The organism is Pseudomonas sp. TE3-3-F2023 (genome assembly GCF_036784815.1).
In the GTDB taxonomy this organism is placed as follows: Bacteria; Pseudomonadota; Gammaproteobacteria; order Pseudomonadales; family Pseudomonadaceae; genus Aquipseudomonas; species Aquipseudomonas pudica.
Window position 1 is genome coordinate 5,061,823 of the sequence record NZ_CP145113.1, and the last position, 115,343, is coordinate 5,177,165.

At 64.0% G+C, this 115,343-nt stretch carries 92 protein-coding genes, 2 tRNA genes and 1 pseudogene (2 of these 95 only partly in view); 36 read left to right on the forward strand and 59 right to left on the reverse strand.

The genetic code is table 11. The features are described from left to right. Window positions 1-87, reverse strand: partial view of a bifunctional isocitrate dehydrogenase kinase/phosphatase gene (gene aceK, locus V3314_RS23300; RefSeq protein WP_153671752.1) — the 5' portion only. Its footprint begins 1,629 nt before the window's first position; the window shows 87 of its 1,716 coding nt (coding positions 1-87); the start codon lies at window positions 85-87; its stop codon lies off the left edge, out of view. 246 nt (window positions 88-333) lie between these two features. Here aceK and V3314_RS23305 point away from each other — a divergent pair, with 246 nt between their 5' ends. Both V3314_RS23305 and V3314_RS23310 read left to right on the forward strand, forming a co-directional pair. Further along, complete coding sequence (locus V3314_RS23305; RefSeq protein WP_046614694.1) at window positions 334-1,209, forward strand: DMT family transporter; 876 nt, start codon at window positions 334-336, stop codon at window positions 1,207-1,209. A gap of 13 nt (window positions 1,210-1,222) precedes the next feature. Beyond that, entirely contained in the window at window positions 1,223-1,681 is a 459-nt protein-coding gene (locus tag V3314_RS23310) for a DUF4265 domain-containing protein (protein ID WP_085602086.1), read from the forward strand. Between the two features lie 3 nt (window positions 1,682-1,684). On the opposite strand, the gene V3314_RS23315 is transcribed toward V3314_RS23310, so the two are convergent. Further along, window positions 1,685-2,566 carry a DMT family transporter gene (locus tag V3314_RS23315; protein WP_041505660.1) on the reverse strand — a complete coding sequence of 294 codons (882 nt, stop codon included), beginning with the start codon at window positions 2,564-2,566 and terminating at the stop codon, window positions 1,685-1,687. Between the two features lie 116 nt (window positions 2,567-2,682). After that, window positions 2,683-2,847 (reverse strand): hypothetical protein, encoded by a 165-nt coding sequence (locus V3314_RS23320; RefSeq protein WP_170304001.1) that lies wholly within the window; start codon window positions 2,845-2,847, stop codon window positions 2,683-2,685. A 309-nt stretch (window positions 2,848-3,156) separates the two neighbouring features. On the opposite strand from V3314_RS23320, the gene V3314_RS23325 reads away from it, so the two are divergent. Continuing rightward, entirely contained in the window at window positions 3,157-4,017 is an 861-nt protein-coding gene (locus tag V3314_RS23325) for a formylglycine-generating enzyme family protein (protein ID WP_196183766.1), read from the forward strand. A 126-nt stretch (window positions 4,018-4,143) separates the two neighbouring features. Beyond that, window positions 4,144-6,603 (forward strand): TonB-dependent receptor, encoded by a 2,460-nt coding sequence (locus V3314_RS23330; RefSeq protein WP_085602084.1) that lies wholly within the window; start codon window positions 4,144-4,146, stop codon window positions 6,601-6,603. 209 nt (window positions 6,604-6,812) lie between these two features. Here V3314_RS23330 and V3314_RS23335 read toward each other — a convergent pair whose 3' ends face one another. The 5 genes from V3314_RS23335 to V3314_RS23355 form a co-directional block, all read right to left on the reverse strand. Next, complete coding sequence (locus V3314_RS23335; RefSeq protein ID WP_338459686.1) at window positions 6,813-15,392, reverse strand: amino acid adenylation domain-containing protein; 8,580 nt, start codon at window positions 15,390-15,392, stop codon at window positions 6,813-6,815. Window position 15,393: 1 nt separating this feature from the next. Next, window positions 15,394-27,720, reverse strand: coding sequence for a non-ribosomal peptide synthase/polyketide synthase (locus tag V3314_RS23340; RefSeq protein ID WP_338459688.1), 12,327 nt, complete (start codon window positions 27,718-27,720; stop codon window positions 15,394-15,396). A 1-nt stretch (window position 27,721) separates the two neighbouring features. Continuing rightward, window positions 27,722-34,189: an amino acid adenylation domain-containing protein gene (locus tag V3314_RS23345; RefSeq protein ID WP_338459689.1), complete on the reverse strand. Its 6,468-nt coding sequence runs from the start codon at window positions 34,187-34,189 to the stop codon at window positions 27,722-27,724. 349 nt (window positions 34,190-34,538) lie between these two features. Continuing rightward, window positions 34,539-34,799, reverse strand: a complete 261-nt coding sequence (locus tag V3314_RS23350; RefSeq protein WP_015271332.1) for a DUF3077 domain-containing protein — start codon at window positions 34,797-34,799, stop codon at window positions 34,539-34,541. 619 nt (window positions 34,800-35,418) lie between these two features. Continuing rightward, complete coding sequence (locus V3314_RS23355; protein ID WP_338459690.1) at window positions 35,419-36,402, reverse strand: TauD/TfdA family dioxygenase; 984 nt, start codon at window positions 36,400-36,402, stop codon at window positions 35,419-35,421. A gap of 181 nt (window positions 36,403-36,583) precedes the next feature. Here V3314_RS23355 and azu point away from each other — a divergent pair, with 181 nt between their 5' ends. Both azu and V3314_RS23365 read left to right on the forward strand, forming a co-directional pair. Further along, window positions 36,584-37,033: an azurin gene (gene azu, locus V3314_RS23360; RefSeq protein WP_046616452.1), complete on the forward strand. Its 450-nt coding sequence runs from the start codon at window positions 36,584-36,586 to the stop codon at window positions 37,031-37,033. Window positions 37,034-37,066: 33 nt separating this feature from the next. After that, on the forward strand, window positions 37,067-38,719 hold the full coding sequence (locus V3314_RS23365; RefSeq protein WP_046616453.1) for a cyclic peptide export ABC transporter: 1,653 nt from the start codon (window positions 37,067-37,069) through the stop codon (window positions 38,717-38,719). A 39-nt stretch (window positions 38,720-38,758) separates the two neighbouring features. Here V3314_RS23365 and V3314_RS23370 read toward each other — a convergent pair whose 3' ends face one another. Further along, window positions 38,759-39,694 carry an aspartyl/asparaginyl beta-hydroxylase domain-containing protein gene (locus V3314_RS23370; protein ID WP_196183462.1) on the reverse strand — a complete coding sequence of 312 codons (936 nt, stop codon included), beginning with the start codon at window positions 39,692-39,694 and terminating at the stop codon, window positions 38,759-38,761. Between the two features lie 172 nt (window positions 39,695-39,866). Beyond that, entirely contained in the window at window positions 39,867-40,841 is a 975-nt protein-coding gene (cysK, locus tag V3314_RS23375; RefSeq protein WP_274079912.1) for a cysteine synthase A, read from the reverse strand. 134 nt (window positions 40,842-40,975) lie between these two features. On the opposite strand from cysK, the gene V3314_RS23380 reads away from it, so the two are divergent. The 3 genes from V3314_RS23380 to V3314_RS23390 all read left to right on the forward strand — a co-directional run bounded on the left by V3314_RS23380 (window position 40,976) and on the right by V3314_RS23390 (window position 44,308). Further along, a complete protein-coding gene (locus tag V3314_RS23380; protein WP_046616456.1) occupies window positions 40,976-42,043 on the forward strand; it encodes a DUF748 domain-containing protein in 1,068 nt (355 codons plus the stop codon). 227 nt (window positions 42,044-42,270) lie between these two features. Beyond that, on the forward strand, window positions 42,271-43,116 hold the full coding sequence (locus V3314_RS23385) for a MoxR family ATPase (RefSeq protein WP_013973748.1): 846 nt from the start codon (window positions 42,271-42,273) through the stop codon (window positions 43,114-43,116). 13 nt (window positions 43,117-43,129) lie between these two features. Further along, entirely contained in the window at window positions 43,130-44,308 is a 1,179-nt protein-coding gene (locus V3314_RS23390) for a VWA domain-containing protein (RefSeq protein ID WP_013973749.1), read from the forward strand. Between the two features lie 52 nt (window positions 44,309-44,360). On the opposite strand, the gene V3314_RS23395 is transcribed toward V3314_RS23390, so the two are convergent. The 4 genes from V3314_RS23395 to V3314_RS23410 are packed head-to-tail and all read right to left on the reverse strand — an operon-like array spanning window position 44,361 to window position 48,033. Further along, complete coding sequence (locus V3314_RS23395) at window positions 44,361-45,278, reverse strand: biotin-dependent carboxyltransferase family protein (RefSeq protein ID WP_338459692.1); 918 nt, start codon at window positions 45,276-45,278, stop codon at window positions 44,361-44,363. After that, on the reverse strand, window positions 45,275-45,961 hold the full coding sequence (gene pxpB, locus V3314_RS23400) for a 5-oxoprolinase subunit PxpB (RefSeq protein WP_153671629.1): 687 nt from the start codon (window positions 45,959-45,961) through the stop codon (window positions 45,275-45,277). The genes V3314_RS23395 and pxpB overlap by 4 nt, the downstream gene beginning before the upstream one ends. Continuing rightward, window positions 45,958-46,737 carry a 5-oxoprolinase subunit PxpA gene (locus V3314_RS23405; RefSeq protein ID WP_338459693.1) on the reverse strand — a complete coding sequence of 260 codons (780 nt, stop codon included), beginning with the start codon at window positions 46,735-46,737 and terminating at the stop codon, window positions 45,958-45,960. Before V3314_RS23405 ends, pxpB begins: the two co-directional genes overlap by 4 nt. A gap of 9 nt (window positions 46,738-46,746) precedes the next feature. After that, on the reverse strand, window positions 46,747-48,033 hold the full coding sequence (locus V3314_RS23410) for an MFS transporter (RefSeq protein WP_338459694.1): 1,287 nt from the start codon (window positions 48,031-48,033) through the stop codon (window positions 46,747-46,749). Between the two features lie 128 nt (window positions 48,034-48,161). On the opposite strand from V3314_RS23410, the gene V3314_RS23415 reads away from it, so the two are divergent. Then, complete coding sequence (locus V3314_RS23415; RefSeq protein WP_015271343.1) at window positions 48,162-49,073, forward strand: LysR family transcriptional regulator; 912 nt, start codon at window positions 48,162-48,164, stop codon at window positions 49,071-49,073. 134 nt (window positions 49,074-49,207) lie between these two features. Here the strand turns inward: V3314_RS23415 and V3314_RS23420 are convergent, their stop codons facing one another. The 3 genes from V3314_RS23420 to V3314_RS23430 are packed head-to-tail and all read right to left on the reverse strand — an operon-like array spanning window position 49,208 to window position 51,031. After that, window positions 49,208-49,729: a DUF2937 family protein gene (locus V3314_RS23420; RefSeq protein ID WP_085601777.1), complete on the reverse strand. Its 522-nt coding sequence runs from the start codon at window positions 49,727-49,729 to the stop codon at window positions 49,208-49,210. Between the two features lie 9 nt (window positions 49,730-49,738). Then, complete coding sequence (locus tag V3314_RS23425; protein ID WP_013973756.1) at window positions 49,739-50,512, reverse strand: class II glutamine amidotransferase; 774 nt, start codon at window positions 50,510-50,512, stop codon at window positions 49,739-49,741. Window positions 50,513-50,524: 12 nt separating this feature from the next. Beyond that, window positions 50,525-51,031, reverse strand: coding sequence for an MFS transporter (locus V3314_RS23430; protein ID WP_338459695.1), 507 nt, complete (start codon window positions 51,029-51,031; stop codon window positions 50,525-50,527). Window positions 51,032-51,168: 137 nt separating this feature from the next. On the opposite strand from V3314_RS23430, the gene V3314_RS23435 reads away from it, so the two are divergent. After that, window positions 51,169-53,211: a S9 family peptidase gene (locus V3314_RS23435; protein ID WP_338459696.1), complete on the forward strand. Its 2,043-nt coding sequence runs from the start codon at window positions 51,169-51,171 to the stop codon at window positions 53,209-53,211. 141 nt (window positions 53,212-53,352) lie between these two features. On the opposite strand, the gene V3314_RS23440 is transcribed toward V3314_RS23435, so the two are convergent. After that, the gene (locus tag V3314_RS23440; protein WP_046616463.1) at window positions 53,353-53,631 is read right to left on the reverse strand and encodes a hypothetical protein; all 279 of its coding nucleotides are present in this window, start codon (window positions 53,629-53,631) and stop codon (window positions 53,353-53,355) included. A gap of 132 nt (window positions 53,632-53,763) precedes the next feature. Here V3314_RS23440 and V3314_RS23445 point away from each other — a divergent pair, with 132 nt between their 5' ends. The 3 genes from V3314_RS23445 to V3314_RS23455 all read left to right on the forward strand — a co-directional run bounded on the left by V3314_RS23445 (window position 53,764) and on the right by V3314_RS23455 (window position 55,078). Next, window positions 53,764-54,135, forward strand: a complete 372-nt coding sequence (locus V3314_RS23445) for a YajD family HNH nuclease (protein WP_003259546.1) — start codon at window positions 53,764-53,766, stop codon at window positions 54,133-54,135. A gap of 71 nt (window positions 54,136-54,206) precedes the next feature. Then, a complete protein-coding gene (locus V3314_RS23450; RefSeq protein WP_046616464.1) occupies window positions 54,207-54,677 on the forward strand; it encodes an RNA methyltransferase in 471 nt (156 codons plus the stop codon). Between the two features lie 62 nt (window positions 54,678-54,739). Beyond that, the gene (locus tag V3314_RS23455) at window positions 54,740-55,078 is read left to right on the forward strand and encodes a DUF2892 domain-containing protein (protein ID WP_046616465.1); all 339 of its coding nucleotides are present in this window, start codon (window positions 54,740-54,742) and stop codon (window positions 55,076-55,078) included. A gap of 240 nt (window positions 55,079-55,318) precedes the next feature. Here V3314_RS23455 and V3314_RS23460 read toward each other — a convergent pair whose 3' ends face one another. Both V3314_RS23460 and V3314_RS23465 read right to left on the reverse strand, forming a co-directional pair. Beyond that, entirely contained in the window at window positions 55,319-56,527 is a 1,209-nt protein-coding gene (locus tag V3314_RS23460) for a hypothetical protein (RefSeq protein ID WP_338459697.1), read from the reverse strand. Window positions 56,528-56,568: 41 nt separating this feature from the next. Then, on the reverse strand, window positions 56,569-57,018 hold the full coding sequence (locus V3314_RS23465) for a YcgN family cysteine cluster protein (protein ID WP_338459698.1): 450 nt from the start codon (window positions 57,016-57,018) through the stop codon (window positions 56,569-56,571). Between the two features lie 144 nt (window positions 57,019-57,162). Here V3314_RS23465 and V3314_RS23470 point away from each other — a divergent pair, with 144 nt between their 5' ends. Continuing rightward, window positions 57,163-57,756, forward strand: coding sequence for a nitroreductase family protein (locus V3314_RS23470; protein WP_046616468.1), 594 nt, complete (start codon window positions 57,163-57,165; stop codon window positions 57,754-57,756). A 188-nt stretch (window positions 57,757-57,944) separates the two neighbouring features. On the opposite strand, the gene V3314_RS23475 is transcribed toward V3314_RS23470, so the two are convergent. The 5 genes from V3314_RS23475 to V3314_RS23495 all read right to left on the reverse strand — a co-directional run bounded on the left by V3314_RS23475 (window position 57,945) and on the right by V3314_RS23495 (window position 62,747). Further along, window positions 57,945-58,877 carry a D-2-hydroxyacid dehydrogenase gene (locus V3314_RS23475; RefSeq protein ID WP_046616469.1) on the reverse strand — a complete coding sequence of 311 codons (933 nt, stop codon included), beginning with the start codon at window positions 58,875-58,877 and terminating at the stop codon, window positions 57,945-57,947. 2 nt (window positions 58,878-58,879) lie between these two features. Next, a complete protein-coding gene (locus V3314_RS23480) occupies window positions 58,880-59,173 on the reverse strand; it encodes a YcgL domain-containing protein (RefSeq protein WP_046616470.1) in 294 nt (97 codons plus the stop codon). Then, a complete protein-coding gene (rnd, locus tag V3314_RS23485; protein ID WP_338459699.1) occupies window positions 59,170-60,303 on the reverse strand; it encodes a ribonuclease D in 1,134 nt (377 codons plus the stop codon). Before rnd ends, V3314_RS23480 begins: the two co-directional genes overlap by 4 nt. Before the next feature lie 275 nt (window positions 60,304-60,578). Next, window positions 60,579-62,216 carry a phosphoethanolamine--lipid A transferase gene (locus tag V3314_RS23490; RefSeq protein WP_338459700.1) on the reverse strand — a complete coding sequence of 546 codons (1,638 nt, stop codon included), beginning with the start codon at window positions 62,214-62,216 and terminating at the stop codon, window positions 60,579-60,581. Window positions 62,217-62,381: 165 nt separating this feature from the next. Then, entirely contained in the window at window positions 62,382-62,747 is a 366-nt protein-coding gene (locus V3314_RS23495; RefSeq protein WP_046616473.1) for a 5-carboxymethyl-2-hydroxymuconate Delta-isomerase, read from the reverse strand. Between the two features lie 116 nt (window positions 62,748-62,863). On the opposite strand from V3314_RS23495, the gene V3314_RS23500 reads away from it, so the two are divergent. Next, window positions 62,864-63,100 (forward strand): YdcH family protein, encoded by a 237-nt coding sequence (locus tag V3314_RS23500; protein WP_046616474.1) that lies wholly within the window; start codon window positions 62,864-62,866, stop codon window positions 63,098-63,100. Window positions 63,101-63,223: 123 nt separating this feature from the next. On the opposite strand, the gene V3314_RS23505 is transcribed toward V3314_RS23500, so the two are convergent. Beyond that, the gene (locus V3314_RS23505; protein ID WP_338460332.1) at window positions 63,224-64,405 is read right to left on the reverse strand and encodes an aminotransferase class I/II-fold pyridoxal phosphate-dependent enzyme; all 1,182 of its coding nucleotides are present in this window, start codon (window positions 64,403-64,405) and stop codon (window positions 63,224-63,226) included. A gap of 92 nt (window positions 64,406-64,497) precedes the next feature. On the opposite strand from V3314_RS23505, the gene V3314_RS23510 reads away from it, so the two are divergent. Beyond that, window positions 64,498-64,959 carry an Lrp/AsnC family transcriptional regulator gene (locus V3314_RS23510; RefSeq protein ID WP_046616476.1) on the forward strand — a complete coding sequence of 154 codons (462 nt, stop codon included), beginning with the start codon at window positions 64,498-64,500 and terminating at the stop codon, window positions 64,957-64,959. Between the two features lie 127 nt (window positions 64,960-65,086). Here the strand turns inward: V3314_RS23510 and V3314_RS23515 are convergent, their stop codons facing one another. Further along, window positions 65,087-67,417, reverse strand: a complete 2,331-nt coding sequence (locus V3314_RS23515) for an FdhF/YdeP family oxidoreductase (RefSeq protein WP_046616477.1) — start codon at window positions 67,415-67,417, stop codon at window positions 65,087-65,089. Between the two features lie 347 nt (window positions 67,418-67,764). On the opposite strand from V3314_RS23515, the gene moaA reads away from it, so the two are divergent. Both moaA and V3314_RS23525 read left to right on the forward strand, forming a co-directional pair. Continuing rightward, window positions 67,765-68,769 carry a GTP 3',8-cyclase MoaA gene (gene moaA / locus V3314_RS23520; protein WP_080958520.1) on the forward strand — a complete coding sequence of 335 codons (1,005 nt, stop codon included), beginning with the start codon at window positions 67,765-67,767 and terminating at the stop codon, window positions 68,767-68,769. Between the two features lie 20 nt (window positions 68,770-68,789). Continuing rightward, window positions 68,790-69,689, forward strand: coding sequence for a bestrophin family protein (locus V3314_RS23525; protein WP_338459701.1), 900 nt, complete (start codon window positions 68,790-68,792; stop codon window positions 69,687-69,689). Between the two features lie 112 nt (window positions 69,690-69,801). Here V3314_RS23525 and moaB read toward each other — a convergent pair whose 3' ends face one another. Further along, window positions 69,802-70,341 (reverse strand): molybdenum cofactor biosynthesis protein B, encoded by a 540-nt coding sequence (gene moaB, locus V3314_RS23530; protein ID WP_046616479.1) that lies wholly within the window; start codon window positions 70,339-70,341, stop codon window positions 69,802-69,804. 140 nt (window positions 70,342-70,481) lie between these two features. Between moaB and V3314_RS23535 the strand changes: the two genes are divergently transcribed. Together V3314_RS23535 and V3314_RS23540 are read left to right on the forward strand one after the other, a co-directional pair. Then, on the forward strand, window positions 70,482-71,369 hold the full coding sequence (locus tag V3314_RS23535; protein ID WP_046616480.1) for a LysR family transcriptional regulator: 888 nt from the start codon (window positions 70,482-70,484) through the stop codon (window positions 71,367-71,369). A 140-nt stretch (window positions 71,370-71,509) separates the two neighbouring features. Continuing rightward, the gene (locus V3314_RS23540; RefSeq protein ID WP_338459702.1) at window positions 71,510-72,412 is read left to right on the forward strand and encodes a DUF6216 family protein; all 903 of its coding nucleotides are present in this window, start codon (window positions 71,510-71,512) and stop codon (window positions 72,410-72,412) included. Here the strand turns inward: V3314_RS23540 and V3314_RS23545 are convergent. Continuing rightward, a complete protein-coding gene (locus V3314_RS23545) occupies window positions 72,378-73,148 on the reverse strand; it encodes an AraC family transcriptional regulator (RefSeq protein WP_046616482.1) in 771 nt (256 codons plus the stop codon). The genes V3314_RS23540 and V3314_RS23545 overlap by 35 nt on opposite strands. Before the next feature lie 378 nt (window positions 73,149-73,526). Between V3314_RS23545 and V3314_RS23550 the strand changes: the two genes are divergently transcribed. The 5 genes from V3314_RS23550 to V3314_RS23570 all read left to right on the forward strand — a co-directional run bounded on the left by V3314_RS23550 (window position 73,527) and on the right by V3314_RS23570 (window position 80,072). Beyond that, the gene (locus V3314_RS23550) at window positions 73,527-75,143 is read left to right on the forward strand and encodes an APC family permease (RefSeq protein ID WP_046616483.1); all 1,617 of its coding nucleotides are present in this window, start codon (window positions 73,527-73,529) and stop codon (window positions 75,141-75,143) included. 23 nt (window positions 75,144-75,166) lie between these two features. After that, window positions 75,167-76,093, forward strand: coding sequence for a 4-hydroxyproline epimerase (locus V3314_RS23555; protein ID WP_338459704.1), 927 nt, complete (start codon window positions 75,167-75,169; stop codon window positions 76,091-76,093). Window positions 76,094-76,138: 45 nt separating this feature from the next. Then, window positions 76,139-77,086 carry a dihydrodipicolinate synthase family protein gene (locus V3314_RS23560; protein ID WP_338459706.1) on the forward strand — a complete coding sequence of 316 codons (948 nt, stop codon included), beginning with the start codon at window positions 76,139-76,141 and terminating at the stop codon, window positions 77,084-77,086. A gap of 158 nt (window positions 77,087-77,244) precedes the next feature. Then, the gene (locus V3314_RS23565; RefSeq protein WP_338459708.1) at window positions 77,245-78,822 is read left to right on the forward strand and encodes an aldehyde dehydrogenase (NADP(+)); all 1,578 of its coding nucleotides are present in this window, start codon (window positions 77,245-77,247) and stop codon (window positions 78,820-78,822) included. A 2-nt stretch (window positions 78,823-78,824) separates the two neighbouring features. Beyond that, window positions 78,825-80,072 carry an FAD-dependent oxidoreductase gene (locus V3314_RS23570; protein ID WP_085601003.1) on the forward strand — a complete coding sequence of 416 codons (1,248 nt, stop codon included), beginning with the start codon at window positions 78,825-78,827 and terminating at the stop codon, window positions 80,070-80,072. Between the two features lie 126 nt (window positions 80,073-80,198). On the opposite strand, the gene xenA is transcribed toward V3314_RS23570, so the two are convergent. Next, window positions 80,199-81,290 carry a xenobiotic reductase XenA gene (gene xenA, locus V3314_RS23575; RefSeq protein ID WP_085601002.1) on the reverse strand — a complete coding sequence of 364 codons (1,092 nt, stop codon included), beginning with the start codon at window positions 81,288-81,290 and terminating at the stop codon, window positions 80,199-80,201. 50 nt (window positions 81,291-81,340) lie between these two features. Between xenA and V3314_RS23580 the strand changes: the two genes are divergently transcribed. Beyond that, on the forward strand, window positions 81,341-81,676 hold the full coding sequence (locus V3314_RS23580; protein WP_046616489.1) for a helix-turn-helix domain-containing protein: 336 nt from the start codon (window positions 81,341-81,343) through the stop codon (window positions 81,674-81,676). Window positions 81,677-81,843: 167 nt separating this feature from the next. On the opposite strand, the gene mqo is transcribed toward V3314_RS23580, so the two are convergent. Beyond that, complete coding sequence (gene mqo, locus V3314_RS23585) at window positions 81,844-83,481, reverse strand: malate dehydrogenase (quinone) (RefSeq protein ID WP_046616490.1); 1,638 nt, start codon at window positions 83,479-83,481, stop codon at window positions 81,844-81,846. Between the two features lie 328 nt (window positions 83,482-83,809). Further along, window positions 83,810-84,001, reverse strand: a complete 192-nt coding sequence (locus V3314_RS23590) for a YhfL family protein (protein WP_046616491.1) — start codon at window positions 83,999-84,001, stop codon at window positions 83,810-83,812. A 257-nt stretch (window positions 84,002-84,258) separates the two neighbouring features. Here V3314_RS23590 and V3314_RS23595 point away from each other — a divergent pair, with 257 nt between their 5' ends. Both V3314_RS23595 and V3314_RS23600 read left to right on the forward strand, forming a co-directional pair. After that, the gene (locus tag V3314_RS23595) at window positions 84,259-84,876 is read left to right on the forward strand and encodes a LysE family transporter (RefSeq protein WP_046616492.1); all 618 of its coding nucleotides are present in this window, start codon (window positions 84,259-84,261) and stop codon (window positions 84,874-84,876) included. Window positions 84,877-84,946: 70 nt separating this feature from the next. Beyond that, window positions 84,947-85,051, forward strand: a pseudogene (locus V3314_RS23600) (putative addiction module antidote protein); the annotation flags it as partial. Window positions 85,052-85,148: 97 nt separating this feature from the next. On the opposite strand, the gene V3314_RS23605 reads toward V3314_RS23600, so the two are convergent. The 5 genes from V3314_RS23605 to dapA form a co-directional block, all read right to left on the reverse strand. Then, window positions 85,149-85,238: transfer RNA gene (locus V3314_RS23605), tRNA-Ser, on the reverse strand. A gap of 91 nt (window positions 85,239-85,329) precedes the next feature. Continuing rightward, entirely contained in the window at window positions 85,330-86,040 is a 711-nt protein-coding gene (gene purC / locus V3314_RS23610) for a phosphoribosylaminoimidazolesuccinocarboxamide synthase (RefSeq protein ID WP_004375217.1), read from the reverse strand. 30 nt (window positions 86,041-86,070) lie between these two features. Next, window positions 86,071-86,829 carry an MBL fold metallo-hydrolase gene (locus V3314_RS23615; RefSeq protein WP_046616493.1) on the reverse strand — a complete coding sequence of 253 codons (759 nt, stop codon included), beginning with the start codon at window positions 86,827-86,829 and terminating at the stop codon, window positions 86,071-86,073. Next, window positions 86,830-87,951, reverse strand: coding sequence for an outer membrane protein assembly factor BamC (gene bamC, locus V3314_RS23620; RefSeq protein ID WP_004375223.1), 1,122 nt, complete (start codon window positions 87,949-87,951; stop codon window positions 86,830-86,832). Between the two features lie 15 nt (window positions 87,952-87,966). Next, window positions 87,967-88,854 (reverse strand): 4-hydroxy-tetrahydrodipicolinate synthase, encoded by an 888-nt coding sequence (gene dapA, locus V3314_RS23625; protein WP_046616494.1) that lies wholly within the window; start codon window positions 88,852-88,854, stop codon window positions 87,967-87,969. A gap of 259 nt (window positions 88,855-89,113) precedes the next feature. Between dapA and V3314_RS23630 the strand changes: the two genes are divergently transcribed. Then, a complete protein-coding gene (locus V3314_RS23630) occupies window positions 89,114-89,674 on the forward strand; it encodes a glycine cleavage system protein R (RefSeq protein WP_013973793.1) in 561 nt (186 codons plus the stop codon). Window positions 89,675-89,685: 11 nt separating this feature from the next. After that, a complete protein-coding gene (locus V3314_RS23635) occupies window positions 89,686-90,159 on the forward strand; it encodes a peroxiredoxin (protein ID WP_013973794.1) in 474 nt (157 codons plus the stop codon). Window positions 90,160-90,274: 115 nt separating this feature from the next. Here the strand turns inward: V3314_RS23635 and V3314_RS23640 are convergent, their stop codons facing one another. Further along, on the reverse strand, window positions 90,275-91,345 hold the full coding sequence (locus tag V3314_RS23640) for an AI-2E family transporter (RefSeq protein WP_015271461.1): 1,071 nt from the start codon (window positions 91,343-91,345) through the stop codon (window positions 90,275-90,277). A gap of 19 nt (window positions 91,346-91,364) precedes the next feature. Next, a complete protein-coding gene (locus V3314_RS23645; protein ID WP_004375233.1) occupies window positions 91,365-91,604 on the reverse strand; it encodes a sulfurtransferase TusA family protein in 240 nt (79 codons plus the stop codon). Window positions 91,605-91,726: 122 nt separating this feature from the next. Between V3314_RS23645 and V3314_RS23650 the strand changes: the two genes are divergently transcribed. After that, a complete protein-coding gene (locus V3314_RS23650) occupies window positions 91,727-93,163 on the forward strand; it encodes a M48 family metalloprotease (protein WP_338459709.1) in 1,437 nt (478 codons plus the stop codon). Window positions 93,164-93,272: 109 nt separating this feature from the next. Here V3314_RS23650 and nadA read toward each other — a convergent pair whose 3' ends face one another. Further along, the gene (gene nadA / locus V3314_RS23655; protein WP_338459711.1) at window positions 93,273-94,331 is read right to left on the reverse strand and encodes a quinolinate synthase NadA; all 1,059 of its coding nucleotides are present in this window, start codon (window positions 94,329-94,331) and stop codon (window positions 93,273-93,275) included. Between the two features lie 297 nt (window positions 94,332-94,628). Continuing rightward, entirely contained in the window at window positions 94,629-96,137 is a 1,509-nt protein-coding gene (locus V3314_RS23660; RefSeq protein WP_338459713.1) for a YdgA family protein, read from the reverse strand. Between the two features lie 445 nt (window positions 96,138-96,582). On the opposite strand from V3314_RS23660, the gene V3314_RS23665 reads away from it, so the two are divergent. From V3314_RS23665 to V3314_RS23675, 3 genes are all read left to right on the forward strand, one after another. Then, window positions 96,583-97,935, forward strand: coding sequence for an APC family permease (locus V3314_RS23665; RefSeq protein ID WP_046617152.1), 1,353 nt, complete (start codon window positions 96,583-96,585; stop codon window positions 97,933-97,935). A 66-nt stretch (window positions 97,936-98,001) separates the two neighbouring features. After that, window positions 98,002-100,065 (forward strand): methyl-accepting chemotaxis protein McpU, encoded by a 2,064-nt coding sequence (gene mcpU, locus V3314_RS23670; RefSeq protein ID WP_085600995.1) that lies wholly within the window; start codon window positions 98,002-98,004, stop codon window positions 100,063-100,065. Between the two features lie 155 nt (window positions 100,066-100,220). Continuing rightward, the gene (locus V3314_RS23675; RefSeq protein ID WP_085600994.1) at window positions 100,221-101,180 is read left to right on the forward strand and encodes a cation transporter; all 960 of its coding nucleotides are present in this window, start codon (window positions 100,221-100,223) and stop codon (window positions 101,178-101,180) included. Window positions 101,181-101,357: 177 nt separating this feature from the next. On the opposite strand, the gene V3314_RS23680 is transcribed toward V3314_RS23675, so the two are convergent. The 18 genes from V3314_RS23680 to V3314_RS23765 all read right to left on the reverse strand — a co-directional run bounded on the left by V3314_RS23680 (window position 101,358) and on the right by V3314_RS23765 (window position 114,989). Next, window positions 101,358-101,433: transfer RNA gene (locus V3314_RS23680), tRNA-Lys, on the reverse strand. Window positions 101,434-101,493: 60 nt separating this feature from the next. Beyond that, entirely contained in the window at window positions 101,494-102,168 is a 675-nt protein-coding gene (gene queC, locus V3314_RS23685; RefSeq protein WP_046617155.1) for a 7-cyano-7-deazaguanine synthase QueC, read from the reverse strand. Between the two features lie 17 nt (window positions 102,169-102,185). After that, window positions 102,186-102,833: a 7-carboxy-7-deazaguanine synthase QueE gene (queE, locus tag V3314_RS23690; RefSeq protein ID WP_015271468.1), complete on the reverse strand. Its 648-nt coding sequence runs from the start codon at window positions 102,831-102,833 to the stop codon at window positions 102,186-102,188. Window positions 102,834-102,993: 160 nt separating this feature from the next. Next, window positions 102,994-103,800, reverse strand: a complete 807-nt coding sequence (gene ybgF / locus V3314_RS23695) for a tol-pal system protein YbgF (protein ID WP_046617156.1) — start codon at window positions 103,798-103,800, stop codon at window positions 102,994-102,996. Between the two features lie 6 nt (window positions 103,801-103,806). Further along, the gene (gene pal, locus V3314_RS23700) at window positions 103,807-104,307 is read right to left on the reverse strand and encodes a peptidoglycan-associated lipoprotein Pal (RefSeq protein ID WP_003254755.1); all 501 of its coding nucleotides are present in this window, start codon (window positions 104,305-104,307) and stop codon (window positions 103,807-103,809) included. Window positions 104,308-104,360: 53 nt separating this feature from the next. Further along, complete coding sequence (tolB, locus tag V3314_RS23705) at window positions 104,361-105,632, reverse strand: Tol-Pal system beta propeller repeat protein TolB (protein WP_046617157.1); 1,272 nt, start codon at window positions 105,630-105,632, stop codon at window positions 104,361-104,363. A 26-nt stretch (window positions 105,633-105,658) separates the two neighbouring features. Continuing rightward, a complete protein-coding gene (tolA, locus tag V3314_RS23710; protein ID WP_046617158.1) occupies window positions 105,659-106,756 on the reverse strand; it encodes a cell envelope integrity protein TolA in 1,098 nt (365 codons plus the stop codon). Continuing rightward, on the reverse strand, window positions 106,756-107,208 hold the full coding sequence (gene tolR, locus V3314_RS23715) for a protein TolR (protein WP_003254760.1): 453 nt from the start codon (window positions 107,206-107,208) through the stop codon (window positions 106,756-106,758). Before tolR ends, tolA begins: the two co-directional genes overlap by 1 nt. Before the next feature lie 14 nt (window positions 107,209-107,222). After that, window positions 107,223-107,918 carry a protein TolQ gene (gene tolQ / locus V3314_RS23720; RefSeq protein WP_015271471.1) on the reverse strand — a complete coding sequence of 232 codons (696 nt, stop codon included), beginning with the start codon at window positions 107,916-107,918 and terminating at the stop codon, window positions 107,223-107,225. Between the two features lie 2 nt (window positions 107,919-107,920). After that, window positions 107,921-108,373, reverse strand: a complete 453-nt coding sequence (gene ybgC / locus V3314_RS23725) for a tol-pal system-associated acyl-CoA thioesterase (protein WP_015271472.1) — start codon at window positions 108,371-108,373, stop codon at window positions 107,921-107,923. A gap of 125 nt (window positions 108,374-108,498) precedes the next feature. After that, window positions 108,499-109,545 (reverse strand): Holliday junction branch migration DNA helicase RuvB, encoded by a 1,047-nt coding sequence (gene ruvB / locus V3314_RS23730; protein WP_108480111.1) that lies wholly within the window; start codon window positions 109,543-109,545, stop codon window positions 108,499-108,501. Next, window positions 109,542-110,159 carry a Holliday junction branch migration protein RuvA gene (gene ruvA / locus V3314_RS23735; RefSeq protein ID WP_015271473.1) on the reverse strand — a complete coding sequence of 206 codons (618 nt, stop codon included), beginning with the start codon at window positions 110,157-110,159 and terminating at the stop codon, window positions 109,542-109,544. Before ruvA ends, ruvB begins: the two co-directional genes overlap by 4 nt. A 109-nt stretch (window positions 110,160-110,268) precedes the next feature. Continuing rightward, the gene (gene ruvC / locus V3314_RS23740) at window positions 110,269-110,793 is read right to left on the reverse strand and encodes a crossover junction endodeoxyribonuclease RuvC (protein WP_004375291.1); all 525 of its coding nucleotides are present in this window, start codon (window positions 110,791-110,793) and stop codon (window positions 110,269-110,271) included. Window positions 110,794-110,978: 185 nt separating this feature from the next. Then, window positions 110,979-111,725 (reverse strand): YebC/PmpR family DNA-binding transcriptional regulator, encoded by a 747-nt coding sequence (locus tag V3314_RS23745; protein ID WP_108480109.1) that lies wholly within the window; start codon window positions 111,723-111,725, stop codon window positions 110,979-110,981. Between the two features lie 114 nt (window positions 111,726-111,839). After that, window positions 111,840-113,615, reverse strand: a complete 1,776-nt coding sequence (gene aspS, locus V3314_RS23750; protein ID WP_025340263.1) for an aspartate--tRNA ligase — start codon at window positions 113,613-113,615, stop codon at window positions 111,840-111,842. A 95-nt stretch (window positions 113,616-113,710) separates the two neighbouring features. Beyond that, entirely contained in the window at window positions 113,711-113,932 is a 222-nt protein-coding gene (locus tag V3314_RS23755; RefSeq protein WP_003254776.1) for a zinc ribbon domain-containing protein, read from the reverse strand. Between the two features lie 92 nt (window positions 113,933-114,024). Next, window positions 114,025-114,354 (reverse strand): ribbon-helix-helix domain-containing protein, encoded by a 330-nt coding sequence (locus V3314_RS23760; protein WP_024087590.1) that lies wholly within the window; start codon window positions 114,352-114,354, stop codon window positions 114,025-114,027. A 161-nt stretch (window positions 114,355-114,515) separates the two neighbouring features. Next, a complete protein-coding gene (locus V3314_RS23765; protein WP_025340264.1) occupies window positions 114,516-114,989 on the reverse strand; it encodes a Dps family protein in 474 nt (157 codons plus the stop codon). A 278-nt stretch (window positions 114,990-115,267) separates the two neighbouring features. On the opposite strand from V3314_RS23765, the gene V3314_RS23770 reads away from it, so the two are divergent. After that, window positions 115,268-115,343 carry the 5' end (the start) of a cold-shock protein gene (locus tag V3314_RS23770; RefSeq protein ID WP_085600991.1) on the forward strand. It continues 518 nt past the right edge of the window, so the window shows 76 of its 594 coding nt (coding positions 1-76); the start codon lies at window positions 115,268-115,270; its stop codon lies beyond the right edge, outside the window.

The window sequence follows — 115,343 nt, forward strand, 5'->3', positions numbered from 1 at the left end:
GGTGATGCGCTGGAAGTGGTCGCGGTAGTTGTCGAAGCCGGCGAGGATCATCCGGGCGATTTCGACAGCGGGCCAGGGCTGGGACATGCGAAGACCTCGGTGCGGTGTTGAGTTACAGAGCTTAGTCGCCTCTTGGTTTTTGCGGAGCCTGTGCCGGCCTCTTCGCGGGCTCGCCCGCTCCCAGGATTACCACAGGGCCGAGCATTGCAGAGAACCTGTGGGAGCGAGCGTGCCCGCGAAGAGGCCGGCACAGGTTTACACCGCAAGAAAGCACAAGAATCCCCTGCCCCCCTGGCGTACACTCGCGCCCCTGCCCTGCCTCCGGAGACCGTTGTGAGCCCCATCGCCCTAGCCCGTCTGCTGACCCTTGCCGCCGTCTGGGGGGCGAGCTTCCTGTTCATGCGCATCATCGCCCCCGAACTGGGCACGGTGCCGACGGCGTTCTTCCGCGTGTCCATCGCCTGCCTGGGCCTGGTCGCCCTGCTTGCCGCCGCCCGCGTGCGCTGGGACTTCCAGGGCAAGCTCGGCGCCTGCCTGGTACTGGGCATGATCAACTCCGGTATCCCCGCCACCTTCTACTCCGTGGCCGCCCAGGTGCTGCCAGCCGGTTACTCGGCAATCTTCAACGCCACCACGCCGCTGATGGGCGTGCTGGTCGGCGTGCTGTTCTTCCGTGAACCGATGACCCTGGCCAAGCTCTGCGGCATCTTCCTGGGCCTGTTCGGCGTCGGCATCCTCAGCGGCGCCGGCCCGGTGGCCCTGGACCTGGCCCTGCTGCAAGGCGCCCTTGCCTGCCTGGCGGCCACCACCTGCTACGGCTTTGCCGGCTTCCTCGCCCGCCGCTGGGTCAGCGGCCTGGACAGCCGCCTGTCGGCACTGGGCAGCATGCTCGGCGCCACCTTGATGCTGAGCCCATTGTTCGCCTGGAGCGCGCTGAGCCAGCCACCTGCCAGCTGGGGCGGCTGGCAGGTGTGGCTGTCGCTGCTGGGCCTGGGCCTGCTGTGCACAGCGTTCGCCTACATCCTGTACTTCCGCCTGCTGGAGGAAATCGGCCCGGTCAAGGCCAGCACCGTGACCTTCCTGATCCCGGTATTCGGTGTATTGTGGGGTGCGTGGCTGCTGGACGAACCGCTGTCGATGGCGCACCTGTACGGCGGCCTGCTGATTGGCCTGGCATTGTGGCTGGTGCTGCGCCCGGCGCGCAGCTGAAGCGGGGTACAGGATGAACGACGCGTACAAGAAGGTCCTGTTCCGCCTGGAGCAGGACGAAAATGGCTACCCGCCCGCCTCGGTCGAGGGCCTGTGGGCCAAGGCCGTGGAAGGCGGCCATGCCGTCGACAACATTCCCTTCCATGTCTACGGCATCGCCCCGGGCGACGTGATCGGCACCCGTGAGGAAGCCGGCGAAACCTGGTTCGCCGAACTGCGCCACAGCAGCGGCAGTTCGGTGTTCCGGGTTATCGTCAGGCCCCCGGAAACCCTGGACCAGGTACGCGCGGCCTTGCACGACTTCGGCTGCAACTGCGAGACCGAGCAGGCGGTGAAGATGCTGGCGGTCGAGGTCCCGCCGCAGCGCTCGCTCGACACCTTGCTCTACTACCTGCTCACCCAGCGCGAAGCCGGCCTGCTGGACTTCGAGGAGGGCGTATTGCGCCACGCCATCCCCGAAGAATTCCGCTAGGGCCTACGCCTCGGCCAAGCGCGCGGCGGGCTTGCGGAACACGAACAGCAGGCCCACCACGATCAACCCCATGCCCAGCAGGCTGAGCGGTGCCAGGCGGTTGCCGAAGATCAGCAGGTCCATCACCGCGGTCACTGCCGGCACCAGGTAGAACAGGCTGGTGACATTGACCAGGTTACCCTTGGCGATCAGTCGGTACAGCAGCAGGGTCGCCAGCAGCGAGACCACCAGCCCCATCCACAGCAGCGCGCCGACGAAACCGCCAGTCCACTCCACATGCAACGGCTGCAGCGGCGCGAACAACGCGCACATGGCAAAGCCGGCCAGGTACTGCAGCGGCAGCGTGCCCATGGGGTTGTCGGTGATGCGCTTCTGCAGGATCGAGCCGAAGGTCATGCTGGCCAGCGCCAGCAGGGCGAACAGCATTCCCGCCAGCGACACCCCGCCCAGGTTGATGCCCTGGTAGACCACCATGATCAACCCGCCAAGCCCCAACCCGAGGCCGAACAAGCGGCTCCAGGAGCGCTGGCGCTCCATCAGCACCACGGTCAGGATCGGTTGTACGCCCATCACCGTGGCCATGATGCCGGGGGTGACATGGGTATCGAGCGCCAGCAGGTAAAAGATCTGGTAGGCGCCCAGCAGCACACAGCCAGTGCCCAGGGCCCGAAGGATGGCCCCGCGACTGCGCGGCCAGCGCAACCCCAGCAACGGGCCGATCAGCAGCAGGCCGGCCAGGGCCAGCGCCGAGCGCAACAGCAGGAAGGCGAACGGGCTGGCATGCGCCAGGCCGAGCTTGGAGACGATCGCCCCGCTGCTCCACAGCAGGACGAACAGGCTGGTAGTGGCCGCCGAGGCCACGGATGCTTTGCTAAAGACAGACATGTATTGCCACCTGATTCAAGGCGAATAAGCCAGACGGACGGCGTGCGCTTCAGCGAGGGAAGCCGCCGACCGTGTTCAGTAGGTTGCGTGTGCGAAGGGTTGCGGCCAGAAGCCGATCAGCCCAGCACGACCACGCAAGGAGGCGGAGCTACGCCGCCTACGACGCCACTGACAGGTGGTGGTGGATAGTGACTGATCATCGCCGGCTGCTGGCAGCCACGCACGACCATGCCCGCGACTGGCGCGATGGCAAAGCTTGTGGTGGAAGGGCTGGCTGGCATGAACAGGTCTTCGGGAAGAGAACAATGGGCTGGACTATAGCCCGGTGCCCCATGCCTTGCAACCACTGCCTACGGTACTCGCGGGAACAGCTTTTGTGGGAGCGGCCTTGTGTCGCGAAAGGGCCGCAGAGCGGCCCCAGCAATATCTGCGGCGAAGCTGAGAGTGTGGGGCCGCTGCGCGCCCCTTTCGCGACACAAGGCCGCTCCCACAGTAAGACCGCGCTACCTTGGATGTTGGTTAATTTCTCACCGCCCCGGCTCGTCTGAATGCGAAACGCAGCCCGCATTCACCCGTTTCGAGGACCACCGATGAACGTATCCGCCTGGCTCTACCGGCCAGCCCAGATCACCTGCCTGCTGCTGGTCAGCGCCTACGCCCACGCCGCCAAGCCCGGCGACGTGTTCAAGGACTGCAAGGACTGCCCCGAGATGGTCGTGCTGCCCGCCGGCAGCTACGTGATGGGTGCCCCCGATGACGAAGTCGGCCGCCAACCCGACGAGGGCCCGCTGCACACCGTGACCTTCGCCAAGCCCTTCGCCATGAGCCGCTACCAGGTCACCGCCGGCGAACTGGATGCCTACATCAAGGCCACCGGCACCGTCATCAGGAGCGGCGACGAGCGCCCCGGCCGCTGGTGCGAAGCCAGCAAGCCCAGCTACAAGCAAGGCCCCCGCCAGCCGGCGGTGTGCGTCGACTACGACGAGGTGCAGGCCTACACCCGATGGCTGGCGAAAACCACCGGCAAACCGTACCGCATGGTCAGCGAAGCCGAACGCGAATATGCCGCCCGTGCCGGTTCCAGCGGCCCGTTCCCCTTCCCCTTCGACGAACCGGGCAAGTACGAGATCAGCAAGCACGCCAACACCTATGGCCCCAAGGACGGTCATGCCTTCACCGCCCCGGTGGGCAGCTACCCGCCCAATGCCTTCGGCATGTACGACATGCACGGCAACGTCTACGAATGGGTCGCCGACTGCTACCACGACAGCTACGAAGGCGCCCCCACCGACGGCAGCGCCTGGATCCAGGACCCCAAGTGCATTCGCGCGCACATGCGCGGCAACGACTGGGGCGAGCCGCCGATCTTCTCCCGCTCGGCCAACCGCAACGACCGCCTCAAGACCACCCGGGGGGACTTCCTCGGCTTTCGCGTAGCACGCGAACTGTGAAGTTGTGACGCGGTTAACGCAGCACCGGCCAAAAAAATCGCCAATAAGAATCGTTCCGGTTTTTAACAGGTGCTGCGTCCTATAGCTGACATAGAAAAAAACCCTCTGCCAACGAGACCGCAATAGATGTCCAAGTCCCTCCCCGGCCCGCTCAACCCGCTTGCCAAAGCATTACTGATCCGTCATTCCCTTCGTCCCCAGCGCGCGTTCACACGCATCGGCCTGGGCCTGGCGATATCCGCTGCGATGGTTGCCCAGGTGCAGGCACAGGAGTGGACCCTGGATATTCCTGCGCAGTCGATGAATTCGGCGTTGCAGGCACTGGCCAGGCAGACCGATACCCAGTTGCTGTACAGCCCGGAAGATATCGGTGGCCTGCGCTCCTCTGCACTCAAAGGGCGCCACGACCTAGCTTCGTCCCTGCGCATCCTGCTGGGCGGCAGCGGGCTGCGTTATCAGATCGACGGCAACACCGTGACGGTAACAGCGAGTTCAGCCGCAAAGGACGGTCAGGTCGAGCTTTCGGCGACCAACGTCAATAGCGTGGGCCTGGGGGCCACTACCGAAGGCACGGGTTCCTACACTACCGGCGTGACCAGCACGGCCACCCGCATGAACCTGTCGATACGCGAAACACCACAAAGCATCAGCGTCATCACCCGTCAGCAAATGGACGACCAGCACCTGGCGACCATTACCGACGTGCTGAAGCAGAACCCGGGCATCACCATGTCCCAGGACGGTGGCGAGCGCTTTCACATCTATTCGCGCGGCTCGGAAATCAGTACCTACCAGCTCGATGGCGTGAACACCACGCAAGACTACCTGACGCGCAACATGCCCAACACCCTGATGGACATGGCCATGTTCGACCGCATCGAGATCGTCCGCGGTGCCACTGGCCTGATGACCGGTGCGGGCGAGCCCAACGGTGTGGTCAACATGGTACGCAAGCGCCCCACGCGAGAATTCCAGTCGTATGTGCAGGCCGGTGTGGGCTCGTGGGACTACTATCGCACCGAGGCCGACGTTTCCGGCCCGCTGATCGAAAGCGGCAAGCTGCGTGGCCGCCTGGTGGCCGCCAAGCAGAGCAACCAGAGCTACATGGACTGGTACAGCCAGGACCGTGACTTGGTCTACGGCGTGCTCGAAGCAGACCTGACCGATACCACCACCGTGCGCTTCGGCATGGACTACCAGACCTACGACGCCAATGGCGCGCCAGGTGTGCCGCTGTTTTTCAGCAATGGCCAGCCCACCAACTTCTCCCGCTCGACCAGTTCCGGGCCGCGCTGGATGTATGAAGACTACACCACCAAGAACTACTCCTTCGGCCTGGATCAGGAGCTTGGCAATGGTTGGCAGTTGAAAATGGCCGGCAACTACATGGATGTCGATCGCGACTCGCTGTCGGCGTTCTATCGCACCGGTGCCGGGGTCTCTACCCTCGATCAAGCCACCGGCAACGCCAAGTCCGACCTGCTGCAAGTCGATGCCCATCAGGTTCAGCGGGGCATGAACATCACGCTGCAGGGGCCTTTCGAGCTGTTTGGCCAGACCCACGAACTGGTTACCGGCTTCGACTACATGGATTACGAGAACAACCACTTCACCGGAACAGCTGGGGAAGCCACATTCAACTTCTACACCTGGGGCAATCGCATACCGCAACCTGGCAACTATTCGCCACTGCTGGATTATGATCTGACTATCCGCCAGACCGGCTACTTCATTGCCACCCGGCTCAACCTCACCGACGACCTGCACATGATTCTCGGTGCCCGTACCACCAATTACCGTTCGGACTCGAACCAGGTGGTATTGACCACTGGCAACGGCAACCCCACGCAACTGAATGAGCGCGGAGAGGTAACACCGTACGCCGGCCTGATCTACGACCTGACCGATGAGCAATCGGTGTACGCCAGCTACACCGATATCTTCAAGCCACAGACCAGCCGCGACCGTACCGGCAAGGTGCTGGACCCTGTAATCGGGCAGAACTATGAAATGGGCTGGAAGGGTGAATTCTACGACGGCCGCCTGAACGCCAACGCGGCGATCTACCTCATCAAGCGCGACAACCTTGCAGAGGAAGACACCGGCTTCAGCGTACCGGGCGTGCCTAACTCCACCGCTTACCGCGCGGTCAGCGGCGCCGAAACCAAAGGTATTGATCTTGAACTGTCCGGCGAAGTGGCTCGCGGGCTGGAAGTTCATACCGGTTACAGCCACTCCCGCACGGAAGATGCCAATGGCACTCGCCTGACATCTCAACTGCCGCTGGATACATTCCGCCTGTGGACTACCTACCGCCTGCCCGGCGAATGGGAGCGCCTGACTGTTGGTGGTGGGGTCAACTGGAACTCCCAGCAATCCCTGGCCACCCGCTACAACACGCGCATCACCCAGGAAGACTACGCCGTGGCCAGCCTGATGGCCCGCTACAAGATCAGCGAGCACCTGGCCGCCACGCTGAACGTGGACAACCTGTTCGACAAAAAGTACTACGCAGGCCTGGCCGGCAACTATGGCCACTATGGCGCGCCGAGAAACGCGACGCTGAACCTGCGCTACGATTTCTGATCAGCAGAACGAAAAAAGGCGACCCTGGAGGTCGCCTTTTTCATGCCTGCATGGTCTTCGCATCGGTACGCGGTCCGTTGCAGGAGCGGCCTTGTGTCGCGAAAGGGCCGCAACGCGGCCCCGGCGGCTCAGCAGTTATGCAGGAATTGCCGGGGCTGCCTTGCAGCCCTTTCGCGACACAAGGCCGCTCCTACAAAGAGTGAGCAGGTTTACGGGCTGATCGTATCTGCCAGCAACAGCCTGGCGATCATCCCCTCAAGGACATCCACCTGTTCGAGGATGTCATAGTGCCCGGCATCAACAGCAATGTCCTGGCAGCTACCCGAAATGCCACCCGCGTGCGCGCCCTCCCCCGCCCACCAGCAACTTGCCGCTGCCTCGGTAGACGGTAGCTGGCGCAATTGACGCGAAAGCGCCTTGAGTTTCATTGCCACAACAAAGGTCTGCGCCAGATCAGCGTTGCCGATTTCGGCATAGGCCGACTGTGCAGCCTGCGCGGCCCTTGCCGTTCCGATCACGCGCTCCAGGGCATCCTGAGTACTGCCGGCGGGCACGATCGGCAGCACCAGTGCATCGGCCGAAACCCCGAGAATCACCGCCAGGAAGCCACGCAGGTCGGCGCTCCAGTCACTTTCCTGCACGGCTTGCCTGGCCGAGGGCACGAAGCTGTCCACCAAGGCCAGCACCGCAACCCGCTGCCCCTGGCTTTCCAACTCCTTGGCCACCAACACCGCCAGGGTGCCGCCCAGCGACCAACCTGCCAGCTGATAAGGCCCTTCGGGTTGCTTCTGCCGAATGTACTGTGCGTAATCGATAGCCATCGTTTCCAGCGAATCATCCACCCAGGCGTGATCCAGCAGCATCCGGCATTGCAGGCCATAAACCGTGCAACGGCCTTCCAGCCGGCGCGCCAATGGCTCGTAATCGAACACCGTGCCAAACCCGGCATGCAGGCAGAACAGCGGCGTACTCACGCTCACTCGGCTGTTCAGCAACAACAGCGGGTCCAGGCTGGCATCGTCGGGGGCATAACCCGACAACTCGGCGATGGTCGGCCGGGCAATCACATCACGCAGTTTCAGTTCGATAGGCAAATCCTCGCAGGCGCGGACCTTGGACAGCATCTTAAGCACGCGCAGCGAGTCACCACCCAGTTCGAAGAAGTTGTCATCGACACCGACCTGCTCGACTTGCAGTACTTCCTGCCAGATCGCTGCCAGCGCCTGCTCGATCGCATTACGCGGGGCAACCCATGCCCGGCTTGCGGCAAACTCGGGTGCCGGCAGGCCATTGCGGTCGATCTTGCCGTTGGGGGTGAGCGGCAGCGCCGGCATCAGTACAAGCTGTGCCGGCACCATGTGATCCGGCAGGTCGGCGCGCAGGGCATCACGTAATTGCTCGGCGCGGATATCGGCATTGTCCGTTACCACGTAGCCGATCAGTTGCTTGCCCGTGCTGATGTCACGCGCCACCACCACGGCATCGCGCACGCCAGCCAGGTTGCGCAAGCGTGCCTCGATTTCTCCCGGCTCGATGCGGAACCCTCGAATCTTCAGCTGGTTGTCCAGCCGCCCGAGGAAGTCGATGACGCCATCGGCGCGGCGACGCACCCGGTCACCGGTACGGTACAGTCGGCCACCCGTGGCAAACGGGTCGGCCACGAAGCGCTCGGCCGTGAGTGCGGCCCGCTGGTGATAGCCACGCGCCACGCCCTCTCCGCCGATATAAAGCTCACCGGCCACACCATCGGGCAGCGGGTTGAGGTGCTGGTCCAGCACGTGCAGCGCGCGCTCGCCAACGCGATCGCCGATCGGCGCGTACACAGCCTCACAGGTTCGTCGCACCGGCACCTTCCACAGCAAAGGCGTAACCACGGTTTCCGTCGGCCCATAGCCGTTGGTCAACCAGCGCGGGCGCAGCGTGCGCTTGACGTGCTCGAACAGGGCGTCCGGTACCGCATCGCCGCCAAAGCAGTACACCCGCACTGCTGGCGCGGGCTGCTGCTGGCTATCGGCGAATTCGGCCAACTGTTGCAGGTAGGCCGGCGGGAAGCAGGCGATGTCAATACGCTGGTCATGCAAGGTCTGCCAGGTTTCTTCTGCCGTCCACAGCCGGTTGTCACGCACCACCAGGCAACCACCCGAGGACAACGTCGACAGCCAGCGTTCCTGCGCCCCGTCGAAGGCGAACGACATGAACAGCAGCTCGCGGGTGTGCAGGTCCATCTCGTACAGCCCGGCGATGGCCTGGCAGTGCATGCGAATCTGGCCATGGCTCACCGCCACACCTTTGGGCTTGCCGGTAGAACCAGACGTGTAGATCAGATAAGCCAGGTTATCCGCGCACGCGCGCTGTACAGGTGCAGTAGCAGGCAGATGGTCCAGCGCTTGCTGGTCGAGCTCGACGCACCGCGCTACCTGGGTAAAGCGCTGGCGCAGGCCACTGCTGCTGACCAGCAGGTGCATTGCCGAGTCCTCGACAATCCACTGCAGGCGCTCTTGTGGGTAGTCGATATCCAGTGGCACATAAGCTGCGCCAGTCTTCATCACTGCCAGGAAGGCCACGATCACCTCCACCGACCGCTCCAGGGCAATGCCCACGCAGCTTTCCGGGCGCACGCCCTGCGCGATCAGGTGGTGGGCAAGGCGGTTCGCGCGAGCGTTCAGCTGGGCATAGGTCAACTGTTGGCCACCGCAGACTACCGCCATGGCCTCACCACGCTCACGGGCATGCCCGGCGATACGCTCGGCGAGCAGCGGCTGCTCGCGCCCAGGTGCCACAAGCTGGTTGCGCAGATCGGCGTGCCTTGCCTGCGCCGGCGTCAGCATGCCCAGGCTGCCCAGCGTGGCCTGGGGATTGTCCAGCATGGCGCTCAGCAGGCTTTCGAAACTGCCGCGCAGGCACTCGACAGCGGCTTCGGTAAAGCGGTTGCGCAGGTACAGGAACTCTACCGAAAAGGTTTCGCCCAATTGCACGGCCAGGTCCATGGCATAGTTGGTGACGTCGCGGTTACGTACTTCACCAAAGCGCAACGTTCCGCCGCCGCCCTCGCGCAGGCGATCGTCAACCGGGTAGTTCTCGAACACCACGATGCTGTCGAACAGCGCTTGCCCTGGCCGCCCGGCCCAGCGTTGTACATCGGCCAGCGCTGCATGCTCGTGGTCGCGCAGCTCCAGGTTGTAGTGCTGCAGCTGGTGCAGCCAGTCGCTGACAATGTGCTGGGGTTGCGGCGCCTGCACCACCGGTAGCGTGTTGATGAACAGCCCCAGCATCTCGCCTGCACCAGCCAGGCTGCTGGGGCGCCCGGCCACTGTGGCGCCGAAGCACACGCTGGCCTGGCCGGTGTAGCGTTGCAGCAGCAACAGCCAGGTGGCCTGGACCAGGGTATTGGGCGTGACCCTCAGGCGCCGGGCCTGGTCACGCAGGTGTTGCGTGCGCTGCGCATCCCAATGCAGGTACAGCGCATGGTGCCCGACAAGCTTGCCGTCCGCCTGCGGCGCAACACTTTCGGCCAACAGCGTCGGCCCCTCCAGGGCACGCAGCTTCTCGCTCCAGAACTGCTCCAGCTTGCCCATCGGCTGCTCGGCGAGCCAACGGATGTAGTCACCGAAGCGCCCCCCCGCATGGCTGGCAGGCCGGCCGTGATAAACCTGCAACACCTCGCCCAGCAACCGTGAATTGCTCCAGCCATCCATGAGGATGTGGTGACGCGACCAGATCAGGTGCAGGCGTTGCTCGTCCACTCGAACCAGCGTCAGGCGCATCAGGGGGGCACACGCCAGGTCGAAGCCTTCGGCAGCCTCTTCGGCTGCCAGCGCCTGCAAGGCGGCGCTGGTCACCTCACGCCCACGCCAGTCGAGCACGCGCAGCGGCAGACTGGCCTGACGCTGCACCACCTGCAAGGGCTCCGCCCACCGGGCCGATGACAGGAAGACCGTGCGCAGGATGTCGTGGCTGGCGATCACCTGGTTCCAGGCCGCGACGAAGCGGTCGATGTCCAGGCCGTGCACATCGACCGCAGTCTGGTTGATGTACAGCGCGGCGTCGCTCTCCTGCAGGGTATGGAACAGCATGCCCTGTTGCATCGGCGACAGCGGGTAGATATCGGCGATCTGAGCAGCAGGTACCGGCAGGTCGTCCAGTTGCGCCTGGCTCAGACGGGCCAATGGGAAGTCCGATGGCGTGAGGCCTTGGGTGTCATCCTGGCAGCAATGGTCGATCAAGGCCTTGAGTTCTTCTGCATAGGCATCGGCCAGTTGCTGGATGGTCGAGGTATCGAAGACTTCACGGCTGAACGTCCAGCCCAGTGTCAGCTCGCCGCCGTACACCTGCCCATTGAGCGCCAGCAGGCTGCTCAATGGCGCGGCCTCATCCTGGTTCAGCCCGGCATTCTCGCTGGCCGGTTTGAACAGGCTCGCCTGCTGGTCGAAGCTGCCATCGAACTGCCCAAGGTAGTTGAAGATGATCGCCCCCTGGGCCAGCGCCGCCAACGTCTGCCGAGCTTCACCAGCCCCCAGGTAACGCAGCACACCATAGCCCAGGCCCTTGTGGGGCACCGCGCGCAGTTGCTCCTTGATGGTCTTGATCGAGCTGGCCAGCTCGGGCTGAGGGCTGAGGTTGACCGGGTACATGCTGGTGAACCAACCCACCGTGCGGCTCAGGTCGATACCGTCGAACAGGTCTTCGCGGCCATGGCCTTCCAGGCGTACCAGTACCTGCGGCTGCGCAGTCCAACGGCTGACCACACGGGCCAATGCCGTCAACAACAGGTCGTTGATCTGCGTGCGATAGGCTGCCGGTGCCTGCTGCAGCAGCTTGCGGGTCCAGAGCGGGTCCAGGCGAGTGCTGACCGACGTTGCATGCTTCTGCCGGTTTTCGCCCTGGGGATGATCGCAAGGCAAAGCATCGCTGGCGCCTTGCAGTTGATCACGCCAGTAGTGCAGTTCATGTTGCAGTGCCTGGCTGCTGGCATAGGCCTGCAGCTGTTCGGCCCAGACCTTGAACGCGCTGGTCTTGGCCGGCAACTTCAGCGGCTGGCCGAGGGCAAGCGCCTGGTAGGCCTGTTGCAGGTCTTCCAGCAGGATCCGCCATGACACGCCATCGACCACCAGATGATGAATGACCAGCAGCAGCCGCTGGCTGCCGTCTGCCAGCGTTGCCAGCACGGCGCGCAACAGTGGCCCCTGAGCCAGGTTCAGGCTGCGCTGGGCCTGATCGGCCAAGCGTTCCAGCGCCTCGCTATCAACACACTCGCGAACCCATAGCAGCTCGGTCGATACCGGCGCGCCGATCGTGGCCTGCCAGCGCCCGGCACTCTGCCAGGCATTGAGCCGTAGCAGGTCGTGATGGGCATGCAGGTTGCCCAGCGCCATGTTCAAAAGGTGCGCATCCAGTGCCTCAACAGGTTCGAGCAGCACCGACTGGTTCCAGTGGTCACGTACTACAAGCGCTTGCTCGAAGAACCAGTGCTGCACCGGAACAAGTGGCAGAGGCCCGGTGACCGCGCCCTGCTCCAGCACTTGTGCTTCGCTGCACCGGGCAACCGAGGCCAGCCCCTGCACTGTCTGATGCTGCAGCAACTCCTTGGGGGTGAACTGGATATCCACCTGGCGCGCACGGCTGACCACTTGCAACGAAATGATCGAATCGCCGCCCAGCTCGAAGAAGTTGTCGGTCAGGCCGACCTTCTCCAGCTTCAGCACATCCGCCCAGATCGCCGCGATCTGCTGTTCCAGATCGCTCTGCGGCGCGACGTACTCGCCCTGCAACTGGCTGGCATCCGGCTGCGGCAGGGCCTTGCGGTCCAGCTTGCCGTTCGGCGTCACCGGCAGCTTGCCGAGCAGCAGCAGGTGCGCCGGCACCATGTAGTCCGGCAAACCGGCCTTCAGCGCCTCGCGCAGGCTGTCGCGCAATGCACCTTCGTCTTGCGAGCTGTCGGCAGGCACCACATAACCCACCAGCTGCTTGCCGCTTGGCCCGTCCAAGGCCAACACCACGGCTTCCTGCACGCTCGGCAGCTCCAGCAGGCGCGCCTCGATCTCGCCCAGCTCGATACGCAAGCCGCGGATCTTCACCTGGTGGTCGATGCGCCCGGCGTAGTCGATCACGCCATCGGCGCGGTAGCGCGCCAGGTCGCCGGTGCGGTACAGGCGCCCGCCGTTGTCGCTGAACGGGTCCGGCACGAAGCGTTCGGCGGTCAGCGCCGGGCGTTGGTGGTAACCACGGGCCAGGCCCACGCCGCCGAGGTACAGCTCGCCGGCACTGCCGCGCACCGCCGGTTGCAGGCTGCCTTCGAGGATATGGGTCTTGAGGTTGTCGATCGGCTGGCCGATCGGCACGCTGATGCTTTCGTCCGGCTGGCAGGTCCAGTGGGTGACGTCGATCGCCGCTTCGGTCGGGCCGTACAGGTTGTACAGGCCCGCCGCCGGCAGGCGCTGCAGGGTCTGGCGGGCCAGCTCGGCCGGCAGTGCTTCACCGCTGCACACCACGCGCTTGAGGCTGACGCAGCTTTCGACCGCTTCGTGGGTCATGAACGCCTGCAGCATCGACGGCACGAAGTGCAGCGTGCTGATGCCGTAATGGTTGATGCATTCCACCAGCAGCTGCGGGTCGCGGTGTGCGCCCGGCTGGGCCACCACCAGGCGCGCGCCGGTCATCAGCGGCCAGAAGAACTCCCACACCGACACGTCGAAGCTGAACGGGGTTTTCTGCAGCACGCTGTCGCTGGCATCCAGGCCGTAGGCTTTCTGCATCCAGCACAGCCGGTTGACCAGCGCCTGATGGCTGTTGCCAGCGCCCTTCGGGCGACCGGTGGAGCCGGAGGTGTAGATCACGTAGGCGAGGTTCAGCGGGGCCACGTCGATGTTCGGGTTGGCGTCGCTGTAGCCGTCCAAGTTCTCGGTGTCCAGGTCCAGGCTGCGCAGGCCGGCCGGGATCGGCAGGGCTTCGTGCAGGTGCGACTGGGTCAGCAGCAGGGCGATGCCGCTGTCCTCGAACATGTAGCTCAGGCGGTCCTGGGGATATTCCGGGTCCAGTGGCACATAGGCGCCACCGGCCTTCACGATACCCAGCAGGCCGATGACCATCTCCAGGCTGCGCTCCATGGCGATGCCCACCAGCACGTCCGGGCCCACGCCCTGCTCGCGCAGCTTGTGCGCCAGCTGGTTGCCACGGCGGTTGAGCTCGGCATAGCTCAGGGTCTGCTCGCCAAACACCAGCGCCGGGGCGTCCGGGGTGGCGAACACCTGGGCCTCGATCAGCTGGTGGATGCTGGTTTCGCCTGGGTAATCGGCTTGCGTGGCATTCCAGCCATGCACCATCTGCTGTCGCTCCCCGTCATCCAGCAATGGCAGCTCAGCCACTCGCTGGCCTGGGTTGGCGACGATGCCATGTAGCAGGTTCAGCCAGTGCCGCGCCATCTGCTGTATGGTCGAGGCATCGAACAGGTCGGTTGCAAAGGTCAGCGTGGCGCTGATGCCCTGCTCATGTTCGAAGCTGTCCAGCGTGAGGTCGAACTGCGCCGCGTGCACGTTCCATTGCAGGCCCTCCACCTCCAGGCCGGGCAAGCTGCGGCGCTCGCCCTTGCCCCGGGTCTGGTGGTTGTACATCACCTGGAACAACGGGCTGTGGCTCAGGCTGCGTTCAGGCTGCAAGGCATCGACCAGCTGTTCGAATGGCAGGTCCTGATGCACCTGCGCGCCCAAGGCTCGTTGCCGCACTTGCGCCAACAGCTCGGTGAAGGTCAGTTGCGTGTCGAACTCGGCTCGCATCACCTGGGTATTGACGAAAAAGCCGATCAGCCGCTCGGTCTCTACGCGGTTACGGTTGGCGATGGGCACGCCCACGCGCACATCGGCCTGCCCGGAGTAGCGGTGCAACAGTACCTGGAAACTCGCCAGCAGCAGCATGAAGGGTGTCGCCCCCTGGTGCTGCGCCAACTGTTTGAGTGACAGGCTCAACGCCTCGCCCAGGTCAACGTCGACCCGCTCACCGCGATAGCTTTGCAGCGCCGGGCGTGGCCTGTCGGTGGTCAGTTCCAGCACCGGATGGTCGTCGCCCAGCTGCGCCATCCAGTACGCCAGCTGACGCTCACGCTCGCCGGCGTCCATCCAGGCACGCTGCCAGATTGCATAATCGGCGTACTGGATCGGCAGTTCGGCCAGCACCACCTCGCGACCTTGGCTATAGCCTTCATAAAGCTGCACCAACTCATCGATGAGCAAGGGCATCGACCAGCCATCGGCGACGATATGGTGCAAGGTGAGCACCAGCACGTGCTCGTCCTGCGCCAGTTCCAGCAGTTTCACCCGCAGCAGCGGCCCATGGACCAGATCGAACGGCTGCTGGACCTCAAGCGCGACCTGCGCCTGCAAAACCTGCTCCTCCACGGCCCCCAAGGCCTGGCGGGCCAGCTGGAAAGGCTGGTTCGGGTGGATGACCTGCATCAGCTGGCCATCTGCCTCGGCAATGGTCGTGCGCAAGGCTTCATGACGCTGGATCAGCGTCGCAAAGCTGCGCTGCAGGGCTGCCAGGTCAAGCTGCCCCCTGAACCTGAGCGCGGTCGGGATGTTGTAGGCCGAGCCGGTGGGCTCCAGCTGCCAGAGAAACCACTGGCGTTGCTGGGCATAGGACAGCACGGGGCGTTCGACATCGTGCCTGGCTACCGGAATGGGCAGTTGCGCAAGCGTGACGCCCTTGGACGCCAGTTTTTCGAGAAACAGCTTCTGCTGCGCCAGGGGCAGACGGATGAAGCGATAAACCAGGTCTGCGTTTCTGTTGTCCGTGTGCATCTCAAACCGCCTCGAGCTCTGCCATGAAGTCCTGGAGCTCATCCAGGTCTCCGTCGTTTCGGGTACCGAGACTGCCGACCTCTTGTGCAAAGGCCTGCAGGTTCTCTGTCTGGAACAACAACGCGAGTGGCAGGTTCGTACCCAGTTCGATCTGCAGTCGTGCTACCGCCTGGGTTGCCAGCAAGGAGTGGCCCCCCAGCTCGAAGAAGTTGTCGGTAAGAGATACGTTTTCCAGGCCAAGAACTTCAGCCCATACCGCTGCGATCCGACGCTCCAGCTCCGTTTCCGGCGCCACATGGGCCGCCCGGCGCAGGTTGCCGTCAGGCTGTGGCAGGGCCTTGCGGTCCAGCTTGCCGTTCGGTGTCAGTGGCAGGCGTTCCAACAGCAACAGGTGCGCGGGCACCATGTAGTCCGGCAGGCTGGCTTTCAGCCTGGCGCGCAGGGTGTCAAGCAGCGCCGCCCGGGCTTCCTCGCTGGCAACCGACGCTGCATCGGCTGGCACCACATAGCCCAGCAGTTGCTTGCCGCCCGGCGCATCCAGCGCCAGTACCACGGCTTCGCGGACTGCGTCCTGTTGTTGCAGGCGCGCCTCGATCTCGCCAAGTTCGATACGGAAGCCGCGAATCTTCACCTGATGGTCGATACGCCCGGCATATTCGATGACTCCGTCGGCGTCATAGCGCGCCAGGTCGCCGGTGCGATACAGGCGGCCACCCTGCCCGCCGAACGGGTCGGGGATGAAGCGTTCGGCGGTAAGCCCGGGGCGCGCCAGGTAACCACGCGCCAGCCCCGCACCCGCCATGTACAGCTCCCCCACCACCCCTACCGGCAGCGGCGTTCCGGCCTCGCTCAACAGGTAAGCGGCACTGTTGGAAAGCGGCCGGCCGATATTGGCCTGGCCACCTTGGGTGCGCAGGGTGAAGGTCGAGTAGGTTGTGTCCTCCGAAGGCCCGTACAGGTCGTACACCTTGAGCACGTGGCCAGTGCCGTACAACGCGTCGACCAGCCCCTGCTTGAGAGCCTCCCCCGCCAGGTTGATGATGCGTACACCGGACGGCAACTGGCCGGTTTCATGCAGCACCTTGATGGCCGACGGCACCGTGTTGACCAGGCGTACCTGGTCTTTGGCCGGCAGGTGCGGCAGCTCCAGGGCATTGGCCGCCAGTACCGCATAGCCACCCGAGCCCAGGGTCACGAACAGCTCCCAGACCGACAGGTCGAAACAGATCGATGTGGACGCCAACACGCCGCACAGGTCCTGCTGGCTGTACACCGACTGCGCCCAGCCGATCATTGCCACGGCATTGCGATGCTCGATCTGGACGCCCTTGGGATTGCCGGTGGAACCTGAGGTGTAGATGCAGTACGCCAGGTTGTCCGGCGTGCTCACGCACACCGGGTCGGCCGCTTCGTAGCCGTCGAGCAGCAACTGGTCCACCAGCAGCGTTCGCGCCTGGAAGCTGGCCGGCAAACGCTCCTGCAGGTGCGACTGCGACAGCAGCAGGATCGACTGGCTGTCTTCGAGCATGTACACCAGGCGGTCCTGCGGGTAGCCAGGGTCGAGCGGCACGTAGGCGCCGCCCGCCTTGAGAATGGCCATCAGCGCGACCACCATGTCCAGGCCACGCTCCATGGCGACACCTACCAGCACCTCCGGGCCCACGCCAGCCTCGCGCAGTTTGTGGGCCAGCTGGTTGGCCCGTACATTGAGCGCAGCATACGTGAGCGTCTGCTCGCCGTGGATAAGTGCAACTGCGCCTGGCGCAGCAACCACCTGCGCCTCGAACAGCTGATGGATACAGCGGTCGGCCGGGTAACTGGCCGCCGTGCGGTTCCAGTCCTGCACGATACGCTGATGCTGTGCGGCATCGAGCAGCGGCAGGTCGCCGAGTGCAGCAAACGGGTCACTCACCAGCGCGTCAAGCAGCGTACCGAAGTGATGGGCCAGCTGCTCGATTGCCTCGCTGCTCCAGTGCGCACGGTCATGCCGGTACTGGATAGCCAGGCTGTCGCCAAGGCTCACCAGCAGGGTCAGCGGATAGTTGGTCTGCTCGCGCACCTGCACTGGGCCAAACTGCAAGCCACTCGGTGCGCCCTGCCGAAGGGCCTCGGACACCGGGTAACTTTCGAACACCACCAGGCTGTCGAACAGGGCTTCACCGCCAAGGCCGGCCCAGCGCTGCACGTCGTACAGCGGCGTATGTTCGTATTCACGCATGGCCAGGTTGCTGGCCTGCACCTGCCCGATCCATTGCGCAACGCTTTGCTCGCCTTGCGGTGTACCAACCACCGGCAGGGTGTTGATGAACAAGCCGATCTGCGCCTCCACGCCCGCCAGCTCCGCTGGCCGGCCGGCGACCGTTGCACCGAAGCAGACCGACGACTGCCCGGTATAGCGCTGCAGCAGCAACAGCCAGGTAGCCTGTACCAAGGTGTTGACGGTGACACGCTGGGCACGCGCAAAGGCTTCAACCCGCTCGGTACGCCCTGCACCGAATGCCTGGTGATGAACCTGATGGCCCTGGCCATCAGGTTCACCTTTGCGTACGGCCTGGGCCAGGCGCGTCGGCTCGTTGAAGCTGGCCATCTGGCCCTGCCAGAACCGCTCTGCCGCCGCCCTGTCCTGGCGCTGCAACCAGGCGATGTAGTCACGGTAGCTGCCCGCCGCTGCCACCACAGGTTTACCGGCATGACGCTGCAACACCTCACCCAGCAACTGCGAGGTGCTCCAGCCATCCAGAAGGATGTGATGGCAGGTGAAGATCAGGTGATGACGTGCCTGCGCCGTACGCACCAGCACCAGGCGCAACAAGGGTGCCTCGACCAGATCGAAGCCACGCTGCCGGTCGGCTTCCGCCAGGCTGTCCAGCTCCCGCGCCAGCTCATCCTCGTCACGCCAGTCATATTCGCTGAACGGCAGTGTCACCTGCTTGTGCACGACCTGCACCGCCTGGCCCAGGTCCCCCTGCCAGATGAAGCTGCTGCGCAAGATGTCGTGGGCCTGCAAGGCAGCATCCCAGGCCTGTCGGAAGGCTTGTACATCCAGGCCATCCACATCCACGCGCATCTGGTTGATGTAGTTGCCGCTGCCTTGCTCGTAGATGCTGTGGAACAGCATGCCCTGCTGCATCGGCGACAACGGGTAGACGTCGGCGATCTGCGCCACGGCAACCGGCAGCTGGTCGAGCTGCGCCTGGGTCAGGTCGGTCAACGGGAAGTCGGACGGGGTCAGGCCGCGATGTCCACCCTCACAGCAATGCTCGATGATTTCAGCCAAGGCCTGCTGGTAAGCCTGGGCCAGCTGTTCGATGGTTTCGCGGCGATGAATGTCCTGGCTGAAGGTCCACTCCAGGCGTAGCTCGCCGCCATATACCTGACCGTTGACGGTCAACAGGCTGGCCAACGGTGCTTCGGCATCCTGCCTGGCGCCATCGTTCTCCTTGGCGGGGGTGAACAGAGCTGCTTCGCCATCGAAGCTGCCGTCGAACTGCCCGAGGTAGTTGAAGACGATCTGGCCTTCAGGCAATGCTGCAAGGGCCTCGCGGCTCGCGGCATCACCGAGGTAGCGCAGCACGCCATAGCCCAGGCCTTTGTCAGGTACGGCGCGCAGCTGTTCCTTGATGGTCTTGATCGAACTTGCCAGGTCTGCCTGCGGGCTCAACTTTACCGGGTACAGGCTGGTGAACCAGCCTACCGTACGCGTCAGGTCGATACCCGCGAACAGGTCTTCACGGCCATGCCCTTCCAGGCGCACCAGCACTTCGGGCTGGCCGCTCCAGCGGCCAACTGCTTGCGCCAGGGCCGTCAGCAACAGGTCGTTGATCTGCGTGCGATAAGCCACCGAGCAATCCAGCAACAGCCGTTGGGTGCTTGCCACGTCGAGGCGCGTGCTGACCGAGGCCGCATGCTTCAGTTGCCGGCTGCCTTGCGGGTTGTCGCAGGGCAGCATTTCGCTGGCCCCTTGCAACTGCCCCTGCCAGTAGCCCAGTTCCTGTTGCAATGCGGGCGCAGCGGCATAGGTTTGCAAACGCTCGGCCCAGGCTTTGTACGAAGTGGTCTTGGCCGGAAGCTGCAGTGGCTGCCCGGCAGCCAGGTTCTGGTAGGCCTGCTGCAGGTCTTCCAGCAGCACACGCCACGACACGCCGTCTACCGCCAGGTGATGGATGACCAAAAGCAGCCGCTGGCTACCGTCAGGCAGCACAGCGAGCATGGCACGCATCAACGGCCCGTGCTCGAGGTCAAGGCTGCGCTGGGCTTCACTGGCAGCTTGCTGCAAGTGCTCGACGCTGGCGAAATCTCGATGCCAAAGCAACTGGGAGTAGCCCACATCGGCAAATTCAGCCTGCCAGCCCACCCCATGGTCGAACACGCGCAAACGCAGGGCATCGTGATGTTCGAGCAATGCCTGCAATGCCGCATCGAGCGTCGCCGGGGCCAGCGTTTCACCTGGCGTGAGCAGCACCGACTGGTTCCAGTGATGGCGCACGACAACGGGCTGCTCGAAGAACCAGTGCTGAATGGGCGTGAGCGGCGTCACGCCCGTTACCGCACCCTGATCGATCGATACACTGTCGCCGCGATTGGCGAGCCGGGCCAGTGCCTGCACCGTCTGGGCCTCGAACAGGTCCTTGGGCGTGAACTGGATATCCACCTGGCGCGCACGGCTGACCACCTGCAACGAAATGATCGAATCGCCGCCCAGCTCGAAGAAGTTGTCGGTCAGGCCGACCTTCTCCAGCTTCAGCACATCCGCCCAGATCGCCGCGATCTGCTGTTCCAGATCGCTCTGCGGCGCGACGTACTCGTCCTGCAACTGGCGGGCATCCGGCTGCGGCAGGGCCTTGCGGTCCAGCTTGCCGTTCGGCGTCACCGGCAGCTTGCCGAGCAGCAGCAGGTGCGCCGGCACCATGTAGTCCGGCAAACCGGCCTTCAGCGCCTCGCGCAGGCTGTCGCGCAATGCACCTTCGTCTTGCGAGCTGTCGGCAGGCACTACATAGCCCACCAGCTGCTTGCCGCTTGGCCCGTCCTGGGCCAGCACCACGGCTTCCTGCACACTCGGCAGCTCCAGCAGGCGCGCCTCGATCTCGCCCAGCTCGATACGCAAGCCGCGGATCTTCACCTGGTGGTCGATGCGCCCGGCGTAGTCGATCACGCCATCGGCGCGGTAGCGCGCCAGGTCGCCGGTGCGGTACAGGCGCCCGCCGTTGTCGCTGAACGGGTCCGGCACGAAGCGTTCGGCGGTCAGCGCCGGGCGTTGGTGGTAACCACGGGCCAGGCCCACGCCGCCGAGGTACAGCTCGCCGGCACTGCCGCGCACCGCCGGTTGCAGGCTGCCTTCGAGGATATGGGTCTTGAGGTTGTCGATCGGCTGGCCGATCGGCACGCTGATGCTTTCGTCCGGCTGGCAGGTCCAGTGGGTGACGTCGATCGCCGCTTCGGTCGGGCCGTACAGGTTGTACAGGCCCGCCGCCGGCAGGCGCTGCAGGGTCTGGCGGGCCAGCTCGGCCGGCAGTGCTTCACCGCTGCACACCACGCGCTTGAGGCTGACGCAGCTTTCGACCGCTTCGTGGGTCATGAACGCCTGCAGCATCGACGGCACGAAGTGCAGCGTGCTGATGCCGTAATGGTTGATGCATTCCACCAGCAGCTGCGGGTCGCGGTGTGCGCCCGGCTGGGCCACCACCAGGCGCGCGCCGGTCATCAGCGGCCAGAAGAACTCCCACACCGACACGTCGAAGCTGAACGGGGTTTTCTGCAGCACGCTGTCGCTGGCATCCAGGCCGTAGGCTTTCTGCATCCAGCACAGCCGGTTGACCAGCGCCTGATGGCTGTTGCCAGCGCCCTTCGGGCGACCGGTGGAGCCGGAGGTGTAGATCACGTAGGCGAGGTTCAGCGGGGCCACGTCGATGTTCGGGTTGGCATCGCTGTAGCCGTCCAAGTTCTCGGTATCCAGGTCCAGGCTGCGCAGGCCGGCCGGGATCGGCAGGGCTTCGTGCAGGTGCGACTGGGTCAGCAGCAGGGCGATGCCGCTGTCCTCGAACATGTAGCTCAGGCGGTCCTGGGGATATTCCGGGTCCAGTGGCACATAGGCGCCGCCGGCCTTCACGATACCCAGCAGGCCGACGACCATCTCCAGGCTGCGCTCCATGGCGATGCCCACCAGCACGTCCGGGCCCACGCCCTGCTCGCGCAGCTTGTGCGCCAGCTGGTTGCCACGGCGGTTGAGCTCGGCATAGCTCAGGGTCTGCTCGCCAAACACCAGCGCCGGGGCGTCCGGGGTGGCGAGTACCTGGGCTTCGATCAGCTGGTGAATGCTGCGCTCCTTCGGGTATGTCGCCTGGGTTGCGTTCCAGCCTTCGACCATCTGTTGCTGTTCTGGCAGTCCCAGCATTGGCAGCTCGCCAACCACCGCGTCAGCATTCTCCACCAGCGCCTGCAGCAGGTTGGCAAAGTAACCAGCCAGGCGGCCAATGCTCTCGTCGCTCCACAGCGCACGGTCGTGGCTGTACTGCATCGACAGCGTCGTGCCCAGCTCCACCACCAGGGTCAGTGGGTAGTTGGTCTGCTCCTGCACGGCCACGTCGCCGAAGCGCAGGCCACCGGGCGCGCCCTGTTGCAGCGCATCGGCCACCGGGTAGTTCTCGAACACCAGGATGCTGTCGAACAAGGCGTCACCGCCCTGCCCCGCCCAGCGCTGCACGTCGTACAGCGGGGTGTGCTCGAACTCGCGCACGGCAAGGTTGCCGGCCTGCACCTGGCCGACCCACTCGGCCACGGTCTGCTCGGCGCGCGGGGCGCCAATCACCGGCAAGGTGTTGATGAACAGGCCGATCTGCTCCTCTATGCCCGGCAGGTCTGCCGGGCGGCCGGCGACCGTGGCGCCGAAGCAGACGCTGGCCTGACCGGTGCAGCGCTGCAACAGCAGCAGCCAGGCCGATTGCACCAGGGTGTTGACCGTGACCCGGTTGGCCCGGGCGAAGGCTTCGATGCGTGCGGTCTGCTCGCGGTCGAAGGCCAGTCGGTGGTCGCCATGGCCGCTGCCGTTTGCGCCTGCGCTGCCGGCGATGGCCTGGGCCAGACGGGTCGGCTCGTCCAGGGCCGCAAGCTGGCCTTTCCAGAAGGCTTCGGCAACGGCCGCGTCCTGGCCCTGCAGCCAGGCGATGTAGTCGCGGTAGTGCGTGGCCTGGGCCTGCGGCGCCAGGCCGGCATAGCGCTGCAGCACTTCACCCAACAGGCGCGAGGTGCTCCAGCCGTCCATGAGGATGTGATGGTTGGTATAGATCAGGTGGTGGCGGGTATCGCCCGTGCGCACCAGTACCAGGCGCAGCAGCGGCGCGGCAGACAGGTCGAAGCCGCGCTGGCGCTCACCCTCGGCCAGGGCTTGCAATGCCTGCACCAGCGCCGGCTGGCCACGCCAGTCGTGCTCGCTGCACGGCAGTTCGACGGCCTTGCGTACCACCTGCACGGCCTGCTCCAGTTCGCCCTGCAGGATGAAACCGCTGCGCAGGATGTCGTGGGCATCGAGCGTGGCCTGCCAAGCCTGCTGGAAACGCTGCACATCCAGCCCATCCACATCCACGCGCAGCTGGTTGATGTAGTTGCCGGCCTGCTGGTCGTAAAGGGTGTGGAACAACATGCCCTGCTGCATGGGTGACAGCGGGTACACATCGGCGATCTGCCTGGGCTCCAGCGGCAAGCTGTCCAGTTGCGCCTGGGTCAGCGCGGCCAGTGGGAAGTCCGACGGCGTCACGCCCTGGTGCCGGGCATCGCAGCAGTGCTCGACCAGCTCTGCCAACGCCTGCCCGTAGGCCTGGGCCAGCTTCTCGATGGTGGCCGGGTGATGAACGTCGGCGCTGTAGGTCCACTCCAGGAACAGCTCGCCGCCGTACACCTGGCCGGTGATGCTCAGCCAGTTGCCCAGTTGTGCGCCGGCACATTGGGTACGGCCTGCGCTTTCCCCGCTCGGGGTGAACAGGGCGCCGGCCTCGGCATCGAAGCTGGCATCGAACTGGCCCAGGTAGTTGAAGGTGACACGGGCCTGGGTGGCACGCTCGAGCCGGTCACGCACTTCAGCATTGCCGAAGTAACGCAACAGGCCGTAGCCGAGGCCTTTGTCCGGCACGCCGCGCAGTTGCTCCTTGATCGCCTTGATCGACTGGCCAAGGTCCTGGGCGGGTGTGAGGCGCACCGGGAACAGGCTGGTGAACCAGCCCACGGTGCGGCTGAGGTCGAGGTCGTCGAACAGGTCTTCGCGGCCATGGCCCTCCAGCAGTACCTGCACGTTATCCCCTGCGCTCCACCGGCACAGGGTACGCGCCAGCGCGGTCAGCAGCAGGTCGTTGATCTGCGTGCGGTAGGCCGCCGGGGCCTGTTTCAGCAGCTTGGCGGTGCGCTCGGCGTCCAGCCGCGTGGCGGCGGTGCGGGCATGGGTATTGGCCAGGCTGCCCTGCGGGTTGTCACGCGGCAGTTCGCCGTTATCGCCGGCCAGGGCCTGCAGCCAGTAGTCCCGCTGTGCTTGCAGCGCCGGGCTGCCGGCATGGCTGACCAGGCGCTCGGCCCAGGTTTTTACCGAGGTGGTCTTGGCGGGCAGGCTCACGGCCTGGCCGTTCAGCAGTTGCCGGTAGGCCGCTTGCAGGTCTTCGAGCAATACCCGCCACGACACGCCGTCGACCACCAGGTGATGGACCACCAGCAACAGACGCTGCTGGCCATCGGCGAAATCGAACAGTTCGGCACGCAGCAGCGGCCCGTGCTCCAGGTTCAGGCTGGCCTGTACCTGGTTGCCGGCGGCGTCCAGTTCATTCAGTGCGCCCAGGTTGCGCTGGCGCAGCAGTGGTGCATTGGCCAACGGCTGGAAGCGCGCCTGCCACTGGCTTTCGCCACGATTGAAGCGCAGGCGCAGGGCATCGTGCTGTTCGACCACGGCGCGCAGGGCTGCCTCCAGGTGTTGCACCTGCACCGGGCTGGCCGGCTCGAGCAATACCGACTGGTTCCAATGCGCCGGCTGGGCGATATCCATATCGAAGAAACGCGCCTGGGCCGGCAGCAACGCCACATCGCCGCTGGTGGCGGTGTCCGCTGCCGCGGCCGCAACCGCTTGCTTGGCCTCGATGCGCTTGGCTACCTGGGCCAGCTGGGCGATGGTCTGTTGTTCGAACAACTGCTTGGGGGTAATCCTGATGCCCTGGCGTTTGGCCCGGGCGATGATCTGCAGGCTGAGGATCGAGTCGCCGCCCAGTTCGAAGAAGTTGTCGGTGCTGCCGACCTGCTCCAGCTTGAGCACATCGGCCCACACGGCGGCCAGCTTTTCCTCGATATCACCTTGCGGCGCCACGTAGCCACGGCTGACCGCGCCCGGTGCCGGCAAGGCGCGCTTGTCGAGCTTGCCGTTGGCAGTCAGTGGCAGGCGCTCCAGCAAAAGTATCTGCGCCGGCACCATGTAGTCCGGCAGGCGCGCCTGCAATTGCGCCTGCAGTTGCTGCACGGTCACGCCTGCGTCGGCCACCCCGTAGCCCACCAGCTGCAAGCGCTCGGCGTCACCCTCCAATGGCAAGGCCAGTACCACGGCCTCGCTGACACCGGGCAGACCGGCCAGTACCCGGCCGACTTCACCCGGCTCCACGCGATAGCCACGGATCTTCACCTGATCGTCGGCACGGCCGATGAACTCGACCAGGCCGTCGGCAGTCAGCCTCGCGCGGTCGCCGGTGCGGTACAGGCGTGTACCACCCTCGCTCGGCACGAAGCGTTCGGCGGTCAACGCTGGCTGGCCCAGGTAGCCCTGGGCGACGCCTTGCCCGCCCAGGTAAAGCTCACCGGGCACCTGCGCCGCCATCGGGTTGAGGTAGCCATCCAGCACCTGGGCGCAGGCGTTGCCCAGCGGGCGCCCGACCGGCACCGTGCGGCAACCTGGCAGCGGCTGCCCCGGCTCGAAGGTGAGCACGCCGACTGTGGTTTCCGTCGGGCCGTAGTGGTTGATGACCCGGCAGGTCGGGCGCAGCTCGCGGATTTTTTCCAACAGGCCCCAGCTGCATGCCTCACCCCCCAGGATCAGCGCCTCGGCGGGCAGCACATCGGTGGCGCGGGCCGCTTGCAGCAAGCCTTGCAGGTGGCTCGGCACCAGCTTCAGCACGCCGACCTGGTGCTGCGCCATGTAGCTGGCGAAGCCATCCGGGTCGAATGCCAGTTCCTGTGGCAGCAGGTGCAGCAGGCGGCCCGAGGCCAAGGCACCGAACAGCACGGTGTGGCCCAGGTCGGCTGCGGTGGTGGAGACCATCGCCATGCTGGCCTCGGCCGGCAGTTGCAAGCGTTCCAGCACCGCCTGGGTGTAGCTGGCAAGTGCGCCGTGGCTGACCAGCACGCCTTTCGGCTGGCCGGTCGAGCCCGAGGTGTAGATCAGATAGGCTGGTTGTTCGGCGGCGATGGCTACCTCGACCGGGCTGTCGCTGCAGGTTGCCCAGGCGGTGTGATCGCAGGCAATCAGCTGCACGCCGTCCAGGCCGGCGAAGCGCTGGTCGCCCGGCTCATGCAGAAGTACGGCGGCGCCACTGTCGGCAACCAGTTGTAGCAGGCGCTCCTGCGGCTGCTGGGTGTCAAGCGGCAGGTAGGCGGCGCCGGTCTTGAGCACCGCCAGCAAGGCGCCGACCCACTCGATGGAGCGCGGCAGGCTCAGGGCGACGATGCTGCCGACACCGACGCCGCGCTGGCGCAGGTAGTCGGCCAGGCGGTTGGACGCCGCCTCCAGCCCGGCCTGGGTCATGAACCGGTCACCGGCACGCACACCGCCGTGGGCCTGGCCTTGCGCCATTGCCTGGCGCCACAAAGCGAGGAAGTCGCCGTGCGGGTAGGCCTGCGTGGCTGCTGGCAGCAGCGTCGCCATTTGCGGGCTGTCGACGATCGCCTGCTGCGGGTCGCGGGCCAGCGCATCCAGCACCTGGCGCAGCGAAGCGGCCATGCGTTCGATGGTGGCCTGCTCGAACAGGTCGGTGGCGTAGGTGAAGTAGCCTTCGATGCCGTCGGCCTTGTCGGAGAAGTCGAACGCCAGGTCGAAGCGGGCGTCGCCGCCGTCACGGGCAAAACCTTCCACCTCCAGCGCGCCCAGGCGCCTGCGCCCTGCATCGCTGGCGGCCACGTGCTGGTTGATCTTGAACTGGAACAGCGGGTTGTGGGCCAGGTTGCGCTCGGGCAGCAAGGCATCGACCAGGTGCTCGAACGGCAGTTCCTGGTGCGACTGGGCGCCGCCTATCACGTCTTTGACCTGCTCCAGCAACGTGGCGAAGGTGGCGCGCTCGTCCACCTGCACACGCAAAACCTGGGTATTGATGAAGAAGCCGATCAGGCCTTCCAGCTCCTTGCGGTTGCGCCCGGCATTCGGGGCACCGATGCGGATATCGGCCTGGCCGCTGTAACGCGACAACACAACCGCCATTGCGGCCAGTACCAGCACGAACAACGTGTGGCCACCCTTGCGCGCCTGGCTGCGCAGGGCCTCGGCCTGCTCGGCGCCTATATCCACGCGCACCACCGCGCCACGCTGGCTGGGCGTGGCCGGGCGCTCGAAGTCCAGCGGCAGGCTCAGCACCGGCTGCTCGTCGCCCAGCTGGGCCTGCCAGTAGGCCAGCTGGCGCTGCGCTTCACCGGCCTCGAGCCAGGCGCGCTGCCAGATGGCGTAGTCGGCGTACTGGATCGGCAGCGCCGGCAACTCGGCCTGCCGGCCTTCGGCCAGGGCGCTGTACAGCCGGATGAATTCCTGCACCAGTACATCGCTGGACCAGCCATCGGAGATGATGTGGTGCATGCTCAGCGCCAGCACGTGGTGATCGGCGGCCACGCGCAGCAGGGTCACCCGCAGCAGCGGACCGGTCAGCAGGTCGAAGGGCTGCTTGAGAGCCGCATCCACGGCCACGCTCAGCGCTGCCTCATCGACGGCACCGTCGAACATCACCCGTTCCAGCGCCAACGGGCAGTGCTCGAGGATTTCCTGGTAGAACTCGCCCTCCTCCGAGGCAAAGCGCGTGCGCAGCGATTCGTGGCGTTGCACCAGCGCATCCAGCGCCTGTTGCAGCACCGCCTGGTCCAGGGCGCCCTTCAGGCGTACCGCCATCGGCACGTTGTAGGCCGGGCTGTCGGGCTCCAGCTGCCAGAGAAACAGCAGACGCTGCTGGGCGTAAGACAGCGGAATACGCGCCAGGCCCTGGCGCGCAGGCACGATGGGCAGCAGGCGGAAGCTCTGCCCGCTGGCCTGCATCTTTTCCAGGATCTGCTGGCGTTGCTCCACGGGGAGGCCAACGAAACGTTGGGCGATGCGTTGTGCGGCAGTAAGTTCCATGTCAGGCCTCTGTGAATGCATTCATCATTTGTTCGATATCGCTCAGGCCATCGTCGGAGAGCGACAGGCCCTGCTCGTCCAGTGCCTGGGCGAACGCGCGTAGTTCCGGGTGGCTGAAGATCAGCCGCAGGGGGATGTCCAGCCCCAGCTCGACGTTGATCCGCGACACGGCCTGGGCCGCCAGCAAGGAGTGGCCGCCCAGCTCGAAGAAGTTGTCGTTCAGGCCGACCCGGGCAACGTTGAGCAACTGCGCCCAGATGCTCGCCAGCTGCTGCTGCCGCTCGCTCTGCGGCGCCTGGTAGTCATGCTGCGGCTGGTTCGGGTCGGGCAGCGGCAGGGCCTTGCGGTCGAGTTTGCCGCTGGGGGTCAGCGGCATGCTCGGCAGGGTCACCAGGTAGGCCGGGATCATGTAGTCCGGCAGGCTGGCCTTGAGGTACTGCTTCAGGGCCTGGCGCAGATCGCCACGGTAGCCTTCGGCCGGCACCGCATAGGCGCACAGCTGCTTGCCACTGGGCAGGTCGATGGCCAGCACTGTGGCTTCGCGAACGTCCGGGTGCGCCCGCAGGTACTGCTCGATCTCGCCCAGCTCGATACGGAAGCCGCGCACCTTCACCTGGTGGTCGACCCGGCCGCGATAGGCCAGCTGGCCGTTTTCGTCGTAGCAGCCGAGGTCGCCAGTGCGGTACAGGCGGCCACCGCCAACCGGGTCGAACGGGTCGGGGATGAAACGCTCGGCGGTGAGTGACGGCCGCTGGTGATAGCCGCGCGCCAGGCACCCTGCCCCGCCGATGAACAGCTCGCCGGGCACGCCCACCGGTGTCGGCGCCAGGCCATCGTCCAGGGCATGCAGGGTACGCCCCGGCAAGGCACGGCCGATCGGTACGCCGCCCTGGCTGACCTGCTCCACGGTCATCTGCGAGCAGTCGTAGGTGGTGGCGACCACGGTGGCTTCGGTCGGGCCGTAGGTATTCAGCAGGCGCACCGCTGGCGGGCCGTCGGCCAGCCAGGCGCGCAGGGCATCTTCCGGTACCGCCTCCCCCCCCACGTGAATCTGCTTCAGCCGGCCATAGGCCTCGGGGGCTCGGCGCTCCAGCGCCAGCAGCCGCCAGTAGGCCGCCGGCAGGTCGGCCACGGTCACGCCGTGGCGGTTGATTTCCTCCAGCAGGGTGGCGGTGTCCCACAGCCGCAGGTCGCGCAGCACCACACAGGCGCCCTTGGCCAGCGGCGGGAAGAACTGCTCGATGAAGCCATCGAAACTGATGGTGGCGAACTGCAGCACGCGATCGCCCGGGCTGAGGCGCGAATAGTCACCGGCCACCTGGCAGAACAGCGACAGGGCCTGGTGGTCGATGGCCACGCCCTTGGGCATGCCGGTGGAGCCGGAGGTGTAGATGACGTAGGCGAGGTTGTGCGGTGCCGCCAGGTTGGCCAGCGGTTCGGCGGGCCAGGCGTGCAGCCACTCGGTGCCCGGCTCCAGTACCACGCAGGGCAGTTGCTTGCCCAGTTGCAGGCGCTCACGCGAAGGAGCATCGGCCAGCAGCAGGCCGATATTGCTGTCCTCGACCATGTAGGCCAGGCGTTCCTGCGGGTAGTCCGGGTCCAGCGGCACATAGGCGCCACCCGCCTTGTGAATGGCGATCAGCGCCAGGGCCATGCCCAGGCCGCGCTCGACAGCCACGCCGACCAGGCAGTCCGGCCCCACGCCCAGCGCCCGCAGGCGGTGGGCCAACCGGTTGCTGCTGCGGTCCAGTTCGGCGTAGGTCATCTGCTGGTCATCGAAGACCAGCGCCAGTGCATCCGGCCGCTCACGCGCCTGGCGCTCCAGCAACTGGTGTGCGCACAAGCCGCTGCCAGCCTGGGATGCCGGGTTCCAGCCGTAGGTCAGCTGCTGGCGTTCGGCACTGCCAAGGAAGTCCAGCTCGGCAATGCAGCGCTGCGGTTCGGCGCAGATGGCGTGCAGCAGTGCCTGCCAATGCCCGGCCATGCGCTCGATACGTGCGGCATCGAACAGGTCGGTGGAATAGTTGAACGAGGCGGTTACGCCATCGGTGCGTTCCAGGGTGTTGAGCGAGATGTCGTACTGCGCGCCCGGCTCCAGCAGGTCCACTTCCTTGACCTGCAGGCCGTGCAGGGCATCGCCGGACACCTGCTCGCCAAGGTCGCGCAGGTGATTGTACAGCACCTGGAAGAACGGGTTCACACCTTGGGCACGATCGGGGTACAGGGCCTCGGCTACTTCGAGGAACGGCACATCCTTGTTGGCCTGGGCCTGCAAGGTAGTTTCCTTGATCGCCGCCAGCAACTGCGGGAAAGGCTGGCTGCCATCGACACTGATACGGGCCACCACCACGTTGATGAAGAAGCCGATCAGCCCTTCCAGTTCCAGGCGGTTGCGGTTGGTGACCGGCACGCCGATGTTGAGCGTGTCCTTGCGGCTGTAGCGCGACAGCACGATCGCATAGGCCGCCAGGAACACATGGAACAGCGTGGCGTTGGATGCCACCGCCAGGGCTCGCAGGCGCTCGGTGAGGGCCTGTGGCAGGCGCACGTCGAAGCGGCTGCCCTGGTAGCTTTTGACCTGCGGGCGAACGCGGTCGGCAGGCAGTTCCAGCACTTCGAAGTCGTCTTCCAGGCGGGCCTTCCAGTAGTCGATCTGCGCCTGCATCTGCCCCTCGGCCAACCACTTGCGCTGCCAGGCGGCGAAGTCGGCGTACTGCACCGGCAATGGTTCGATGGTTTGCGTCTGGCCCGTGGCGGCGGCGTTGTAGGCGGCGGCGAACTCGCGCACCAGCAGGCTCATCGACCAGCCATCGGAGACGATATGGTGCAACGTCAGCGACAACAGGTGCTCCTGCTCATGCACCTTGAACAGCCGCGCGCGCAGCAGGGGGCCGTGCTCCAGGTCGAACGGCACGAAGGCTTCTGCTTCCAGCTTGCGCATCTGCGCGGCGTGGTCCTGGCCGCTGAGGTCTTCGAAACCGATCGCTACCGTGGTGGCCGGCAGGATGCGCTGCCAGGGTACGCCGTCGGCCTCGACGAACACCGTGCGCAACGACTCGTGGCGAGTTACCAAGACATCCAGTGCAGCCTGCACTGCACAGTGGTCGAGGTGGCCCTGCATGCGCACGGCCATCGGTGTGTTGTAGGCCAGGCTTTCGGGGTTGAGCTTCCAGAACAGCCACTGGCGGTTTTGCGAGCGGGACACCGGCAGCGGTTGCTGGCGGTCGAGGATCTCGATGTCCAGGCCGGCGCCCTGCTCGCCTTCAGCCACTGCCTGGGCAAAGGCCTGCAGGTCGACGGTGTCGAACAGGCTGCGCAGCGGGATATCCAGGTCCAGTTGCTTGCGTATCCGCGATACCGCCTGGGTGGCCAGCAGCGAATGGCCGCCAAGGGCAAAGAAGTTGTCGCTCAGGCCTACCTGCGGTACTTGCAGGACTTGCGCCCAGATCTGCGCCAATTGCGTTTGCAGTGGGGTCTGCGGCGCCTGATAGGCCACCTGGGTGGCGACGGGCTCCGGCAGCGCCTTGACATCGACCTTGCCGTTGACCGTGACCGGCAGGTGCTCCAGCACCATCAGGTGGGTCGGCACCATGTGCTCGGGCAGCAGGCTCTTGAGGCTGGCGCGGATCGATTCCTGCCAGGCCAGCCTGTCGACCGGCATCTGGCTCGGCACCAGCCAGGCAGCCAGTTGCAGTTGCGGCGCCTGGCCATGCACGCGGACCAGGGCGTTGGTGACACCGCCCAGGGCACGCAGCTGGTTTTCGATTTCGGCCAGTTCCACGCGATAGCCACGGATCTTCACCTGGCCATCCATGCGCCCGGCGAACTGCAGGTCGCTGCCTTGGCGTACCCAGTCACCGCTGCGGTACAGGCGCTGGCCGTGGCTGCCATTCGGGTCGGGGACGAAGCGCTCGGCGGTAAGTGCCGGGCGGTTCAGGTAGCCACGGGCCAGGCCGGCGCCACCGATGTACAGCTCGCCTTTCGCTTTGGCCGGCAGGGGTTGCAGGCAGCGGTCGAGCACCGCGACGCGGGTGTTGGCCAGTGGCTGGCCGAGGCTGGCCTGCTCGTTCAGTTCGGCGACCAGCACACCGACGGTGGTCTCGGTCGGGCCGTAGTGGTTGAACACCTTCAGCGCCGGGGCCAGGTTGCGGACCTTGCCCAGCAGGCTCGGGCTGATGGCCTCGCCACCGAGCACCAGGCACTGCGCCGGCAACGCCGAGCGGCCAGCCACCAACATGGCTTCCAGGTGCGACGGTACGATCTTCAGCGCGTCTACCTGGTGCTCGGCCAGGTAGGCGGCGAAGCCTTCGGCATCCAGCACCTGCTCGCGTAGCAGCAAATGCAGCGTGTGGCCGCCGCACAGGGCGCCGAACAGCATGGTGTGGCCAAGGTCGGCAGCCGGGGTCGAGACTTGAGCCATGCTGCGGATACGCTCGACCGGCAGGCGCGCGGCTATGGCTTCGACGTAGTTGGCGAGGGCGCCGTGGCTGATCGCCACGCCCTTGGGCTGGCCGGTGGTGCCGGAGGTGTAGATCACGTAGGCCAGGTTGGCCGGCGCCGGGGCGATGCGGGCGGCGCTACCGTTGCCGGTTTGCGCCCAGTCCAGGCACTGCACGCCCTCGGGCAGTTCGGCCTGCCAGTTAGCGGGCGCCAGTACCAGGCGCGTGCCGCTGTCGGCAAGCATGTAGGCCAGGCGTTCGGCCGGCTGCTCGGGCTCCAGCGGCAGGTAGGCGCCACCGGCCTTGAGTACGCCGAGGATGCTGGCGAGCATGCCCACACTGCGGTCGGCCAGCACGCCGACCAGTGTGTCCGGCCCTGCACCGGCCCCCGCCAACCAACCTGCAATGGCCTCGGCGCGGGCATCGAGCTCGGCGAAGCTGGCCTGCTCGCCCGCAGCCATCACCGCCGTGCGTTCGGGGTGGCGGCTGGCGGCCGAGGCAAAACGCTGGTGAACCAGCAGCGTTGCGTCAGCCTGCGCAGGCGCGCCAATGGCTGGGGCCAGGCCTGGCAATGGCAACTCGCCGACTGCGCCACCCGCTTCGTCGGCCAATGCCTGTACCAGGGCAAGCCACTGTTCGCCAAGGGCTTCGACGGTGGCCGTATCGAATACGTCGGTCGCATAAGTGAACGCTGCGTGCAGCTGCCCCGCTCGCTCATGAGTATCCAGCGCCAGGTCGAAGCGGGCGCTGTGCTTTGCCAGCACGACCGGCGCCAGGCTCAGGCCGGAGCGGGTCTCGATGGCTTGCACGTCCGCCACCTGCGCCTGGTGGTTGAACAGCACACGGAACAGCGGGCTCTCGCTGCTGCGCGGCAGGTCCAGGGCTTCGACCAGTTGCTCGAACGGCAGGTCCTGGTGGCTTTGCGCGCCTACGGCGGTTTCGCGCACGCGCTGGAGCAGGCCGGTGATGTCCAGCAGCGGGTCGATTTCGGTGTGCAGTACCTGGGTATTGATGAAGCAGCCGATCAGCCCTTGGCTTTCGGCGCGGTTGCGGTTGGCGATGGGCACGCCGACACGGATCGCCAACTGGCCGCTGTAGCGCTGCAGCAGCAGCTTGAAGGCTGCCAGCAGGACCATGAACAGGGTGACGTTATGTTTGCGTGCCAGGCCGCGCAGGCGTTCGGCAACATCTGCAGCGATGGGGAACTCGTGACGTGCGCCGCGATAGCTGGGGCGGCCCTGGCGGCTGCGGTCCAGTGGCAGTTCCAGCGGCGAATGGTCGTCGCCCAGGCGCGCCTGCCAGTAGGCCAGCTGGCGCTCCTGCTCACCGGCCTGGAGCCAGCTGCGCTGCCACAGGGCGTAGTCGCGGTACTGGATCGGCAGCGGTTCCAGGCGGGCTTCGCTGCCGGCCACGGCGGCGTCGTACAGGTGCAGGAATTCGTCGATCAGCACGTTCATCGACCAGCCGTCGGCGACTATGTGGTGCAGGGTGAGCAGCAGGATGTGCTCCTGTGCCGCCAGTTGCAGCAGGCGCACACGCAGCAGCGGGCCGCTGGCCAGGTCGAAGGGGGCCAGGGCTTCGGCTTCGGCGATGGTTTCGATGGCGGCCTGACGGGCGCCTTCGCCCAGGCCGGCCAGGGCATCCTGGTGCAGCTGCAACGGGGCAGCGCTGGCATCGACCTGCTGGCGCACGTCATCGCCGTCGGCGACGAAGCGGGTGCGCAGGGTTTCGTGGCGGGCCACCAGGGCATCGAAGGCGTGCTGCAGGGCGGCCAGGTCCAGCGGGCCCGTCAGGCGCACGGCCATGGGCAGGTTGTACGCTGCACCTTGCGGGTCGAGTTGCCAGAGGAACCACATGCGCCGCTGGGCGTACGACAGCTGATCACGCTCGGCCACCTCCACCCCGGGCGCAATCGGCAGCACGGAAAAATCCATGCCCTCGCCCTGCAGCGCCTTTAGGAACAGGCGGCGCTTGTCGGGGCTGAGTTCGATGAAGCGGCGGGCGAGCTTGAGCGTTTGGTCGGCATTCATGTCGAGCGGTGTCCTGGCAGTCGAGCGGTAACTGTCAGACGAAGGTGTGGGGGGCTGATTTAGTGGAGGATTCCTGGGCTTGGGAAGTCGCCTTGTCGGGCCTCTTCGCGGGTAAACCCGCTCCCACAGGGTCATCACCGACCTCAGTGTCAGTACAGTACCTGTGGGAGCGGGTTTACCCGCGAAGCAGGCAGCGCGATGGATGGCACGGGCTTCGCCCGTGTTCGCGGGCACGCCCGCTCCCACAGGAGTTGTGCATACCCTGAGGCATTCTGCTTAACCTGAGGCATGCACAATCCCTGTAGGAGCGGCTTTAGCCGCGAAAGGGCCAGCCCAACCAATACAAGGATCAGCGCAGCAAACCCAACTCGGCATCATCCAGCAGCGCCTTGGCCATGGCTGCGAAGTAATGCGAAGCCCAGAGCATCTGCTGATCGCCGTCCATCAAACCGGTCAGTGACAAGTCGCGTGCATAGCCCATCAGTTCCGAGGCTTGCTCCCGGGCGCTGCGGCAGGGGATGCCCTCAGCGATACGGAACAGCGGATGGGTTTGGCCTTCGCCTTGGTAGAAGTAGGTGACACCGGGGGTGGTTTTGGTTTCGTCGGTCATGGAATGGTCATCATATGAGTTATGTGCCACCCGTCCGTTTCCACACATTGGGGTGACAGCTGCACACGGGGTGGAAAACCAGGCATATGATGAACCCGGTAGGCCCGAAAGCCTCCCGCGTACAGCTGTCGTGTCAACAATCATCATATGTCTTGCCAGGTTTCCACACCCGATCGCTGAACCGTCAGCGACAGGCAAAGCCTAGAGTGCGGGATTTGCAGGAACAATCAGACGCGTGTCGACAGAGGTTGTAGGGTATTTCGCAGGGGGTGGAGTTGCCAGTCCCGAGGCGTAGGAAGAGTCTGGGATTGTTGTAGGTTGCTGGGGGCATGTCTGGAGAATGCATCTGGGCTGACAGGTGTTCGCCATGACAGGTTCAGCGCCTATGAGATCGAGCGCCGCCCGCGCGGCGCATCGCGACGCAAGGCCGCTCCCACATCTATTTCGGGCCAGTCACTCCTGCTTGCTCCGCACTCGCACCCGGGGTGCATGCCTGGGGATTGCAGAAAAGCAGTGGCGACACTTTCAATATCGAATGGGACAGACAAGGCGGACAGAGGTGACTTAACAGGCTGGACTGGCCCGAAACAGATGTGGGAGCGCAGTACCTTGAGATCTGTCAGCGCAACAACTCGGAATGCCCCTGCGCCATCGCCACCACCACCTTGCGCTTGCCGGTAAACGGCGACCGCGCATGCGCCGCAAGCATGTTATCCAGCATCAGCACATCGTTCTCCAGCCAAGGGAAGCTGATGGTGCATTCATCCAACACCCCGCGCACTTCATCGAGCAGCGAATCCTCGATGGTCGTACCGTCGCCGTAGTACACGTTACGCGGCAGGTCCTCCTCCTCAACGATGTCCATCAACGACTCGCGCACTTCTGGCTGCAGGTTCGACACATGGAACAGGTGCGCCTGGTTGAACCATACATCCTCCCCGGTGGCCGGGTGGCGCGCCACCACCTGGCAGCGCTGGCGGGTGCGCAATTCGCCGTCATCCTTCCAGATGCACTCGATGGCATGCGCCCGGCAATAGGCCTCGACCTGGCGCGGGTCTTCAGTGTTGAACACCTGCGACCATTCCACATCAAGGCCATTGCCGTAGTTGCGCACATACATCAGCCCCTTCTCCACCAGCCGCTCACGAATGCGCGCCGGCATGCGCCGGTAAACCTCGCGGCTGTCGGCAATCGGCGTCTCGCCACCGGTCTCGGCGGGGATCACGCTGTAGAACCAGATCTTCATCGGCCATTCCAGGGTATAGGCCTGCTCGTTGTGCAGAGGGATGCTCTGGTGCGCTGGGTATTCGGTGGATGTGTACACGCCCTTGGTCACGTTGCTGCGCGGGGTGGAGCCAAACTCGTAGTTGAGCAGCGGGTGGCCGAAGGAAGCGGCGAACTGGCGGAAAGCCTCTGCGCCACCCACCTCGAACCCGCGAAACAGAATGCCGCCGGCCTGCAGCAAGTGCTGGTCCACCAGCGGCTGCAAATCGGCAAAGGCTTCCAGCAGGTCGATACCCGGCTCCGGCGCGCGCACCAGCAGCGGCAGGTTGCCGCGCGCGGCGTCCAGCGGTTCGATCGCAAAGCTCAGCAGTTCACTCATGTCCGGTCACCTCAGGCCAGGGCCGCATAGGCGGCAAAATCGGGATGTGCGCCATGTCGGCGCCTGACTGAATGAACGAGCGGGCGCTGGGGAAATTCACTTGGGCCGCACACACAGGTAAAGCCTGTGCGCGCCGGTTCGTCTGAACGATGTGCACCCTTCTATCGCCCAGGAACCGTACATGACTCGCCAGCTCCTGCTCCTAGCCCTGCTCGCCGTGGCCCCTGCCGCGTGGTCGGCAGAGCCATGCGCCGTGGAAATCCATGGCACCGACCAGATGACCTTCGACAAGGCCACCATCACCGTGCCCAAGGCCTGCGCCGTGTTCACCGTCACGCTCACCCACCCTGGCGCCATGCCGAAGAACGTGATGGGCCACAACTGGGTGCTGAGTACCCAGGCCGACATGCAAGGCGTGCTGGACGACGGCCAGAAAGCCGGCGAAGCGCTGGACTACGTTAAGCCCGGCGACACCAGGGTGATCGCTCACACCCGCCTGATCGGCGGCGGTGAAACAGACAGCGTCAGCCTCGACACCCGATCGCTGAAGGCAGGTACCGCGTACAGCTTCTACTGCTCGTTCCCTTTCCACAGCACCTTGATGAAAGGCTCCCTGACCCTCGGCAGCTGACCCGCCCCAACCTCACCAGCGAGATCACGCTTCATGAAAACCTCCTCCCCCGGGGCCATCCGCGAATTGCTGGGCCTGCTGAAACCTTACCGCCCGGCGGTAATCGTCTCGGTGCTGCTGGGCATGCTCGGCGGCCTGGCCGTGACCGCCCTGCTGGCCACCGTCAACCAGGGCCTGCATGCCGCCGGCGGCATGAGCCAGGGCGTGATCCTGGCCTTCGCCGGCCTGTGCGTGCTGGCCCTGGTCAGCAGCGTGGCAGCCGACAGCGGCACCAACTACGTTGGGCAGAAAGTCATCGCCAGGCTGCGCAAGGACCTCGGCGCCAAGGTGCTGTCGGCGCCGATCGAGCAGATCGAGCGCTACCGCACCCACCGCCTGATCCCGGTGCTGACCCGCGACGTCGACACCATCAGCGACTTTGCCTTCGCCTTCGCCCCGCTGGCCATCTCGCTCACCACCGTGACTGGCTGCATGGCCTACCTGGCCTGGCTGTCGTGGCCGATCTTCCTCATCACCCTGGCGGCCATCGGCATCGGCAGTGGCATTCAGTACGTGGCCAGGCAGAAAGGCGTGGCCGGCTTCAACGCTGCCCGCGATGCCGAAGACAACCTGCAGAAGCACTACTCGGCCATCGCCGAGGGCGCCAAGGAGCTACGCATCGACCGTCGCCGCCGCCATGCCATGCTGACCCGCAACATCCAGGGCACCGCCGACTTCATCGCCAACACCCATATCCGCGCCATCAACATCTTCGTCGCGGCCAAGAGCCTGGGGTCGATGCTGTTCTTCGTGGTCATCGGCCTGACCCTGGCCCTGCAATCGCTATGGCCGAGCAACGACCCGGCGGTGATGAGCGGCTTCGTGCTGGTGCTGCTGTACATGAAAGGCCCGCTGGAAACCTTGATCGGCAACCTGCCGATCCTCGGCCGCGCCCAGGTGGCGTTCCGCCGCATTGCCGACCTGTCCGAGCGCTTCTCCTCGCCCGAGCCGCACCTGCTGCTGGAGCCGCCGGTCAAGCGCGCCGCCCCGGCCAGCGCGCACCTGGAGCTGCACAACGTCGAGTACGCCTACCCGCCGGTGGACGGCAACGAACCGTTCCGTGTCGGGCCGGTGAACCTGAGCATCGAGCCGGGCGAGATCCTGTTCATCGTTGGCGAGAACGGCTGCGGCAAGACTTCGCTGATCAAGCTGCTGCTGGGCCTGTACACCCCGCAACGCGGCGAAGTGCGCCTGAACGGCAAGGCCGTCGGCCCGGAGGGGCTGGATGACTATCGCCAGCTGTTCACCACGGTGTTCGCCGACTACTACCTGTTCGACGACTTGCCCGAGCACGAACACAGCCTGCCCAGCGATGCCACGCGCTACCTGGAGAGACTGGAAATCGCCCACAAGGTGAGCGTGCGCGATGGAGCCTTTACCACTACCGACCTGTCGACCGGCCAGCGCAAGCGCCTGGCACTGGTCAATGCCTGGCTGGACGAGCGGCCGGTGCTGGTGTTCGACGAATGGGCGGCGGACCAGGACCCGACCTTCCGCCGGGTGTTCTACACCGAGCTGCTGCCGGACCTGAAGCGTTTGGGCAAGACCATCATCGTGATTTCGCATGATGACCGGTATTTCGATACGGCGGACAAGGTGGTGCACCTTAGCCGGGGGAAAGTGGTGGAGGCGTTGGAGCCGGCTTGAGATAGCAAAGGGGCTGCTTGGCAGCCCCAACAGGCAGAATCAGAACAACCAGCGATACAGCAGATACGCCACCACCACCGCCAGCACCGGCCGCAGCACGCGGTAGGCCCTTGGGTTGGCGCGCTTGAACTGCTTCACCTGGCCACTGATCCGGTTACTGAAGCGCTTGCTCCAGGCATACGCCTGGTTGATCCCGCCAACACGCTCGTCATCGGTATTCTGCGGCGCGGTGGCACGCCCGAGGAAGGCGCTGACCTGGCGGTTGATGCGAGTCATCAGCGGGCTGCTCAGCGGGCGTTCGATGTCGCAGAACAGGATCACCCGGGTAACGTCGGTCTCGTTCTTGACCCAGTGCACGTAGGTTTCATCGAACATCACGTCCTCACCGTCACGCCAGGCATATTCCTCGCCATCAACGTAGATGCGGCAAGCATCGGAGTTGGGGGTGGACAGGCCCAGGTGGTAGCGCAGGGAACCGGCGAACGGGTCGCGGTGCGGGTTCAGGTGGCTGCCGCCAGGCAGCAGGGCGAACATCGCACCCTTGACATTGGGGATGCTGCTGACCAGCTCGACGGTACGCGGGCACAGGGCCTCGGCAGAAGGCAACGGTTTGTCGTACCACTTCAGGTAAAAGCGCTTCCAGCCTTTCTTGAAGAACGAACCGAAGCCGGCGTCGTTATCCTTCTCGGCGGCGCGGATGTAGCCCTCGTCGAACAGGCGCATGGCCTCCTCGCGGATTTCCTGCCAGTTGTCCTTCAGCACGTCCAGCTCGGGAAAGCGCTGGCGGTCCAGGTAGGGCTTGGACGGTACGCCGGAGAACAGGTACATCAGGCTGTTATAAGGGGCGAACAGCGCCGAATGGTTGACGAACTGGCGCAACACCGGCAAGCGAGCCTTGCCGCGCAGGTGCACGAACAGCACGCTGCCAAAAAACACCAGCAAGACACCCGCCTTGGCTGCAAAGGAAAAGGTCATGCTTTCACTCCTTGAGGAAGAAACAGGGCTGCGCGCCCTGCTCTCCGATAAATCATCCTGCCATCATAAACTGATGCTGCCAGGGTAAAAACAGCCCGGGCAGCAACTCAATCATGAAGATTTTGCAATAAACCAAGCCGCCGAACGTTGCGCGGGATCAGCGGCAAGGCCATTATTGCTGGTTTTCCTGCTCGCTGAACATGTCGCTGAACAGCATGCTCGACAGGTAGCGCTCGCCGGAATCCGGCAGAATCACGACGATGGTCTTGCCCTGCATTTCCGGCTTTTCGGCCAGGCGCACGGCCGCCGCCATCGCCGCACCACAGGAAATGCCACAGAGAATGCCCTCTTCCTGCATCAGGCGGATGGCCATGGCCTTGGACTCTTCGTCGGTCACCGTTTCCACCTGGTCGACAATCGACAGGTCGAGGTTCTTCGGCACGAAGCCGGCGCCGATGCCCTGGATCTTGTGCGGGCTAGGCTTGAGCTCTTCGCCGGCCAGGGTCTGGCTGATCAGCGGCGATGCCACGGGTTCCACCGCTACCGACAGGATCGCCTTGCCCTGCGTATGCTTGATGTAGCGCGAAACACCAGTGATGGTGCCGCCGGTGCCGACGCCAGCCACCAGCACGTCGACCGCGCCGTCTGTGTCGTTCCAGATTTCCGGGCCGGTGGTTTTTTCGTGGATCGCCGGGTTGGCCGGGTTTTCGAACTGGCCCGGCAGGAAGTACCGGGCCGGGTCGGAGGCGACGATTTCGTTGGCCTTCTCGATGGCGCCCTTCATGCCCTTGGCCGGGTCGGTCAGCACCAACTCGGCACCCAACGCCTTCAGCACCTTCCGGCGCTCCAGGCTCATGGAGGCGGGCATGGTCAGCATCAGCTTGTAGCCACGGGCGGCGGCGACGAACGCCAGGCCGATGCCGGTGTTGCCCGAGGTCGGTTCGACGATGGTCATGCCCGGCTTGAGCTTGCCGCTGCTTTCGGCGTCCCAGACCATGTTCGCGCCGATGCGGCATTTGACCGAATAGCCCGGGTTGCGCCCTTCGATCTTGGCCAGGATGGTCACGCCGCGCGGGGCGATGCGGTTGATCTGCACCAGCGGCGTGTTACCGATGGAGTGGGCGTTGTCTGCAAAGATGCGGCTCATGGCAGGAGTCCTTGGCATGAAAAAAAGCAGGGAAAGACCTCAAGGGTAAGCCCGGGCCGAGGGCCCGTAAAGCCTGTTCGAACTCAGCCAGACACCTTGCGGTCAACCGCATATCCCGCCTTGGAGACACGTCGATGAGACCCCGTTATCGCTGGCCGCTGATCGGCCTGGCCAGCCTGATCGTGCTGTTGGTGGCGCTGCACCTGGCCCTGCCCTATCTGGTGCGCGACTACCTCAACGACAAACTGGCCGACATGGGCGACTACCGTGGCCAGGTGGCCGATGTGGACCTGGCCTGGTGGCGCGGCGCTTACCAGATCAATGGGCTGAAGATCGTCAAGACCACCGGCAAGGTGCCGGTGCCGTTTCTCGACGCGCCGCTGATCGACCTGTCGGTGAGCTGGCACGCCTTGTGGTACGACCGCGCAGTGGTTGCCGAAGTGGTGTTCGACCGGCCGGAGCTCAACTTCGTCGATGGCGGCAACAAACAGAACTCGCAGACCGGCCAGGGCACCGACTGGCGCCAGCAACTGGAAAAACTGCTGCCGATCACCCTCAACGAGGTTCGCATCGACAAAGGCGTGCTGACTTTCCGCAACTTCAACTCCAAGCCACCCGTCAACCTAAAGGCCACTCAGCTCGATGCCAGTATTCGCAACCTCACCAACATCCGTGACGAAAAGGGCCGACGTGATGCCAGCTTTGATGGCACGGCGCTGATCGTAGGCGATGCCAAGGTGGAAAGTCGCGCCACCTTCGACCCGTTCAGCGATTTCGACGACTTCGAGTTCCGCCTGCGCGCCACGGGTATCGAGTTGCGCAAGCTCAACGACTTCGCCAGCGCATACGGCAAGTTCGACTTCAATGCCGGGCACGGGGATGTGGTGATAGAGGCCGAGGCGACCAACGGCCGATTGAATGGGTACATCAAGCCACTGTTGCGGGATGTGGATGTGTTCGACTGGCAGCAGGATGTGCAGGAAAAGGACAAAGGCTTCTTCCGCTCAGTCTGGGAAGCGCTGGTGGGCGCGACCGAGACGGTATTGAAGAACCAGCCAAAGAACCAGTTCGCAACCCGGGTAGAGCTCAGCGGTAGCGTGCACAAGCAGGATATCAGCGCCTTCGAGGCGTTTCTGCAGATCCTGCGCAACGGGTTCATTCAGGCGTTCAATGCGCGGTATGAGCGTGACGCGCCGGATTGAGACCAAAATGCCGTGACGGGGCATTCAGGGACTGAATACCTGGTCTGCGTTTCCAGTCGACGAACCCCGCGTTATAGTCGGTGACAAATCGTAAACAGGTGTTGGACCTCTTCGCGGGCACGCCCGCTCCCACAGGTACTCCACAGATCCATAGTTTGTGCAATTCCCTGTGGGAGCGGGCGTGCCCGCGAAGAGGCCCTGACAGGCATACGGCAGAGGACAGACCCATGAAGTTCGAAGGCACCCGCGACTACGTCGCCACAGACGACCTGAAACTGGCGGTAAACGCGGCCATCACCCTCGAACGCCCCTTGCTGGTCAAGGGCGAACCCGGCACCGGCAAGACCATGCTCGCCGAGCAGCTGGCAGCTTCGTTCGGTGCACGCCTGATCACCTGGCACATCAAGTCCACCACCAAGGCCCACCAGGGCCTCTACGAGTACGACGCGGTCAGCCGCCTGCGTGACTCGCAGCTGGGCGTGGACAAGGTCCATGATGTGCGCAACTACCTGAAGAAGGGCAAGCTGTGGGAGGCCTTCGAGGCCGAGGAACGGGTCATCCTGCTGATCGACGAAATCGACAAGGCCGACATCGAGTTCCCCAACGACCTGCTGCAGGAACTCGACAAGATGGAGTTCTACGTCTACGAAATCGACGAGACCATCAAGGCCAGACAGCGCCCGATCATCATCATCACCTCCAACAACGAAAAGGAGCTGCCGGACGCCTTCCTGCGCCGCTGCTTCTTCCACTACATCGCCTTCCCCGACCGCACTACCCTGCAGCAGATCGTCGACGTGCACTACCCGAACATCAGCCAGTCGCTGGTCAGCGAGGCGTTGGACGTGTTCTTCGACGTGCGCAAGGTACCAGGCCTGAAGAAAAAGCCGTCCACCTCCGAACTGGTCGATTGGCTCAAGCTGCTGATGGCCGACAACATCGGTGAAGCGGTGCTGCGCGAACGCGACCCGACCAAGGCCATTCCACCGCTGGCCGGCGCGCTGGTGAAGAACGAGCAGGACGTACAACTGCTCGAGCGCCTGGCCTTCATGAGCCGGCGCGGCAACCGCTGACAGGAGCCGGGCCATGCTGCTCAACCTGTTCAATGAAATGCGCGCGGCCAAGGTGCCGGTGTCGGTACGCGAACTGCTGGACCTGCACCAGGCCCTGCAAAAGCGCGTGGTGTTCGCCGACATGGACGAGTTCTACTACCTCGCCCGCGCCATCCTGGTGAAGGACGAGCGCCACTTCGACAAGTTCGACCGCGCCTTCGCCGCTTACTTCAAGGGCCTGGAAAACCTCGACCGGCATATCGAGGCATTGATCCCCGAAGACTGGCTGCGCAAGGAGTTCGAGCGTTCGCTGACCGATGAGGAGCGCGCGCAGATCCAGTCGCTGGGTGGCCTGGACAAGCTGATCGAGGAGTTCAAGAAGCGCCTCGAAGAGCAGAAGGAGCGTCACGCCGGCGGCAACAAGTGGATCGGCACTGGCGGCACCAGCCCGTTCGGCTCGGGCGGCTTCAACCCCGAGGGCATCCGCGTGGGCGAGGCCGGCAAACGCCAGGGCAAGGCGGTAAAGGTATGGGACCAGCGCGAATACAAGAACCTGGACGACCAGGTGGAGCTGGGCACCCGCAACATCAAGCTGGCTTTGCGCCGGCTGCGCAAGTTCGCCCGTGAAGGCGCCGCAGAAGAGCTGGACATCGACGGCACCATCGACCACACCGCGCGGGATGCCGGGCTGCTGAACATCCAGATGCGCCCCGAGCGGCGCAATACGGTGAAGCTGCTGTTGCTGTTCGACATCGGTGGGTCGATGGACGCCCACGTCAAGGTCTGCGAAGAACTGTTTTCGGCGTGCAAGACCGAGTTCAAACACCTGGAGTACTACTACTTCCACAACTTCGTGTACGAGTCGGTCTGGAAGAACAACCTGCGCCGCACCTCGGAGCGCTATTCCACCTTCGACCTGCTGCACAAGTACGGCGATGACTACAAGGTTGTGTTCGTCGGCGATGCGGCCATGGCGCCCTACGAGATTACCCAGCCGGGGGGCAGCGTCGAGCACTGGAACGAAGAGGCCGGCTATGTGTGGATGCAGCGTTTCATGGAGAAATTCAGGAAGATCATCTGGATCAACCCGTACCCGAAGCAGGCCTGGGACTACACCGCATCGACCCACCTGGTGCGGGACTTGATCGAGGACAAGATGTACCCGCTGACCTTGCAGGGGTTGGAGGAAGGGATGCGTTACCTGTCCAAGTGATGTTGCCAGTGCCGGCCCTTTCGCGGGTGAACCCGCGAAGAGGCCGCCAGCCTCAACGCCAACGGTCCAGGTATACCTGCTGCTCCCGCCACGCCTCATCCTGCACCACCGCCCGGAACCGCACCACAGCCCCCGGCATGCACTGCGCCAGTTGCGCCAGCGCCAACGGCGTCAATGCCCCCAGCCGCGGATAACCGCCAATGGTCTGCCGGTCATTGAGCAACACGATCGGCTGCCCATCCGGCGGCACCTGCACCGCCCCCAGCGGAATCCCCTCGGAAATCATCGGCGCGCCCTGGTAGACCAGCTGCGGCCCCAGCAGGCGGATGCCCATGCGGTCGGCACGGCTGTCCAGCGTCCACTCGCGGTTGAACGCCTCGAACAGGCTGGTACCGCTGAAGTCACCGATCTGTGCGCCTATCACCAGGTCAAGCACTGGCTTTTGTGCGTACCGTGGCCGCAGCGCTGCCGGTACCTCACGCAGGGTCGCTGAAGCGCTGGCAAATGCCAGCACCTGGCCTTTGCCGAGCGCAGAACCCTGGCCATCGATACCGCCCAGTTCTTCCCGCACGACCGTGGCACGGCTGCCCAGCACAGCCTCGCCCAGGAACCCGCCAGGTGCTGCCAGGTATGCCCGCACGCCTTGCTTGGGCTGTTTCAGGGTCAACCGCTGCCCCTTGGCCAATGCAAAGCTGCACCAGGGCGCCAGCGACTGATCATCGACCCGCGCATCCAGGTCGGCACCGGCCAGGGCCAGCATACAATCCTGCTCTGCGACCACACAGAAACCACCTAGCGCCACCTCGACCACCGGCGCCGTCAACGGGTTGCCCAGCAGCCAGTTGGCCCAGTGCATCGCCACCCAGTCCAGCGCCCCGCCCTGGGTCACGCCCAAGTGGCGTACGCCAAAGCGCCCGGCATCTTGCAACTGGCACAGCGGTGTACTGGCCTCGATCTTCAACTGCTTCATGCCTGCGCCTCCACATCACCGCCCAACGCCACGAACTCGCTGCGCGAAACCGGCACGAAGCGCACCCGGTCACCGGGTTGCAACAGGCTATAGCCCTCGCGTTCACGGTCGAACAGGCGCACCGGAGTACGCCCGATCAGGTTCCAGCCACCCGGCGATACCGCCGGATAGGCCGCCGTCTGGCGCTCGGCAATACCGACACTGCCGGCCGCCACGCGCTTGCGCGGGGTGCTCAGGCGCGGGCTGGCCAGGCGTTCGTCCACCAGGCCCATGAAGCCGAAACCGGGGGCGAAACCCAGCGCGAACACCGGGTACTCGCGCTCGCTGTGCAAGCGGATCACCTCTGCTTCACTCAAGCCACCGCGGGCCGCCAACACCGGCAGCTCCGGGCCGACGCTGGCGTCGTACCACACCGGGATCTCATGGCGGCGGCCACCGCTGCCCGTGTCTGGCTGCAAGCCCTCCAGCGCACGGATGATCAATGCCCTCGCCTCACCTGGTGGCAGGTCGAACTGCACCATCAGCGTGGTATAGGACGGCACCAGGTCCAGCAAGTGCTCGCCGAACGCCGCGTGCAGACGCTGGCTGGCGGCAAGCATCCACGGCATGTTGCCCTCGTCGATGGAATCGAACAGGCGCACCATCAGGCTGTCGATGGCCACAACTTCAATACGCGGCTTCATCGCGACTCCAGGGCATCGAGGGCCTGGCGAATCTGCCGCACCGCCGCTACCGAACTGTCATTGTCGCCGTGCACGCACAGGGTGCTGGCTGCAAGCGTCAGTGCACTGCCATCGTCCGCCACCAGCGTGTCGCCACGGGCCAGGCGCACGGCCTGCTCCACAACCAGCGCCGGGTCGTGGTGCACCGCACCGGGCAGGCGCCGCGACACCAGGTGCCCGCTGGCGGTGTAGGCGCGGTCGGCGAATGCTTCGAACCACAGCGGCACGCCGATTTCATCGCCCAGGGCCTGGGCGGCGCGGTTGTCGGCGGTGGCCATCAGCATCAGCGGCAGGCCGCCGCCATAGGCCGCCACAGCCTCCAGTACGGTACGCAGCTTGAGCGGGTCGGCCATCATGTCGTTGTACAGCGCGCCATGGGGTTTCACGTAGGCCACACGGCCGCCCAACACTTTGCAGATGCCTTCCAGCGCACCGATCTGATAGTGCAACAGGTCGCGTATTTCCTCCGGGCTGCAGGCCATGGAACGGCGGCCGAAGCCGACCAGGTCCGGGTAGGCCGGGTGCGCGCCGATGGTCACGCCGTGCTCCAGCGCCAGGGCCACGGTACGGCGCATGATGCCGGGGTCGCCGGCGTGGTAGCCGCAGGCGATGTTGGCGCAATCGATGTAGGGCATGACTTCGGCATCCAGGCCCATGCGCCAGCTGCCGAAACTCTCGCCCATGTCGCAATTGAGTAGCAGGCGTTCCACCGCATGGCCTCCGTTGTCGTTGTTCATATGCCTACCTTAACGCGCCTGCAGCTGTTTGCCGCGGGTTTCCGGCAGGCTCAGCGCCGCCAAGATCACCACCCCGTAGGACACGGCAGAGAACACGCCGATACCCAGGCCCAGCGGTACCTTCTGGCCGAGCACGCCGATCAGCAGCGGGAACAGTGCCGCGATGACCTTGCCGATGTTGTAGCAGAAGCCCTGCCCCGAACCGCGGATACGCGTGGGGAACAGTTCGGTGAGGAACGCGCCCATGCCGCTGAAGATGCCCGAGGCGAAGAAGCCCAGCGGGAAGCCCAGCCACAGCATCACGCCGTCACTGACCTGCATTTGCGTGTACAGCAGCACGATGACGAACGAGCCCACGGCGAACAGGATGAAGTTCTTCTTGCGCCCCAGCAGGTCAGACAGGTACGCACTGACCACATAGCCGACGTAGGAGCCGACGATCACCATGGCCAGGTAGCCACCGGTACCCAGCACGCTCAGGCCGCGCTCGTTCTTGAGGAAGGTCGGCAGCCACGAAGTAATGGCGTAGTAGCCGCCCAGTGCGCCAGTGGTCAGCAGGGACGCACGCACGGTGGTCCAGAGCATGCCTGGGGCAAAGATTTCATAGAACTGCGCAGGCGCCTCGGCGTTTTCCACCGCCTTGGCCTCGCGGTATACCTCGGGGTCCTTGACCAGGCGGCGGACGAAGATCACGAAGATCGCCGGTACCAGGCCCAGCAGGAACAGCGCGCGCCAGGCCTGCTCTGCCGGCAGCCAGGAGAACAACAGCGCATAAAGGATGGCGGTAAGGCCCCAGCCAAGGGCCCAGCCGGACTGCACCATGCCCACCGCCTTGCCACGGTCCTGGGCGCGGATCACCTCGCCGATCAGGACCGCGCCGGCGGTCCACTCACCGCCAAAGCCGAAGCCCATCAGGGTACGGGCGATCAGCAGCTGTTCGTAGTTCTGTGCAAAGCCGCAGAGGAAGGTGAAGAAGGCAAACCACAACACCGTCAGTTGCAGGGTGCGCACGCGGCCAATGCGGTCGGAGAGAATGCCGGCCACCCAGCCACCCACGGCCGAGGCGATCAAGGTGCTGGTGTGGATCAACCCGGCTTCGGTGGTGGTGATGCCCCACAGCATGATCAGCGTCGGAATGACGAAGCTGAGCATCTGCGTGTCCATGCCGTCCAGGCCGTAGCCGATCTTGCAGCTCCAGAACGTCCGGCGCTGCTGTGAGTCGATGTCGCGATACCAGGCGAAGGGCCCGGACGAAGATGGGGAGCTGACCTGCTGCTGCACGCCGGTGGGGTTCATGCTTGCCTCGGCTTGTTGGTATTGTTTTATGGGCGACAATGAGTCGCGGCCTGGCTGCCATTGTTCAGAGGCCGCGCCGTTTGCGTCCAACGAGAAAAACCGCCGGTCTGGAACAAGAAAAACTGATCATGAACCTTCGCTTCCTCGAAACCTTCGTCTGGGTCGCCCGGCTAAAGAGTTTCCGCCTGACCGCGGAAAAGCTGTTCACCACCCAGGCCTCGGTGTCCAGCCGTATTGCCGCGCTGGAGGCCGACCTGGGCGTGAAGCTGCTGCTGCGCGATTCACGCGGCGTCAGCCTGACCCCGGAAGGCGGCAAGGTACTGGAATATGCCGAGCGCATGCTGGAAACCGCCAAGGCCATGAAACAGTCGCTGGACAGCGACCGGGCCAAGGTCGGACGCATCCGTATCGGGGTGATGGACACGGTGATCCACACCTGGATGAGCGCACTGGTGGCGGAGCTGACCGAGCGGTACCCGCAGGTGGAGATCGAACTGGTGGCCGACACTGCACTGAACCTTCGGGAGCAATTGCAGAAGGGCTTTCTCGACGTGATCTTGCAGACCGACCTGCTGCGCGAGCAGTCGATCCGCAGCCTGGACCTGGCGCGCTACCCGATGGGTTGGGTGGTGGCCGCCGGCTCGCACCAGCACCGCGACTACGCTTCGCTGGCCGAGCTTGGGCGGGAACGCATCATCACCTTCTCGAAGAACTCGCGGCCGCACCAGGAAGTGCTGAGCCTGCTGTTGAGTGCCGGGGCCGAAACGCCGCGGCTGAACTGCGTGAACTCGGTGGCGGCGATTACCCGGCTGTTGCGCGACGGGTTTGGCATTGGGGCGTTGCCGCCGGCGCTGGTGGATGCCGAGTTGAGCCGGGGTGAGCTGGTGTTGCTGCAGGGGCTGCAACCGCCGCCGAGCCTGGAGTTGGTGGTGGCCTGGCAGACCGGGGTGGCGTTGGTGGATGAAGTGGTCGGGGTATGCCGGCAGGTGCTGGAGAGGTATGCGCGGGATGTGGGTGGGCAACGGATTGTGTTGGTCTGACAGATTTTCTTTGCCTTTGCCGGCCTCTTCGCGGGTGAACCCGCTCCCACAGAGTCACCACAGGTCTTGAGGGCTGCGCAGTACCTGTGGGAGCGGGTTCACCCGCGAAAAGGCCGCCACAGGCACAGCAAAGATCAGCGCCAGCTCTCTTTCACCGCCCCGCGCCGCCCGCCCAGGATCACCCAGCCAATCCCCAGCAACAGGCTTTCGACCACGAAGGCCAGCACAAAACCTGCACCAAGCCCCCAGGCAACCGCCTCGGGCGCCAGCAGGATCTGGTAGCTGTAGCCATTGAGGGTTTCTTCGCGCAACTGCGGGTCGGCCTGCACCAGCACGTGCCAGGTACGCTGCGCCCATGGCGCTTGCAGCGCCTGCCATTCGTTTTCCAGCAGTTCGTTGCGGATCATCAGGCTTTCGATGCTGTTGGCATCACTGTTGAACACCGGGTCGTCGCTGCTGCGGTAATGCCGCAGCAGCGCCTGCAGGTCGCCATTGAAGAAGCGTTCGGCGGTCTGCCGGAAGCCGTCGAGCGCTTCGCGTGACTCGAACAGGTGCGCCTCGACCCGCTGGCTGTAGTCCTTCACCAGCCCCGGGACCTGGATACCGGCCAGCAGGCCGAAGGTGAACAGCAGCAACCGCAGGTAACTTCTGAACATGCCGCGTCCTTAGCTCTGGCCGTGCGCCACGCACTCGCCGTGCCGCCACAGGGCCCACTGACCCGGCTCGTAGCGCTGCCAGGTCTCGTTCTCGGTCAAGGCCTCGGTGGCGATCACCGTGACCACGTCGTTAGGGGTGGTTTCGGTGTGAAAATCGACGATCAGGTCGACATCCTTCAAGCGCGCCGCACCAAAGGGTGCCCGGCGGGTAATGTGCACCAGCTTGGTCGAACAGAAGCAGAACAGCCAGTCGCCGTCGCTGAGCATGCAGTTGAACACGCCCTGGCCACGGTAGCCGGCACAGGCTTCGACCAGCACCGGCAGCAGCTGTTCCACGGGCACAGGCTCTGGGAAGGCGCTGCGGATGCGGTTGAGCAGGTCACAGAAGGCCGCCTCGCTGTCGGTGTCGCCCACAGGCCGGTAGAAACTGGCCTGGCCCTTGAAGTCGCCCAGCTGGCCGTTGTGCGCGAAGCACCAGTTGCGGCCCCACATTTCCCGCACGAAGGGGTGGGTGTTGGACAGGCATACCTTGCCGACGTTGGCCTGGCGGATATGGCCGATGACCACTTCACTCTTGATCGGGTAGCGCTGCACCAGGTTGGCCACTTCCGACTCGCTGCTCGCGGCCGGGTCCTGGAACAGGCGCAGGCCACGGCCTTCGTAGAAGCCGATGCCCCAGCCGTCACGGTGCGGGCCGGTGCGGCCACCGCGCTGCATCAGGCCGGTGAAGCTGAAGACGATGTCGGTAGGGACGTTGGCACTCATGCCCAGCAGTTCGCACATAGATGTCTCCGCTTACAGACGGGGCTCGACCCGGCCGCCGCCACGGAGGGTGGCAGAGGCGGCTGGAGGTGGCGCGTCACGGTAACGGTCGCGGCGCTCGGCGGCCAAGGGTGCCTGGGCGCCGAGCTGGTCATCTTCGGCAGCCTGGCGCTGGGTAGCGGCCTCCGCCCGCGCGCGGCGCTCGCGGGCGCGCTTTTCCAGCGGCAAGCGCACCAGTACGAAAAGGAAATACAGGGAAAAGGCCCCCATGCCGTACATGGCGAAGTCGGACACTGCGCGCCAGGCGTTGTTGCCAACCTTGAAGGCGACATCAAGGGCGGTGATGGCAATGGCCGGGGCGAAACTGTCCTTGACCGGGTCGACGATGGTCGGGGTCAGCAGCAGCACTGCCAGCACCACTCGCAGCGGTTCGCGCAGCCAGCGCCACATCCAGTTGGTGAGCTTGAAGCCCACCATCAGGCAGCCCAGGGCGGCAACGGCATATAGGCCCCAGGCGAGGGTGTAGTCGTTCTCGGTCATGGTGTTCGTGCAAGCCAGGCAAAGAGATGCCTATGATAAACACTTTTCCGGGCGCAGACAGTGTTTGCCTGTCCCGGCCTCTTAGCGGGTTTACCCGCGAAGAGGCCGGCACGGCAACCCCAATCAAGAGATCCTCAATGCCAACCAAGCCCCAACCCCCGATTGCCCACCAGGCCCAGGCCAGCGACCCGTACGCCTGGATGCAACAGCGTGACACCCCCGAGGTGCTTGCCTACCTGCAAGCCGAGAACGCCTACCAGGAAGCCTGCCTGGCCAACCAGGCGCCACTGCGCGAACAACTGTTCGAAGAGATCAAGGGCCGCATCCTGGAAACCGACCTGTCGCTGCCGACGCCCTGGGGCCCCTACCTGTACTACACCCGTACCACCGCGGGCGACGAGTACCCGCGCCACTACCGCTGCCCGCGCCCGGCCGACGACTCCAACACGGTCGATGAAAGCCAGGAGCAACTGCTGCTCGACCCCAACGCCCTGGCCAATGGCGGTTTCCTGTCCCTCGGCGCGTTCAACGTCAGCCCCGACCACCGCCTGCTGGCCTATAGCCTGGACACCAGCGGCGACGAAATCTTCACCCTGTATGTGAAGGACCTGGCCAGCGGCAGCGTCACTACCCTGCCCTTCGACGATTGTGATGGCAGCCTGACCTGGGCCAACGACAGCCAGACCCTGTTCTTCGCCGAACTGGACGACACCCATCGCCCATGGCGCCTGCGTCGCCACACCCTGGGCAACGAAGGCGCGCAGACCGTGTTCGAGGAGCCCGACGGGCGCTTCTTCCTGCACTGCTACCGCACCAGTTCCGAACGCCAGCTGGTGCTGCTGCTCAACAGCAAGACCACCAGCGAAGCCTGGGTGCTGGACGCGGAGACCCCGCAGGCTCCGTTCACCTGCCTGGCGCCACGCGTCGAAGGTCACGAATATTTCCCCGACCACGGCCAGCTCGACGGCCAGTGGCGCTGGTTCATTCGCACCAACCAGGACGGCATCAACTTCGCCCTGTACCACGCCCCGGTCGCACCAGTGCCCAGCCGGGAGCAATGGCAGGTGCTGGTAGCGCACCGCGACGCGATCATGCTCGAAGGCCTGAGCCTGAATGCCGGCGCGCTGACCCTGAGCCTGCGCGAAGGCGGCCTGCCGATCATCGAGGTGCGCCCACAGGGCCTGGCGGCCTACCGCGTCGAACTGCCCGACGCGGCCTACAGCCTTTACGTGCAGGACAGCCTGGAGTTCGCCAGCCCATGCCTGCGCCTGCGCTACGAAGCACTCAACCGCCCGGCCCAGGTACGCCAGCTGGAGCTGGCCAGTGGTGCCCAGGCGGTGCTCAAGCAAACCCCGGTGCTGGGGCCGTTCGATGCAGATGACTATGTCAGCGAGCGCCTTTGGGCCACGGCAGCGGACGGCACCCGGGTGCCGATCAGCCTGGTGCGCCGCCGCCAGGACCTGGGCCAGACCGTGCCGCTTTACCTGTATGGCTACGGCGCCTATGGCGAAAGCCTCGACCCGTGGTTTTCGCACGCGCGCCTGAGCCTGCTGGAGCGCGGCGTGGCCTTTGCCATCGCTCATGTGCGTGGCGGCGGCGAACTGGGCGAAGCCTGGTACCGCGCCGGCAAGCAGGAGCACAAGCACAACACTTTCAGCGATTTCATCGCCTGTGCCGAGCACCTGATCGCCGAGGGTGTAACGGCTGCCGACCGCCTGGCCATCAGTGGCGGCAGCGCCGGTGGCCTGCTGATCGGCACGGTGCTCAACCTTCGCCCCGAGCTGTTCCGCTGTGCGATTGCCGAAGTGCCGTTCGTAGATGTGCTCAACACCATGCTCGACCCCGAGCTGCCGCTGACCGTGACCGAGTACGACGAATGGGGCAACCCTGAGGAGCCTGAGGTGTATGAGCGGATCAAGGCCTACGCACCGTACGAGAACGTGAAGGCACAGGCCTACCCGGCGATGCTTGTGGTGGCGGGCTACAACGACAGCCGCGTGCAGTACTGGGAAGCGGCCAAATGGGTGGCGCGGCTGCGCACGCGCAAGACCGACGACAACCTGCTGCTGCTCAAGACCGAGATGGGGGCTGGGCATGGCGGGATGAGCGGGCGGTATCAGGGGCTCAAGGATGTGGCCCTTGAGTACGCGTTCGTGTTCGGCGAGCTAGGTCTGGCTTGAGAGAGCCGGGGGCGCTTTGCGCCCCTTTCGCGACACAAGGCCGCTCCTACAGGGGTAACGCAATCACCTGTAGGAGCGGCCTTGTGTCGCGATGGGCTGCAAAGCAGCCCCAAAATCCCACAGCCAACACGGCCCACTCAGTCAATCATCCTGCACCGGCTGCTTCGGCGGGTCCTGCCGCAACCCCGGCAATGGCTGGTCCTTCGGCGGCCCGGGCACCGGCATCGGTGGCAACAGGGGCGCCCCCGGCTGGCTGTCATAAGCCTTGGGCGGCGTACTCGGGGTAATCTGCGGATATGGCGTAGGCGTCGGCGTACCCGGTGCACCGGGCACCGGCGTGCTCAACCGGGGTGGCGTGCTGGCAGCTTCGGCCATGGGCAGGCCGGCCAACAACAGCGCAGCGAGGATCGCGCGAAACATCAGCAACCTCCTGTCGGGAACCTTCCTACAGGCTACGCCTAAATCACAGCTTTCGCCTGTCCGCCTGCCCCGCAAGCGCGCTAGACTCAGTGGCATAACCGTCATTTGCCAGATCAGAACAAAGGAAACACCATGAGCTCCACCTCTTCCGCCGCCGCCACCGCGCGCCTGGACCGCATCCTGGCCGATGCCAAGCGCGACAAGGAAATGGGCTACCGCGACAAGGCCCTGAAAATGTATCCGCACGTATGCGGCCGCTGCGCCCGCGAATTCTCTGGCAAGCGCCTGAGCGAGCTGACCGTGCACCACCGCGACCACAACCACGACAACAACCCGCAGGACGGCTCAAACTGGGAGTTGCTGTGCCTGTACTGCCACGACAACGAGCACTCGCGCTACACCGACCAGCAGTACTTCAGCGAAGGCTCCACCAGCACCCCGAGCATTGCCAAGGCCACCCACAACCCGTTCGCCGGGCTGGCGGGCATGCTGAAGAAAGACTGACCATCGATTCGCCCCCCGCTGCTACCGGGCAGCCCGTATAATCGCGCTTTTTTCGCGAAGGGCCCCGGTACGTGGCAAACAAACGATACAGCTGCATCGGTCTGTTCAACCCCAAGTCGGCAGAAAATGTCGGCTCGGTGATGCGCGCCGCGGGTTGCTACGGCGTCAATTCGGTGTTCTACACCGGCAAACGCTACGAGCGTGCCCGTGACTTCGTCACCGACACCAAGCGCGTGCACTACGACATCCCACTGATCGGCATCGACGACCTGCAGCGCATCATCCCGCTTGGCTGCACGCCGGTGGCAGTGGAGTTGGTGGAAGGTGCGCGGCCATTACCGGAGTACACCCACCCGGACCGGGCCATCTATATCTTCGGGCCGGAAGACGGCAGCCTCGGTGCCGATGTGCGGGCGTGGTGCGAAGAGACCATTTACATTCCGACCGAGGGCTGCATGAACCTGGCAGCGACGGTGAATGTGGTGCTGTATGACCGCATGGCCAAGGGGCTGAATACCCGTTCGGGGCCCAAGTTCAAATAGCCGACTGAACGATGACGGTGGCCAACAGGTCACCTGCATACACTTCAGACGGAGACCTTGCCATGCTTGATATCCATTCGGCAGCGACATCGCAGGACAAGAACGTTCATGGCCTGGAGCGCGCCAGTTCGCTGGCTGGCGGCGCGCTGATGGTCAGCAAGGGGCTGCGCCACGGCGGCCTGGTCGGGTTGTTGCAGATCGCAGTGGGCGGCCTGGCACTGGCTCGAGGCTTCAGCGGGCACTGTGCAACCAAGGCCTGGTGGCAGCGGCATCGGCAGGAATATCACCGCTTGCGTTCGGACATCGAGCGCAGCGCGGCGGAGCTGGAGGCATTGAAGGCGAGTGCCGACGCAGCGACGCGGGGGGTGACGGTGACCGGGAAGGATCCATTGGCCAATTGATTTTGCACTGCCTGTGCCGGCCCTTTTCGCGGGTAAACCCGCTCCCACAGGGACGGCACCGTCTTGAGGGCAGCACATTACCTGTAGGAGCAGCCTTGTGCTGCGAAAGGGCCAGTATGATCAAAGAGGGTCTGTGGCTGTAGTTGCCTCTTCGCAGCACAAGGCTGCTCCTACAGGGCAACAATAAACCTGTGGGAGCGGGTTCACCCGCGAAGAGGCCGGTACGGGCGAAAGAGGTGCTCAGCGCAACGCCTTGCTCTGCAACACCTCGGAGCGCCGTCCCAGTACGTTTTCACTGATCTGTATGAAGTCTTCGGTGCTGACGGTGGGCAGACGCATCAGCCCGCGGGCAACATCGTCCAGCGAGCGTTTGGCCTGGGTGTGGATGCGGATTTCCTTGTCCAGCGCCTGCAGCAGCATCACCCCGCGCGCCACCTGCGCCGGGGTGGCATGCTCGCCTTTGAGGCGGGTGACCTTGGCGCCCTGCTTGCTCAGGCGCGCCTGCCAGGCCTGGTAACGGTCATCACTCACCCCGCCCGAACGGCGCAGCAACTCGCTGGCGTAGTAGTCAGTCAGGCTTTCCACCAGCCAGTCACTGCCATCACGCCCATGGATCTGCGCAAACAGTTGCACCACTTCGCGCAGCAGTGGGCTGCTGCCATTCTCGCTGACCATCGGCCGGGCACTGTGCAGGTACAACGAGCCCTGCGCGGCCATCGCCCCGCGCCACATGCCGTCGCGGGCACCGACCAACAGCAGCTTCGGCGGGTTGCGCGGGAACACCGCCTGCAATTGCGGCCAGACAAAGGTCAGCAAGGTCAGGTTGTCCATGCGCCGCATACCCTGCCCCACCGGTGCGGCCACGGTCACCTCGGTTTCGCCAAGGCGGGCGCGGCGGCTGCCCAGGTCGCCGGCGAGCATCCAGCCGGTGGGGCGGTCGAACAGGCGCGAAACGTTGTCGATGCGGAACTTGTCCTTGCCGATGCGCGGCCAGGAGGTCTCGATGCTCTTCCAGCCCTCGGGCAGGTCGAACGCCAGACGCGCCACCAGCTCGGTGCCATCCTGCTGGTCGAGCCGTGCAGGTGGTACCAGCTGGTCGCCGAGGAACAGCGCCCAATGCGGGGTGATGCGCGACGAATAGGCGCCGCTGGCGCGTTTCTGGTCCAGCTGCACGCGGTAGCTGAGGCTGGTCTTGCCGGCCGCCGGTTGCCACACGCCGCGCTGGCCCTGCAGTTGCCATTGGCCATCAGCCTGGAAGCCGCTGTAGGCCCCGGCCTTGCCCAGGTCGAAGTCCAGGCTGCGCACGGCACTGCCTTCGGCCAAGGTGAGGCGGACCTCCGCCTGGCCACTGGCTGGCAACAGGCGCACCTGGTAGTCGAGGTCGACCTTTTTCGCCCAGGCGGGCGAGCTGGCCATCAGGCCTAACAGCAACAACAGCTGGCAACGCATACAGAAACTCCTTGTTTCCCCATGGCAGCGGGCCGCGCCGGTCAGCTGGCGCGGAAGATCAGGTGGTCTTCCCAGTCGTCTTCGTGCACTTCATGTTCACTGAGCATGCGCCCCGACTGGGAAATGCGCTGTTCATGGACCTGTTGGCGATCGCCGCAGACCAGGTGGTGCCAGGCCGGCAGGTCCTTGCCCTCGCTGACCAGACGGTAGCCGCAGGTGCTCGGCAGCCACTTGAACTGGTCGGCCTTGCCCGGGGTGAGCTGGATGCAGTCAGGTACCTGGACGAAGCGGTTGGGGTAATCGCTGCACTGGCAGGTGTGCAGATCCAGCAGTTTGCAGGCGATGCGCGTGTAATAGACGCTGTTGTCGTCCTCGTCCTCGAGCTTTTGCAGGCAGCACAGGCCGCAGCCGTCGCACAGCGACTCCCACTCTTGCGGGCTGAGTTGTTCGAGGGTCTTGCGCCGCCAGAACGGTGCGTTTTCAGCGATCATCACACGGGTTTCCTGCATTCATCTTGGGGCCACGGCGCGCGGCGGCGCCAGTCTAGAGCCTGGCCTTCGGCAAAGCCAGACCGCTTGTCAGTCGCGACGCGACGCAGTAGCGTGCGCGTTTCCCGTCCTTTTGCAGGAGCCGCCATGAGCGCCACCCCCCGCGTTGCCGATTACGCCATCAACGAGCAGTTCATCAACCGCTGGTCGCCACGTGCCTTCACCGCCGAGCCGATCAGCGAAGAAACCCTGCTGAGTTTCCTCGAAGCTGCACGCTGGGCGCCGTCGGCGAACAACTCGCAACCTTGGCGCTTCCTCTATGCCCGCCGTGACACGCCGAACTGGGAGCGTTACCTGAACCTGCTGGTGCCGGCCAACCGCAGCTGGGCGCAACAGGCTTCGGCGCTGGTGCTGGTGATTTCAAAGACCACCTACGCCGCCCCGGGCGCCACGGAAGAAAGACCGGCGCTATGGCATACCTTCGACACCGGCTCTGCCTGGGGGCACCTGGCCCTGCAAGCCAGCATCAGCGGCTGGCATACTCATGGCATGGCCGGTTTCGACCAGGAACTGGCGCGTCAGGAGTTGAAGGTTCCTGAGGGGTACGTGCTGCATGCCATGGTTGCGATCGGCAAGCTGGGCGACAAGGCCAGCCTGAACGAAGCGCTGCAGGCGCGTGAAGTACCGAGCCCCCGCAAGCCACTGAGCGAGCTGGCTGCCGAGGGTGATTTCAGCCTATAAGCCTTGCATTGGCCGTACCGGCCTCTTCGCGGGTAAACCCGCCCCCACAGGGATCTCCACTGCCCCATGGGGCCTGTGCTGATCCTGTGTCAGCACAGCCAACACCAGCCTCCCACAGGACCTGAGGGTAGTGGAGATCCTGTGGGAGCGGGTTTAGCCGCGAAAAGGCCAGCACAGGTACTACAAAATCAATAGCCCCGGGCGAAGTCCACTTCACCTCGCAACCCCTGCCCCGCCACATACGCCCGCATATTCTCGACAAACAACCGCACCATCGCCGCCGGCGAGGTGGGCGCCGAGCTGTGCCCGGTCAGCAGCAAGCCCCAGGCCGTCCAGAACGGGTGTTGCCTGGGCAACGGCTCCTGCCGGCAGACATCGATCACGGCCCCCGCCAGGTGCCCTTCCTTCAGCGCCTCGACCAGGTCAGCGTCAACCACCGCCGCCCCACGCCCGGCATTGATGAACAGCGCCGTTGGCTGGAAGCACTTGAACAGTGCCGCGTCATACAGGTCGTGGGTGGCCGGGGTATCCGGCAACAGGTTGAGCACGTAGTCGACCTGCCCAACCATGCGCGGCAGGTCGGCCAGCGCCCCAACCTCGACGAACGGCGCCTGCTCGCGGGCGCTGCTGGCAACGCCATACAGCACCACGCCAAACGCCTGCAGGAACTCGGCCACCCGCTGGCCAATGTCGCCAGTGCCGACGATCAGCACTTTGCGCCCTTCCAGGGTACGCCCCGGGCGGTCATCCCAACGCCGCTCGACCTGGCTGACCAGGCGCGATAGCACCTCGCGCTCATGGCCGAGCATGTAGGTGAGCATGTACTCGGCCATCACCTGGCCAAAGATGCCCACGGCACGGGTCAGGCGATAGTCGCGCGGCAGGCCTTCGGCCAGCAGCGGGGTGATACCGGCCCAGGTGGACTGCATCCAGCCCGGTTTGTGGCCCTGGCGCAGCAGGCTTGCCAGCAGGTCCGGCTGGCCCAGCCACACCGGGCACTGAGGCGCCTGGCGGGCCAGTTCGGCGGAGTCGCCGCTGGTCAGGATTTCCAGCTCTGGCGCGGCTGCGCGCAAAATCTCGGCGTATCGAGCATGATCATGCTCAGCAATCAGTACTCGCATGATCAGGCAGGGTCGTTACGGCGCAGCAACTCTTCGGGCAGGTGCTCGATGTAGTCGTCTTCCGGCGGCGGCATCTGCAGGTGGTAACCCTGGTTGTCGAGGTTTTCCAGCACCTTGGCGATGTCCTCGCGGGCCAGCTTGCGCTCGGGGGTAAGCACCAGGTCGAAGGCATGCATGGGGGTGCCGAAGAACGGCAGCAGGCCTTCAGGTACGCGCCCAAGGCCGTCGGCCTTGAGCACGTACAGGTACATTTCGTTCTTGCGGGGGCTCTTGTAGATAGAGCAAATGCGTTTCATCGGGTCTCTCCGGCGCCTGCCAGGCTGTCCAGCAGGGCCTGGCCCATGCGCTCACGGCGCCAGCCGCGCAGCGAATCGGGCAATTGATAGGGGCCATTGGGGTAGCCGCTCTTGAGCAGCGCTTCCAGGGCTTTCTTGCGCAGCATCAGCTCGGGGGCAATGCCCAGGCGCTCACCTTCGGCCTGGCCGATGGCACGCAGCTGCTTGAGGATGCCGGCCGCCTCGATCGGCAAAGGTTCGGGCAAGGCCTGGGGCCATTGCTCGGCTGGCAGGCTGGCGGCACGCTTGATCAGCTCGATGAGGAACTCACCGTCCTGACGAATGGTGCGCGGATGCATCTCGTCGATCTTGGCCAGCGCCGACAGGTTGCTCGGCTGGCTCTTGGCCATGGGCCACAGCGAGTGCTCCTTGAGAATGCGGTTGCGCGGCACGTCGCGGTTGCGCGCTTCACGCTCGCGCCAGGCGCACAGCTCACGCAGCACTGCCAGTTGCTGGGGGGTCAGCTTCCAGGCCAGCTTGACGTCGCGGTACAGGCTTTCGGGCTCGACTTCGCGGCGCAATGCGGCCACCAGTTCGGCGCCGTCTTCCAGCACCCAGGCGTACTTGTCGTCACTCAGGCGCGGGCGCAACACGATGAACAGTTCTGCCAGGTGCACGGCATCCTCGGCGGCATAGCTGACCTGGGTTTCCGAGAGCGGGCGCTGCAGCCAGTCGGAACGGGTTTCGCCCTTGGGCAGGTCGATACCCAGTACTTCCTGCACCAGGCGCGAATAGCCCATGGAGAAGCCCAGGTTCAGGTAACCGGCGGCCAGCTGGGTATCGAACAGCGGCTGTGGCAGCTTGCCGGTCAGGCGCAGCAGCACTTCGAGGTCTTCGCTGCAGGCGTGCAGCACCTTGACCACGCCGCTGTCATCCAGCAGTTCGGCCAGCGGTTGCCAATTGCCGATCAGCAACGGGTCGATCAGGAAGGCACGCTGGCCATCGCCGATCTGGATCAGCCCGGCTTTCGGGTAGAAGGTGTCGACCCGCATGAATTCGGTGTCGACGGCGACGAAGGGCAGCTGGTGCCAGTCGCCGCAGTGTTCGGCCAGGCTCTGGTCGTCACGGATCCAGTGTATTTCGATGGCCACGAGGCTCTCCCACTAACATTGGCGCGCAGTATATACGGCGCGGGCACTGCTGGTGAAACCTGCGCCATCCTTGATATCGATCAGTGGTGCTGTTGTGCGTGTTCAGGCAGCAGCAACTCTCGTGCGCAAAATCCGCAAGCTTCGCGATCCCAGTGGGAGCGGGCATGCCCGCGAACACGGGCGAAGCCCGTGCCATCCACCGCGTCGCCTGCTTCGCGGGCATGCCCGCTCCCACAAAGACCGCGCAAGCTAGCGGTTTTTGAATGCGCTTTGCCTCAGCGCTTGGCTGCCAGCCACGGCCGGCAGCTGGCGAACATGTCCAGCGACTGCTGGTAGACCTCGGTGTGCACCTGCAACAGGCCGAGCATCGAGTGGAACAGGTTGTCTTGCGACAGCGGTGCATCGCTGAGCTTGGCCAGGCAGTCGGTGTCGACGCCGAAGTCTTCCTTGTAGCTGTCGGAGAACCAGGTCAGCAGCGGCACGTGCTTCTGCTGCTCGGGGGCAATGGCGTAGGGCGTGCCGTGCAAGAACAGGTTGTATTCACCCAGCGACTCGCCGTGGTCGGACAGGTAGATCATCGCCGTGTCGACCTTGTCCTGCTTGCTGCGCAGGGTGTCGATCAGCGACGCCAGTACCTTGTCGGTATAGGCCAGGGTGTTGTCGTAGCCGTTGACGATTTCCTGCTCGCTGCACTGGTCCAGCGCGTTGCTCTGGCACACCGGGGCAAAACGCTGGTCGGCGCCGGGGTAGCGCTTGAAGTACTCAGGCCCGTGGCTGCCCATCTGGTGCAGCACCAGCACGGTGTCCTTGTCGAGGTTGTCGATCAGCTCACCCAGGCCCTGCAGCAGGATCTGGTCATGGCATTCACCATCAGCGCACGACTGCGGGTCCTTGAGGTTGCTGACATCAATGAACTGCACACGGTCGCAGGTGCCCTTGCAGCCTGACTGGTTGTCACGCCACTGCACCGCCAGGCCGACACGCTGGAGGATGTCCAGCAACCCTTCGCGGTTCTTCGCCACCCGGGCATCGTAGTCCTTGCGCTTCATGCCAGAGAACATGCACGGCACCGAGACGGCGGTTTCCGTGCCGCAGGAGTGCACATCGGAGAACGCCAGCAGGCCCTGTTCCCTTGCAAGGTTCGGTGTGGTGTCGCGGTTGTAGCCAAGCACGCCGAAGTGGTCTGCCCGCGCACTTTCACCCACCACGAGCACGGTCAGCGACTTGCGTTCATGCTTTTGCCAGGCGGCATCTCGCTTGGCATCTTCGCCATAATGCTGGAAGGGGTGTGATGCGGTACCGACGCGCTCGCTGACATAACCGATGGAGGCCCCCACGATATTGCTGGGGGTGAGCATCAGGCGCAGTTCGTGGTGGTTGCGAAACAGCGACGACAGGCCCTGGTAGTTGACCAGTGCCACCGAGCCCAGGGCCACCACGCAGGCACCGCCAACCACCAGCTTGCCGAGCAGTTCACGGTGCCAGGCGCGATAGGCGATCGGCGCCTTCCACAACAGCAGCGAAGGCACTACACCGAGGCCCAGGATATACAAGGCAAACTTTAACGAAAGCAGGTCACGCACTTCCGCCACGTTGGTTTCCGCAATATTGCGGAACATGCCCGCGTCAATAAGTACGCCGTACTGGTTCATGAAGTAAGCCACGCCCGCGCCACTCATGAACAACACGATAAGTATTGGCTTCAATATATAACGGAAGGCGAACAACGTGAGAATCAGGTTGAACGCGAACAGCATCAGCACGGCAAACGCCAGGCTCAGCCAAAGCCCCGGTAAACCGGGCGGCACGACCTGTTCGAGATGCTGCCAGAGGAAGACATTGAAGCCTATCAGCAGGTAAAGGCTGGCCAGCAGCGTGACCCATTCAGTCCGCAGGGATTTTAAGTTGAGCATCAGTGTTCGCAATCAAGAGTGATTATCAGCCCGAGGGCCTGCGCGGCACCGGGGAAACTTGGCTGAACTCTAGAAAGCGTGCCATCAATATTTTGTGAAAAAGACGCCAACAAATTCGTGAGCAGGCGCCTTTTATACATTAAAAGAAGTTCATTCAGCGCTTGTTCAGCGTGGCAGGCGTTCCTTGGCGTACGGCTCGCGGTCGATGTCCAGCACTTCCACGCACAGCTGGATGTCCAGCCCAGGCTGCTTGGGGATGGCCTCACGCAATACATCCAGCAGGCTGGCGGACAGTTGCTTCTTCACCTCGGGCGAGCGCCCGCTGAGGATGGCCAGGCGCACATGGGCAAAGGCACGCTCGCCGGGCGCGGTGCCCACGCGATAGTGCTTGAAGGCTTCGGCGCGGCTCTTGATGTCGGCCTCGTCGGCGAACTGGCCACTGCCGACCAGGGCATGGTTCAGGCGCAGCAGCAGGGTATCGACGTTCAGCTCGCGCAGGTTGTCGCTGTATTCCAGGTTCAGGTGAGGCATGGCGCAGTTCCGGGTCACGGGGGAGATGCGACAGCCTACCCCAGTCCCCTACCTGCGCAAAGACGACTATCCTCAAAGGTCAGAACCATCCGCCAACCCCCGACAGAGGTGAAGAAATGCCAGTTCCGCATGATCTGCTCGCTGACCTGCACGTTACCGCTGATGCATTCCAGGCGCTCATGGACAAGGACCAGACGCTGCACTCACTGCACAAGGAATACAACGCAAAAGACAAAGAGGTGGTGGCCGCCGAAGCCAACGGCACCAACGACGAGGCCGTCAACCGTCTGCGCAAGGAACGGTTGCTGATCAAGGACAAGATCGAACGGATCATTCATCCGCCCAAATCCTGACAGGAATTCATTGAATCCACCGGCCTCTTCGCGGATGAACTCGCTCCCACAGGTACAGTGCCAGACCTGAAAGCAGCCGAGTTCCTGCGGGAGCGGGTTTACCCGCGAAGAGGCCAGCAGCCCTCACACAACAGCCGCAGCCTTCAACGCCCCATCCAGATCGTCGACCAGGTCACGGTAATCCTCGATCCCCACCGACAACCGCAGCAGGTTTTCGCTGATGCCCATCACGCCCTTCTGCTCCGGGCTCAGCGAGCAGTGCGACATGCTCCAGGAATGGTTGATCATGCTTTCCACCCCGCCCAGCGAATCGGCCAGCACGAAGATCTGCAGCGCTTCCACCAGCCGGTTGAGCGCGGCCCGGTCGCCCTTGACCTTCATCGCCACCACCGCCCCACCCGTGCGCATCTGCCGTTTGCACAGTTCGTGCTGTGGATGGCTTTCCAGCCCCGGGTAATACACCTGCTCGATCTGCGCGTGGCTTTCGAGGAAGCGCGCTACCTGCAGGGCATTGGCACACTGGCGCTCCATGCGCACATCCAGGGTCTTCAGACCGCGCAGGGCCAGGTAGCAGTCGAACGGCCCCTGCACCGCGCCGATTGCCATGCTGATGCGGCGCAGGCGCGCCAAAAGGGCATCATTGGCGGCTACCACCACGCCACCGGTGAGGTCGGAGTGGCCGCCGATGTACTTGCTGGCCGAATGCATCACCAGGTCGACACCCAGGCTGATCGGGCGCTGGTTCCACGGCGAGCAGAAGGTGTTGTCGATGCAGGTGAGGATGCCCCGCGCCTTGGCCAGGTCGCACACCGCCTTGATATCGACCAGGTGCAGCAGCGGGTTGGTCGGCGATTCGATCCAGATCAGCTGGGTTTCCGGCTTGATGGCGGCGGCCACTGCCTCGAGATCGTTGAGGTCGACGTAGGTGGTGGTCAGGCCCGAGGTACGGCTGCGGTAGTCTTCGAGGATGCGGAAGGTACCGCCATACACACCGTTCATCACCACCACATGCGCATCCTTGGGCAGCAGCTCCAGCACGGTGGCGGTGGCGTTCACACCCGAGGCGCAGGCCACTGCGCCAACCCCTTCTTCCAGGGCGGCGACACAGGTTTCGTAGGCATGCCGGGTGGGGTTGCCGACGCGGCTGTAGGAGTATTCCGGCTTGTCGTCCAGGCTGCGCTTGGTGAACGAGCTGGCGGTGACGATCGCCGGGAAGATAGCGTTATCGGCGACACTGAACTGTTCACCGGCGTGAATGGTGCGGGTGGCGAAATTGCGCGGCTTGTCGGACATGGTCAGGCCCATTGGCAGAATGAAAGTTGCCACTATCGCACAACCCAAATCTTCTGGCCTTGGGGTAATCTGTGAAAAATTTTCCTCCACGGCCCACACGCAATATGGACAGCTTCGACCAGCACATTCTCACCCTGCTTCAGCGCGACGCCTCGATCTCGCTCAAGGACCTGGCAGAGGCCGTCAACCTGTCCACCACGCCGTGCTGGAAGCGGGTCAGACGCCTAGAGGAGGACGGCTACATTGTCGGCCGCGTTGCCCTGCTGGACCCGCAACGGCTGGGGCTGGGGCTGACGGTGTTCGTCCAGCTCAAGACCCAGCGCCACGACAGCGCCTGGCTGGAGCAGTTTGCCGCGACCGTGACCGGGTTCGAGGAAGTGATGGAGTTCTACCGCATGTCGGGGGACTGGGATTACATGCTGCGGGTGGTGGTGGGGGATATTGCGGCGTATGACCGGTTCTACAAGAAGCTGATTACCAGTACTGATGGGCTGTCGAACATTACTTCCAGTTTTGCCATGGAGCAGATGAAGTACACCACGGCGTACCCGGTGCATCGTTCCTGATTCCTGTATGGCAGTACCGGCCCTATCGCCGGCAAGCCAGCTCCCGCAGGCACGTCACAGGTTCTGAAATCTGTGCGGTCCCTGTCGGAGCTGGCTTGCCGGGGATAGGGCCCTTGCAGGCTATCTGTCAATCCGCGGCCAGCACCGCCGCAATCCGGTTCCCCGCCTTGGCTTTCTCGACCTTGATCGCCACGAACTTCGAAGTCGGCGTATAGGTCCCCTCGCCATAACTTTCCAGCGGCACCAGCGGGTTGGTCTCCGGGTAATAGGCCGCCGCCTGCCCCTCGGGCACGTCATACGCCACCAGGCGGAAGCCCGACACCCGCCGCTCCACGCCATCCTCCCACAGCGACACCAGGTCCACATGCTCGCCCGGCTCGAAGCCCATCCGGCGGATGTCGACCTCGTTGACGAACACCACTTCACGCAGGCCGAACACCCCACGATAACGGTCGTCCAGGCCATACAGGGTGGTGTTGTACTGGTCGTGCGAACGCAGTGTCTGCAGGATCAGGTCAGGCTTGTCACCGCGCGCCAGCACCTTGGCATTCACCAGTTGCTCCGGCAGCTGGCTCGGGCTGAAGCGCGCCTTGCCTGTGGCCGTGCGCCAGGTACGGTCGGCGGCATTGTTACCCAGGTGGAAGCCGCCCGGGTGCTGCAGGCGCTCGTTGAAATCGGCAAAGCCGGGGATCACATCGGCAATCATGCTGCGGATACGGCCGTAGTCGGCAACTGCGTATTCCCAGTCGATCGGCTGCTTGCCCAGGGTCGCCTGGGCCATGCCGGCGATGATCCACGGCTCCGAGCGCAGGTGTGGCGAGCGCGGGCGCAGTTGGCCGTGGGAGATGTGCACCATGCTGAAGGTGTCCTCCACGGTCACGCCTTGCGGCCCGCTGGCCTGCATGTCGATTTCGGTACGGCCCAGGCACGGCAGGATCAACGCATCGCGGCCGGTGACCAGGTGCGAGCGGTTGAGCTTGGTGGAAATCTGCACGGTCAATGCGCAATTGCGCATGGCCGCATGAGTGCGCGGCGTATCCGGCGTAGCCTGGGCAAAGTTGCCACCCAGGCCGATGAACACCTTGGCACGCCCCTCCTCCATGGCCTTGATCGCCAGCACCGCGTTGTGCCCGTGGGCACGCGGCACGCGGAACCGGAAGCGCTTTTCGATGGCATCGAGCAGCGCCGCCCCGGGCTTCTCGTCGATGCCCATGGTGCGGTCGCCCTGCACGTTGCTGTGGCCACGCACCGGTGACAGGCCGGCACCGGGCTTGCCAACGTTGCCGCGCAGCAGCTGCAGGTTGACGATTTCCTGAACGGTCGGCACCGAGTGGCGGTGCTGGGTGACGCCCATGGCCCAGCACATGATCACCCGTTCGGCCTTGCGGTACATGCGCGCGGCCAGTTCGATCTCGGCCTGGGTCAGGCCCGATTGCTCGACGATGTGCGCCCAGGGCGTGGCATCCACGGCTTCTAGGTATGCGTCGATGCCACTGGTGTGCTCGGCGATGAAGGCATGGTCGAACACAGCCGGTTCGCCATTGGCCTGGGCTTCGCGTTCCCACTGCAGCAGGTACTTGGCAATGCCGCGCATCACTGCCATGTCGCCGCCCAGGGCCGGGCGGAAGTAGGCCGTGTTGGTTGGTTCGGAGCCATTGCTGAGCATCTCGAACGGGTGCTGCGGGTGCTGGAAGCGCTCCAGGCCGCGCTCCTTGAGCGGGTTGAAGCAGACCACCTGGGCACCACGCTTCACCGCTTCACGCAGCGGTTCGAGCATGCGCGGGTGGTTGGTGCCAGGGTTCTGGCCGATGACGAAAATGGCATCGGCCAGCTCCAGGTCGTGGAACACCACGGTGCCCTTGCCCACGCCCAGGGTTTCCGACATGCCCACGCCGCTGGCTTCATGGCACATGTTCGAGCAGTCGGGGAAATTGTTGGTACCGTAGGCACGGACGAACAGCTGATAGAGGAACGCCGCCTCGTTGCTGGCCCGGCCCGAAGTGTAGAACTCGGCCTGGTCGGGCGATTCGAGTGCGCGCAAGTGTTGGGCAACCAGCGCAAAGGCTTCTTCCCAGCTGGTTTCTACATAGTGGTCGGTGGCCGCGTCATAGCGCATGGGGTGGGTCAGGCGGCCCTGGTACTCCAGCCAGTAGTCGGTCTGCTGGGCCAACGCACTGACGCTGTACTTGGCGAAGAACGCCGGGTCTACCGAGCGGCCGGTGGCTTCCCAGTTGACCGCCTTGGCGCCGTTCTCGCAGAACTTGACCATGTCGTTTTCCGGCGACTCGCCCCAGGCACAGCCGGGGCAGTCGAAGCCACCGTTCTGGTTGGTCTTGAGCATGGCCCGCAGGTTCTTGAACGCATTGTCGCTGCCCAGCCAGCTCTTGGTCACGCTCTTGAGCGCCCCCCAGCCGGCGGCGGCGCCCTTGTAGTCCCTGATGTGTTGGTCCTGGCTCATGCGATGAATCCTCACGCTTCGATGCTTTTTTTCAGCCTATGGAGCGTGAGGTAGAGCCGTCCAATCGAAAGATCTTACGGGGTGATAGGCGGTTTCGATCAAGGGTTGGAACCGCGTCACGGCCTTCGCGGGTGAACCCGCTCCCACAGGGCCCCACAGGTTCCGAGCCCTGCGCTTTACCTGTGGAAGCGGGTTTATCCGCGAATTGGGCGCCGCGATCAACACTTTGAAATACGTGGCCTGCAGCCATGATAGAGGCCATCGATCAAACGGTCGGACAAAGCAATTTGACGCCCCGGCGCCCAGGTTATAGCTTGAATCGAGTCCCAACCCATTCGAGCGCGAACGTGGAACAGAACAGCCGGGCCCTGATCGACGGCTTCAACCGGAAAATCGACTACCTGCGGATGTCGGTCACCGACCGCTGCGACTTTCGTTGTGTGTACTGCATGGCCGAAGACATGCAGTTCCTGCCGCGCCAGCAAATTCTCAGCCTCGAGGAGCTGTTCCAGGTGGCCGAGCGCTTCGTCGCCCTTGGCACCCGCAAGATCCGCCTGACCGGCGGCGAGCCGCTGGTGCGCCAAGGCATCGTCGACCTCTGCGGGCGCATCGCCGCCCTGCCCGGCCTGCGCGAATTGTGCCTGACCAGCAACGGCTCGCAACTTGGGCGCCTGGCCCAGCCGCTGTTCGACGCCGGTGTCACGCGCCTGAACATCAGCCTCGACAGCCTGGACGCCGAGCGCTTCAGGCAACTGACCCGCACCGGCGACCTGCACCAGGTGATCGCCGGCATCGACGCCGCCCGCCAGGCCGGCTTCAAGCGCACCAAGCTCAACTGCGTGGTCCTCAAGGGCCGCAACGATCATGAACTGGTCGACCTGGTGCGCTTTGCCATCGACCGCGAGCTGGACATCACCTTCATCGAAGAAATGCCCTTGGGCGTGATCAGCGAACATGAGCGCGGCGAGTCGTTCTGCTCCAGCGATGAAGTACGTGCGCTGCTGGCCGAGCAGTACACTCTGATCGAATCGACCGAGTCGTCCCAGGGCCCGGCCCGCTACTGGCGCCTGGCCGAAGCCGCCAACACTCGGGTCGGCTTCATTTCGCCACACAGCCACAACTTCTGCGCCACCTGCAACCGCGTGCGCCTCACTGTCGAAGGCCGCCTGCTGCTGTGCCTGGGCAATGAACACTCGGTGGACCTGAAGCAGGTGCTGCGCGCCCACCCCGGCAACCCCGAACGCCTGGAAAAGGCCATTCGTGACTCGCTGCACCTCAAGCCCTACCGCCATCATTTCGAAGTCGGTGGCGATGTGCAGATCCTGCGTTTCATGAACATGACCGGCGGCTAGCCAGCCGTCTCTGGATTGACATGATCGTCCACCCCACCCCCGATGTGCTGCGTGTGCTGTTCACCCTCAAGGGTTCGATCGTCAAACGCATTGCCCTGCGCTGCCTGACAATCACCCTGCTGGCCGCGCTGATCGTGTTGGTCGAGCGGCATTTCCCGGCGTTCTTCTACCCGGTCAGCGCCACCCCGTTCACCTTGCTGGGCCTGTCGCTGTCGATATTCATGAGCTTTCGCAACAACGCCTGCTATGACCGCTGGTGGGAGGGGCGCAAGGCCTGGGGCAAGCTGATCATCGAAACCCGCTCGTTCGTGCGCGAAAGCCTGGTGATTACCGACGAAACCCTGCGTGCCGAACTGTTGCGCAGCCTGTGCGGCTTTGCCCATGCACTGAATGCACGGCTGCGCAACGAGGACGAACTGGCCGCCACCCGGCCCTGGCTGGCACGGCCCGATGCGATCAGCCCGCACAACGTGTGCGACGCCATCCTGCGCGAAATTGGCGGGCACTGCTCGCGGTTGGCCGAACAGCAGCAGATCAGTGACTGGCGCTACAGCCTGCTTGAGCAGCGGCTGGTGGGCCTGACCGAAGTGCAGGCCACCTGCGAGCGGATCAAGGGCACACCGTTGCCGTTCCCCTACACGCTGTTGCTGCACCGCACCATCTACATCTTCTGCCTGCTGCTGCCGTTTGCCTTGGCCGAGCCGCTGGGCTGGCTGGCGCCGCTGTTCACCACCATCGTGGGATACACGTTCTTCGGGCTGGATGCGATTGGCAACGAACTGGAAGACCCGTTCGGGCGCGATGAAAACGACCTGCCGACCGATGCCATGGTGCGGACCGTGGAGCGTGATGTGCTGGCGGGGTTGGGGGAACAACAGCTACCGCCGGCGTTGTTGCCGGTGGACCATGTATTGAGCTGACTGAATGCAGTGGCCTGTACTGGCCCTTTCGCGGGTAAACCCGCTCCCACAGGCCCCCCACAGGTTTCGAACCCTGCGCGGTACCCGCGAAGAGGCCGGTACAGGAGAAAACTCAGCCCCGGCTTGCACAGGCCTCGATCGGTTTCAGGTGCTTGACGAAGTTGCATGGCCGGTGCCGCGCATCCAGCTGCTCCGCCAGGATACCCTCCCACGCCGTACGGCAGGCCCCGGTGGAGCCCGGCAGGCAGCACACCAACGTGCGGTTGGACAACCCGGCCAGCGCCCGGCTCTGCACGGTCGAGGTGCCGATATCGAGAATCGACAGGGCCCGGAACAGTTCGCCAAAGCCATCGATGCGCTTGTCCAGCAGGCACTCGACCGCTTCCGGCGTGCTGTCACGCCCGGTAAAACCGGTACCGCCGGTGATCAGCACCACCTGCACCTGCTCGTCGGCAATCCAGGTGGCGACCTGGGCGCGGATCTTGTACAGGTCGTCCTTGAGCAACGCCCGCGCCACCAGGCGGTGGCCGATCTCCACCGAGCGACTGGCCAGCAGCTCACCGGAGGTGTCGTTGTCGTAGGTACGGGTGTCGCTGACAGTCAGCACGGCGATGTTGAGCGGTACGAAGACCGCGTCGGATTGGACGCGCACGGTGGGGCTCCTCGAGTGGCATTGCCGCCACGCTAGAGGCATGGCCCGGGGGCGTCCAATCGATATGGCGTACCGACTGATCAATGACATCTATCGCAGACGTGGGGTAAGGTCTGCATAACCCGCTACCAGGCACTTCCATGGACATCAAGCAGCTCAAATTCCTCATCGCACTCGACCAGACCCGCCACTTCGGCCAGGCGGCGGCGCTGTGCCATATCACCCAGCCGACGCTGTCCATGCGCCTGCGCAACCTGGAGGACGAGCTGGACCTGGTGCTGGTCAAGCGCGGCCAACGCTTCGAAGGCTTCACCGAGGCCGGCGAGCGCATCCTGGCCTGGGCCCGTACGCTGCTCGCCGCCCACGACGGCCTGCAGGCCGAGGCCGCCAGCTGCCGTGGCCAAGTGGTAGGCAGCCTGCGCCTGGGCACGGTGCCGCTGGCCAGTTTCAACCCCATGCACCTGCTGCTGCCGCTGCGTGAAAAATACCCCGAACTGCACTTCCAGATCAGCTCGCTCAGCTCGGAACAGGTCATCGACGGGCTCAGCCGCAACCAGCTCGACCTGGGTATCTGCTACCTGGACCAGGTCAACACCAGCTTCTTCGAAGTGATCGAACTGGGCACCACCACCATGGGCCTGCTGCACGATACCCGGCACTTCCAGTTCGCCAGCGACACCCTGCGCTGGGACGAGCTGGGCGACATTCCGCTGGGCCTGCTGAGCAAGGGCATGCACTACCGCCAATCGCTGGATCTGAGTTTCCGCAGCCGTGGCCTGGAGCCGAATGCGGTACTGGAAAGCGACTCGAGCTTCCAGCTTATCCAGGCCATCAACACCGGTATGTGCTGCGCAGTCATGCCGCTGGGCTGCGGCCTGGAAGACCTGAGCGAACACCTGCGCATCCTGCCGGTGGCCGACGCCGCCATCCACAGCCCGGTCGGCCTGCTGCTGCGCCGCAGCGAACCGCGTTCGGCAATTGCCGAGCAGTGCTTCGATCAGGCGCGGGCGCTGTTCGTCACGTGCTAATTCGCTGGCTAGCGAATTTTCCTACTGCGACATAGGACATTTCGCTAGCGACAAGACGCTCCCCCCGCTTTTATCCTCCTTCGCTCACCAGGCGGTGCGAGAACGCGCAGCCGTTTCTTACCATTGTCCAAGGATCTGACATGACGACACCTCCAACCGCTTCCACGCCATTGGTATGGAGTGCCGAAAACTTAGCCCCGCTGGGAGGGCTCGGCCTTCTGGGGATGGTTCTCTTGCTGGTGTGGTTTATCCAAAGCAGAGCCGGGTCGCTCTATTTTCTGCGCGATTTAATCTGGCGAAGTTTTGGTGGAAAAAAAGAGTTCGACGACCTCTCAGAGCTGAACCAGATGCGCAGAGAGCTACGTGAAATCGAGTTTTTCAGATACGAATTCAATATTCCTGCAAACAACTTGCGCGAAGCACGACTCGCTCATCGCTGGATCGTCGCCAACGGTTTTGCCCCAAGCGATATCGGCCGCAGCCGCAGATACATGGATTGGAGCGATTTTGATTCTCCAACATTTGCGGTCAAGCGGTTCACCTGGTGGAAATACACGCTGGTTGTAACGTCGATGCTTTTGCTCATCGGGGCATTTACGCCGTTTTCGCTTTTCGGGGATTCGAAGTACTTGATGGTTTCGTTGAAGAACTCACCCGACACGCCCTCGTTCTACCTATCTTCAGACAACATCAAGTTCAAAATGTGGCCCGATAGGGTTCTAATGCCAGAACAATGCCGCTCAGCCGAAACCTTGAAACCCTTTATAGAAGACTTTCCTGAAAAGGAGCTGGACACCGTCTGCTCGTTTTTTATGGACCCTGCCTACGAATCACACGTGGCGAAAGGGCTTGAGGCGCAACGTTCGTTACTGGCTGGCATAGCGTTCGCCAGTATGATGGGGTTGATTTTGCTGGTACTGAAGCTTGCCCGTATGAAGAGGGCGCAATCGCTGTACCAGCAGTGGCAGAACCGCACTCCGTCCGAGCCACAGGCAACGCCCTCGCCCATTACGCCATCGCCCGCCGATACTGCCTCGGCGTGAAGCCGGTCAGCTGCTTGAACTGGCGGCTGAAGGCGCTGTGGTCGGTATAGCCGCAGCACATCGCCACTTCAGTGATCGGCAGTTCCGAGTGCAGCAAGCGGTGGGCGTGCTCCAGGCGCGCCTTGTGGATCATCTGCCGCGGCGTGAGGTGGAACACCCGCTTGCAGTAGCGCTCCAGCTGGGCCACGGAAATGCCGGCGATACGGGTCAGCTCGGCCATGCTGATCGGCTGGTGGAAGTTCCGGCGAATGTACTCATCCACTGCGGCCAGGCGCTGGTAGGCAGGGTGGGTATCGGCCGCTGACTGCAAATCGACCGAGATGCCGACCAGGCCGATGATCTCGCCGGCCTGGTTGTACAGCGGGCGCTTGTGGGTCAGGCACCAGCCAGGCTCGCGGCTGCCGTACAGGTGCAGCTCCAGCTGGTCTTCCAGCACCAGGCCCTCCTTGAGAACACGACGGTCCTGCTCGGTGTAGCCGGGGCCCAGCTGTGCCGGGAACACTTCGGCGCTGGTCTTGCCCAGCAGCGGCTGCAGGCGCTTGAGGCCACAACGCTGGACCAGGGTGTTGTTGGCCAGCACATAGCGGGCGGCCGGGTCCTTGATGAAGATCGCGGCGTTGGGGATGGCGTCGAGGATCGGCAGCAGCAGGGACACACCGGCCAGCAGGGCCTCTAGGTTGGCGGGGCAGTGCTGGTCAAGGGACTGGTACAGGGTTGCCAGGGGGGTGTCGGTCATCTGCCCTATCTCGGTTTGCTGTGGCGACCCTTTCGCGGGCACGCCCGCTCCCACAGGTCCCCCACAAATTTCGAATCCTGTGCTGTACCTGTGGGAGCGGGCGCGCCCGCGAAGAGGCCAACGATACCCACATACCTCTACAGCCCTTGCTCGGTATGGCTTACAGCCTATTCCACACCCCGGCACCTAGTCACTGCTTTTTTGAAACTGTGCCGATTTCGTCATCCACCCTGCAGAAAACCATCAAGAACCGGCGCCCCGATCGGTCCACTCTATGCCCCACGCAAGCCGCCCCAAGTCCTACAAGAGCGCGGCCCAAAAAGCCGCATCTCGTGACATCAGACCTGCCTATCCAATAACCAACAAAAAGGCGAACCCATGTCAGGCAAATTCAAAAAACAGTTGTCATTGCTGGACCTCACCTTCATCGGCCTAGGCGCCATCTTCGGCTCCGGCTGGCTGTTCGCCGCCAGCCATGTCTCGGCCATCGCCGGCCCGGCCGGCATCCTGTCCTGGTTCCTTGGCGGCTTCGCCGTACTGTTGCTGGGCATCGTCTATTGCGAACTGGGCGCCGCCCTGCCGCGTGCCGGGGGCGTGGTGCGCTACCCGGTGTACTCCCACGGCCCGCTGCTGGGCTACTTGATGGGCTTCATTACCCTGATCGCCTTTTCCAGCCTGATCGCCATCGAAGTGGTCGCTTCGCGCCAATACGCCGCCGCCTGGTTCCCCGGGCTGACCAAGGCCGGCTCCAGCGACCCGACCGTACTCGGCTGGCTGGTGCAGTTCGCCCTGCTGGGGCTGTTCTTCTTCCTCAACTACCGCAGCGTGAAAACCTTCGCCAAGGCCAACAACCTGGTCAGCGTGTTCAAGTTCATCGTGCCGCTGCTGGTGATCGGCGTGCTGTTCACTTTCTTCAAGCCGGAAAACTTCGAGGTCCAGGGCTTTGCCCCGTTCGGTCTGTCCGGCGTTGAAATGGCGGTATCGGCCGGTGGCATCATCTTCGCCTACCTGGGCCTGACGCCGATCATTTCGGTGGCCAGCGAAGTGAAGAACCCGCAGCGCACCATCCCCATCGCGCTGATCCTCTCGGTACTGCTGTCCACCGCGATCTACGCCCTGCTGCAACTGGCCTTCCTCGGCAGTGTGCCGACCGAAATGCTGAGCAACGGCTGGGCCGCCGTGACCACGGAACTGGCCCTGCCCTACCGTGATATCGCCCTGGCCCTGGGTGTGGGCTGGCTGGCCTACCTGGTGGTGGCCGACGCGGTGATCTCGCCCAGCGGCTGCGGCAACATCTACATGAACGCCACCCCGCGCGTGGTCTATGGCTGGGCGCAGACCGGCACCTTCTTCAAGTACTTCACCCGTATCGACGCCGAGTCCGGCATCCCGCGCCCGGCGCTGTGGCTGACCTTTGGCCTGTCGGTGTTCTGGACCCTGCCGTTCCCGTCCTGGGAAGCGCTGATCAACGTGGTTTCAGCCGCTTTGGTACTGAGCTACGCCGTGGCCCCGGTGACCGTCGCCGCCCTGCGCCGCAACGCCCCCGACATGCCGCGCCCGTTCCGGGTCAAGGGCATGGGCGTGCTCGGCCCACTTTCGTTCATCATCGCCGCGCTGATCGTGTACTGGTCGGGCTGGAAGACCGTTTCGTGGCTGCTGGCCCTGCAAATCGTGATGTTCGTGCTCTACCTGCTGTGCGGCCGCTTCGTGCCAACCCAACACCTGTCGCTGGCCCAGCAAGTGCGCTCGTCGGCGTGGCTGATCGGCTTCTACGCAGTGACCATCCTGCTGTCGTGGCTGGGCAGCTTCGGTGGCCTGGGAGTGCTCGGCCACCCGTTCGACACCGTGGTCGTGGCCGCTTGTGCACTGGGTATCTACTACTGGGGTGCTGCCACCGGCGTGCCTGCCCACCTGGTGCGCCTGGAAGGTGAGGATGAAAGCGAAGCCTCCTCCGAAAGCTACCCAGGCCAGCGCCCTGCCGCCGTCGCCTCCTGACCCACTCTCGAATGGATATGCCCATGAAACACGTTCACGTCATCGACTCGCACACCGGCGGGGAACCCACCCGCCTGGTGATGAAAGGCTTCCCGCAACTGCGTGGCCGCAGCATGGCCGAGCAGCGCGACGAGCTGCGCGAGCTGTACGACCAGTGGCGCCGCGCCTGCCTGCTGGAACCACGTGGCAACGATGTGCTGGTCGGTGCGCTGTACTGCCCACCGGTATCGGCCGACGCCACCTGCGGGGTGATCTTCTTCAACAACGCTGGCTACCTGAACATGTGCGGCCACGGCACCATCGGCCTGGTCGCCTCGCTGCAGCATCTTGGCCTGATCGCACCGGGCGTGCACAAGATCGACACCCCGGTCGGCCAGGTGACCGCCACCCTGCATGAAGATGGCGCCATAACCGTTGGCAACGTGCCGTCCTACCGCTACCGCCAGCAGGTGCAGGTGGACGTGCCCGGCCATGGCCTGGTGCGTGGCGACATCGCCTGGGGTGGCAACTGGTTTTTCCTCGTCTCCGACCACGGCCAGCGTATCGAGCTGGGCAACCGCGAGGCGCTGACCGAGTACACCTGGACGATGCTCAAGGCCCTCGAAGCCCAGGGCATCACAGGTGAAAACGGTGCCCCCATCGACCACGTCGAACTGTTTGCCGACGATGCCAACGCCGACAGCCGCAACTTCGTGATGTGCCCCGGCAAGGCCTACGACCGCTCGCCCTGCGGCACGGGCACCAGCGCCAAGCTGGCCTGCCTGGCCGCCGACGGCAAGCTCGACGAAGGCCAGACCTGGGTACAGGCCAGTATCACCGGTAGCCAGTTCCAGGGCCGCTACGAGCGCGACGGCGAACGCATTCGCCCGTTCATCACCGGCCGCGCCTACATGACCGCCGACAGCACCTTGCTGATCGACGAACAGGACCCATTCGCCTGGGGCATCTGACCCCGGCTTTTTCCAAAAAATCGAATATCGCGAGGAGTGACAACAATGACCAACAACATCTTCACCGGCACCATGCCCGCCCTGATGACCCCCTGCACCGCCGAGCGCAAACCGGACTTCGACGCCCTGGTGCGCAAGGGCCGCGAGCTGATCGAGGCAGGCATGAGTGCCGTGGTGTACTGCGGTTCGATGGGCGACTGGCCGCTGCTGACCGAAGCCGAGCGCCAGGAAGGCGTGGCGCGCCTGGTGGCCGCCGGCATCCCGACCATCGTCGGTACCGGCGCGGTGAACACCCGTGAGGCGGTATCCCACGCCGCCCACGCGGCCAAGGTCGGTGCCGCCGGCCTGATGGTCATCCCCCGCGTACTAAGCCGCGGTGCCTCGCTGATTGCCCAGAAGCACCACTTCTCGGCCATCCTGGCAGCCGCGCCGAAGCTGCCGGCGGTGATCTACAACAGCCCATACTACGGCTTCGCCACCCGCGCCGACCTGTTCTTCGAACTGCGCAGCGAGTTCCCCAACCTGATCGGCTTCAAGGAGTTCGGCGGTGGCGCCGACCTGCGCTACGCCGCCGAGCACATCACCTCCAAGGATGACGACGTGACCCTGATGGTCGGCGTCGACACCCAGGTGGTGCATGGCTTCGTCAACTGCAACGCCACCGGCGCGATCACCGGCATCGGCAACGCCCTGCCGCGTGAGGTGCTGCACCTGGTGAGCCTGAGCAAGCAGGCGGCCAAGGGTGATGCCAAGGCCCGCCGCCTGGCGCGTGAACTGGAAGCGGCGCTGGCGGTGCTGTCGTCGTTCGATGAAGGCTGTGACCTGGTGCTCTACTACAAGCACCTGATGGTGCTGAACGGTGACAGCGAATACAGCCTGCACTTCAACGAGACCGACGTGCTGACCGACGCCCAGCGCAATTATGCCGAGCAGCAGTACGCGCTGTTCCGCACCTGGTACGCCAGCTGGTCGGGTGAGCAGAACATCGCCTGACCTCAAGGCCGCGCCGCGGTCCCTGTGGGAGCGGGCGTGCCCGCGAAGCAGGCGCCGCGGTGCATGGCACCGGCTTCGCCGGTGTTCGCGGGCCCGCCCGCTCCCACAGGGTGAGTATTACATCCCTGCAACAGCATGTGATTTCCAAAGGAGGCTCCATGACCCTCACAGGCAACCTGATGATCGGCCAGACGCCGATAACCGGCAGCCGCGAAGCCATCCGTGCCATCGACCCAGCCACCGGCCAGGCGCTGGAACCGGCCTACCTCGGCGGCACCAGCGAACACGTGGCCCAGGCCTGCACCTTGGCTTGGGGGGCGTTCGATGCCTACCGCGAAACCTCGCTCGAGCAACGGGCACAATTCCTCGAAACCATCGCCACGCAGATCGAAGCGCTGGGCGATGCCCTGATCGACCGCGCGGTGGCTGAAAGTGGCCTGCCCAAGGCGCGCATCCAGGGCGAACGTGGCCGCACCTGCACCCAGCTGCGCACCTTCGCCCGCGTGGTACGGGCCGGCGAATGGCTGGACGTGCGGGTCGACAATGCCCTGCCAGAGCGCCAGCCCCTGCCGCGTCCCGACCTGCGCCAGCGCCAGGTGGCCCTGGGGCCGGTGGCGGTATTCGGCGCCAGCAATTTCCCGTTGGCCTTCTCGGTGGCCGGTGGCGACACCGCCTCGGCCCTGGCCGCCGGTTGCCCGGTGGTGGTCAAGGCCCACGGCGCTCACCCGGGCACCAGCGAGCTGGTCGGCCAGGCAGTGGCAAAGGCCGTGAAGCAGTGCGGCTTGCCGGCCGGTGTGTTTTCGCTATTGTACGGCTCCGGTCGTGAAGTGGGCATTGCACTGGTCAGCGACCCGCGCATCAAGGCTGTTGGCTTTACCGGCTCGCGCAGTGGTGGCATTGCGCTCTGCCAGGCGGCCCAAGCCCGCCCCGAGCCGATCCCTGTGTACGCCGAAATGAGCTCGATCAACCCGGTATTTTTGTTCGACACCGCCCTGCAGACCCGCGCCGAGGCACTGGCACAAGGCTTCGTCGCCTCGCTGACCCAGGGTGCCGGCCAGTTCTGCACCAACCCCGGCCTGGTGATTGCCCGCCAGGGGCCGGCGTTGCAGCGTTTCATCGCCGCCGCCAGCGAACACGTGCGCCAGGCTGCGGCGCAGACCATGCTCACTCCGGGCATCTTCAGTGCCTACCAGGCCGGTGTCGGCGCCCTCGCCGTAAACGCCAATGCACAGGCCGCCGCCAGTGGCCAGGCCGGGCAAGGCCCCAACCAGTGCCAGGCGCAACTGTTCGTGACCCAGGCCGAAGCGTTCCTCGCCGACCCGGCGTTGCAGGCCGAAGTCTTCGGCGCGGCGTCGCTGGTGGTGGCCTGCGCCAACGATGAGCAAGTCCGCCAGGTGGCCGAGCAACTGGAAGGCCAACTGACCGCCACCCTGCAACTGGACGACGCCGACATCGACGGCGCCCGAGCGCTGCTGCCGACCCTTGAACGCAAGGCTGGCCGCATCCTGGTCAATGGCTGGCCGACCGGTGTAGAGGTATGCGACGCGATGGTCCACGGCGGGCCGTTCCCGGCCACCTCCGATGCCCGCAGCACCTCGGTGGGCACGGCGGCGATCCTGCGCTTCCTGCGCCCGGTGTGCTACCAGGACTTCCCCGATGCCCTGCTGCCGCAGGCGCTGAAGCACGGCAACCCGCTGCAACTGCGGCGCCTGCTCGACGGTAAACGGGAAGGCTGAGCATGGTCGAAACCGCTGAAACCGATATCGCCGTGGTCGGCGCCGGCATTGTCGGCGTCGCCTGTGCCCTGCAACTGGCCCGCCAAGGCCGCCGGGTAACCCTGGTCGACCGCCAGGCACCCGGCCAGGGCGCGTCCTACGGCAACGCCGGGCACCTGGCCACCGAGCAGGTATTTCCGATTGCAGACCTGTCGATTCTCAAACGCCTGCCGCGCATGCTGCTGGACCCGATGGGCCCGCTGCGCCTGGACTGGAAGTACCTGCCCAAGGCCATGCCATGGTTCACCCGCTTGCTGCTCAACCTGCGCCCGGGCCCGTTTCAGCGCAGCGTCGCCGGCATCCGCACGTTGAACGAAGGCAGCCTGGGTGCCTGGCAGCGGCTGCTGGGTTCGATCGGGCGCAGCGAGCTGTTCCAGGAAGATGGCTCGTTGCTGGTTTTCGAGCGCCCGGAGTCGCGCCAGGCCCTGGAGGCCTTGCGCACACGCATGCTGCAGCAGGCGGTGCCGGTGGACTTCTGGTCAGCCGACACCGTGCGCGAAGCGGCGCCGCAACTGAGCCCGTCGTTGCTGGGTGGGCTGTTCTTCCCGCGTACCGGGCACTTCATCGACCCGTACCGGGTGGTGTGCGAACTGTTCGAAGCAGCCAAGGCCAGTGGCGTGCGCTTTGTTCAGGCGCAGGTCGATGGCGGACGTCTGCACGGCGGCGGGGTCAGCCTGGCCAGCGACCAGGGCTCGCTCGATGCCCGCCAGGTACTGATCAGTTGTGGCGCGCATTCTGCGCGGTTGACCGCCGCGCTGACCGGCAAGCAGGTGCCACTGGACACCGAGCGCGGCTACCACCTGATGTTGCCTGGCGAGCATCAGCGTTTGCCCTTTGCAGTCACATCGCTGGAGCGCAAGTTCATCATGACGCCCATGGCCGAGGGCTTGCGCCTGGCCGGCACGGTGGAATTCGCCGGGCTGGACGCGCCGCCGAGCATGCAACGGGCGTGGCAGTTGCACAGGTTGAGCAAGGGGTTGTTCCAGCGGGACTTGAGTGTGGAGGGAGCAACGCCGTGGATGGGCTTGCGTCCTTCGTTGCCGGATTCGTTGCCGGTGATCGACCGGGTGTGTGATGGGCGAGTGCTGTTGGCATTCGGGCATCAGCACCTGGGGTTGACCCAGGCAGCAGTGACGGCGGAATGGGTGGGACGGTTGGCTGAGATGGCCGGTGGACCGGAGATGGCGGCTTACCGGTTGGATCGGTTTTAGCCTGTGCTGGCCTCTTCGCGGGTGAACCCGCTCCCACAGGGATCGCACAGGCCTTGAGGGCAGTGGAGATCCTGTGGGAGCGGGTTTACCCGCGAATGGGCTGTGCACAGCAGCCCCCTTCTGAACTCAGCGATAACGCTCGAGCCAGTGCGCATACGGTGCAGGCAAGGTCCAGGAGGCTTTCTCCACACCCAACTCCTTGGCCGCAAAGTAAGCCCAGTGCGGGTCGGCCAGGTGCGCACGCCCTACCGATACCAGGTCCAGCTGGTTGGCCTGCAGCGCTGCTTCCGCCAGTTGCGGCGTACCAAACCCCCACGCAGAGGTAACCGGCAGCTTCGCCTCACGGCGCACGCGCTCGGCAATCGGCCCCATGAACGCCGGGCCCCACGGGATCTTGGTATCGGGAATGGTGAAGCCGACACTCACGCTCAGCAGGTCGAGGCCACCAGCCTTGAAGCGGCGCGCCAGTTCGATCGACTCTTCCAGGGTCTGCTCATCGCGACCGTCGTATTCCAGCACACCAAAACGCGCGGTCAGTGGCAGGTTTTCTGGCCATACCTCACGCACCGCTGCCAAAGTTTCCAGCAGGAAGCGGCTGCGGTTGTCGAAGCTGCCACCGTAGGCATCGGTACGCTTGTTGGAGTGTTCGGAGAAGAAGCTCTGGCCCAGGTAACCATGGGCAAAGTGCAGCTCGATCCATTCGAAACCGGCATCGCGCGCACGGCGGGCGGCATCGACGAAGTCCTGCTTGACCCGGGCGATGTCGTCCAGAGTCATCTCGCGCGGCACTTTTGGCAGATGCGCGCCAAAGGCGATGGCGGACGGGGCGATGGTTTCCCAACCACGGGCGTCGTCGGCAGCAATGTGGTCGTCACCTTCCCACGGGCGGTTGGCGCTGGCCTTGCGCCCGGCGTGGGCAATCTGGATACCCGGCACGGAACCGGCGGCCTTGATTGCCTGCACCACCGGCACGAAAGCCTGGGCGTGGGCATCGCTCCAGATACCGGCGCAACCGGGGGTGATGCGCCCTTCCGGTGCCACGGCAGTGGCCTCGACCACCAGCAGGCCGGCTCCGCCACGGGCCAGGCCGGCCAGATGCACGTGATGCCAGTCGTTGATCATGCCGTCCTCGGCCATGTACTGGCACATCGGAGGAATGGCAATGCGGTTGCGCAGGGTGACGTCCTTGAGGGTATAGGGTTCGAACAAGGCGGACATGGGCAAGCTCCAGAGCTGTTTGATTACGATAGTTCGATCATAATCGAACTATGGCAATTAATGATAGCCCCGTTATCATGACGACCATGCGAGCCTATCAACATCCCAATTCTGAAGACCTTACCCTGGAACGCCTGCTCTACGCCCTGAGCGACCCGGTGCGCCTGGGTATCGTGCGTCACCTGGCGGGCGTGGCCGAAGCCAGCTGTGGCGAGCTGGACGGCGGCCGGCCGAAGTCAAGCATGTCCCACCATTTTCGCGTGCTGCGTGATGCGGGGTTGGTGCATACCCGCAATGTGGGGACTACCCATATGAATTCGTTGCGTAGCGAGATGCTGGCGGAGCGGTTTCCCGGGTTGCTGGACTGCATTCTGCGGCAGCAGTGATTTACCTGTGCCGGCCTTTTCGCGGGTAAACCTGCGCCCACAGGGATAGCGCTGGCCACAGGCTTGGCGCTATTTCTGTGGGAGCGGGTTTACCCGCGAAAGGGCCGGTACAGGCAACAAAAAAGCCACGAGGTCTCCCCCGTGGCTTCTTTCAAAACAATGGCCGATTACAGCGCCATGTCATTCTCAGGCTTGCTCTCGACCGGATGGCTCGGTGCAGCCGTGGTGCCAACACTCTCGTCGATCACCGGTGGTTTCTCGAGCTGCAGCACTTCAGCGGTGTAGTTCCACTCTTTCTGGGTGGCCGCCGCCGAGTCGTTCAGCTTGGTGCCGTAGCTCGGCACGATCTGCTTGATCTTGGCCTGCCACTCAGGGGTGGCGACCTTCTCCTTGAACACGGTTTCCAGCACGTTCAGCATGATCGGTGCAGCAGTCGAAGCACCTGGCGATGCCCCCAGCAGGCCGGCGATGGTGCGGTCTTCGGAAGCGACCACTTCGGTGCCCAGCTTCAGCACGCCGCCCTTCTCGGCATCACGCTTGATGATCTGCACGCGCTGGCCGGCCTGCCACAGGCGCCAGTCTTCCTTCTTGGCGTTCGGGAAGTAGGTGCGCAGGGCTTCGAAGCGGTCGTCGTCAGACAGCATCAACTGGCCAGCAAGGTATTCCACCAGCGGGTACTGATCGATGCCGACTTTGGTCATCGGCCAGACGTTGTGGGTGGTGGTGCTGCTCAGCAGGTCCAGGTACGAGCCGTTCTTCAGGAACTTGGTCGAGAAGGTGGCGAATGGACCAAACAGGATCACGCGCTTGCCGTCAAGCACGCGGGTGTCCAGGTGCGGAACCGACATGGGTGGTGCGCCGGTCGAGGCGATACCGTAGGCCTTGGCCATGTGCTGCATGGCCACGGTCGGGTTCTCGGTCACCAGGAACGAGCCGCCCACCGGGAAGCCCGCGTATTCCTTGGCTTCAGGAATGCCCGACTTCTGCAGCAGCTTCAGCGCGCCGCCGCCGGCACCGATGAACAGGAACTTGGCGTCGGTGGCCGATTCGCTACCGTCCTTCAGGTTCTTGTACTCGACGTGCCACGAGCCGTCCTTGTTGCGAGTGATGTCCTGCACTTCGCTGGACAGCTTCAGGTCGAAGTTTTCCTGGGTTTTCAGGTGGCCGACGAACTGGCGGGTGATCTCGCCGAAGTTGACATCGGTACCGATTGGCGTCCAGGTCACGGCCAGCTTCTGGTTCGGGTCGCGGCCTTCCATCATCAGCGGGACCCACTTGGCGATCTGCGCGTGGTCCTCGGAGTACTGCATCGGGCGGAACAGCGGGCTGGCCTGCAGCGCGTCATAACGCTTTTTCAGGAACTTGATGTTGTCATCGCCCCACACGAAGCTCATGTGCGGCGTGGTGTTGATGAACGAATGCGGGTTCTTCAACACGCCCTGGCGGACCTGCCACGACCAGAACTGGCGGGAGATCTGGAAGGCCTCGTTGATTTCGATGGCCTTGGTGATGTTGACGTTGCCGTCCTTGTCTTCCGGGGTGTAGTTCAGCTCGGCCAGCGCGGAGTGGCCGGTACCGGCGTTGTTCCAGCCATTGGAGCTTTCTTCGGCCACACCATCCAGGCGCTCGACCATTTCCATCGACCAGCTTGGTTCCAGCTCGTGCAGCCAAACGGCCAGGGTAGAGCTCATGATGCCGCCGCCGACCAGCAGCACATCTACTTTCTTGGTTTCTGCGGCGTGCGCTTGCATGACGCTTGCAGCGACAGCCAGACCCAGCAAGGTCTTGCCAGCTTTCTTGAACATTGATCGATTCCAGTCAGGAGAACAGAGGGCGGGCCTGTGGCTGGCCCAGGTAAAGCGTGTTCTGCAGCGCAGGCTTGTTGTTGATCATTGTTCAGCAGCCAGAGAACCAGAAAACGACTCGGCCTTTTGTCGAATTGACCGACACGGCTGAATCGTTTTTCCGATTGTAGCTTAAATGCCAGCACAAACAAATTGCCACCCGGAGCGTCAAGGCGACGGGTTGCCTCAGTGGCAGATTGTCACGCGGAAAAACAAGAACCCCCGATCACGGAAATGACCGGGGGCCTTGGATCACGCTGCAAGCGTCGCGATCAGGGTACCGCCAAGATTACTGCTGCTGAGGCAGTTTATCGATCGGGCCGCAGCCACCGATGATCTTGGAGATGGAAACCGAAGGGTGGAACAGGTAGTCGTAGCTGCAGTTTTTCGGCTGGTTGTAAACCTGGCCGGTGCAACCCGACAGCAGGGCAACACCCGAAACGACAGCAACGGCAACGGTAGCCTTGAACAGCTTTTTCATACTAAGTCCTTTAAATGAATCATCTAAGGCCATCATTCTGATGGCGGCGGGATGATACAGAACCCAAGCATTGGATCCAAGCTTCAAGGTGCAGTTGTTGGTTGCACGTGTGCAACAACTAGTTGCCGTTGTAGGAAATGTCCCGCACTTCTGAAATTTGAGCGCCTGTTTTCAATTTTCGGGCAGATGGTTGAAAAGCGGACCGGTGGCGACGATAGTCTTGAACTCTGCCTACGCACCATCAACAGGAGTTTTCCATGCTCGGCGTCACCGACTACGGCGCGTTCGTCATCGCCTTCATCATCGTCCTGGCCATCCCCGGGCCAGGCAACTTCGCCCTGATCACCGCCACCGGCAAGGGCGGGATCAAGGCAGGCATGGCCGCGACCTGTGGGGTTATCCTGGGTGACCAGGTGCTGCTGTGGCTGGCGGTGGCTGGTGTTGCCACCCTGCTGGCGGCCTACCCTGCCGCCTTCCACGTGGTGCAATGGGCCGGTGCTGCGTACCTGGCCTACCTGGGCCTGCGCATGCTGCTGAGCAAACCCGGTGGCGCGCCGCGGGCCAGCCGTATGGACAACGGCCAGTACCTGCGCCAGACCATGATGATCACCCTGCTCAACCCCAAGGCGATCATGTTCTACATGGCATTTTTCCCGTTGTTCGTCGACCCGGTGAAGCATCAGGGGCTGGTGACTTTCAGCTTCCTCGCGGCGACGGTGGCGGTGGTGACCTTCCTGTACGGGTTGATTGCGGTGGTGCTGACGCACCAGTTGGCCGAACGCATGCGCGCCAATCCGCGGATATCCAATATGTTCGAGCGGTTGGCGGGGGCTTGCCTGCTGGGGTTCGGCATCAAGCTGGCCGCGATGCGCTGACGGCCCTGGGGGCGCTTTGCGCTCCCGGTCCTACAGTTGAAACTCAGAATAATCCCCTTCCTTGTAGGCCAAGGGCGGCGATAAAACCCGTTTTTCTACAATTCAGAAGCTGATGCTTGCCTTGGGCGTAGAACTTACCTACAGGCTGCTCAAGAAGCTCCCCGCGTCTTCATAGGCTCGCCCGCGCAAATGGGATGCTCGCTACGAACAACTTCGCGCCACACAACGAAAAAGCCCCTGGAAACTTTCGTTCCCAGGGGCTTCATCTTGTATGGCGGAGAGATAGGGATTTGAACCCTAGGTACTGTTGCCAGTACAACGGATTTCGAATCCGTCCCGTTCGACCACTCCGGCATCTCTCCAATGCCGCGCATCATACCAGCGTTCTTTTAAAACGCAAACCTTTTTTTAAAAAAAATCGCGTGGTATCAGGCGCTTGCGTGAACATGTCGCTTACAGCGGCACGCCCAGGCGCTTGGCAACTTCTTCGTAGGCTTCGATCACGTCGCCCAGGCCCTGGCGGAAGCGGTCCTTGTCCATCTTCTTGCGGGTCTCTTTGTCCCACAGGCGGCAGCCGTCCGGGCTGAACTCGTCGCCCAGCACGATCTGGCCGTGGAATACGCCGAATTCCAGCTTGAAGTCGACCAGCAGCAGGCCGGCGTCATCGAACAGCTTGCTCAGCACTTCGTTGACCTTCAGCGACAGCTTTTTCATTTCGGCCAGCTGCTCGGCGGTGCCCCAGCCGAACGCGACAACGTGAGATTCGTTGATGAAGGGGTCGCCCTTCTCGTCGTTCTTCAGGAACAGCTCGAAGGTGGACGGCTCCAGCTTGATGCCCTCCTCCACGCCCAGGCGCTTGACCAGGCTGCCGGCTGCGTAGTTGCGCACCACGCACTCGACCGGGATCATGTCCAGCTTCTTCACCAGGCACTCGTTGTCGCCCAGCAGCTTGTCGAACTGGGTCGGCACGCCGGCTTCTTCCAGTTTCTGCATGATGAAGGCGTTGAACTTGTTGTTCACCATGCCTTTGCGGTCGAGCTGTTCGATACGCTTGCCGTCGAACGCCGAAGTGTCGTTACGGAACAGCAGGATCAAGCGGTCGGCGTCGTCGGTCTTGTAAACCGATTTGGCCTTGCCGCGGTAGAGTTCGTCGCGTTTTTCCATGATTGGGCTCCGCTTGCTTGAGGTGTTGGGCTAGGCGATTTCGCGCCAGTCGAGCCCGTGTTCCTGATTCGCCACCTGGAGCCAGTCCGGGTCGCACCCAAGGGTGTCGACGAAGCACTGGCGAGCCAACTGTGGCAGGTTGTTCTTGCTGCTGAGGTGGGCCAGCACCAGGTGTTGCAAGTTGCTCCAGCCCAACTCGTGCACCAGGCGCGCGGCCTGGTGATTGTTCAAATGCCCTTGCATGCCACCCACCCGCTGCTTCAGGAAGGCCGGGTAGTGACCGCGTGCCAGCAGGTCGCGGCAGTGGTTGGCCTCGATCAACAGTGCATCCAGGCCCTGATAACGCTCCAGCAGCAGCGCGTCGTACGAGCCAAGGTCGGTCAGCATGCCGAAGCGCCGCTGGCCGTCGCTGACCACGTACTGCAGCGGCTCGTAGGCGTCGTGCTCGACCCGCGCCGCGGTCACTTCCAGGCTGCCGATACGCAGGCTTTCGCCACAAGCGAGAAAACCGGCCACCTCCACCGGCTTGCGCATGCCGCGCAAGGTCCCCTGGCTGAGGTAGACCGGTACATTGTAGCGCCGTGACAGCAAGCCGACCCCATGTACGTGGTCGGCATGTTCGTGGGTAACCAGTACCGCACTGAGCTGGGCCGCCGATACGCCGAGCAGCGCCAGGCGCCGCTCGGTCTCGCGCAGGGAAAACCCGCAATCGACCAGGATGAACGTGTCACCACTGGCGATCAGCGTGCCGTTTCCCTGGCTGCCGCTTCCGAGTACCGCGAAGCGCACTTAGCCCAGGTGGTCCTGAATGGCGCTCAGCACGCGGCGGGCGACATCGGCCGGGGCAACGGTGTTGATGTTCTTCTCGACCGTGACCTGCACGCTCTCACCTACCTTGCTCAGACGAACCTGGTAGCGTTCGGCACGGGCTTCACGCTCTTCCTTGGTCGGCTCGCTGCCGAACATGCGGCCAAAGAAGCCAGGCTGGTTCTGCTTGTCTTCAGGCTTTTCAGACAGGTTGATGTAGTACAGGCCCAGGCTGCGGTTGATGTCCTCGACACGCCACTCGCCACCCTGCTCCAGGGCACGGCCCACGCTGGACCAGGCGCGGTCCAGGTCGGCGCCCAGGTACAGCACCGGGTTGCCGCTGCCGTCTTCGCTCAGGCTGACGCGGCTTGGCGCGTCGAAATCGCGCGCGGCCAGCAGCGATACCGAACCGCCCTTCTCCGCGCTGCGGTTCATGCTGGCAAGCATTTCGTCGACCAGCAGGGCATCGGCACCGGTGTTGCTGGAGGTGGACGGGAAATCGGGTTCGGCAGTGCTGCCAGCCGGGCGCTCGACGCTGACCACATACACCTCGGAGGTGTTGCGCTGCACACCAGGCTCCATGCGTACACGCACGCGCACTTCGCTGTCAGCGCTGCTGGCAGTGCTGGCCAGGCGCTGGCCGAGCGAAGCCGACAGTTCGTCGAAACGCTGCCAGGTGGTATTGAATTCACCGGTCTGCGGGCGCTCTTCGGCGATGCGGAAGCCGTTGTCTTCGAAGAACTGGCGAGCCACAGGCCATACTTCGGCCGGCGAATGCTGGGCCAGCACCCAACGGCTGCTGCCGCTGCGCTGCAGGCTGTAGTCGGTAACCTGGGCGGCGCCACCGGTCATCGGTTGCGGGCGTGGCACCTCGAACTCGCCGGTGGCGCTGTCGTCGGCGACGTTGCGCGGGATCGGCAGCAGCGGGTCAAGGCGCTTGACGTTGCTGGCGTCCGGCGGCAGCTGCATCGGCGCAGTCGGGCGCGCCTGCAGGTAATCGCTGCCGCGGTCGCGGAAATAGCCATCCTCGCCCCACAGCCAGCCACACCCACTGGTGCTGGAGATGATCAGGGCAAGGGCGGAAAGACCAGCCAGTCGCTTCATGCGGTGTACTTCCTCTTAAACCAGTACGCCGGACTGGCGCAAGGCAGTACGGACTTTTTCGTGGCAGCCTTCGCTCAGCCAGGTCAGCGGCAGGCGAATGCCTTTTTGCATCAGGCCCATCTCGACGAGCGCCCATTTCACCGGGATCGGGTTGGCTTCGCAGAACAGGTCCTTGTGCAGCGGCATGAGTTTTTCGTTGATTGCGCGGGCCTTCTCGGCATTGCCCTCAAGGGCGGCCTCGCACAGGTCGGCCATTTCGCGCGGGGCGACGTTGGCGGTGACGGAGATGTTGCCTTTGCCGCCCATCAGGATCAGCTCGACGGCGGTCGGGTCATCGCCGGACAGGACGATGAAGTCCTTGTCGACGCCATCCAGGATGGCCTTGGCACGGGCCAGGTCGCCGGTGGCTTCCTTGATGCCGATGATGTTCTTGACCTTCGACAGGCGGATCACGGTATCGGCCTGCATGTCGCAGGAGGTGCGGCCGGGTACGTTGTAGAGAATCTGCGGGATGTCGACGGCTTCGGCGATGTGCTTGAAGTGCTGGTACAGGCCTTCTTGCGTCGGCTTGTTGTAGTACGGTACCACCAGCAGGCAGGCGTCGGCGCCGGCATTCTTGGCGTTCTGGGTCAGGTGCACGGCTTCAGCAGTGGCGTTGGCACCGGTGCCGGCGATGACCGGGATCGGTTTGTTGCTGCGCTTGACGCGCTCGACCACGTGCTTGATGACCAGGATGTGTTCTTCGACATCCAACGTGGCGGACTCACCGGTTGTGCCGACAGCGACAATCGCGTGGGTGCCGTTTTCCAGGTGGAAGTCTACAAGTTTGTCGAGGCTGCCCCAGTCCACACGCCCTTGTGCATCCATGGGTGTGACCAATGCCACCATACTGCCCGCAATCATGTAACTGCTCCTGCCGGAAAAAGAGAGCGGTAATGGTACTGGGGGCATCGGCCTTGCACAAGCGAAGCAGGCGGGCGGAGCATTCCCCTCGGCGCCTTATTTCGCTACCCTTGATGCTTTGATCGGTGCAGCGCGGCCCGCCGGGCCGTCGACCTTGCTCCCCGCCAGCGTCCACGACCTCGCATGCGAGCCCCGGGCCCTGCCGACAGGAGGCTTTCGCCCGTCCTGTGCCGACCGCTCATCGCTTTAGGAATGCTGCATGTCCACCCCCACCGTCCGCGAACAATTCCTTGTCATCAGTGCCCTGGGCCCCAACCCCATGGAGCTGGCCAACGTCCTCAGCCGCGCTGCCTTCGAAAACCGCTGCGCGGTGGTCACCTCGCGCCTGAGCCGCCACGGCGAGACCAGCGCCCTGGTACTGCAGGTAGGCGGCAGCTGGGACGCCCTGGCGCGCCTCGAAGCCATGCTGCCTGGCCTGGGCAAGAAGCACGGCCTGACCCTGGACGTGGTGCGCAGCGCCGACCAGGAAGTGCGCCCGCAGGCCCTGCCCTACGTGGCCTACGTCAGCGCCGCCTACCGGCCGGACATCATCAACGAGCTGTGCCAGTTCTTCCTCGACCACCGCGTCGAGCTGGAAGCCATGACCTGCGATACCTACCTGGCGCCGCAGACCGGCAGCAGCATGCTCAATGCCCAGTTCACCGTGATACTGCCGGCCGGCACCCAGATCAGCTGGCTGCGTGACCAGTTCCTGGACTTTGCCGATGCCCTGAACCTCGATGCGCTGATCGAGCCATGGCGTCCACAGAACCCAATGTAAGGAAACCGACCATGGCTGTAGCACTCGACCAACCCGTTGCCGACTTCCAGGCCCAGGCTACCAGCGGGCAGACCGTCAGCCTGGCCGAGCTCAAGGGCCGGCAGGTGGTGGTGTATTTCTACCCGAAGGACAGCACCCCGGGCTGCACCACCGAAGGCCAGGGCTTCCGTGACCAGCACGATGCCTTTGCCGCGGCCAACACCGTGGTGTTCGGCGTGTCGCGCGATGGCATCAAGTCGCACGAAAACTTCAAGGCCAAGCAAGGCTTCCCGTTCGAGCTGATCAGCGACAAGGACGAAGCCCTGTGTCAGCTGTTCGACGTGATCAAGCTGAAGAAGCTGTATGGCAAGGAATACATGGGCGTTGACCGCAGCACCTTCCTGATCGACAAGGACGGTGTACTGCGCCAGGAATGGCGCGGGGTGAAGGTGCCCGGGCATGTGGATGCAGTACTGGCTGCTGCCCAGGCCCTGAACAAGGCTTGAGATCGTTGGGGGGCGCTTTGCGCCCCTTTCGCGACACAAGGCCGCTCCTACAGGAAATCGCGTATCCCTGCAGGAGCGGCCTTGTGTCGCGATGGGCGGCAAAGCAGCCCCAAAATTACAGCATCGGTGACACACTAGGCTCCTGCCGCGGCCAGGCATCCAGCACAGCCTTGATCAGCGTCGCCAGCGGGATGGCAAAGAAGATCCCCCAAAACCCCCACAACCCGCCAAACAGCAACACCGCGCAGATGATCGCCACCGGGTGCAGGCTCACCGCCTCGGAGAACAGCAGCGGCACCAGCACGTTGCCGTCCAGCGCCTGGATGATCGCGTACACCGTCATCAGGTAGATGAACTGGTCACCCCAGCCCCACTGGAACAGTGCGATCAACGTCACCGGCACGGTCACCACCACCGCGCCCACGTAAGGCACCACCACCGACAGCCCTACCAGCAGCGCCAGCAACGCGGCGTAGTTGAGCCCCAGGCTGATGAAGGCGATATAGGTGGCGATGCCGCAGATCAGGATCTCGATGCCCTTGCCGCGGATGTAGTTGGCGATCTGCCGGTTCATCTCGCTGCCCACCCGGTTCAGCAGGCTGCGCTGGCGTGGCAGGTAGCCGCTGACCCAACGGCCGATCAGTTCGCGGTCCTTGAGAAAGAAAAATACCAGGATCGGCACCAGTACCAGGTAGATCATGGCGTTGACCAGCAACGGCAGGCTCGATAGCGAGAAGGTGAGCGCCCACTGGCCGAACTTGCCGATCTCCCCGCGCACCGACTCGATGGCATGCAGCACCTGCTCGTCCGACACCAGGTGCGGGTAGCGCTCGGGCAACAGCAACAACAGCGACTGCCACTTGCCGAGCATGCCCGGCAGTTCGTTGAACAGGGTGATCAGCTGGTGCCACAGCAGCGGCACCAGCACCAGCATGAACACCGCCAGCGCGCCCATGAACAGGGCGAACACCAGCATCACCGCCAATCGGGTGGGTACCCGCAAGCGCTCCAGGGCATTGACCAACCCTTGCATCAGAAACGCCAGCACCATGCCCGCCAGCACCGGCGCAAGCATGCCACCCAGGGTGAGTACCGCGGTAAAAGCAAGGAACAGCAGGACCGCCAGCACCACCGCTTCCTCATCGGAGAAGTAGCGCTGCATCCAGTCGCGAAGCACTTTGAACATTGACGATCCTTGGAAAGACTCAGGCCTTGCGCAGCCAGTAAGTGTAGGTGCCGGCCTCGGCCGTTTCCCGCAGCAGGGTATGACCTGCCAACTGGGCGAAAGTGCGGAAGTCACGCTGGGAGCCGGCGTCGGTGGCGATTACCTTGAGCACCGCGCCGCTGGCCAGGCGGTTGAGCTCCATCTTGGCCTTCAGCAGCGGTAAAGGGCAATTCAGCCCGCTGGCGTCCAGTTCGGCGTCACAAGTCAGGGTTTCACTCATTGCGGGGCTCTCCAACGGTATTGCCAGGCGGTATCTGGATTTGGCCGGCTAGGATAGCGCCACTGGTCGCCAACGTGTGAGCCCGCTACAGTAGGTATCTTTGACCGACGCGAGCTTCATGCATGAATCTACTGCGCCCTACCCTGCTGACGCTGGCCTGCCTGTTGGCCCTTCCCGGCCATGCTGACGACCTGCCATCACTGGGCGACGCCAGTTCCGCGATCGTCTCGCCACAGCAGGAGCACCAGCTCGGCCGTGCCTGGCTGAGCCTGCTGCGCGGCCAGGTCAACCAGCTCAACGACCCGCAGCTGAAGGACTACGTCGAAACCAGCGTGTACCGCCTGGCCGAAACCAGCCAACTGCAGGACCGCCGCCTGGAATTCATCCTCATCGATAGCCGCGAGCTCAATGCCTTTGCGGCCCCGGGCGGTATCGTGGGGGTCAACGGCGGGCTGTTCCTCAACGCCCAGACCGAAGGCGAGTACGCCTCGGTACTGGCCCACGAACTGGCGCACTTGTCGCAGCGCCACTTCGCCCGCGGCGTCGAGGCCCAGCAGCGCATGCAGTTGCCGATGATGGCGGCGCTGCTGGCCGGTATCGTGCTGGCGGCCGGTGGCGGCGGTGATGCCGGTATCGGTGTGATCGCCGGTACCCAGGCGGCAGCGATCCAGGAACAGCGGCGCTTCTCGCGGCAGAACGAACAGGAAGCCGACCGCATCGGCATCCAGAACCTGGAAAAGGCCGGCTACGACCCGCGCAACATGCCGACCATGTTCGAGCGCCTGGCCCGGCAGTACCGCTACGACGCCAAGCCGCCGGAGTTCCTGCTGACCCACCCGGTAACCGAGTCGCGTATCGCCGACACCCGCAACCGCGCCGAGCAGGCTCCCAAGGGCGGCGTCGAGGACAGCATGCGCTACCAGCTGATCCGTGCCCGGGTGGCGCTGACCTACGAAGGCACCCCTGGGCTGGCGGCCAAACGCTTCCGCGCCCAGCTGGACGAAGACCCCAAGCTGGACGCCGCGCGTTACGGCCTGGCCCTGGCGCAGATCAAGGGCGGCCAGCTGAACGAGGCGCGCGAACTGCTCAAGCCGCTGCTGGCCAAGGCGCCCAACGACATTACTTACAACCTGGCGCAGATCGACCTGGACATCACCAACAACCGCCTGGCCGACGCGCAGCAGCGCGCCGAACGCATGCAGGGGTTGTACCCGGGCAACTACCCGCTGAAGCAGGTGCGTGCCGATCTGCTGGTGAAGCTGAACAAGCCCGCCGAGGCGGAAAAGGTGCTGAACGAACTGGTGAAGAGCCGGCCGGATGACCCGGACGTGTGGTACGACATGGCCGAAGTGCGGGGGCTTTCGGGCAATACCATTGGCTTGCACCGGGCGCGGGCCGAGTACTTCACCCTGGTGGGCGATTTCGACCAGGCGATCCAGCAGCTGGATTACGCCAAGCGCCGGTCGGGTGGGAACTTCCCGTTGGCAGCACAGATTGACCAGCGCCAGCGCGAGATCATAGAGCAACAGCGCATGGTTCAGGAAATGATGGGGCGTTGACGGCCCTTTCGCGGGTAAACCCGCTCCCACAGGGACCGCACCGCCCGTGAGCGCTGTGCTGTCCCTGTGGGAGCGGGTTTACCCGCGAAGAAAGCGACGCGGTCTGGCGTCAGGCGTTACCGGACAACTTCAGGCGCGCTGCCTGGGTAAAGTCCAGCATCCGGTTCAGCGGCTTGATTGCCTTCGGCACCAGCGCCGGGTCGACGAAGATCTCGTTCGTGCCATGACGCAGGCAATCCAGCACCCGCTCCAGGGTATTCATCGCCATCCACGGGCAATGCGCGCAGCTGCGGCACGCCGCGCCATTACCGGCGGTGGGGGCTTCGACGAACTCCTTGTCCGGGCACAGCTGCTGCATCTTGTAGAAGATGCCGCGGTCGGTGGCGACGATGAAGGTCTTGTTCGGCAGGGTCTGGGCAGCCTTGATCAGCTGGCTGGTGGAGCCCACCGCATCGGCCAGCTCGATCACCGCTTCCGGCGACTCGGGGTGCACCAGAATCGCCGCATCCGGGTACAGCGCCTTCATGTCGGCCAACTGGCGCGACTTGAACTCTTCGTGAACGATGCAGGCACCGTCCCACAGCAGCATGTCGGCACCGGTTTGCTTCTGGATGTAACGCCCCAGGTGCTGGTCCGGGCCCCAGACGATGGTCTCGCCGTTGTCCATCAGGCTTTCGACGATTTCCAGCGCGCAGCTCGAGGTCACCACCCAGTCGGCACGGGCCTTCACGGCAGCGGAAGTGTTGGCGTAGACCACCACGGTACGTTCGGGATGCTGGTCGCAGAAGGCCGAAAACTCTTCTACCGGGCAACCCAGGTCGAGCGAGCAGGTAGCTTCCAGGGTCGGCATCAGCACGCGCTTTTCCGGGGTGAGGATTTTCGCCGTCTCGCCCATGAAGCGCACACCGGCGACGATCACGGTTTCGGCCGGGTGGTTTTTGCCGAAGCGGGCCATTTCCAGCGAGTCGGACACGCAGCCGCCGGTTTCTTCGGCCAGCGCCTGGATGACCGGGTCGCAGTAATAGTGGGCGACCAGCACGGCGTTCTGGGCCTTGAGCTCGGCAGCGATGGCCGCACGGTATTCGGCCTCCTGCTCGGCTGTCAGCGGGTTGGGCTGCTTGGCGTCGAGGTGGGCCTGAACCAACAGGCGTTCGGAAATCTGGGTCATGATCGCTGGACCTGCAGGCGCGTGCGCGCGTCGAATCGAGTGTATCACCCGGCCCTGACAGATCGGCTAAGGGTGCCGGACGGCACGAAGGCCGCCACGGCCCTCTGCGGGCGCGGATTATTATCGGAGGCCGAAGGCTACAGACAATCCAGCGAATTCTAAAGTGGTTTTTGTGTTGCCTGTGCTGGCCCTATCGCCGGCAAGCCAGCTCCCACAGGGATTGCACAAATGTTGCTGGCAACAATAATCCTGTGGGAGCCGGCTTGCCGGCGATAGGGCCGGTACAGGCTTCGCCGATCAGCCCTGCGGCGAAAGGGCCGCCAGCTGCGCCGCCATGAGCATCGCGAACTCTTCCACGGTCATCTTCTTGCCGTTGAAGTCGACCATGCCATCGGCATAGTGCAGGCTGCTTACCACATCGTTGCCCTGCACGGTGGCCATGCCACTCTGCAGCGCCATCATGCCGACCATTTCCCCGGCCTGGCTCGATTGCATGGCAATGGCTTGGGCGTCGGTCTGGCCATCCAGCAGTGCCTGCAAGGTTGCCAGGTCGCCGATCATAGGCTTGGACAACGACAGCTTGCTCTTCACCTCGGTGATCAGTTGCTTGCTCAATTGATCAGGCGGCAGGTCGAAGCTGGCCGGGGCGGCGAAGCCCATCGACAGGTCAAAGCGGCTTTCGCCATTGGCGGTCCTGAACGACAGGTTTTCCACTGCCACCCGGGGCTTGGCAGCCAGCAACTTCTGCAGCTCGCCCTGGAACCTGGCCTTCTCATCATCGTCCATCTGGATTTCCGGCACCGGCTGGCCAGCAGCAGCTGCGGCCTCGAATTCCGGCAGGTGCGCCTGGTACCACGTCGACAGCGCCTGTAGCGCCGGCGCGTTGACCGACGTGATGCTCACTGCCATCTGCGCCTTGCCCACCGCACGGCCATCCCAGGTGATATCCCCGACCTTGTACTCCACGCGGCCACCCACGGTATCCGGGCCCTCAAGGGCTTGCAGGGCGTTCTGCTCCAGCCCCTTGACCACCAGCACCTGCTGTTTCGGCCCCAGAGTGACCTTGGTTTCGGCCAGCGCCAGGTCGACATTGCCTACATAGATGGCCTCGTGCGCGGTGGCCGCCAGCTGGCCGCCGACCTTAAGTCCGTTGAGCTCGAAAGTGGCAGGCGGCTGGTCATCGCGTACCAGTTTCATCACGAACCGATCGGCCTGGCCGTGGAAGCTCGAGGCCTTGCCTTCCTGATCACCACTGACTTGCAGTTGCATGCCCGAGAAGTCGAGGCTGTTGCCGTCCGCTTCGTCGAGCTTGACTGGCGCCAGCTGGACCTGGCTGACAACATTGCCATCGTAGCCCAGGCTGGTCTGGGCACTGACCGGGGCCTGCTCGCCCGCTGCGGCAAACCACGGTGCGGTGGCGTCGTCCTTCTGCAGCGTGCTGTTGCTGACTGCCAGCACCGGCATCAGCTTAAGCGCCTTTACCCGCGACCAGGGGAACGGGCCGTGCTCGATCTGGTCGGTAACGCCCACGTCGAAATTCACAACTTCGCCTTCGCCCAGGTTGATATCGCGGGCCTTGAGCCGGTACTGGGCGGTACTGCTGAAGAAATGCTGCTCCAGCGACACCCGTTCGATGCTCATGCTGCCACCAGTACTCACCAGGGCCTTCTTGAGTTCTGCGTTGCTGCGGACCAGGGCGTTGTCCAGCTCCGCAGGCAGCTGCTTGCCGGTGTACCAGGCGCCAGCGGTGGTTACGACGGCGATGGCGATAGCCAGGCCGGAAAGGGTGCCAACTGATTTCTTCATGAATAGAACCGATTGCTGTCCATATGGGCTTCGTAGGCGGCCAAGGGCCACACAGGACGCCAAGAGTACCACTGCAGCCCAGCCCTGGCGCTGGCCAGTCTCGACAATTCCCGTTTTTGGGAAACGCCTGACATACCTTCCAAGTGCGACCGGCCTTCGTTAATTTTTGCGAACACCAAAATTGATCATAACCGCAAAAAAACGCGCAAAAACCGAACAAAACCCCACTTTAATCGATAAATATTTCAGTCCAGCAACATCTTGTCATGTTTAACTTGACACTAAGCTACCCATCGTTTTTTATTTTCACCACTTTGCGCGCTCCCCCGCGTCCCCGCTGCTCCAACAATAAAGGTGAACAACATGGAGCCCACCCGCTCGCCCTTGCCGCATGCGCAGTACACCGTGCCCGCCGTTTACGCCCAGCCGCAGGAGCCATGCCAGCATGCAGCCTGACCACAGCGCTTCCGGCAACGGCCAACTCCGTAAAACCCTGCGCCTCTGGCACGTGATCATCATCGGCCTGGCCTACCTCACCCCGATGACCGTGTTCGACACCTTCGGCATCGTTTCCGGGATTACTGCCGGCCACGTACCCAGCGCCTACATCCTGGCGCTGGCCGGGATCCTGTTCACCGCCGTGAGCTACGGCACCTTGGTAAGGCGCTTCCCACAGTCGGGCTCGGCCTACACCTACACCCAGCGCGCGATCAACCCGCACGTCGGCTTCCTGGTCGGCTGGTCGTCGTTGCTCGACTACCTGCTGCTGCCAATGGTCAACGCCTTGCTGGCCAAGCTGTACCTTTCGGCCATGTTCCCGGAAGTACCGGAATGGATGTGGGTGGCCGGCTTCGTCACCCTGATCAGCCTGATCAACATGCGCAGCGTGAACCTGGTGGCGCACTTCAACCTGCTGTTCGTGGCCGTGCAGGTGGCGATCATCGCCGTGTTCATCTACCTGTGCGTGCGCGGCCTGGACCAGGGTGAAGGGCTGGGTACCGCCTGGAGCCTGCTGCCGTTCGCCGACGACCAGACCCAGCTCAGCGCCCTGGCCGCCGGTGCGACCATCCTGTGCTTCTCGTTCCTCGGCTTCGACGCGGTCACCTGCCTGTCCGAAGAGACCCGCGACCCGGGCAAGACCATCCCTCGCGCGATCTTCCTCACCGCCCTGATTGGCGGCCTGGTGTTCATCACCGTGTCGTACTTCATCCAGGCTTACTTCCCGACCATGTCCCGCTTCCACGACCAGGAAGCGGCACTGCCGGAAATCGCCCTGTACGTCGGCGGCAAGCTGTTCCAGTCGATCTTCATCGCCTGCACCGTGATCAACACCATCGCCTCGGGCCTGGCCTCACAGACCAGCGTGTCGCGCCTGCTTTACGTGATGGGCCGCGACAACGTGATCCCGGCCAGCCTGTTCGCCCGGCTGCACTCGCGCTACAAGACGCCGGTGTTGAACATCGCGGTGGTGGGCCTGATTTCGCTGTCGGCGATCTTCTTCGACCTGGTCACCGCCACCTCGATCATCAACTTCGGTGCGCTGGTCGCGTTCAGCTTCGTCAACCTGTCGGTGATCAACCACTGTTACCTGCGCGAAGGCAGGCGCCAGGGCCTGGCCAACCAGTTGACGTACCTGGTGGCGCCCACCATCGGCTTCTGCATAATCGTCTCGCTGTGGCTGGACCTGAACGCCCACTCGCTGCTGTTCGGTGGTGTCTGGGCACTGCTCGGCCTGCTGTACCTGGCCTGGCTGACCAAAGCCTTCAGGGACTCCCCACCCAACTACATCGCTGAATGACCCATGCTGTCGACAACGCCCGCGCCTGATCGCGGGCGTTGCATTTGATCGAAAAGGAAAGCCCTCATGCCGCTGCGTCGCCTCTCCATCCAGTGGAAGATCACCCTCCTCGCCGGCCTGTGCCTGCTGGCCATCGTTGCCCTGCTGGTAACCACATCGCTGGCCCAGGCGCGGCGCAGTGCGGCATTGGTCAACCAGGCCAACACTGAAATGCTCGACAGCAGCGCACGCCTGCGCCTGCAGGCCCATGCCGAAACCCAGGCCCTGCGCATCCAGCGCTATTTCATGGACGCCTACCAGTACGGCAATGGCTTTGCCCGCCTGGTGCAGGTGCTCAAGGCCCGTGGCGGCAACGACCTGCGCGCCGAACTGACGCGCCAGGCCCGCGCCAGCCTGGCCGGCAACCCGGATGTGATCGGCCTGTACCTGGTGTTCCAGCCCAACGCCCTGGACCCGGACAGCCAGTACCTCGGCCAGGATGCCATGGGCAGCAATGAGCGCGGGCGCTTCTCGCTGTACTGGTCACAACCCCGCCCCGGAACCCTGGAGCTTGAAGCCATGCCGGAATCGATGCTCGGTGACGCCAGCATCGGCAGCAACGGTGTGGCGAAGAACCGCTGGCTGACCTGTCCGCAGGACACCGCCAGAACCTGCATGCTCGAGCCATACCTCGACGAAGTGAATGGCCGCGAGGTGCTGATGACCAGCATCGCCCTGCCGCTGCTGGAGCACGGCAAGGTGGTCGGCGTGGTCGGCCTGGACATCGGTCTGGCCAACCTGCAGCAGCTGAGCCTGGACGGCCGCCGGGAACTGTTCGACGGCCAGGGCCAGGTCAGTATCGCCAGCGCGGCTGGCCTGCTGGCCGGCAACAGCCGCGACGACAGCAAACTCGGCGAGCCCATGGACAAGGCGGTAGCCGACGGCCTGCTGCGTGTTGCCCACCCGTTCACGCCAATCCCTGATGCCGCCCCTTGGCAGGTATTGCTGGAACTGCCGGAAAGCGTACTGCAGGCGCCTGCGGTCGCCCTCAACCAGCGCCTGGATGCGCACAACCACAGCGCCAACCTCACCAGCCTGCTGGTTGGCCTGGGCGCGGCGGTAGTCGGTTTGCTGCTGGTGTGGCTGACCGCGCGCGGCGTGACCCGGCCAATCCTGGCCGTGGCCGCGCGCCTGGAAGACATCGCCAGCGGCGAAGGCGACCTCACCCGCCGCCTGGACTACGCCCGCCAGGACGAACTGGGCCAGCTTACCGGTTGGTTCAACCGCTTTCTCGACAAGCTGCAGCCGGTCATAGCCCAGGTCAAAGGCTCGCTGCAGGAAGCCCGAGGCACCGCCGACCAGTCGGCAGCCATCGCCAGCCAGACCAGCAGCGGCATGCAGCAACAGCACCGCGAAATCGAACAGGTGGCCACCGCCGCCAATGAAATGAGCGCCACCGCTCTTGATGTCGCCCATAACGCTTCGCAGGCGGCCCAGGCCGCACGCGCTGCCGACCAGGCCAGCCGCGAGGGCCTGCAACTGATCGACAGCACCCGCCAGGGCATCGACCGCCTGGCCGCCGGCATGAACAGCGCCATGGACGAAGCACGCGCACTGGAAGGCCGCAGTGGGCAGATCGGTTCGGTGCTGGAAGTGATCCGCACTATTGCCGAGCAAACCAACCTGCTGGCGCTCAACGCGGCCATCGAAGCCGCCCGTGCAGGCGAAGCCGGGCGTGGTTTTGCCGTGGTGGCCGATGAAGTGCGCGGTCTGGCCCAACGTACCCAGGTGTCGGTGGAGGAAATTCGCCAGGTCATCGAAGGCTTGCAGCAAGGCACCCAGGATGTGGTGGGCGCCATGCACGAAGGCCAGCGCCAGGCCCAGGACAGCGCTGCGCGGATGGAACAGGCGCTGCCGGCGCTACAACGTATTGGCGAGGCAGTGGCGGTGATCAGCGACATGAACCTGCAGATTGCCTCGGCGGCTGAAGAGCAGAGCGCGGTGGCCGAGGAAGTAAACCGCAATGTTGCCGGCATTCGCGATGTGACCGAATCGCTGGCAGGCCAGGCCGATGAATCAGCGCGGATCAGCCAGGCCCTGAACCGGCTGGCCAACCAGCAGCAGGCGCTGATGGAGCAGTTCCGCGTCTAACCTGTCAGGGCCGGTGCGCCTTCTTCGCGGGTGAACCCGCTCCCACAGGGTTTTGCGCCGATCTCGAAGGCGACGCCAGCCTGTGGGAGCGCGTTCACCCGCGAAGAGGCCCTGACAGGCAATTCAGCATCATCGTTTCTTCTAGAGCACAATTTATGCAAAACCCAACCAGATCCACCTTCTTCGACATCACCAGCGAACAGGGCCTGTTACGCACCTCGATCGCCGTCACCCTGTTCATTGCCATCATCGGCATCGCCTTCGGCCTGGCCTCCGGCTCGTTCTCCATCGTGTTCGACGGCGTCTATTCGCTGGTCGATGCCAGCATGAGCGGGCTGTCGCTGGTGGTGGTCAGGCTGATTACCGCGCACACCACCAGCGTGCAGATGTCACGCAAGTTGCGAGAGCGCTTCACCATGGGCTTCTGGCACCTGGAGCCGATGGTGCTGGCGCTCAACGGCATCCTGCTCAGCGGCGTGGCCATCTATGCGCTGATCAACGCCGTCAGCAGCCTGCTGCAAGGCGGGCGTCACCTGGAGTTCGGCATCGCCATGGTCTACGCGGTGCTGACCGTGATCGCCTGCGTGACCATCGCGATCGTCGAGGCCCGCGCCAACCGCAAGCTGGGCTCGGATTTCGTGCGCATGGACGTCAAGGGCTGGGTGATGTCGGCCAGCATCACCGCCGCGCTGCTGATCGCGTTCTGCTTTGGCTATGCAGTGCAGGGTACATCGCTGGAGTGGGTGTCGCCGTATATCGACCCGGCGGTGCTGGCGCTGGTCTGCCTGGTGATCGTGCCACTGCCGATGTCGGTGGTGCGCCAGGCCCTTTCGGAAATTTTCCTGGTGACCCCAGGCGACCTCAAGCTGCACGTGGATGAAGTCGCCAAGGCCTTCGTTGCTCGCCACGGGCTGCAGTCATACCGCGCCTATGTGGCCAAGGTCGGGCGCTCGCGGGAGATCGAACTGTATTTCATCGTGCCGAAGGCAATGGCCGCGAAAACCATCGATGAATGGGATGCGTGGCGCAACGAGATCGGTGATGCCGTGGGCGGTGAAGGGCCGGACCGTTGGCTGACGGTGGTGTTTACAGGGGATCCGGAGTGGGCTGAGTAAGCTGGGGGGCGCTTTGCGCCTCTTTCGCCAGCAAGCCAGCCCCCACCTCGACCGCATCAGCCCCGAGTCATGCGCAAGCCCTGTGGGAGCTGGCTTGCCGGCGATGGGCCAGTACAAGCAGCCGAAAACGAAAAAGCCCGCGACCGTTGCCGGTAGCGGGCTTTGACGTACTGCATATGGTGGGTCGTGTAGGATTCGAACCTACGACCAATTGGTTAAAAGCCAACTGCTCTACCAACTGAGCTAACGACCCGTTGGATGGCGCGTATAATACTGATTTCTAACGGGAAATCAACACCCCATCAAACTTTTTTCAAAAGTATCGCGTCGGGTCTTCGACTCCGGCGGCCTTGAAGCCGTCGGCACGCAGGCGGCAGCTGTCGCATTTGCCGCAGGCACGGCCGTCATCATCGGCCTGGTAGCAGGAAACGGTCAGGCTGTAATCCACGCCGCGAGCCATACCGGCCTGCACGATCTGCGCCTTGCTCATGTTCTGCAGCGGTGCCTGTATACGGAAGCCCTGCCCTTCGACACCGGCCTTGGTCGCAAGGTTGGCCATGCGCTCGAAGGCTTCGACAAACTCGGGGCGGCAATCGGGGTAGCCGGAGTAATCCACGGCATTCACACCAATGAAGATGTCACGGGCTTCAAGCACCTCTGCCCAGCCCAGGGCCAGGGACAGGAATACGGTGTTGCGCGCCGGCACGTAGGTGACCGGGATGCCTTCACCCGGGGTTTCCGGAACGTCGATGCTGCTGTCGGTCAATGCCGAGCCGCCGATGCCGTCCAGGTTCAGGCCAATCACCTTGTGTTCGACCACACCCAGGTTGCGGGCAACGCGGGCCGCGGCGTTCAGTTCCGCGCGGTGGCGCTGGCCATAGTCGAAACTCATGGTGTAGCAGCTGTAGCCTTCGGCCTTGGCCATGGCGACCACGGTGGCCGAGTCCAGGCCGCCGGACAACAGGATTACTGCGCGTTTTTCGGTCATCTGTGCTTGCTCCTCAATCAACGTCCGGGTTCGTCGTTCCACAGCAGCTTGTGCAGCTGCAGCTGGAAGCGTACGGGCAGGTTGTCGGCGACGATCCAGTCCGCCAGCTCGCTGGCGTTTACCTGGTGGTGGCTGGGCGAGAACAACACCTCGCCGGCACGCTCTGCCAGGTTGTACTGGATCAGCTTGGAGACCGCCCAGTCGTAGTCCTCGCGGGAACAGATAACGAACTTGACCTGGTCGTTGCGGGTCAGCTGTTCGATGTTCTCGTAGCGGTTACGGTGCGACTCTTCGGAGCCAGGGGTCTTCAAGTCGACCACGCGGCTGACGCGGGTGTCGGTGCCGGCAATATCCAGCGCACCGCTGGTTTCCAGCGACACCTCGTAACCGGCGTCACACAGGCGCTGCAACAGCGGCAAGGCGTTGGGCTGGGCCAGTGGCTCGCCACCGGTGACACAGACGTAGCGCGGCTTGAAGCCGGCGACCTGCTCAAGGATCGAATCGAGGGTGCGAACGGTACCGCCACTGAAGGCATAGGCACTGTCACAGTACTGGCAGCGCAGGGGGCAACCGGTGAGGCGCACGAAAACCGTGGGCAACCCAGCCGTTCGCGTTTCACCCTGCAAGGAGTAAAAGACTTCGGTGATGCGTAATGTGTCTTGCATGCTCGCCACGGGCGTGACAGCTAAACAGGCTGTCCGCCTCCGTCAGGCACTGTCGCGGACTCGACATAGCGTTATCCGCAGCAGCGTGTTTACGAAAAAAGGGCAGTGATTCTAACGAAAAAACCCGCGACAGGCGCGGGTTTCTTTCAAACGGTACGGCTTAGAGCTTCTGCAGGTCACGCTGGGCCAGTTGCGCGGCCGAGGTGCCAGGGTACTGGGTAATGACCTGCTGCAGGATACCCTTGACCTTGTCGGTGTTGCCCATGCGGCGCTCGACGTCGGCCAGCTTGTACAGCGAGTCCGGCACCTTGCTGTGCTTCGGATACTTCTGACTGACCTGGGCGAACGCCTGGCTGGCAGCAGGCAGGTCGCCCTTGGCCAGGTTAACTTCACCCAACCAGTACTGGGCATTGCCGGCGTACTGGCTGTTGGGGTACTTGCGCAGGAAGGCGCTGAACGCCTGGCTGGCCTTGTCGAAGTCTTTCTGCTTGATCAGGTCGAAAGCGGCATCGTAGTAGAGCTTTTCTTTCGCCGGATCACCCGGCTCGCTACTGGCGGCCGGTTGTTGCGCAGCAGCACCTGCTGCTGCATCGGGGGCGGCATTGGAGGCACCACCACCGGAGGAATTGTCAGGGGTCGCGGCAGGCGCGGCGCCACTGTTGATGCGACGGTCCAGGTCCTGGTAACGCTCCAGGTTTTCCTGCTTCATGCGCGACACATCGTTCTGCAGCTCTTCGATGATGCCTTGCTGGCGGGAAAGCTGATCCTGCATCTGTTGCAGCTGCATGAACAGCTGGCCCTGTGCAGAGGCAGGGGCCGAAGCCCCTGACCCGGCATAGGCGCCGCTCGTGCCATAACCCGCAGGCGGATAACTGCCTGCGTTGTCATCAACTACAGGGACCTCAGCCCAGGCCGCGAGCGGCAGGCTGAGTGCGAGGACGGTTACTACACGGCGGCACATACGCATGAGAACTTACTTACGCAGTTCTACGCGACGGTTCTGAGCCCAGGACTGCTCGTCGTTGCCAGTGGCAACCGGACGCTCTTCACCGTAGGAGACCAGTTCCAGCTGAGCAGGGGAAACGCCCTGCAGAACCAGGTAGCGCTGAACGGCCTTGGCACGACGCTCACCCAGAGCCATGTTGTACTCGCGGGTGCCGCGCTCGTCGGTGTTGCCTTCCAGAACAACGCGGTTGCCGTTGGCTTTCAGGTCCTTGGCGTGAACGTCCAGAGCGCGCATGGCTTCTGGCTTCAGGTCCGAGCTGTCGTATTCGAAGTAGAAGGTGGTGATTGCGCGCAGGGCAGCTTCTTCGCTCAGGGAGCCGTCAACAGCGCCAGTGTTGGCACCGTAGCCAGCGTTCGGATCTACAGCAGCGCCTTCGCCTGCGTTGTCACCGCCCTTCGAGGAGCAACCTACAGCTACGGCCATGGCCAGAGCCAGCGCAGCAAATTTACCAAACTTCAGCATTTCCATCGTGAAACTCCTAATGAAACCCCAGTGTGTTAAGCAAAAGTATTACGCCGCAATCAGTTCAGGTAAGGGGACCAGGACGGTTCTCTGACTTCGCCTTGAGCGGTAGGAAGTGGGAGCCTCACGCGGCCATTAAGCGACACGAGCATCAAGACTCCCCGGCCCTGCTGGCGGGTGGCGTAGATTAGCATGGTGCCGTTTGGCGCAACAGTGGGTGACTCATCAAGACTCGTTTCCGAGAGAATCTTTACACTTCCGCGCTGCAAATCCTGGGCTGCAACTTTGAAGTTGGTGAAGCCCTGCTGGCGATGGATCATCACCAGGGTCTTTTCGTCCGCCGACAGTTTCGGGTTGGCGTTGTAGTTACCCACGAAAGTTACACGCTCGGCACCACCGCCACTGACCGACTGCTTGTAGATCTGTGGCTTGCCGCCGCGGTCGGAGGTGAAGTACAGGGTGTTGCCATCCTTGCCCCAGAACGGCTCGGTGTTGATGCCCGGGCCGGCAGTGACACGGCTGATCTGGCGCGAAGCCACGTTCATAACGTAGATGTCCGGGTTGCCGTCCTTCGACAGCACGAACGCCAGGCGCGTGCCGTCCGGCGACCAGGCTGGCGCACCGTTCAGGCCTTCGAAGTTGGTGACCTGCTCGCGGCGACCGGTATCGATGTGCTGGACGAAGATGCGCGGGCGCTTCTGCTCGAACGAAACATAGGCGATGCGCTTGCCATCCGGAGCAAAGCGCGGCGACAGGATGGGCTCGCGCGATTGCAGCAGGGTAACCGCACGTGCACCGTCGTAGTCCGAACGCTGCAGGGTATAGCGGGTGTTGTTGGTGGAGAAGCGCTCGGCCGTCACGTACAGCATGCGGGTGGAGAACGCACCCTTGATGCCGGTGAGCTTCTCGAACGACTGGTCGGCGATGTAGTGCGCCATGTCGCGCAGCTGGTCGACGCTGCCCGCGACGCTACCGGTGAGCACTTGCTGCTCGGTGGCGACGTTGAACAGTGCGTACTGGACCTGCAGGCGACCGCCGGACGGCACGATGCTGCCGACCATCACGTACTGTGCGCCCAGCGCTTTCCAGTCACGGAAGATCACTTCGCTGGCCTGCGACGGCTGGCTGATCATGTTCTGCCGCGGAATCGGCGAGTAGTAGCCGGAGTTGCGCAGGTCGTTGCCGATGATGTCGGCCATGTCTTCCGGCAGCACGCTGCCGCCCTGCAGACCGAACGGCACTACCGCGATGGGCGTGGCCCGGTCGCTGCCGCTGGTGACCAGGATGTTCTTTTCCTCTGCCACGGCCATGCCTGCCACGCAGCACAGCATGACCAGCAGTCCTCTCAGACGTTTAATCACAACGCTAGATCCTCAGGTGTAAATGTCATCTTGAACGAACGATATTGGTTGAAATCGCTCGGCTTCATACCCTGCATCTCGGTCAGTCGACCGATGTTCTTCACTGCTGCCACCGCCGAGCTGTCGTACGGGCCGTCACCACTGGACCGGGCCACGCTGACGCTGGTGATGGTACCGTCCGGCAACATGTTGATCTGCAGGACCACCGTCATGCCCTTGCGCGCGGAAGGCGGACGTGCCCAGCCCTCGGCCGCGCGCATGCGGATCAGGTCGTCGAAGTCGCCGGCCACCTGGTCACCCTGCTCGTCGGCCAGCGCCTGCTGCCGTTCGGTGGTATCGGACAACAGCTCGGCCAGGGCCTGGGCTTTCTTGTCTTCCGCCGCCTTGCGGGCCGCTTCCTGTGCCTTTTTCTTCTGGGCATCTGCAGCGGCCTTTTTCTTGGCCTCTTCAGCTGCCTTCTTCTTCGCTTCCTCGGCCGCCGCTTTCTTCTTGGCGTCCTCGGCTGCTTTCTTCTTGGCCTCTTCGGCCGCCTTTTTCTTGGCGTCCTCGGCGGCTTTTTTCTTCGCCTCTTCAGCGGCCTCTTTCTTGGCCTCTTCCTCGGCTTTTTTCTTTTCTTCCTCGGCCTTCTTCTTGGCGATGTCGGCCTGCTGCTTCTCGGCAGCCTTCTTCGCCTCTTCGGCCTTCTTGGCTTCTGCTGCTTTCTTGGCCTCTGCGGCTTCGGCAGCTGCCTCGGCTTTCTTGGCTTCGGCGGCCTCGCGAGCCTCTTCGGCCTTTTGAGCGGCGTCGGCTTTCTTTTGTTCCGCGGCCTTCACGGCCTCCTGCTCGACCTTCTTCTGTTCCAGCTGCTCGACCTCGGTCTGGCGCGAAGCGGTTTTCTTCGCTTCCCCGGCAATCTTCTGATTGGTCTGGGTGGTCGCCTGGCTCTTGGACTTGAGCTGGTACAGGGTAGCCTGGACGATCGGCTTGGATGGCGGCAGCTCAGGCGTCATGGCAAAACTGACGAACAGCAGGGCGAACACCAGCACATGCAGGCCGATGGCCCAGATACTGGGCCAGAAGTAGCTTTCCGAGGCGGATGGCTCTCGCTGTTGCATCAGGGCGCCTCGGTAATCAGGCCAACGTTACCGACACCGGCCTTCTGCAACCCGCCCATGGCACCCATGACCGCGCCATAGTCGACAGCCTTGTCGCCACGAATGAACACCTGGGTCTGCTTGCCCTGGTCACGGCCGGCGGCAATGATCTTGGTTACCGCGTCGGTCATGGCAGGCAAGGTCATGGCCTTGTCCATCTGCTTGTCGGTATCGACTTCGCTGCCAAGGTTCCAGTAGTAGGTCTTGTCGGCCTTGATGGAGATGGTGAGGATCTGGACGTTGTTGTCCTGCGGCAAGGCTTCACTGGAAACCTTGGGCAGGTCTACCTTCACGCCCTGGTTGAGCATGGGCGCCGTCACCATGAAGATGACCAGCAGTACCAGCATCACGTCGATGTAGGGCACCACGTTCATCTCGGCGACGGGCTTGCGTTTGTGGCGAACTCGGGCCATGGGCTTCTACCTGATTACTCTTCGCTGGTGTGCACTTTGCGGTGCAGGATCGCCTGGAACTCGTCGGCGAAGGTGTAGTAACGGCCGATCAGCACTTCGCTGCGGGCAGAGAAGCGGTTGTAGGCGATAACCGCCGGGATTGCCGCGAACAGGCCGATGGCGGTGGCGATCAGCGCTTCGGCGATACCCGGGGCAACCGTGGCCAGGGTGGCCTGCTGGGCGCTGGCCAGGCCGCGGAAGGAGTTCATGATGCCCCATACGGTACCGAACAGGCCGATGTACGGGCTGGTCGAACCGACGGTGGCCAGGAATGGCAGGCTCTGCTCGAGCTTTTCTTCCTCGCGCGAGATGGCTACGCGCATGGCACGGGCAACACCCTCCATGACCGCGTCCGGGTCGACGCCCGGCTGCTGGCGCAGGCGCGAGAATTCCTTGAAGCCGGCACGGAAGACCTGCTCGACACCGGAATCCGGGTCTGGGTTGCTGCCTGCCTGGCGGTACAGCTTGGACAGGTCGATGCCCGACCAGAAGCGCTCCTCGAAGGCATCCAGCGCACGACGACCGGCGCGCAGCATGGTGCTGCGCTGGAAGATCATGACCCATGAGGTGACCGAGGCGGCCACCAGGGTCAGCATTACCAGCTGTACCAACACGCTGGCATTGCTGACCAGACTCCACATGGAGGTATGGTCGACGACGTTAGCTTCCACGCTTATTCTCCTGCATTCGATTGAGTACCCGAGCCGTCCGCCGCAAAGGCGTCACGCAGCTCCGGGGGTATGGCTCGGGGTTTGAAAGTGTCGGCGCGCACGGCGGCCACCAGGAACTGCCCTTCGCAGAGCAGCGTTTCATCTTTTTCCCGCCAGACCTGCTGCACGAAGCGCAGGCTGGCGCGATTGAGTTCAAGTACTTGCGCGGTGACCCGCAGCTCGTCGTCCAGCCGCGCCGGCGCGTGATAGCGCGCTTCGCTGGAGTGGACCACGAACAGCAGGTTGTCTTCAGCCAGCTGCGCCTGTGAAAAACCCAGGTGCCGCAGCCGCTCGGTACGCGCGCGCTCCATGAATTTCAGGTAATTGACGTAATACACCACGCCACCGGCATCGGTATCTTCGTAATAGACGCGACAACGGTGTGCGAAAGGTTCCAGGCCATTTTGCGCGCGCATACTCTAGTGCTTACTCCTCAGCTTGCCAATCCGCTGTGGCAACTGTTTTTTCTTCATTAATGTCTTATTGCCAGCGCACCCTCGGCATGCCAGCGGTAGGACCACGAAAAGCCGTTTTCGATCTGTCACTCATCGCCCATTTCGGAAAAATCCCCACCCTCCCCCAGGCGCCCGGGTACGTTCAGGCCAAAGTGCAGGTAGGCATGCCGGGTGACCACGCGGCCGCGCGGCGTGCGCATGATGTAGCCTTGCTGGATCAGGTACGGTTCGAGCACGTCCTCGATGGTGTGGCGCTCTTCACTGATGGCCGCGGCCAGGTTGTCCACGCCGACCGGGCCACCGTCGAACTTCTCGATCATGGTCAGCAGCAAGCGGCGGTCGGAGTGGTCGAAACCGCGCTCGTCGACGTCCAGCAGGTTGAGCGCCATGTCGGCCACGGCCTTGGTGATCTGCCCCTTGCCGCGCACTTCGGCGTAGTCGCGCACGCGGCGCAGCAGGCGGTTGGCGATACGTGGCGTGCCACGAGCCCGGCGGGCGATCTCATAGGCACCCTGGTCTTCGATGGCCAGGCCAAGGATGCCGGCCGAACGGCTGACGATGGTGGCCAGGTCCTTGTCGCTGTAGAACTCCAGGCGCTGGACGATACCGAAACGGTCCCGCAGCGGGTTGGTGAGCATGCCGGCACGGGTGGTGGCGCCAACCAGGGTGAACGGCGGCAGGTCGAGCTTGATCGAACGGGCCGCTGGCCCTTCGCCGATCATGATGTCGAGCTGGAAGTCCTCCATCGCCGGGTACAGCACCTCCTCGACGACCGGTGACAACCGGTGGATCTCGTCGATGAACAGCACATCGTGCGGTTCGAGGTTGGTCAGCATCGCAGCGAGGTCACCCGGGCGCTCGAGGATCGGCCCCGAAGTACTCTTGACCGACACGCCCATTTCCTGGGCGATGATGTTGGCCAGGGTAGTCTTGCCCAGGCCGGGTGGGCCGAAGATCAGCGTGTGGTCGAGCGACTCGCTGCGGCCACGGGCGGCCTGGATGAACAGCGCCATCTGCTCGCGCACCACCGGCTGGCCGATGTACTCGTCCAGCCGCAGCGGGCGGATCGCACGGTCCTGGACTTCTTCACGGTCGCGGCCACTGGCGGCGATCAAACGGTCGGCTTCGATCACTTGGTAATCATCCCTTTCAGGCTGCGGCGGATCAGTTCCTCACTGCTCAGGCCGGCCTTGTCCTTGATCGCGGCGATCGCCTTGCTGGCTTCCTGCGGCTTGTAGCCCAGCGAAACCAGGGCGCTGACGGCATCGGCTTCGGCTGTGGATGCACTGGCGACCGGCAGCGGCCCATCAGAGACCAGGGTGAACATGGCCGGGGAAGTTTCCCAAGCCTTGAAGCGATCCTTGAGCTCGACCAGCAGGCGTTCGGCGGTTTTTTTGCCGACACCAGGCACGCGCACCAGGGCCGAGGTGTCCTGGGCCTGCACGCAGCGCACCAGTTCGTCCACTTCCAGCCCGGACATCAACGCCAGGGCCAGCTTCGGTCCTACGCCATTCAGGCGGATGAGCTCGCGGAACAGCTCGCGCTCGCGCTTTTCGGCAAAACCGTAGAGCAGGTGAGCATCCTCGCGCACCACCAGGTGGGTGTGCACGGTGACGGGTTCGCCCACCTTGGGCAGACGGTACAGCGTGGTCATGGGAACTTCCAGTTCATAACCCACGCCGTTGACGTCGATAATCAGGTGCGGCGGCTGTTTTTCCGCCAGGGTGCCGCGCAAACGTCCAATCACGTTCCAATCCTTCCTCTCGGGGAGCCGGTCAAAGACCGCTCAACCCTATCAGCAAATGCAGCGGGTGAACGCATCACCCGAACAAAATGTGTATCAGCGCATGAAGCGCCTACAGACGCAAGCGCCCGCCGCGTCGCCGTGCCGTGGCCAGGCCATGCGGCACCAGGCTGGAGCGGGTATGCGCGTGGCACAGGGCGATGGCCAGGGCGTCGGAGGCGTCGATCTGCGGTTTCTGCGTCAGTTTCAGCAGGTGCATGACCATCATCATCACCTGCTCCTTGTTGGCCCCACCAGTACCGGCTACCGCCTGCTTGACCTGGGTGGCGCTGTATTCGGCGATTTCCAGGCCGGCTTCGGCGGCGGCGACGATGGCCGCACCACGGGCCTGGCCGAGCTTGAGCGCCGAATCGGCGTTACGGGCCATGAATACCCGCTCGATGCCCATGGTGACCGGGCCGTGCTGGGCGATGATTTCACCCACGCCACGAAAAACGATCTGCAAACGTTCGTGCAGCTCGCCGCTGCCGGTGCGAATGCAGCCCGACGCCACGTACTCGCAACCACGGGCGGTCTGGCGTACCACGCCATAGCCGGTGATGCGCGAGCCGGGGTCGATACCAAGAATCAGAGTCATAGTGCCTGTCGAAAAGTTGATGCATCTCTGCAAACTGTACCGGCCCTTTCGCGGGTAAACCCGCTCCCACAGGTACTGCACCGACTCTGAATGTGGTGCAGTACCTGTGGGAGCGGGTTTACCCGCGAAAGGGCCGGTACAGGCGCTGACAAACTTGAAGAACTGGCCTGGATCGCCAGGATACCTTAGCCGAGGTTTTCCATGATCTCGTCGGAAATCTGGGCATTGGAGTAGACGTTCTGCACGTCATCGAGGTCTTCGAGCATGTCGATCAGCTTGAGCACCTTTTCGGCACCCTCCTGGTCGAGTTCGGCGCTGGTGGTCGGCTGCATGACGATTTCCGCGTCAGCGGCCTTGAAGCCCGCCTCTTCCAGCGCATTGCGCACGGAATAGAAGCTGTTGAACGAGGTGAACACGTCGAACGAGCCGTCGTCGTTGGCCACCACGTCATCGGCATCGGCTTCCATCGCCGCTTCCATCAGCGCATCTTCTTCAACGCCCGGGGCAAAGCTGATCTGCCCCTTGCGCTCGAACAGGTAGGCCACCGAACCGTCGGTACCCAGGTTGCCACCACACTTGGTGAAGGCATGACGCACGGCAGCGGCGGTACGGTTGCGGTTGTCGGTCATGGCCTCGACCATGATCGCCACGCCACCCGGGCCGTAACCTTCGTAGCTGAGCTCTTCGACGTTGTCGCTTTCGTTGGTGCCGGCACCACGGGCCACGGCACGATCGATGATGTCGCGGCTCATGTTGGCGCCCAGTGCCTTGTCCAGCGCCAGGCGCAGGCGCGGGTTGGATGCCGGGTCAGCACCACCCTGCTTAGCAGCGACCGTCAGTTCGCGGATCCACTTGGTGAAGATCTTGCCTCTCTTGGCATCCTGGCGCTCTTTGCGGTGCTTGATGTTCGCCCACTTGGAATGACCAGCCATAACGACTCCGAATCCTTTGAATCACAAACAGCCCCGCCCCAGTAAGGGGCGGGGCGGGAAATTGCCTGCGCCGAAACGCAAAGGCGCATCCATGTGGATGCGCCCGGGGACTGCTTACTCGACCTTGGTCTGTTCGCGCAGTCGGATGTGCAGCTCGCGCAGGGCCTTGGCGTCGACCATGCCAGGGGCCTGGGTCATGACGCAAGCGGCGCTCTGGGTTTTCGGGAAGGCGATCACTTCACGGATCGACTGGGCGCCAGTCATCAGCATGACCAGGCGGTCCAGGCCGAAGGCCAGGCCACCGTGAGGCGGCGCACCGAACTTAAGGGCGTCGAGCAGGAAGCCGAACTTCTCTTCTTGTTCTGCCGCCTCGATGCCCAGCAGGCGGAACACGGCCTGCTGCATCTCTTTACGGTGGATACGGATCGAACCGCCACCCAGTTCGGTACCGTTCAGGACCATGTCGTAGGCACGGGACAGAGCCACGGCCGGGTTGGCCTCGAGCTCTTCCGGGGTGCACTTCGGCGCGGTGAACGGATGGTGCAGCGCGGTGAAGCTGCCGTCCTCGTTCTCTTCGAACATCGGGAAGTCGACCACCCACATCGGTGCCCATTCGCAGGTCAGCAGCTCGAAGTCGTGACCCAGGCGGATACGCAGCGCGCCCAGGGCTTCGCTGACCACCTTGAACTTGTCGGCACCGAAGAACACGATGTCGCCGTCAACGGCGCCAACGCGGTCGAGGATGGTGTTGAGGTTGGCCTCGGGGATGTTCTTGACGATCGGCGACTGCAGGCCTTCGACGCCCTTGGCGCGCTCGTTGACCTTGATGTAGGCAAGGCCCTTGGCACCGTAGATGCCGACGAACTTGGTGTACTCGTCGATCTTGCTGCGCGGCATGCTGGCGCCGCCTGGCAGGCGCAGGGCGGTGACGCGGCACTTGGGATCGTTGGCCGGGCCGGCGAACACCTTGAAGTCGACGTCCTTGAGCTGGTCGGCGACGTCGACCAGTTCCAGCGGAATACGCAGGTCCGGCTTGTCGGAGCCGTAGCGGCGCATGGCCTCTTCGAAGGTCATGTGCGGGAATTCGCCGAATTCCAGGTCCAGCACTTCCTTGAACAGCTTGCGGATCATGCTTTCGGTCAGGCCCATGATCTCGCTTTCATCGAGGAAGCTGGTCTCGATGTCGATCTGGGTGAATTCCGGCTGGCGGTCGGCACGCAGGTCTTCGTCACGGAAGCACTTGGCGATCTGGTAGTAGCGGTCGAAGCCGGCGACCATCAGCAACTGCTTGAACAGCTGCGGCGACTGCGGCAGGGCGAAGAAGCTGCCGGCGTGGGTACGGCTAGGCACCAGGTAGTCACGCGCGCCTTCCGGGGTGGCACGAGTCAGGATCGGCGTCTCGACGTCGAGGAAGCCGTTCTCGTCGAGGAAGCGACGGATGCTGCTGGTGATGCGCGAACGCAGGCGCAGCTTGTCGGCCATTTCCGGGCGACGCAGGTCGATGAAACGGTAACGCAGGCGGGTTTCCTCGCCGACGTCGGAGTATTCGTTCAGCGGGAACGGCGGGGTTTCCGCTTCGTTGAGCACGTTCAGCTGGTAGCCGAGGATCTCGATGGCGCCGGAAGCCATGTTGGCATTCACCGCACCTTCAGGGCGCTTGCGGACCTTGCCGGTGATCTGCACGACGTATTCGCTGCGCACGCGGTCGGCAGCAGCGAAGGTTTCGGCGCGATCCGGGTCGAACACGACCTGGGCCATGCCTTCGCGGTCACGGATGTCGAGGAAGATCACCCCGCCGTGGTCGCGGCGACGATGGACCCAGCCGCAAAGGGTGACTTCCTGGCCGTCCAGGCTCTCGTTCAGTTGGCCGCAATAATGGCTGCGCATCATGATGGTGGTTTCGCTTCTCGTGATTCGTGTATTCGGTGGAGGCCTTGGCCGCCCGGAGAGGGCTAATACTGCAAGACCCGGTCACAGCATTCAACTCAGTCGGCCTTGTCGCCGCCTGCCAGATTCTTTTTCGCCCCGGTCTTGAAGTCGGTTTCGTACCAACCGTTACCGCTCAGGCGGAAGCCGGGCACCGACAACAGCTTCTTCAGCGCCGGCGCCTGGCAGGCCGGGCAATCGGTCAGCGGCGCGGCGCTGATCTTCTGCAGCACTTCCATGCGGTGCTCGCAGGATGCACATTGATAGTCATAAAGGGGCATGGGTGTCTCTCGTCAACCACAACGCTGGCTGCCGGGGCAGCAAAAAGCGGGATTATATATGGTTAGCAAGCACTGCGCAGCCCGCCAGGCGATCAGCGCACACTTGGCGGGTCCAGCAGCCAGGCGACGCAGATCACCCTGATCAGCCCGCTGAAGTTGCGCACCCCACCCTGGCGCAGGTGTACCTCGCGGTCGACGTAGGACAGCACCGCGCTGACCGAGCAGCGGTTGGCCGCGGCGATGCGCTCCAGGATGCCCCAGTAGACGGCCTCCAGCCGCAGGCAGGTGGAAAAACCGTTGAGCCGCACCGAGCGCGACACCGGCTGGGTCTGCAACATGTCGAAATCCGCCTTGAACGGGTCGATGCACTGTTTACCTGGCCAACGCCCCTGGCCAGCCACACGTTTGCTTGCTTGCATCATGCGCCACACTTCCTCGTCACAGGTACCAGGTGGCCTATGAAGCGCTGATGGGCGAGCTTAAAGCAGTGGCAAAATCTTCCTGCACAAAATTGCGCAGAACCTGTAGGAGCAGCCCATCGCGACACAAGGCCGCTCCTACGGGCCGGTACAGCGCAGGGTATCTACTTGCCGTCAAGCAGCACCCGCAGCATCCAGGCGGTTTTTTCGTGCACCTGCATGCGCTGCGTGAGCAGGTCGGCGGTTGGCTCGTCACTGACCTTGTCCACCACAGGGAAGATGCTGCGCGCGGTACGCACCACGGCTTCCTGGCCCTGGACCAGCTGGCGGATCATCTCGTCGGCAGGCGGCACCCCTTCTTCCTCCTTGATCGAGGAGTGCCGCGCATAGAATGCATAGGCTCCCGGTGCCGGGAAGCCCAGGGCGCGGATGCGCTCGGCGATCGAGTCGACCGCCAGTGCCAGTTCGTTGTACTGCTCTTCGAACATCAGGTGCAGGGTGCGGAACGACGGACCGGTGACGTTCCAGTGGAAGTTATGGGTTTTCAGATACAGCACGTAGGTATCCGACAACAGGCGGGACAGCCCATCGACGATGGACTTGCGATCTTCTTCACTGATACCGATATCGATTGCCATGAAGTTCCCCTTTCCATAAGGCTTGAGACCCAAGCGGGTGCCGACCACTTTAGCAACACTTGGCACACGCCGCATGTGACATGGCGCAACACATCGCCCGTCGCGGCCTGCGGTTTGAGTAGCCTGCGGCTTTACTGTTAAATAGGCAGGGTGCCACCCGTGCGGCTTGTCATTGCCGGGTGCATAGGCTGGCTACCGCGTGTTCGCGCTCTACACCTCATGCGCACCGTGCTGCCAGCTCTTCCTGTGATCGGCCTTATCAACTGTGAGCCAACCCCATGTTCAAGATCGTCCATCTGGTGACGGGCGTGGCAGCCTTGCTGCTATCGCTCATACCCAGCCTGAAAACCGATG

What these genes read in the sequence shown, in the direction of transcription:
- V3314_RS23310 (WP_085602086.1), top strand. Translation starts at nt 1,223, where the DNA reads ATGAACGACGCGTACAAGAAGGTCCTGTTCCGCCTGGAGCAGGACGAA.
- V3314_RS23315 (WP_041505660.1), bottom strand. Translation starts at nt 2,566, where the DNA reads ATGTCTGTCTTTAGCAAAGCATCCGTGGCCTCGGCGGCCACTACCAGC.
- V3314_RS23320 (WP_170304001.1), bottom strand. Translation starts at nt 2,847, where the DNA reads ATGCCAGCCAGCCCTTCCACCACAAGCTTTGCCATCGCGCCAGTCGCG.
- V3314_RS23325 (WP_196183766.1), top strand. Translation starts at nt 3,157, where the DNA reads ATGAACGTATCCGCCTGGCTCTACCGGCCAGCCCAGATCACCTGCCTG.
- V3314_RS23330 (WP_085602084.1), top strand. Translation starts at nt 4,144, where the DNA reads ATGTCCAAGTCCCTCCCCGGCCCGCTCAACCCGCTTGCCAAAGCATTA.
- V3314_RS23335 (WP_338459686.1), bottom strand. Translation starts at nt 15,392, where the DNA reads ATGCACACGGACAACAGAAACGCAGACCTGGTTTATCGCTTCATCCGT.
- V3314_RS23340 (WP_338459688.1), bottom strand. Translation starts at nt 27,720, where the DNA reads ATGGAACTTACTGCCGCACAACGCATCGCCCAACGTTTCGTTGGCCTC.
- V3314_RS23345 (WP_338459689.1), bottom strand. Translation starts at nt 34,189, where the DNA reads ATGAATGCCGACCAAACGCTCAAGCTCGCCCGCCGCTTCATCGAACTC.
- V3314_RS23350 (WP_015271332.1), bottom strand. Translation starts at nt 34,799, where the DNA reads ATGACCGACGAAACCAAAACCACCCCCGGTGTCACCTACTTCTACCAA.
- V3314_RS23355 (WP_338459690.1), bottom strand. Translation starts at nt 36,402, where the DNA reads ATGAGTGAACTGCTGAGCTTTGCGATCGAACCGCTGGACGCCGCGCGC.
- azu (WP_046616452.1), top strand. Translation starts at nt 36,584, where the DNA reads ATGACTCGCCAGCTCCTGCTCCTAGCCCTGCTCGCCGTGGCCCCTGCC.
- V3314_RS23365 (WP_046616453.1), top strand. Translation starts at nt 37,067, where the DNA reads ATGAAAACCTCCTCCCCCGGGGCCATCCGCGAATTGCTGGGCCTGCTG.
- V3314_RS23370 (WP_196183462.1), bottom strand. Translation starts at nt 39,694, where the DNA reads ATGACCTTTTCCTTTGCAGCCAAGGCGGGTGTCTTGCTGGTGTTTTTT.
- cysK (WP_274079912.1), bottom strand. Translation starts at nt 40,841, where the DNA reads ATGAGCCGCATCTTTGCAGACAACGCCCACTCCATCGGTAACACGCCG.
- V3314_RS23380 (WP_046616456.1), top strand. Translation starts at nt 40,976, where the DNA reads ATGAGACCCCGTTATCGCTGGCCGCTGATCGGCCTGGCCAGCCTGATC.
- V3314_RS23385 (WP_013973748.1), top strand. Translation starts at nt 42,271, where the DNA reads ATGAAGTTCGAAGGCACCCGCGACTACGTCGCCACAGACGACCTGAAA.
- V3314_RS23390 (WP_013973749.1), top strand. Translation starts at nt 43,130, where the DNA reads ATGCTGCTCAACCTGTTCAATGAAATGCGCGCGGCCAAGGTGCCGGTG.
- V3314_RS23395 (WP_338459692.1), bottom strand. Translation starts at nt 45,278, where the DNA reads ATGAAGCAGTTGAAGATCGAGGCCAGTACACCGCTGTGCCAGTTGCAA.
- pxpB (WP_153671629.1), bottom strand. Translation starts at nt 45,961, where the DNA reads ATGAAGCCGCGTATTGAAGTTGTGGCCATCGACAGCCTGATGGTGCGC.
- V3314_RS23405 (WP_338459693.1), bottom strand. Translation starts at nt 46,737, where the DNA reads ATGAACAACGACAACGGAGGCCATGCGGTGGAACGCCTGCTACTCAAT.
- V3314_RS23410 (WP_338459694.1), bottom strand. Translation starts at nt 48,033, where the DNA reads ATGAACCCCACCGGCGTGCAGCAGCAGGTCAGCTCCCCATCTTCGTCC.
- V3314_RS23415 (WP_015271343.1), top strand. Translation starts at nt 48,162, where the DNA reads ATGAACCTTCGCTTCCTCGAAACCTTCGTCTGGGTCGCCCGGCTAAAG.
- V3314_RS23420 (WP_085601777.1), bottom strand. Translation starts at nt 49,729, where the DNA reads ATGTTCAGAAGTTACCTGCGGTTGCTGCTGTTCACCTTCGGCCTGCTG.
- V3314_RS23425 (WP_013973756.1), bottom strand. Translation starts at nt 50,512, where the DNA reads ATGTGCGAACTGCTGGGCATGAGTGCCAACGTCCCTACCGACATCGTC.
- V3314_RS23430 (WP_338459695.1), bottom strand. Translation starts at nt 51,031, where the DNA reads ATGACCGAGAACGACTACACCCTCGCCTGGGGCCTATATGCCGTTGCC.
- V3314_RS23435 (WP_338459696.1), top strand. Translation starts at nt 51,169, where the DNA reads ATGCCAACCAAGCCCCAACCCCCGATTGCCCACCAGGCCCAGGCCAGC.
- V3314_RS23440 (WP_046616463.1), bottom strand. Translation starts at nt 53,631, where the DNA reads ATGTTTCGCGCGATCCTCGCTGCGCTGTTGTTGGCCGGCCTGCCCATG.
- V3314_RS23445 (WP_003259546.1), top strand. Translation starts at nt 53,764, where the DNA reads ATGAGCTCCACCTCTTCCGCCGCCGCCACCGCGCGCCTGGACCGCATC.
- V3314_RS23455 (WP_046616465.1), top strand. Translation starts at nt 54,740, where the DNA reads ATGCTTGATATCCATTCGGCAGCGACATCGCAGGACAAGAACGTTCAT.
- V3314_RS23460 (WP_338459697.1), bottom strand. Translation starts at nt 56,527, where the DNA reads ATGCGTTGCCAGCTGTTGTTGCTGTTAGGCCTGATGGCCAGCTCGCCC.
- V3314_RS23465 (WP_338459698.1), bottom strand. Translation starts at nt 57,018, where the DNA reads ATGATCGCTGAAAACGCACCGTTCTGGCGGCGCAAGACCCTCGAACAA.
- V3314_RS23470 (WP_046616468.1), top strand. Translation starts at nt 57,163, where the DNA reads ATGAGCGCCACCCCCCGCGTTGCCGATTACGCCATCAACGAGCAGTTC.
- V3314_RS23475 (WP_046616469.1), bottom strand. Translation starts at nt 58,877, where the DNA reads ATGCGAGTACTGATTGCTGAGCATGATCATGCTCGATACGCCGAGATT.
- V3314_RS23480 (WP_046616470.1), bottom strand. Translation starts at nt 59,173, where the DNA reads ATGAAACGCATTTGCTCTATCTACAAGAGCCCCCGCAAGAACGAAATG.
- V3314_RS23490 (WP_338459700.1), bottom strand. Translation starts at nt 62,216, where the DNA reads ATGCTCAACTTAAAATCCCTGCGGACTGAATGGGTCACGCTGCTGGCC.
- V3314_RS23495 (WP_046616473.1), bottom strand. Translation starts at nt 62,747, where the DNA reads ATGCCTCACCTGAACCTGGAATACAGCGACAACCTGCGCGAGCTGAAC.
- V3314_RS23500 (WP_046616474.1), top strand. Translation starts at nt 62,864, where the DNA reads ATGCCAGTTCCGCATGATCTGCTCGCTGACCTGCACGTTACCGCTGAT.
- V3314_RS23505 (WP_338460332.1), bottom strand. Translation starts at nt 64,405, where the DNA reads ATGGGCCTGACCATGTCCGACAAGCCGCGCAATTTCGCCACCCGCACC.
- V3314_RS23510 (WP_046616476.1), top strand. Translation starts at nt 64,498, where the DNA reads ATGGACAGCTTCGACCAGCACATTCTCACCCTGCTTCAGCGCGACGCC.
- V3314_RS23515 (WP_046616477.1), bottom strand. Translation starts at nt 67,417, where the DNA reads ATGAGCCAGGACCAACACATCAGGGACTACAAGGGCGCCGCCGCCGGC.
- V3314_RS23525 (WP_338459701.1), top strand. Translation starts at nt 68,790, where the DNA reads ATGATCGTCCACCCCACCCCCGATGTGCTGCGTGTGCTGTTCACCCTC.
- V3314_RS23535 (WP_046616480.1), top strand. Translation starts at nt 70,482, where the DNA reads ATGGACATCAAGCAGCTCAAATTCCTCATCGCACTCGACCAGACCCGC.
- V3314_RS23540 (WP_338459702.1), top strand. Translation starts at nt 71,510, where the DNA reads ATGACGACACCTCCAACCGCTTCCACGCCATTGGTATGGAGTGCCGAA.
- V3314_RS23545 (WP_046616482.1), bottom strand. Translation starts at nt 73,148, where the DNA reads ATGACCGACACCCCCCTGGCAACCCTGTACCAGTCCCTTGACCAGCAC.
- V3314_RS23550 (WP_046616483.1), top strand. Translation starts at nt 73,527, where the DNA reads ATGTCAGGCAAATTCAAAAAACAGTTGTCATTGCTGGACCTCACCTTC.
- V3314_RS23555 (WP_338459704.1), top strand. Translation starts at nt 75,167, where the DNA reads ATGAAACACGTTCACGTCATCGACTCGCACACCGGCGGGGAACCCACC.
- V3314_RS23560 (WP_338459706.1), top strand. Translation starts at nt 76,139, where the DNA reads ATGACCAACAACATCTTCACCGGCACCATGCCCGCCCTGATGACCCCC.
- V3314_RS23565 (WP_338459708.1), top strand. Translation starts at nt 77,245, where the DNA reads ATGACCCTCACAGGCAACCTGATGATCGGCCAGACGCCGATAACCGGC.
- V3314_RS23570 (WP_085601003.1), top strand. Translation starts at nt 78,825, where the DNA reads ATGGTCGAAACCGCTGAAACCGATATCGCCGTGGTCGGCGCCGGCATT.
- xenA (WP_085601002.1), bottom strand. Translation starts at nt 81,290, where the DNA reads ATGTCCGCCTTGTTCGAACCCTATACCCTCAAGGACGTCACCCTGCGC.
- V3314_RS23580 (WP_046616489.1), top strand. Translation starts at nt 81,341, where the DNA reads ATGGCAATTAATGATAGCCCCGTTATCATGACGACCATGCGAGCCTAT.
- mqo (WP_046616490.1), bottom strand. Translation starts at nt 83,481, where the DNA reads ATGTTCAAGAAAGCTGGCAAGACCTTGCTGGGTCTGGCTGTCGCTGCA.
- V3314_RS23590 (WP_046616491.1), bottom strand. Translation starts at nt 84,001, where the DNA reads ATGAAAAAGCTGTTCAAGGCTACCGTTGCCGTTGCTGTCGTTTCGGGT.
- V3314_RS23595 (WP_046616492.1), top strand. Translation starts at nt 84,259, where the DNA reads ATGCTCGGCGTCACCGACTACGGCGCGTTCGTCATCGCCTTCATCATC.
- purC (WP_004375217.1), bottom strand. Translation starts at nt 86,040, where the DNA reads ATGGAAAAACGCGACGAACTCTACCGCGGCAAGGCCAAATCGGTTTAC.
- bamC (WP_004375223.1), bottom strand. Translation starts at nt 87,951, where the DNA reads ATGAAGCGACTGGCTGGTCTTTCCGCCCTTGCCCTGATCATCTCCAGC.
- dapA (WP_046616494.1), bottom strand. Translation starts at nt 88,854, where the DNA reads ATGATTGCGGGCAGTATGGTGGCATTGGTCACACCCATGGATGCACAA.
- V3314_RS23630 (WP_013973793.1), top strand. Translation starts at nt 89,114, where the DNA reads ATGTCCACCCCCACCGTCCGCGAACAATTCCTTGTCATCAGTGCCCTG.
- V3314_RS23635 (WP_013973794.1), top strand. Translation starts at nt 89,686, where the DNA reads ATGGCTGTAGCACTCGACCAACCCGTTGCCGACTTCCAGGCCCAGGCT.
- V3314_RS23640 (WP_015271461.1), bottom strand. Translation starts at nt 91,345, where the DNA reads ATGTTCAAAGTGCTTCGCGACTGGATGCAGCGCTACTTCTCCGATGAG.
- V3314_RS23645 (WP_004375233.1), bottom strand. Translation starts at nt 91,604, where the DNA reads ATGAGTGAAACCCTGACTTGTGACGCCGAACTGGACGCCAGCGGGCTG.
- V3314_RS23650 (WP_338459709.1), top strand. Translation starts at nt 91,727, where the DNA reads ATGAATCTACTGCGCCCTACCCTGCTGACGCTGGCCTGCCTGTTGGCC.
- nadA (WP_338459711.1), bottom strand. Translation starts at nt 94,331, where the DNA reads ATGACCCAGATTTCCGAACGCCTGTTGGTTCAGGCCCACCTCGACGCC.
- V3314_RS23660 (WP_338459713.1), bottom strand. Translation starts at nt 96,137, where the DNA reads ATGAAGAAATCAGTTGGCACCCTTTCCGGCCTGGCTATCGCCATCGCC.
- V3314_RS23665 (WP_046617152.1), top strand. Translation starts at nt 96,583, where the DNA reads ATGCAGCCTGACCACAGCGCTTCCGGCAACGGCCAACTCCGTAAAACC.
- mcpU (WP_085600995.1), top strand. Translation starts at nt 98,002, where the DNA reads ATGCCGCTGCGTCGCCTCTCCATCCAGTGGAAGATCACCCTCCTCGCC.
- V3314_RS23675 (WP_085600994.1), top strand. Translation starts at nt 100,221, where the DNA reads ATGCAAAACCCAACCAGATCCACCTTCTTCGACATCACCAGCGAACAG.
- queC (WP_046617155.1), bottom strand. Translation starts at nt 102,168, where the DNA reads ATGACCGAAAAACGCGCAGTAATCCTGTTGTCCGGCGGCCTGGACTCG.
- queE (WP_015271468.1), bottom strand. Translation starts at nt 102,833, where the DNA reads ATGCAAGACACATTACGCATCACCGAAGTCTTTTACTCCTTGCAGGGT.
- ybgF (WP_046617156.1), bottom strand. Translation starts at nt 103,800, where the DNA reads ATGCGTATGTGCCGCCGTGTAGTAACCGTCCTCGCACTCAGCCTGCCG.
- pal (WP_003254755.1), bottom strand. Translation starts at nt 104,307, where the DNA reads ATGGAAATGCTGAAGTTTGGTAAATTTGCTGCGCTGGCTCTGGCCATG.
- tolB (WP_046617157.1), bottom strand. Translation starts at nt 105,632, where the DNA reads ATGCTGTGCTGCGTGGCAGGCATGGCCGTGGCAGAGGAAAAGAACATC.
- tolA (WP_046617158.1), bottom strand. Translation starts at nt 106,756, where the DNA reads ATGCAACAGCGAGAGCCATCCGCCTCGGAAAGCTACTTCTGGCCCAGT.
- tolR (WP_003254760.1), bottom strand. Translation starts at nt 107,208, where the DNA reads ATGGCCCGAGTTCGCCACAAACGCAAGCCCGTCGCCGAGATGAACGTG.
- ybgC (WP_015271472.1), bottom strand. Translation starts at nt 108,373, where the DNA reads ATGCGCGCGCAAAATGGCCTGGAACCTTTCGCACACCGTTGTCGCGTC.
- ruvC (WP_004375291.1), bottom strand. Translation starts at nt 110,793, where the DNA reads ATGACTCTGATTCTTGGTATCGACCCCGGCTCGCGCATCACCGGCTAT.
- V3314_RS23745 (WP_108480109.1), bottom strand. Translation starts at nt 111,725, where the DNA reads ATGGCTGGTCATTCCAAGTGGGCGAACATCAAGCACCGCAAAGAGCGC.
- aspS (WP_025340263.1), bottom strand. Translation starts at nt 113,615, where the DNA reads ATGATGCGCAGCCATTATTGCGGCCAACTGAACGAGAGCCTGGACGGC.
- V3314_RS23755 (WP_003254776.1), bottom strand. Translation starts at nt 113,932, where the DNA reads ATGCCCCTTTATGACTATCAATGTGCATCCTGCGAGCACCGCATGGAA.
- V3314_RS23760 (WP_024087590.1), bottom strand. Translation starts at nt 114,354, where the DNA reads ATGATGCAAGCAAGCAAACGTGTGGCTGGCCAGGGGCGTTGGCCAGGT.
- V3314_RS23765 (WP_025340264.1), bottom strand. Translation starts at nt 114,989, where the DNA reads ATGGCAATCGATATCGGTATCAGTGAAGAAGATCGCAAGTCCATCGTC.